General features: G+C 55.6%; 100 protein-coding genes and 1 pseudogene. 45 read left to right on the plus strand and 56 right to left on the minus strand.

Annotated features, from left to right (window positions below; translation table 11 throughout):
• From ACR0NO_RS18940 to ACR0NO_RS18950, 3 genes are all read left to right on the plus strand, one after another.
• On the plus strand, positions 1-630 hold a 630-nt coding region (locus ACR0NO_RS18940), incomplete at its 5' end, for a CpaF/VirB11 family protein (RefSeq protein WP_480725139.1).
• A 12-nt stretch (positions 631-642) separates the two neighbouring features.
• Positions 643-801, plus strand: coding sequence for a DUF4177 domain-containing protein (locus ACR0NO_RS18945; protein WP_152460674.1), 159 nt, complete (start codon positions 643-645; stop codon positions 799-801).
• Positions 794-2,686, plus strand: a complete 1,893-nt coding sequence (locus ACR0NO_RS18950) for a type IV secretory system conjugative DNA transfer family protein (protein WP_170474331.1) — start codon at positions 794-796, stop codon at positions 2,684-2,686. The genes ACR0NO_RS18945 and ACR0NO_RS18950 overlap by 8 nt, the downstream gene beginning before the upstream one ends.
• A 214-nt stretch (positions 2,687-2,900) precedes the next feature.
• Here the strand turns inward: ACR0NO_RS18950 and ACR0NO_RS18955 are convergent, their stop codons facing one another.
• From ACR0NO_RS18955 to ACR0NO_RS18965, 3 genes are all read right to left on the minus strand, one after another.
• Positions 2,901-3,323 carry a c-type cytochrome gene (locus tag ACR0NO_RS18955; protein WP_170474328.1) on the minus strand — a complete coding sequence of 141 codons (423 nt, stop codon included), beginning with the start codon at positions 3,321-3,323 and terminating at the stop codon, positions 2,901-2,903.
• A gap of 161 nt (positions 3,324-3,484) precedes the next feature.
• A complete protein-coding gene (locus ACR0NO_RS18960; protein WP_170417767.1) occupies positions 3,485-3,952 on the minus strand; it encodes a DUF411 domain-containing protein in 468 nt (155 codons plus the stop codon).
• Between the two features lie 74 nt (positions 3,953-4,026).
• Positions 4,027-4,656, minus strand: a complete 630-nt coding sequence (locus ACR0NO_RS18965) for a cation efflux transmembrane domain-containing protein (RefSeq protein WP_170417770.1) — start codon at positions 4,654-4,656, stop codon at positions 4,027-4,029.
• Between the two features lie 74 nt (positions 4,657-4,730).
• Here ACR0NO_RS18965 and ACR0NO_RS18970 point away from each other — a divergent pair, with 74 nt between their 5' ends.
• On the plus strand, positions 4,731-5,147 hold the full coding sequence (locus ACR0NO_RS18970) for a MerR family transcriptional regulator (protein WP_170417773.1): 417 nt from the start codon (positions 4,731-4,733) through the stop codon (positions 5,145-5,147).
• Between the two features lie 209 nt (positions 5,148-5,356).
• Here ACR0NO_RS18970 and ACR0NO_RS18975 read toward each other — a convergent pair whose 3' ends face one another.
• The 10 genes from ACR0NO_RS18975 to ACR0NO_RS19020 all read right to left on the minus strand — a co-directional run bounded on the left by ACR0NO_RS18975 (position 5,357) and on the right by ACR0NO_RS19020 (position 14,663).
• Positions 5,357-6,394 (minus strand): hypothetical protein, encoded by a 1,038-nt coding sequence (locus ACR0NO_RS18975; RefSeq protein WP_170417776.1) that lies wholly within the window; start codon positions 6,392-6,394, stop codon positions 5,357-5,359.
• A gap of 87 nt (positions 6,395-6,481) precedes the next feature.
• Complete coding sequence (locus ACR0NO_RS18980) at positions 6,482-8,317, minus strand: relaxase/mobilization nuclease domain-containing protein (protein WP_170417779.1); 1,836 nt, start codon at positions 8,315-8,317, stop codon at positions 6,482-6,484.
• Complete coding sequence (locus ACR0NO_RS18985; protein ID WP_170417782.1) at positions 8,314-8,733, minus strand: hypothetical protein; 420 nt, start codon at positions 8,731-8,733, stop codon at positions 8,314-8,316. The genes ACR0NO_RS18980 and ACR0NO_RS18985 overlap by 4 nt, the downstream gene beginning before the upstream one ends.
• A gap of 472 nt (positions 8,734-9,205) precedes the next feature.
• Positions 9,206-9,406, minus strand: coding sequence for a hypothetical protein (locus ACR0NO_RS18990; RefSeq protein ID WP_170417785.1), 201 nt, complete (start codon positions 9,404-9,406; stop codon positions 9,206-9,208).
• Between the two features lie 683 nt (positions 9,407-10,089).
• Complete coding sequence (locus tag ACR0NO_RS18995) at positions 10,090-10,632, minus strand: hypothetical protein (RefSeq protein WP_170417788.1); 543 nt, start codon at positions 10,630-10,632, stop codon at positions 10,090-10,092.
• A 22-nt stretch (positions 10,633-10,654) separates the two neighbouring features.
• Positions 10,655-10,945, minus strand: coding sequence for an addiction module antidote protein (locus ACR0NO_RS19000; RefSeq protein WP_152460667.1), 291 nt, complete (start codon positions 10,943-10,945; stop codon positions 10,655-10,657).
• Positions 10,946-10,950: 5 nt separating this feature from the next.
• A complete protein-coding gene (locus ACR0NO_RS19005; protein ID WP_170417791.1) occupies positions 10,951-11,244 on the minus strand; it encodes a type II toxin-antitoxin system RelE/ParE family toxin in 294 nt (97 codons plus the stop codon).
• Between the two features lie 115 nt (positions 11,245-11,359).
• Entirely contained in the window at positions 11,360-13,225 is a 1,866-nt protein-coding gene (locus ACR0NO_RS19010) for a ParB/RepB/Spo0J family partition protein (protein ID WP_170417794.1), read from the minus strand.
• Between the two features lie 218 nt (positions 13,226-13,443).
• Entirely contained in the window at positions 13,444-13,848 is a 405-nt protein-coding gene (locus ACR0NO_RS19015) for a DUF3768 domain-containing protein (protein ID WP_152460664.1), read from the minus strand.
• 527 nt (positions 13,849-14,375) lie between these two features.
• Positions 14,376-14,663, minus strand: coding sequence for a WGR domain-containing protein (locus ACR0NO_RS19020; RefSeq protein ID WP_237215935.1), 288 nt, complete (start codon positions 14,661-14,663; stop codon positions 14,376-14,378).
• A gap of 215 nt (positions 14,664-14,878) precedes the next feature.
• Between ACR0NO_RS19020 and ACR0NO_RS19025 the strand changes: the two genes are divergently transcribed.
• The 4 genes from ACR0NO_RS19025 to ACR0NO_RS19040 all read left to right on the plus strand — a co-directional run bounded on the left by ACR0NO_RS19025 (position 14,879) and on the right by ACR0NO_RS19040 (position 17,494).
• A complete protein-coding gene (locus ACR0NO_RS19025; RefSeq protein ID WP_152460663.1) occupies positions 14,879-15,271 on the plus strand; it encodes a GFA family protein in 393 nt (130 codons plus the stop codon).
• Between the two features lie 129 nt (positions 15,272-15,400).
• Positions 15,401-15,676, plus strand: a complete 276-nt coding sequence (locus ACR0NO_RS19030; protein WP_480595487.1) for an SH3 domain-containing protein — start codon at positions 15,401-15,403, stop codon at positions 15,674-15,676.
• 185 nt (positions 15,677-15,861) lie between these two features.
• Positions 15,862-15,972, plus strand: coding sequence for a DUF6429 family protein (locus ACR0NO_RS19035; RefSeq protein WP_371732129.1), 111 nt, complete (start codon positions 15,862-15,864; stop codon positions 15,970-15,972).
• A 115-nt stretch (positions 15,973-16,087) separates the two neighbouring features.
• Entirely contained in the window at positions 16,088-17,494 is a 1,407-nt protein-coding gene (locus tag ACR0NO_RS19040) for a DUF7986 domain-containing protein (RefSeq protein ID WP_174819503.1), read from the plus strand.
• 482 nt (positions 17,495-17,976) lie between these two features.
• Here ACR0NO_RS19040 and ACR0NO_RS19045 read toward each other — a convergent pair whose 3' ends face one another.
• Positions 17,977-18,276 carry an MBL fold metallo-hydrolase gene (locus tag ACR0NO_RS19045; protein WP_170417797.1) on the minus strand — a complete coding sequence of 100 codons (300 nt, stop codon included), beginning with the start codon at positions 18,274-18,276 and terminating at the stop codon, positions 17,977-17,979.
• 84 nt (positions 18,277-18,360) lie between these two features.
• Between ACR0NO_RS19045 and ACR0NO_RS19050 the strand changes: the two genes are divergently transcribed.
• Positions 18,361-19,272, plus strand: a complete 912-nt coding sequence (locus ACR0NO_RS19050) for a homocysteine S-methyltransferase family protein (RefSeq protein ID WP_170417800.1) — start codon at positions 18,361-18,363, stop codon at positions 19,270-19,272.
• Between the two features lie 464 nt (positions 19,273-19,736).
• Here the strand turns inward: ACR0NO_RS19050 and ACR0NO_RS19055 are convergent, their stop codons facing one another.
• The 8 genes from ACR0NO_RS19055 to ACR0NO_RS19090 are packed head-to-tail and all read right to left on the minus strand — an operon-like array spanning position 19,737 to position 27,210.
• Positions 19,737-20,564 (minus strand): citryl-CoA lyase, encoded by an 828-nt coding sequence (locus ACR0NO_RS19055; RefSeq protein WP_170417803.1) that lies wholly within the window; start codon positions 20,562-20,564, stop codon positions 19,737-19,739.
• Positions 20,561-21,757: a CaiB/BaiF CoA transferase family protein gene (locus ACR0NO_RS19060; RefSeq protein ID WP_170417806.1), complete on the minus strand. Its 1,197-nt coding sequence runs from the start codon at positions 21,755-21,757 to the stop codon at positions 20,561-20,563. Before ACR0NO_RS19060 ends, ACR0NO_RS19055 begins: the two co-directional genes overlap by 4 nt.
• The gene (locus ACR0NO_RS19065; RefSeq protein ID WP_170417809.1) at positions 21,757-23,202 is read right to left on the minus strand and encodes an aldehyde dehydrogenase family protein; all 1,446 of its coding nucleotides are present in this window, start codon (positions 23,200-23,202) and stop codon (positions 21,757-21,759) included. The genes ACR0NO_RS19060 and ACR0NO_RS19065 overlap by 1 nt, the downstream gene beginning before the upstream one ends.
• On the minus strand, positions 23,199-23,894 hold the full coding sequence (locus tag ACR0NO_RS19070; protein ID WP_170417812.1) for a hypothetical protein: 696 nt from the start codon (positions 23,892-23,894) through the stop codon (positions 23,199-23,201). The genes ACR0NO_RS19065 and ACR0NO_RS19070 overlap by 4 nt, the downstream gene beginning before the upstream one ends.
• Entirely contained in the window at positions 23,891-24,901 is a 1,011-nt protein-coding gene (locus ACR0NO_RS19075; RefSeq protein WP_170417815.1) for an agmatinase family protein, read from the minus strand. The genes ACR0NO_RS19070 and ACR0NO_RS19075 overlap by 4 nt, the downstream gene beginning before the upstream one ends.
• Positions 24,898-25,773, minus strand: coding sequence for an arginase family protein (locus tag ACR0NO_RS19080; RefSeq protein WP_170417818.1), 876 nt, complete (start codon positions 25,771-25,773; stop codon positions 24,898-24,900). Before ACR0NO_RS19080 ends, ACR0NO_RS19075 begins: the two co-directional genes overlap by 4 nt.
• Complete coding sequence (locus ACR0NO_RS19085) at positions 25,773-26,447, minus strand: hypothetical protein (protein WP_170417821.1); 675 nt, start codon at positions 26,445-26,447, stop codon at positions 25,773-25,775. Before ACR0NO_RS19085 ends, ACR0NO_RS19080 begins: the two co-directional genes overlap by 1 nt.
• On the minus strand, positions 26,440-27,210 hold the full coding sequence (locus ACR0NO_RS19090) for an arginase family protein (RefSeq protein WP_170608326.1): 771 nt from the start codon (positions 27,208-27,210) through the stop codon (positions 26,440-26,442). The genes ACR0NO_RS19085 and ACR0NO_RS19090 overlap by 8 nt, the downstream gene beginning before the upstream one ends.
• An 85-nt stretch (positions 27,211-27,295) precedes the next feature.
• Here ACR0NO_RS19090 and ACR0NO_RS19095 point away from each other — a divergent pair, with 85 nt between their 5' ends.
• A complete protein-coding gene (locus ACR0NO_RS19095) occupies positions 27,296-28,003 on the plus strand; it encodes an IclR family transcriptional regulator (RefSeq protein WP_170417827.1) in 708 nt (235 codons plus the stop codon).
• Between the two features lie 8 nt (positions 28,004-28,011).
• On the opposite strand, the gene ACR0NO_RS19100 is transcribed toward ACR0NO_RS19095, so the two are convergent.
• Genes ACR0NO_RS19100 through ACR0NO_RS19115 form a run of 4 tightly spaced genes read right to left on the minus strand, consistent with a single transcriptional unit; the run spans position 28,012 to position 31,929 of the window.
• On the minus strand, positions 28,012-28,815 hold the full coding sequence (locus tag ACR0NO_RS19100) for an ABC transporter permease (RefSeq protein ID WP_170417829.1): 804 nt from the start codon (positions 28,813-28,815) through the stop codon (positions 28,012-28,014).
• A gap of 10 nt (positions 28,816-28,825) precedes the next feature.
• Entirely contained in the window at positions 28,826-29,728 is a 903-nt protein-coding gene (locus ACR0NO_RS19105; protein ID WP_170417832.1) for an ABC transporter permease, read from the minus strand.
• Complete coding sequence (locus tag ACR0NO_RS19110) at positions 29,725-30,813, minus strand: ABC transporter ATP-binding protein (RefSeq protein ID WP_170417835.1); 1,089 nt, start codon at positions 30,811-30,813, stop codon at positions 29,725-29,727. The genes ACR0NO_RS19105 and ACR0NO_RS19110 overlap by 4 nt, the downstream gene beginning before the upstream one ends.
• A 60-nt stretch (positions 30,814-30,873) precedes the next feature.
• Positions 30,874-31,929 (minus strand): ABC transporter substrate-binding protein, encoded by a 1,056-nt coding sequence (locus ACR0NO_RS19115; protein WP_170602122.1) that lies wholly within the window; start codon positions 31,927-31,929, stop codon positions 30,874-30,876.
• Between the two features lie 523 nt (positions 31,930-32,452).
• Here ACR0NO_RS19115 and ACR0NO_RS19120 point away from each other — a divergent pair.
• The gene (locus ACR0NO_RS19120) at positions 32,453-33,085 is read left to right on the plus strand and encodes a tyrosine-type recombinase/integrase (protein WP_093037018.1); all 633 of its coding nucleotides are present in this window, start codon (positions 32,453-32,455) and stop codon (positions 33,083-33,085) included.
• Between the two features lie 122 nt (positions 33,086-33,207).
• Here the strand turns inward: ACR0NO_RS19120 and ACR0NO_RS19125 are convergent, their stop codons facing one another.
• The 5 genes from ACR0NO_RS19125 to repA form a co-directional block, all read right to left on the minus strand.
• On the minus strand, positions 33,208-34,869 hold the full coding sequence (locus ACR0NO_RS19125; RefSeq protein ID WP_170417841.1) for a caspase family protein: 1,662 nt from the start codon (positions 34,867-34,869) through the stop codon (positions 33,208-33,210).
• Between the two features lie 329 nt (positions 34,870-35,198).
• Positions 35,199-36,308 carry a Fic family protein gene (locus tag ACR0NO_RS19130; protein WP_170417844.1) on the minus strand — a complete coding sequence of 370 codons (1,110 nt, stop codon included), beginning with the start codon at positions 36,306-36,308 and terminating at the stop codon, positions 35,199-35,201.
• A 154-nt stretch (positions 36,309-36,462) separates the two neighbouring features.
• Positions 36,463-37,518 (minus strand): helix-turn-helix domain-containing protein, encoded by a 1,056-nt coding sequence (locus ACR0NO_RS19135; RefSeq protein ID WP_170417847.1) that lies wholly within the window; start codon positions 37,516-37,518, stop codon positions 36,463-36,465.
• A 177-nt stretch (positions 37,519-37,695) separates the two neighbouring features.
• Positions 37,696-38,664 (minus strand): plasmid partitioning protein RepB, encoded by a 969-nt coding sequence (gene repB, locus ACR0NO_RS19140; RefSeq protein WP_170417850.1) that lies wholly within the window; start codon positions 38,662-38,664, stop codon positions 37,696-37,698.
• Positions 38,664-39,848, minus strand: a complete 1,185-nt coding sequence (gene repA / locus ACR0NO_RS19145; RefSeq protein WP_170417853.1) for a plasmid partitioning protein RepA — start codon at positions 39,846-39,848, stop codon at positions 38,664-38,666. Before repA ends, repB begins: the two co-directional genes overlap by 1 nt.
• An 836-nt stretch (positions 39,849-40,684) precedes the next feature.
• Between repA and ACR0NO_RS19150 the strand changes: the two genes are divergently transcribed.
• Positions 40,685-40,942, plus strand: coding sequence for a type II toxin-antitoxin system ParD family antitoxin (locus ACR0NO_RS19150; RefSeq protein ID WP_170417856.1), 258 nt, complete (start codon positions 40,685-40,687; stop codon positions 40,940-40,942).
• Entirely contained in the window at positions 40,939-41,283 is a 345-nt protein-coding gene (locus ACR0NO_RS19155) for a type II toxin-antitoxin system RelE/ParE family toxin (protein ID WP_170417859.1), read from the plus strand. Before ACR0NO_RS19150 ends, ACR0NO_RS19155 begins: the two co-directional genes overlap by 4 nt.
• Before the next feature lie 54 nt (positions 41,284-41,337).
• Here ACR0NO_RS19155 and ACR0NO_RS19160 read toward each other — a convergent pair whose 3' ends face one another.
• Complete coding sequence (locus ACR0NO_RS19160) at positions 41,338-42,393, minus strand: tyrosine-type recombinase/integrase (RefSeq protein ID WP_170417862.1); 1,056 nt, start codon at positions 42,391-42,393, stop codon at positions 41,338-41,340.
• 573 nt (positions 42,394-42,966) lie between these two features.
• Complete coding sequence (locus tag ACR0NO_RS19165; RefSeq protein ID WP_170641957.1) at positions 42,967-43,614, minus strand: class I SAM-dependent methyltransferase; 648 nt, start codon at positions 43,612-43,614, stop codon at positions 42,967-42,969.
• Positions 43,615-43,711: 97 nt separating this feature from the next.
• Here ACR0NO_RS19165 and ACR0NO_RS19170 point away from each other — a divergent pair, with 97 nt between their 5' ends.
• Both ACR0NO_RS19170 and ACR0NO_RS19175 read left to right on the plus strand, forming a co-directional pair.
• Positions 43,712-44,617: a LysR family transcriptional regulator gene (locus ACR0NO_RS19170; protein ID WP_170641959.1), complete on the plus strand. Its 906-nt coding sequence runs from the start codon at positions 43,712-43,714 to the stop codon at positions 44,615-44,617.
• A gap of 9 nt (positions 44,618-44,626) precedes the next feature.
• A complete protein-coding gene (locus tag ACR0NO_RS19175; protein WP_170641961.1) occupies positions 44,627-45,133 on the plus strand; it encodes an ATP-binding protein in 507 nt (168 codons plus the stop codon).
• Between the two features lie 90 nt (positions 45,134-45,223).
• Here the strand turns inward: ACR0NO_RS19175 and ACR0NO_RS19180 are convergent, their stop codons facing one another.
• Together ACR0NO_RS19180 and ACR0NO_RS19185 are read right to left on the minus strand one after the other, a co-directional pair.
• Positions 45,224-45,646: a DUF4345 domain-containing protein gene (locus ACR0NO_RS19180; RefSeq protein WP_170641963.1), complete on the minus strand. Its 423-nt coding sequence runs from the start codon at positions 45,644-45,646 to the stop codon at positions 45,224-45,226.
• 28 nt (positions 45,647-45,674) lie between these two features.
• Entirely contained in the window at positions 45,675-46,502 is an 828-nt protein-coding gene (locus ACR0NO_RS19185) for an NAD(P)H-binding protein (protein ID WP_170641965.1), read from the minus strand.
• Positions 46,503-46,639: 137 nt separating this feature from the next.
• Between ACR0NO_RS19185 and ACR0NO_RS19190 the strand changes: the two genes are divergently transcribed.
• On the plus strand, positions 46,640-47,635 hold the full coding sequence (locus ACR0NO_RS19190) for an AraC family transcriptional regulator (RefSeq protein WP_170641967.1): 996 nt from the start codon (positions 46,640-46,642) through the stop codon (positions 47,633-47,635).
• 212 nt (positions 47,636-47,847) lie between these two features.
• On the opposite strand, the gene ACR0NO_RS19195 is transcribed toward ACR0NO_RS19190, so the two are convergent.
• The 3 genes from ACR0NO_RS19195 to ACR0NO_RS19205 all read right to left on the minus strand — a co-directional run bounded on the left by ACR0NO_RS19195 (position 47,848) and on the right by ACR0NO_RS19205 (position 49,387).
• Positions 47,848-48,324: a GNAT family N-acetyltransferase gene (locus tag ACR0NO_RS19195; protein ID WP_170641969.1), complete on the minus strand. Its 477-nt coding sequence runs from the start codon at positions 48,322-48,324 to the stop codon at positions 47,848-47,850.
• Between the two features lie 228 nt (positions 48,325-48,552).
• On the minus strand, positions 48,553-48,909 hold the full coding sequence (locus ACR0NO_RS19200) for a VOC family protein (RefSeq protein ID WP_170641971.1): 357 nt from the start codon (positions 48,907-48,909) through the stop codon (positions 48,553-48,555).
• Positions 48,910-48,949: 40 nt separating this feature from the next.
• Entirely contained in the window at positions 48,950-49,387 is a 438-nt protein-coding gene (locus ACR0NO_RS19205; RefSeq protein WP_170641973.1) for a VOC family protein, read from the minus strand.
• Between the two features lie 107 nt (positions 49,388-49,494).
• On the opposite strand from ACR0NO_RS19205, the gene ACR0NO_RS19210 reads away from it, so the two are divergent.
• Positions 49,495-50,199, plus strand: a complete 705-nt coding sequence (locus tag ACR0NO_RS19210; RefSeq protein WP_170641975.1) for a helix-turn-helix transcriptional regulator — start codon at positions 49,495-49,497, stop codon at positions 50,197-50,199.
• Positions 50,200-50,612: 413 nt separating this feature from the next.
• On the opposite strand, the gene ACR0NO_RS19215 is transcribed toward ACR0NO_RS19210, so the two are convergent.
• Genes ACR0NO_RS19215 through ACR0NO_RS19225 form a run of 3 tightly spaced genes read right to left on the minus strand, consistent with a single transcriptional unit; the run spans position 50,613 to position 53,859 of the window.
• Positions 50,613-51,731: a Gfo/Idh/MocA family protein gene (locus ACR0NO_RS19215; RefSeq protein WP_480725143.1), complete on the minus strand. Its 1,119-nt coding sequence runs from the start codon at positions 51,729-51,731 to the stop codon at positions 50,613-50,615.
• Positions 51,728-52,783, minus strand: coding sequence for a sugar phosphate isomerase/epimerase family protein (locus ACR0NO_RS19220; RefSeq protein ID WP_170641977.1), 1,056 nt, complete (start codon positions 52,781-52,783; stop codon positions 51,728-51,730). The genes ACR0NO_RS19215 and ACR0NO_RS19220 overlap by 4 nt, the downstream gene beginning before the upstream one ends.
• A gap of 23 nt (positions 52,784-52,806) precedes the next feature.
• The gene (locus ACR0NO_RS19225) at positions 52,807-53,859 is read right to left on the minus strand and encodes a LacI family transcriptional regulator (protein WP_170641979.1); all 1,053 of its coding nucleotides are present in this window, start codon (positions 53,857-53,859) and stop codon (positions 52,807-52,809) included.
• 162 nt (positions 53,860-54,021) lie between these two features.
• Here ACR0NO_RS19225 and ACR0NO_RS19230 point away from each other — a divergent pair, with 162 nt between their 5' ends.
• From ACR0NO_RS19230 to ACR0NO_RS19260, 7 genes are all read left to right on the plus strand, one after another.
• Positions 54,022-55,248, plus strand: coding sequence for an ABC transporter substrate-binding protein (locus ACR0NO_RS19230; RefSeq protein WP_480725144.1), 1,227 nt, complete (start codon positions 54,022-54,024; stop codon positions 55,246-55,248).
• A 94-nt stretch (positions 55,249-55,342) separates the two neighbouring features.
• Positions 55,343-56,233 carry a carbohydrate ABC transporter permease gene (locus ACR0NO_RS19235; RefSeq protein WP_170641981.1) on the plus strand — a complete coding sequence of 297 codons (891 nt, stop codon included), beginning with the start codon at positions 55,343-55,345 and terminating at the stop codon, positions 56,231-56,233.
• A complete protein-coding gene (locus ACR0NO_RS19240) occupies positions 56,226-57,131 on the plus strand; it encodes a carbohydrate ABC transporter permease (protein ID WP_170641983.1) in 906 nt (301 codons plus the stop codon). The genes ACR0NO_RS19235 and ACR0NO_RS19240 overlap by 8 nt, the downstream gene beginning before the upstream one ends.
• A gap of 5 nt (positions 57,132-57,136) precedes the next feature.
• Positions 57,137-58,216 (plus strand): ABC transporter ATP-binding protein, encoded by a 1,080-nt coding sequence (locus tag ACR0NO_RS19245; RefSeq protein ID WP_170641985.1) that lies wholly within the window; start codon positions 57,137-57,139, stop codon positions 58,214-58,216.
• Between the two features lie 63 nt (positions 58,217-58,279).
• The gene (locus ACR0NO_RS19250; RefSeq protein ID WP_170641987.1) at positions 58,280-59,020 is read left to right on the plus strand and encodes a sugar phosphate isomerase/epimerase family protein; all 741 of its coding nucleotides are present in this window, start codon (positions 58,280-58,282) and stop codon (positions 59,018-59,020) included.
• 12 nt (positions 59,021-59,032) lie between these two features.
• Positions 59,033-60,166, plus strand: coding sequence for a Gfo/Idh/MocA family protein (locus ACR0NO_RS19255; protein WP_170641989.1), 1,134 nt, complete (start codon positions 59,033-59,035; stop codon positions 60,164-60,166).
• An 11-nt stretch (positions 60,167-60,177) separates the two neighbouring features.
• Positions 60,178-60,708 (plus strand): gluconokinase, encoded by a 531-nt coding sequence (locus ACR0NO_RS19260; protein ID WP_170641990.1) that lies wholly within the window; start codon positions 60,178-60,180, stop codon positions 60,706-60,708.
• A 738-nt stretch (positions 60,709-61,446) separates the two neighbouring features.
• On the opposite strand, the gene ACR0NO_RS19265 is transcribed toward ACR0NO_RS19260, so the two are convergent.
• Positions 61,447-62,367 carry a LysR substrate-binding domain-containing protein gene (locus ACR0NO_RS19265; protein ID WP_170641992.1) on the minus strand — a complete coding sequence of 307 codons (921 nt, stop codon included), beginning with the start codon at positions 62,365-62,367 and terminating at the stop codon, positions 61,447-61,449.
• Positions 62,368-62,476: 109 nt separating this feature from the next.
• On the opposite strand from ACR0NO_RS19265, the gene ACR0NO_RS19270 reads away from it, so the two are divergent.
• Genes ACR0NO_RS19270 through ACR0NO_RS19280 form a run of 3 tightly spaced genes read left to right on the plus strand, consistent with a single transcriptional unit; the run spans position 62,477 to position 64,838 of the window.
• Positions 62,477-63,343 carry a pirin-like C-terminal cupin domain-containing protein gene (locus ACR0NO_RS19270; RefSeq protein ID WP_170641994.1) on the plus strand — a complete coding sequence of 289 codons (867 nt, stop codon included), beginning with the start codon at positions 62,477-62,479 and terminating at the stop codon, positions 63,341-63,343.
• A 40-nt stretch (positions 63,344-63,383) separates the two neighbouring features.
• On the plus strand, positions 63,384-64,001 hold the full coding sequence (locus ACR0NO_RS19275) for an isochorismatase family protein (RefSeq protein ID WP_170641996.1): 618 nt from the start codon (positions 63,384-63,386) through the stop codon (positions 63,999-64,001).
• Positions 64,002-64,019: 18 nt separating this feature from the next.
• Positions 64,020-64,838 (plus strand): NmrA family NAD(P)-binding protein, encoded by an 819-nt coding sequence (locus tag ACR0NO_RS19280; RefSeq protein ID WP_170641998.1) that lies wholly within the window; start codon positions 64,020-64,022, stop codon positions 64,836-64,838.
• Between the two features lie 314 nt (positions 64,839-65,152).
• Here the strand turns inward: ACR0NO_RS19280 and ACR0NO_RS19285 are convergent, their stop codons facing one another.
• From ACR0NO_RS19285 to gstA, 3 genes are read right to left on the minus strand one after another with little or no spacing between them, the layout of a single operon-like run.
• Positions 65,153-65,374: a tautomerase family protein gene (locus ACR0NO_RS19285; protein ID WP_170642000.1), complete on the minus strand. Its 222-nt coding sequence runs from the start codon at positions 65,372-65,374 to the stop codon at positions 65,153-65,155.
• A gap of 4 nt (positions 65,375-65,378) precedes the next feature.
• Entirely contained in the window at positions 65,379-65,762 is a 384-nt protein-coding gene (locus ACR0NO_RS19290; RefSeq protein ID WP_480725147.1) for a nuclear transport factor 2 family protein, read from the minus strand.
• Positions 65,759-66,367, minus strand: coding sequence for a glutathione transferase GstA (gstA, locus tag ACR0NO_RS19295; protein WP_170642001.1), 609 nt, complete (start codon positions 66,365-66,367; stop codon positions 65,759-65,761). The genes ACR0NO_RS19290 and gstA overlap by 4 nt, the downstream gene beginning before the upstream one ends.
• 108 nt (positions 66,368-66,475) lie before the next feature.
• Between gstA and ACR0NO_RS19300 the strand changes: the two genes are divergently transcribed.
• A complete protein-coding gene (locus ACR0NO_RS19300; RefSeq protein WP_170642003.1) occupies positions 66,476-67,369 on the plus strand; it encodes a LysR family transcriptional regulator in 894 nt (297 codons plus the stop codon).
• Between the two features lie 290 nt (positions 67,370-67,659).
• Here the strand turns inward: ACR0NO_RS19300 and ACR0NO_RS19305 are convergent, their stop codons facing one another.
• From ACR0NO_RS19305 to ACR0NO_RS19315, 3 genes are read right to left on the minus strand one after another with little or no spacing between them, the layout of a single operon-like run.
• Positions 67,660-68,571, minus strand: a complete 912-nt coding sequence (locus ACR0NO_RS19305) for a PhzF family phenazine biosynthesis protein (RefSeq protein ID WP_170642004.1) — start codon at positions 68,569-68,571, stop codon at positions 67,660-67,662.
• A 55-nt stretch (positions 68,572-68,626) separates the two neighbouring features.
• Positions 68,627-69,607, minus strand: a complete 981-nt coding sequence (locus tag ACR0NO_RS19310; protein ID WP_170642006.1) for an alpha/beta hydrolase — start codon at positions 69,605-69,607, stop codon at positions 68,627-68,629.
• A 60-nt stretch (positions 69,608-69,667) separates the two neighbouring features.
• Complete coding sequence (locus tag ACR0NO_RS19315) at positions 69,668-70,294, minus strand: pyridoxamine 5'-phosphate oxidase family protein (RefSeq protein WP_170642008.1); 627 nt, start codon at positions 70,292-70,294, stop codon at positions 69,668-69,670.
• 118 nt (positions 70,295-70,412) lie between these two features.
• Between ACR0NO_RS19315 and ACR0NO_RS19320 the strand changes: the two genes are divergently transcribed.
• Positions 70,413-71,330 (plus strand): LysR family transcriptional regulator, encoded by a 918-nt coding sequence (locus ACR0NO_RS19320; RefSeq protein ID WP_170642010.1) that lies wholly within the window; start codon positions 70,413-70,415, stop codon positions 71,328-71,330.
• Positions 71,331-71,360: 30 nt separating this feature from the next.
• Here the strand turns inward: ACR0NO_RS19320 and ACR0NO_RS19325 are convergent, their stop codons facing one another.
• The 5 genes from ACR0NO_RS19325 to ACR0NO_RS19345 all read right to left on the minus strand — a co-directional run bounded on the left by ACR0NO_RS19325 (position 71,361) and on the right by ACR0NO_RS19345 (position 74,852).
• Positions 71,361-71,930: a carboxymuconolactone decarboxylase family protein gene (locus tag ACR0NO_RS19325; RefSeq protein ID WP_170642012.1), complete on the minus strand. Its 570-nt coding sequence runs from the start codon at positions 71,928-71,930 to the stop codon at positions 71,361-71,363.
• Between the two features lie 137 nt (positions 71,931-72,067).
• Positions 72,068-72,553: a YHS domain-containing (seleno)protein gene (locus ACR0NO_RS19330; RefSeq protein ID WP_170642014.1), complete on the minus strand. Its 486-nt coding sequence runs from the start codon at positions 72,551-72,553 to the stop codon at positions 72,068-72,070.
• 48 nt (positions 72,554-72,601) lie between these two features.
• Positions 72,602-73,468, minus strand: coding sequence for a cysteine hydrolase family protein (locus ACR0NO_RS19335; protein WP_170642016.1), 867 nt, complete (start codon positions 73,466-73,468; stop codon positions 72,602-72,604).
• Positions 73,469-73,629: 161 nt separating this feature from the next.
• Positions 73,630-74,607 carry a helix-turn-helix domain-containing protein gene (locus ACR0NO_RS19340; RefSeq protein ID WP_480725148.1) on the minus strand — a complete coding sequence of 326 codons (978 nt, stop codon included), beginning with the start codon at positions 74,605-74,607 and terminating at the stop codon, positions 73,630-73,632.
• Positions 74,608-74,627: 20 nt separating this feature from the next.
• Entirely contained in the window at positions 74,628-74,852 is a 225-nt protein-coding gene (locus tag ACR0NO_RS19345; RefSeq protein ID WP_480725150.1) for a hypothetical protein, read from the minus strand.
• On the opposite strand from ACR0NO_RS19345, the gene ACR0NO_RS19350 reads away from it, so the two are divergent.
• Positions 74,836-75,708, plus strand: a complete 873-nt coding sequence (locus ACR0NO_RS19350; RefSeq protein WP_170642022.1) for a bile acid:sodium symporter family protein — start codon at positions 74,836-74,838, stop codon at positions 75,706-75,708. The genes ACR0NO_RS19345 and ACR0NO_RS19350 overlap by 17 nt on opposite strands.
• Before the next feature lie 463 nt (positions 75,709-76,171).
• Here the strand turns inward: ACR0NO_RS19350 and ACR0NO_RS19355 are convergent, their stop codons facing one another.
• The 3 genes from ACR0NO_RS19355 to ACR0NO_RS19365 all read right to left on the minus strand — a co-directional run bounded on the left by ACR0NO_RS19355 (position 76,172) and on the right by ACR0NO_RS19365 (position 79,690).
• The gene (locus ACR0NO_RS19355) at positions 76,172-77,125 is read right to left on the minus strand and encodes a LuxR family transcriptional regulator (protein WP_170642024.1); all 954 of its coding nucleotides are present in this window, start codon (positions 77,123-77,125) and stop codon (positions 76,172-76,174) included.
• 207 nt (positions 77,126-77,332) lie between these two features.
• Complete coding sequence (locus ACR0NO_RS19360) at positions 77,333-78,601, minus strand: helix-turn-helix domain-containing protein (RefSeq protein ID WP_170642026.1); 1,269 nt, start codon at positions 78,599-78,601, stop codon at positions 77,333-77,335.
• Positions 78,602-78,967: 366 nt separating this feature from the next.
• A complete protein-coding gene (locus tag ACR0NO_RS19365) occupies positions 78,968-79,690 on the minus strand; it encodes a hypothetical protein (protein ID WP_170642028.1) in 723 nt (240 codons plus the stop codon).
• A gap of 155 nt (positions 79,691-79,845) precedes the next feature.
• On the opposite strand from ACR0NO_RS19365, the gene ACR0NO_RS19370 reads away from it, so the two are divergent.
• From ACR0NO_RS19370 to ACR0NO_RS19440, 15 genes and pseudogenes are all read left to right on the plus strand, one after another.
• On the plus strand, positions 79,846-80,202 hold the full coding sequence (locus tag ACR0NO_RS19370) for a hypothetical protein (protein WP_170642030.1): 357 nt from the start codon (positions 79,846-79,848) through the stop codon (positions 80,200-80,202).
• Positions 80,203-80,250: 48 nt separating this feature from the next.
• Positions 80,251-80,664 (plus strand): thermonuclease family protein, encoded by a 414-nt coding sequence (locus ACR0NO_RS19375; RefSeq protein ID WP_170642032.1) that lies wholly within the window; start codon positions 80,251-80,253, stop codon positions 80,662-80,664.
• A gap of 1,015 nt (positions 80,665-81,679) precedes the next feature.
• Positions 81,680-82,027 (plus strand): annotated as a pseudogene (locus ACR0NO_RS19380) (lytic transglycosylase domain-containing protein); the annotation flags it as partial.
• Positions 82,024-82,305, plus strand: coding sequence for an HAD family hydrolase (locus ACR0NO_RS19385; protein ID WP_170574749.1), 282 nt, complete (start codon positions 82,024-82,026; stop codon positions 82,303-82,305). The pseudogene ACR0NO_RS19380 and the gene ACR0NO_RS19385, both read left to right, overlap by 4 nt.
• A 3-nt stretch (positions 82,306-82,308) precedes the next feature.
• The gene (locus ACR0NO_RS19390) at positions 82,309-82,587 is read left to right on the plus strand and encodes a VirB3 family type IV secretion system protein (protein WP_152460684.1); all 279 of its coding nucleotides are present in this window, start codon (positions 82,309-82,311) and stop codon (positions 82,585-82,587) included.
• Positions 82,562-84,946 carry a VirB4 family type IV secretion/conjugal transfer ATPase gene (locus tag ACR0NO_RS19395; protein WP_480725152.1) on the plus strand — a complete coding sequence of 795 codons (2,385 nt, stop codon included), beginning with the start codon at positions 82,562-82,564 and terminating at the stop codon, positions 84,944-84,946. The genes ACR0NO_RS19390 and ACR0NO_RS19395 overlap by 26 nt, the downstream gene beginning before the upstream one ends.
• On the plus strand, positions 84,943-85,080 hold the full coding sequence (locus ACR0NO_RS19400; RefSeq protein ID WP_170425207.1) for a hypothetical protein: 138 nt from the start codon (positions 84,943-84,945) through the stop codon (positions 85,078-85,080). The genes ACR0NO_RS19395 and ACR0NO_RS19400 overlap by 4 nt, the downstream gene beginning before the upstream one ends.
• On the plus strand, positions 85,080-85,826 hold the full coding sequence (locus ACR0NO_RS19405) for a type IV secretion system protein (protein ID WP_152460682.1): 747 nt from the start codon (positions 85,080-85,082) through the stop codon (positions 85,824-85,826). Before ACR0NO_RS19400 ends, ACR0NO_RS19405 begins: the two co-directional genes overlap by 1 nt.
• Positions 85,823-86,323, plus strand: a complete 501-nt coding sequence (locus ACR0NO_RS19410; protein ID WP_152460681.1) for a hypothetical protein — start codon at positions 85,823-85,825, stop codon at positions 86,321-86,323. The genes ACR0NO_RS19405 and ACR0NO_RS19410 overlap by 4 nt, the downstream gene beginning before the upstream one ends.
• Complete coding sequence (locus tag ACR0NO_RS19415) at positions 86,320-87,375, plus strand: TrbL/VirB6 family protein (protein WP_152460680.1); 1,056 nt, start codon at positions 86,320-86,322, stop codon at positions 87,373-87,375. Before ACR0NO_RS19410 ends, ACR0NO_RS19415 begins: the two co-directional genes overlap by 4 nt.
• A 17-nt stretch (positions 87,376-87,392) precedes the next feature.
• Positions 87,393-88,037 (plus strand): VirB8 family type IV secretion system protein, encoded by a 645-nt coding sequence (locus tag ACR0NO_RS19420; RefSeq protein WP_152460679.1) that lies wholly within the window; start codon positions 87,393-87,395, stop codon positions 88,035-88,037.
• Entirely contained in the window at positions 88,037-88,852 is an 816-nt protein-coding gene (locus tag ACR0NO_RS19425; protein ID WP_152460678.1) for a TrbG/VirB9 family P-type conjugative transfer protein, read from the plus strand. Before ACR0NO_RS19420 ends, ACR0NO_RS19425 begins: the two co-directional genes overlap by 1 nt.
• On the plus strand, positions 88,852-89,532 hold the full coding sequence (locus ACR0NO_RS19430) for a hypothetical protein (RefSeq protein ID WP_480725154.1): 681 nt from the start codon (positions 88,852-88,854) through the stop codon (positions 89,530-89,532). Before ACR0NO_RS19425 ends, ACR0NO_RS19430 begins: the two co-directional genes overlap by 1 nt.
• 11 nt (positions 89,533-89,543) lie before the next feature.
• A complete protein-coding gene (locus ACR0NO_RS19435) occupies positions 89,544-90,377 on the plus strand; it encodes a TraB/TrbI/VirB10 family type IV secretion system protein (protein ID WP_170575215.1) in 834 nt (277 codons plus the stop codon).
• A 205-nt stretch (positions 90,378-90,582) separates the two neighbouring features.
• Positions 90,583-91,077 (plus strand): P-loop NTPase family protein (locus ACR0NO_RS19440; RefSeq protein ID WP_480725155.1); only part of this gene is annotated, 495 nt, incomplete at its 3' end.

Consider the following 91,077-nt stretch of genomic DNA (forward strand, 5'->3'; position numbering starts at 1 on the left):
GAGGCGGCGTTGGCAGAAAACAATGATCACAGCGCGCTTGAAAAGGCTCGGGCTGCTCTCGCTGCCGGAACAATGAACTTTGACGAGCTGGCCGACCTTGCGATGCTAAGCAAATGGAACGTGATCATTGCCGGGGGCACCTCGTCTGGCAAAACCACTGTTCTCAATGCAATGCTGAAGCGCGTCGATCCTGGCGAACGGATCGTGACGATTGAAGAAGTGGCCGAGCTGGACATCGAGCAACCCAATTCTGTCGATCTACTTGCTGACCGTTCCGAAGAAGATGGCCCTCGATCACCAACAAAGCTGCTGGAATCGGCGCTGAGGTTACGGCCTGACCGCCTCGTCTGCGGTGAAATTCGGGGCGACGACGCAAATATGTTCCTGGAACTGGTGAACACCGGCCACGATGGTTCTGTTTGTACCATGCACGCCAACTCACCAGTAGATGCCATTGGACGTATGAGCAAGATGGTGCGTCGCGGATCTCCGACCGTTCAAAAGTCAGAAGTGGTCGATGACATCCGGGCCACCATTCACATGATCGTTCACATGAAGAAAATCGGTGACGAACGGAAGGTCAACGGAGTGATCTTCCCACCCCTGATGACCGCTGATCAACTTATCTGAAGGAGAAATAGAATGAAAAAATTTGAGTATCGTAATGTCTTGATGCGGGTAGAGGAAAATGCAGGCGAGAAGTTTGCGAAGCTCGGGCAAGACGGTTGGGAAATGGTCGGCGTCGTACCTGCCGAGTTTGGCATCGTGTGCTTCTTCAAACGCGAGCTGACCGATGGCTGAGTTTCAGGATCTACCCAAAGGCAAGAAGGTCGCGATAGCCGGTACTATGGGCTTTATCGCTACCTCGGCTTGCGCGGTGTTGGTGGTCGGGCTGGCTCTCGAATACATCAACACCAGAGGCTTTCGCGGGCTGGACATCTGGGCGATCCCAGAGAAGTTCATGGCACAGCCTGCAGAGACGCAGCAGATCATGGGTCTGGTGGCGGTGGTCGCAGTGGGTGTTTTGACCTTTGCATTTGTGGCGGCTGCGCTGCGTGGTCCCTCAACGAAATACGGTGATGCGACCTTTGCAAAGGCCCCTCAGCTCGTCCAGGAAGGCTATGCGTCGGTTCTGAAGCTCAAAGACAAATTGGATAGTGAAATCGTGTTTGCCAAATTTGGTGAGCCAAAGGACAAAAACGCGATCTACTATAAGCCCGGCCCCGGTGTCCAAAAGCCGCACGCGATGTTCATTGCCCCGTCTGGTTCGGGCAAAACCAGCGGCTTTGTGATCCCGAATGTCCTGCGTTTCAATGGGTCTTGCGTCGTCCTGGACATCAAGGGCGAGATTTTCCAGACAACCGGCGCGCGTCGGGCAGCAATGGGCGATGAGGTTTTTATGTTCGACCCCGAGAACCCCGACAAAAGCCACAGCTACAACCCTCTGCGCCGCGCAGCACGTGCCGACAATCTGGACCGGCGATGGGAAGAAGTGATTCAGGTTGCAACTCAGATGTTCGACACGCCCAGCTCGTCCGCGCAGGGCTTTATGGGTGGTGTTGAAGGCATGTTCTGCGCAATGGCGATGCTGGCGATCAAAAGAAAGCGGCCATACATTTCCGAAGTCCTGCGCCTGGTCAAAACGACCAAGCAAAAGGACTATGAGAAAATGGCTGAAGAAGTTGGATATGCGCGAGCTGCAGATGAGTTTCTGAATCTTGCAGCCGAAGAATCCAAAATCCTGCGGTCAACGATTTCGGTTATGTTGAACTCCGGCCTGCAGCTCTGGCGCAACCCGTCGGTAGCAAGAGCCACGCAGGGCAATGACATCAACTTTGAAGATCTGCGTCGGCGCCCCAGCTCGATCTACTTTTCCGTGCCAGGGAAAAAGGTCAAAGAGTTCCGGACGCTCATTCGCCTGTTCTTCCTCGATCTGGTGAACACCATCGAAACTGTTGAGCCGGGCGAAGATGAGCCGTTCAAGGTTTTGATGCTGCTCGATGAGTTCCAACGCCTCGGCCATCTTGAGCGCGTTGTTGAAGCCTATGACACCATGCGATCGTTCGGGGGCAGGCTCGTGGTGATTTCGCAAACACTGTCGCGCCTACAGGACATTTATGGGCACGAGGGTGTGCGGGCGATGCTGGCAAACGCTGGAACCCAGATGTTTGCCGCCTCAGAGGATTCCGAAGTACGCGAACATGTGTCCAGGTCCATCGGGGACAAAACGGTCATAAGCAAGTCGAAGTCTCGAGCACTCGGCAAGATGGAAATGGGCAGCATATCAGAGCGTGAAGAAGGCATTCGGCTGCTCCGGCCAGAGCACGTTGGTCGTCTGCCGGAAAACGAGGTTGTGCTGATCCGCGAAGGCAAGATGCCGGTGATTGCAAACAAGATCCGATACTTCGAAGATCCGTATTTCATGCAGTTCTTGGGTGGCGAAAGTCCGAAGATCAAAGGCACACACCTCGATCTGGCTGTAGAGCAAGCCAGGGACACGGCAAAGGCAGTGGCTGATGCGAAACCGGCCCCTGCCCCGGACAGAGAGGTTTCTGAAAAAGACCAGGAACTTCAGGCGGCATTTGATGCGCAGCGCACGGTCGCAAAGCGGAAAAGTCGGTCAGCGAAAGATATGGCGATGGAGAAAATGAAAGCCAAACGGGCTGAAAGTAGCGCCTTCACTTGACGGGGGTAACAGGACGCGGCCGAACCGGACCTTACTTCAATATGCAGAGAACGGCAGGAGAGAGCCCTAACCTGCTCGTGCTGCGACTTACATATATGTCCGCTTCCGTGAAGCTTACTAGAATGGCGCATTGTCAGCTTTATGCCTGCTGAGAATTGTCGTCATAGTATCGACAGCAAAAACACTCATCAAAAACCAACAGATTGACGACAGATCAAGGGAACCCCGCACGCATATAAACGATGATCTTCCAAAGGTCTTCTTCGCTCAGCGCTTCCTTGAAGGCTGGCATGTCTGTTCCGAAGCGTTCGCCGCCCTCGGAAATTGCCCAAAGAAGGTACTCGTCCCCCGACATCGGCATCTGAACGAACCATCGTAGGAGAGCGGGAGAGGGCGCGAGCGAACGTCCGGCTTCACCATCGCCCAAACCCTCAGCTCCATGACAGCTTGCGCAGTTTTCCGTATATAGCGTCTTGCCCTCCGAAACATTCTCGGGCGTTGCACGAATGGTGCTCCGAGCCCCGCGGTAGGCTGCGGGCACGTCCTCGTTCATATACGTCCAATGTCGTTGCATGCGCTGCTGCTGGCCAGGCCCCATATTGCCGTGCCCCCAACCACGCATGTGCTCAGACCTCATGTGGTTAGATCCCATTGGCCCGTGACCCCACCAATCTCCTCGTTGTTGTTGTGCGCAACCCACTGTAGCAATGGTGATAGACAGAACGCTTAAGGTAAGAGTGCGTAATCCAAGCTTCGTCATCTTCTCCTCCTTACTGTTTCCGCTCGATGAACGTCGCCTCAGGCCGCTTCGTAACTCTTGAACACCTCGGTGCTACCGTCCTTGAGGATCAAAAACACGTCGTAGGCCTCACGACGATCTTCCGGCCCCATCCCAGGGGAACCGTAGGGCATGCCAGGAACAGCAAGTCCAACAGCACTGGGTTGCTCCTCCAGCAGACGACGAATGTCTGCAACCGGCACATGCCCCTCGATCATATAGCCATCGATCTCGCCTGTGTGGCAGGACATCATTTCTTCGGGAATGCCGTTGTCCAATTTGTGGCGGACAAGCTGTGTTCCAAAGCTGCGCTCCTCGGTAATGCGAAAGCCTTCCTGCCGCAGGATGTCGATCCAAACCTGGCAACAGCCGCAGTTCGGATCCTTGAGAACACGGACGGAAGGCGTGTCTTGCGCAAACGCGGCAAATGGTACTGTGCTGGCAAAGCCAGCGGCGTAAGTCAGTACTTGGCGGCGTTTCAGGTTCATGGCGAGAGTCCTTGGTATTTCCAACTAAATTGAGCCGATTTCGTATCATTCGAGATCAAAGGTCATAATCCACGTCAAACATGCTCATGTTCGCCAACTTCCCGACGCTCGGCGAGCGCTTGGCGCACGATCTGGAAAGCAGAGGAAAGAAACAACGTTGCCATGACCGCCGCAACAATCAGGTCAGGCCAACCGCTAGCTGTGCCCCAGACGCCTAAAGCTGCAAACATAACGGCCACATTGCCAATGGCGTCATTACGCGAACATAGCCAGACAGAGCGCACATTTGCATCGCCGTCCTTGTAACGGACGAGCAAGAGAACACTTGCGAGATTGGTCATAAGAGCGAAAAAGCCAACGATGCCCATGATCTCGGCCTCCGGCACTCCGACATAGAACACCCGGTACACGGTCGATCCAAACACCCAAAGACCCATCAGCAGCAAGCTCACCCCTTTCGCCAGAGCGGCATTGGTGCGTGCACGGATTGAAGCCCCGATCACTGCCAGCGAGATACCGTAGGTCAAAGCATCCCCAAGGAAGTCTAGAGCGTCGGCCTGAAGTGCCTGAGACTTTGCATAGTGACCGGCAGTCATCTCGACGACGAACATCACCGCGTTCAGAGCAATGACAATCCACAGCCTCCTTTTGTAGTCGTCTGATACGCCGTCGAATTTGGCGTTGTGTCCGCAACATGCTGACATTGGGAAGCCCTTTTTGTATCTGTCGTGACCATAGTGTAGTGTCTCTAGTTACTAGAGGTTCAAGAGGTATTTTCATGTTTTCTATCGGGGAGCTTTCCAAGCGCACGAAGGTCAAAGTTCCGACTATCCGCTACTATGAGGAAATGGGCCTGCTTGCCGCACCAGAACGCACCGAAGGCAACCAACGGCGCTACGATGTGGCAGGGCTAGAGCGTCTCAGTTTCATCAAGCATGCACGCGATCTTGGTTTCTCAATTGAAGCGATCTCCGAATTGATTGTGCTTCAAGGCCACCCGGATCGTTCATGCCAAGCCGCAACGGACATCGCCGTCTCACAACTTTCCGAAGTAAGAGCAAAGATCAAACGACTACGGGCTCTTGAAAAAGAGCTGGTTCGGATTTCGAAGGGCTGTGATGACGAAGGAGTGTCAGAGAACTGCTATGTGCTCGCGTCTCTTGCCGATCATAAACTCTGTCACCACGATCACTAAACTATGAGCGGACATTGCTTTAGTCCCAGCGAAAGACTGTTTTGTCCGCTTCTTGCCTATTCAAACGTGGTGCAGCGAATGCCCGGAATGTCCAAGGACAAGAGTCCGTCCCAATCGGAACAGACCCCACATTACTCCAACCCGGTGGTCTCGCTGTTCCCGGCAACACATTCACCGGCGCGAACAATCATCTATCATGTCCTCCGTGGTTAAAGACTGTGTCCATCATACTCATGGACGTGGGTAGCCTGTTCGCGGGTATGGGCAATCTCTTGCACCACGGCGGCAATCTTGCTGGATGAAACTTGGTGCAGCTCACCAACAACGGCCTCCGCGCGCTCGTAGCTGTCCGGAACGCCTTGGCTGTTGAAATGGGCGGCAGCGGTGGAAATGTCCGCGTCTTTCCAAGTCGCCGTTGTGCCGATTGAAACGCTGTCATGATCGTTGTAGCGGGCCAGGAACTTGCTTCCGTCGAGACCGAAGCTGTGCGCGGTCGCCACAATGTCATCACGCACAGCCAGCCATTTTTCGGCTTCCGTGGGGTCCAGGTTGTCCAACTCGGCCGCATTCATGGATGTGGTGTAGCTGTCATCAGCCAAAGTGTATGCCTGCAGGTCGGTGTCATATGGGCGCAGTTCGGCAACATCGCCTTTCAACTCCCCGATCTGAACGTCCATTGCGGCACGCAAGTGTGGATCTTCGACCTCTCGTGCAAGAGCCTCCATGTTCTCGATGGAGTTCACGATGTCCTTGGTCTGCTGCTCGTAGTTCTCAAAGATGGCCTCCCCCAAAGCGGATTGCATATACTGAACATAGCGATCACCGGGCGACTGGTAGTCGTCGGACTCCTGAAAATCCTTGTCACCACTCAGATCCGCAAGGGACGAATAGTAAGGGTGATACAGATCGTATTCCTGAGCATCACTCATGTGCTGAGAAACCAAAGCCTGCATATCGTTCAGATCAACCGGCTCCCCTGACCGCTCCGCAGCTTCAAATTCGATTTTGAATTCTTCGACCAGATCTTGTTGCGCAGTATGTTCGTCAACACGGCGGTTGGCCTGGTCCTCGATGTCGAAGCTGTTTGAGGCGATGGCTGCACGATCAAAGCCCATCGCCTGCTGTTCTTTCCTGATGATGTCGATCTGCTCTGAAACGCGATCTTCACGCGGGGCGGATTGATCAAATCTGGAATAGGGTGCGAAGTGTTCGACTTCGTTCAAAAGATAGTCTGTACGCGAAACCATAGTTTTTCCTTTGCGAGTTGATGGAAAACTCTGTGATGGGTCTGCCTGGGGCGTTGGCGCGCGCATCAGGCAGACCGGTTAAAGTCCTTACAAGCTGTGCCCGTCATCGTCACCGCGCCCCTGCAAGAGCGGGTGCGTTGCGTGGGCGTGAACGTCTGAAAGTTCTTCTGAGATTGCGATGATCCTGGAAGACGCAAGCTGGTGCAGCTCGTCAACAACGGCCTCAGCGCGGTCGTGGCTGTCGGGTAATCCTTGCGCCTGGAAGTGGGCCGCGGCGGTCGAAATGTCGTCGCTGCGCCATCCCATTGTTGTACCCAGGGTGACGTTCTGATGATCGCCAAAGCGGGCAACGAACGCCTCGCCATCGAGGCCGTAGCTGCTGGCCGTGTCGGTGACTTCTTTGCGGATCGCTGCCCACTTGCCGGCCTCTGAATAATCCAAGACATCCATTTCGGCAGTGCCCATTCCCATCATCGTTGAATAGCGGCGGTCCTCGATGATGAAGGCTTGAAGGTCCGGATCGTTGGTGCGCAGGTCCGCAACGTCGCCCTTCAACTCGCCAATTTGAATATCCATAGCGACACGCAGATGAGGGTCGTCAACCTCACGGGCCAGCCCTTCCATCTTGTCGATGGATTGCAGCAATTCTTTGGTCTGAGTCTGGAAGTCCTCATAGGCCCCCTTGCCCAAGGTGTCCTGTATATAGACCTCGTACCGGCGTGCTGCCGGGGCATAATCAGCGGACGACTGGAACGCCTTGTCATCGACAATATCAGCAAGGGCAGACAGATACGGATGGCTCTGTTCGTTGTCCCGAACGTCGCTGATATGGGCAACAACCTGAGCCTTCAGCTCGGGTGCGATTGTTTCCTCAGAACCGCCTAATTCGATGTGTCGCCGCAAGTTGCTCATGACTTCGGGCGACACATAAGACGGGTCTCCTGGCTCGCCGTAATCATCAAAATGATGGGCTTGATCCAGCAGATGTTCCATTCTCGATACCATAGGTTCCTCACTTTCAACGAGTTGGATGGCAAACTCTTCGATCCGGTCTTTGACAGCGTTGGCGCGCTCATCAAACAGATCCGACATTCTTGCGATGGAGAGTGTCATCACATCACCGGCCATGTCGCGGGCCGTAACTTCAACCTCCGGAGTGCTTTCAACAACAGACAGTCCGGCCTGAACCTTCCACGTGTCGGTCTCAACTTCCTGCCGCAAACCGCGCTCAAGGCGGGTCGTTGCGGTCAGCTCAATTCCGTATCCTTCGGCAACCTCAACCTGGATAGAGCGCTGAACGTCGATGTTCATGTCGCTGCTCATACCCATAGCCAACCACTGCCCATGTTCCACGCCTCGGTTATTCACAACGATGTGGACATGGGGGTTGTCAGTGTCGTTGTGGAACACGGTCAGATAGTCCCAGGTATCGCCAAAATCACCGCTCCCAAACAGGCGATCCGCGAAGTCCAAACCGGCCTCATGCGCGGCATCCGGATAGGTGCCTTCGGGAAAAGAAACGATCATGTGACGGGTATAACCATAGTTGGTTTTCCCGTTGAAATCCTCGGCCCAGGTCTCGATCAGATCACTCACCTGATCGGCATCGAGCGGGGTCACACCATTGTCGCGGATGTCCAACACGCCCTCTGCCCTGACGGTCAGGTAATTGATCTGGCGGCGCAGCTCATGCGCTTTTTTCACCCCACCTTTGCGGACGTGTTTCACAACCGCCTCGGGCTTTCCAACCACAGCACCAAGCCGCGCCTTGATGGATGAGGCCCGCGAGATCATGAACTTCATGCGCTTGGCGGTTTGCAGCTGCTGGCTGATCTGCTTGGACCGATCGATACCCTTCTGCGCTTCCCGGAAGGCTAGCTCCAGAAAGTCCCCTGCCGTCAAATTGTGAGCCGCGACGTTCATGCTTCAGATGTCCTCTCATCGTCGCGCAAGATTCGGCGAATGGCGGAGTCTGGCTCTCGGTTTCGGCGGGCCGCGGTGATCAGCGCCTTCAGGTCTTGCCGGTGCTGGATGATCGCACGATGGAGGTTTTCGACATCGCGCCGGTCGTCATCGGTCCAGATCACCGAACCGCGTTTGGCCGATTTTGCGAGCTGATTGAGGTTGGTGTATCCACCCTGAACCTGCCGCAAGTGCGTCTGCCAGAGATCGACAACGGCCGGGTCAGGATCGAGATACCCGATCAGACGATAGATCAGTCGTTGGATGATCTGGTTGCGGCTCTTGGCCCCAAGCGACTGCACGGCCTCCTCCAAACGCACCAACGCATCTGACGGCAATCGAACGGAAAAGACAGTGGTGTCGCCGGGCTTGCTCAATGTATACCTCTGGTTGTTTTTATGACTTGTAACACAACTACCTTATCCTGTCATACTCTCCAAGAGGAAACCGGGGGTGATTTTAGAAATCCGTATTTTCTCAAATTGCCCCCGGAACAGTTTTGCTCTTGGAGGCAATCTCCACGCCGGGAAAAGGGTCCTGCCCCTTTTCCAGCCAGCAGGCGTGGGTGCCGGTGGACCGGCGCAGGGCAATCACGCAAAGCGGGAGCTGCCCGAACAGCGCCCGTCACATACCGGCACGTTCAAGGTCAGTATGGCATTTTCCGCGCGCCTCAGCGCGCTCAATGTCCCGCCGCTTTCGCGGCGGGTGTGGCAGGGTTGTCTGCTGCCGCATTGGGGCAGGTCGGCACCCCTGCCCGGTCTTAGGACCGCGCGCCACCTGTGGCGCATATGTGGTCCGGCCTGCGGCCGGAGCAGAAGAAAGGGCGGCTTGCGCCGCCCTGCCCTCCCGTCATTCGGTGACGGGATCGTCATCGGTGCGCTTCGGGAAGGCCACCATCTCAACGCCAGGGAACATGCTGTGCTTGACCTGGATCGAGGTGATGGTGCCGGTCTCATCGGTATTGACGAAGAGCACCCCGCATCGATCCCAGAATGTCTTGCCTTCTTTTTCACCGGTCTTGACGCTCAGTTTCAGAGTTTGAGTTGCCATTGTTTGATCCTCGCTATGGCGTGTTTCGATGAACAAGGGAAAAGCGGGCATCAAGGGGATGTCAGCAGGGAATTTGATCCGCGCGGAATGCGCCGCAGGCGCAGGGGACATTCCTTGTTGAAGCGCGGCGCCCGGCCCGGGCGCCGCGCGTCTTCCCCGACTGCCCGCTTATGTTCATCCCTTCAGAAACACCGCAGCCGAGGATCTTCTCCGGCAACGTACTTGAAACTGTCAGACCTGGTGAAAGGCAAGGCTTTCTGGGATCGCTGCGCGCGGAACATCTGAACAAAACGATGTCTTTGATGGCGGCAACATCACCTCGATCCGACACAGGCGCGGCGCTCAGTTCTAAGTTGGGGGTTGCCCTTCTGGGTCGGTATGACCGTCGTCGCAAAGGATGAAGAATGACGGACGGTGCAAACCGCCCTATCCAACTGGCGGAGGCCAAAGACCGGACGGTCCGGCCCTGGTCCGTGCTTGTGCGGATCAGGTAAACAGCCGGACTCAATTTGGATTGGCGGGTTCGGTAGGACGCCCCGGTAATCCGCAAGAACTCTCTCAAGCGCTGTCGCGGGGCGAGACCGGCGCACGGGCAGATACAGTGATGAGTACGCCAAGAAAAAGGCCCACCGAAGCGGGCCACGAGTTTAACCAAAGGAAAATCTGGAGGTATTCTTTACAGGCTAACGCTTGCGCGCGCGATCGACAACACCGTCAGCTGTGATCGTGGCAATGCGATCCTCTGTGCGGCGGGTCATTTCCACCCCGTCACCCGTCATATGCGCCTCGGCAAATTCCGTGAACTTGAAGATGCTGCCATCTGCTTCAACATGGGTTTCGTCCTCTGCCGAGCGCCGCTTCACCGATCCGTCATGGCGGATTTCGATGATCGTGTTGTCGGCCATTCGGACCGTCACGGTATGCTCATCTACAGCGACACCCTGCCACCAGGCATCTGCATCGCGGCGCACAACAATGCGGTTTGGGTGCAGCTTGATCTGCACGTCCTGTACCTCGTCCGGATCAGCGGCTTTGACGACCACGATGGCCTCCTGCGCGCTGGGATCACCATGGATCGACGCGCTCCCGTTTTTTGGCGGCCAGAGCTTCGGCTGTGTGCGCGGCTTGCCCTTCTGGTCTGTATGAAACCCGACGAACATCTGCGCGGATTTCCAGACGCGGCGGGCGGCTTTTTCAACCGTAGACGGAGCTGCATCGGTGGACATGGTGGATAGCCTTTAAAGTGGGTTAATTCACGTGCATTTTCGGGGTGAGCGTCACACCCACAGCGCTCAGCACTTTCAGCACCGTGCCAAACTCGGGATTGCCATTTTCGCTAAGTGCGCGGTAGAGGCTTTCCCGAGACAGACCAGATTTGTCGGCCACACTCGACATACCTTTGGCCTTGGCAACATCGCCAAGTGCCGACGCGATCAGCGCCGTGTCGCTGGTTTCAAAAGCCGCTTCAAGATAGGCTTGAATGGCTTCCGGGCTGTCCAGATAGTCAGCCGCTTCAAACTTCGTTGTTTTGACACCCATGTTTTTCACTCCAACTCTCTTGCCATCGCCTTGGCGGTTTTGATGTCGGCTTGCTGGGATGACTTGTCTCCCCCGCACAGCAAAACGATCAAAACGTCACCGCGCGACACATAGTAAACGCGATACCCCTTCCCTTCGGAGATACGCAGTTCACTCACACCTTCACCAACCGGTTTCACATCACCGGGATTGCCCAGGCTCAACCGCGTGATGCGAACCAAGATCCTGGCTCTCGCCCTTTGGTCCTTCAGGCCCTTGAGCCACTTGTCGAACAGGTCCGTCTTACGAATTTCTATCATACCTATATGTAGCCTACAGGCTACAACCTTTCAAGTCAAAACAACCTATACCATTGAACTAAAATCAAAAATCATTGCTGAAAAGCAGGGCGCGTTGCGCCCTGCCCTGCCAGTTTCAGAAGCAATCCGGCACCCATGCATCGATCCGGGCTTTCTGTGCCTCGGTCACGCCCAGTGCCTTTTGATGCTCTGGATCATTGAAGAGCTTGTGCAGCGCCTCGTTCTTGGCACCCTTTTTGGATTTCGCGAAGGCTTTGAACATGTCGGCGTCGATGTGCAGGTCCAGCAGGTCTTTGTAGAGATCATCCAGCTGCCAGCCTTTCAGACGCTTGAAGCAGTTTTCAGCCGAAGGGGTCCAGATCGCGCGCATGTCAGCCTCGATCTCAGCCTCGATCTCCGCCATGAACTCCGGGCGTTGGGTCAGAAACCGCCGGGCCAGAAAACCCGTGATCTCACCATTGCGGGTCTTCTTGCCCAGATCGCGAAACGCTTTGAACGCTTCCACGCTGCCTTGTGCGGCAATCTCGTGGAACTGGTCATAGGCTGCCTGTGCCGCTTCATCCCGTTCTCCGCCAAGACGCGGGTCGAGGATGAACTGGTCATCGATCTCGGGTGTGTTCCGCTCGGCACCACCATAGCCAAACCCAAACAGATTGCTGCTCAGACCGGAGGCCGGGGTGGCAAAGAAAGCAAACAGGCTCAACACATAATCAGGCTTGTCCAGCAGGGCCGTTTGAACCGCTGCCAGCCGGATCGCCACCATGTCGTCGATGAACTTCTGCGAATAAACTGGTTTTGGTTCTTCCTTGATCTCCGGTTCTTTGACCGGGGCCAGAACACCAGCCTCAATGGCAGCCTGAACATGTTCCGCCGCGACATAGGCCGGGGATGTTTTGATCTCGCCATTGTTGGTGACATAGACAAACACGCCGGACAGCTTGCGCTGCGCGTCAGAATAGAACGGCGCCGTATAGTCCTCAAGCGCGGCCAGCTCCTTTTCACCATCCGCGTCCAGAGCCTCACCCTCATAGAGTTCGGCAAGTTCGTCATACCGTTCGGCCTGTCCTTCGGTGAAGTCCCGGCTCACCATGTCCAAACGGTGCATGTCTTTCGTACCCGAGAACCCATAGGGAATGTAGCTTTCCTCATGGGTGTCCACCCAGTCCCAGCCTTCCGCGTCGCGCAGTTTTTCCGCTTCTACCGCCAGTTTCTCGGCAAACAGACGATCCAGTAACGCGCCTTCATTGAATAGGGTTTCATCGGCAAACAGATCAGCGGTGACGGTGCCGCCCGCCTCAACATAAGCCTTCTGCCCGACAAATACGGCCTTGCGGCTAGTGCTGCTAACAGCCTCCGACGTCAGTGCCTGTTTGACATCATGCTCACTGAACCACCGACATTCTTTGGCCCGTTCCAGAACCTCCAGAATTTTCTCTTCTTCGGTGCTGACGGTCATGGCCTTGGCCAGCCCCATGCTGATCTCACCGGCTTTGAGCGCATCCAGAACGGCGGCGGGCAGACTGGCAAGCGCGAGGCGGCGGCGCACATGGGATTCGGTCACGCCAAACGCATTGCTGATCTTGGCAATAGACAGAGATTTCTCGGCCATTTTGCCATAAGCACGGACCTCGTCCACAGGGTCCAGTTCTTCACGGGCGGTGTTCTCCGCATTGGCCCATTGCTCAGCCACGAAGGGATTGTCCGTGACCTTAACGGGAACCTGTGCCAGATCAGCGCGCTCAGTCACGGCGATGTTCAGAGCCCGTAGGCGGCGACCACCGGCAACGATTGCGACTTTGCCATCGGTATCGCGCAACCCGCTGAGGTTCTGGATCAAGCCACACATAACCAAACTGTCGGCCAGAAGTGCAATACCTTCCTCACCAACCTCCTGTCGTGGGTTGATGTCAGACAGGTAGAGATCGGACAGGGATACGGTTTCGATGGTTTCCGGTGCGGTGAATGTTTCGACTTTGCTCATGGGGCAAATCCTTGTTTGAGTGTTTGAGATCGTGTTAAGGGTGCCCTACCCCTTCCGGGGTAGAGCGGAGCCGTTTAGATGGCTGCGTGTTGGATCAGGAAGCGGCGCGCGATGTGGAAATTGTCGCCCTTCCTGATTAGCGCCCACGCTTCTGCGATACGTTGCTGCAAGATTTCATTGCTCATGGTGTTCACCTCCTTTCCGGTTTGGGATTGAGATCAGTATTCGCTGGGGCACATGATGGTCAGAACGCGGCGCGTCACTGACGTGTCAAACGGCCGGTCGGACCCATACGTGTAGTCCGTGTCGTAAAGATCGATCTTCCAGAACAGCTTCTGGTCACGGACTGTCACCGCCCCAAAGGTGTGATCGCCATAGGGGTCATTGCCCTCGTCAAACTGGTCATCCGACGCCACCGCTGCCAAAGCTGCAGTCTGGAACTCCATCCCTTCACCTGACACGCCGGGCGTGACAAATACCTGACCCTGAATTCCCTTAGAATGCATCTCGATTGCCGCAGTCGGATCGATCAGCGCTTTCCGAAATAGGTCATTCTGGGTCGCAATCTCTGCCGCCTGCAGGCTGGTGTCAGTGTCGATGTCTTTTGTCTTTTCAATGTCCAAAACCGTCTCTCCTTTTGTGGTGCGACCTCTGGGGTTGATCCCCTTTGGTGCTGGTTTTGAGCCGAGCCCTGAAAGGGCGTCGTCTCTAAAACCTGCCCCGTGGCGAACGCGGAGAGGGGCGAGACAGGACCAATCGACAAGAGTGGTGCGGCCCGCAGCGCAGGCGCGCGAGGACACGGTATTGTCTATTTGTCTTGTCCGAGGGGGGAGGCCGCGCCTTCCCCCTTACGGAAGGTAGCGTTTGGCTTGTCCAAATCCCGCCTGACCCACAAGGAAAGGACAAAGGATCTCTGATCCTGCGTGAGCGCAAAAGGGACCGTCACCCGAATGGGCAGATCACCACGGCATGGACCGACCATGACCCAAAGCCCCTGCCCCGGCTCGCAAGAGACGGGTCAGGGGCTACTGGGACAGGGAGATCATTCTGGGGTGTTCTGGGTGGAAGCCGATACGTCGGCTGAAACCTAGAGCCTGCTCACGAGCCGAAAGGCTCGGGATTTGCCACAGAAACAGACTGCAGCCCGAAGTCACTCACCGACCGGAACATACCCTCGACGGAGCTTTTGCTTTTCGAGATTGTGGAGCGCTTCACTAGCCAGGGCTTCGTCATCATACGTCACCATCATGGCTTGCCCGTTCGTGCCAATACGCCCCCAGGTACGAAGCACTGAAACCTCCCCAAACAACGTCGGCTGCAACTCGATGCCATAGAACCGCGCCATGTTGATCTCAGGGTCCACATGGATCAGGTGCACAGGTGTGGTGTCTGTCAGCTCCATGACGCGATTGTCGATCAATAAAGCTCGTCTGTCCAATGACTTTGCTGGAACAGTCAATTGGCAAGGATTCAGAACCGTGATGAAAACATTCGACAACTCAATCTGTCTGATGCTTGCCTCGTACCCATCCAGGTACAGGAGCTCATATTGGCACCATTCCACATTCCGCTGCTGGAACCGTTGTGACCACTGGCCAGAGTAGGTACGGTTTTCTCATATCTTGCAAAACGAAATAGAAGGATGAAGGCAACGTGGCTGAAATCTTGGAAGGCGGATGTTTTTGCGGTGAGGTTCGATACCAGGTCACTGGCAGCGCAGTAATGCAACTCATGTGTTTTTGCAGTGATTGCCTATCGATGACCGGAACGGACGGTTATGCCGGGTACATGATAAAGTCGGAAGACCTGCAGCTGCTGAAAGGCAAACCACGGACCTTTGAGAAGACCTCAAAGGAAGGTCGACCTGTCATCAAGCATTTTTGTGGCACCTGCGGATCAGGCCTGTGGGGCGTGACAGCCTTCGGATTGACGAGCATTGCGGCTGGGACATTGGATGAGCCAAACAACTTCAAGCCAACGAGCAAGGTTTTTGTGAAAGATGCCCCCAACTGGGCCAGGGTTCCCCACCATTTGGAAGAAATGTAGCGTTTGAAGCTTTGGTATCACCTACATTTCTGTCTTGGAGTTGTTCCTCTTGGTGACCCGAGTTGCTACGATTGTCGTTGAGGCAATAAGCAGGACATCGCGATGCGCAATGCAATCTTTTTACCCCTAATGGCTTTGTTCCTGGGGGTCGTCATGGACGTTAAACCGGCGGCGGCCGCGTCACTCGGAACATATGAGGTTTTTGGCGTCGAAGACGGTGACATGCTAAAAATGCGCAGTGGGCCTGGAACAGGGTTCAATGTGATCGTTGGTCTTCCAAATGGAACCGCACTACGAGTTCACGGCTGTGAGCAGACCGGTGGCACCCGTTGGTGCCGCGTCTCTTTGGAGCGCGCGCGCAAGCTTAAGGGATACGTCTCTTGGGCATATTTGCGGAAAATCTAATACGACAGCGATCAGCACCACCATCTTTTAGCAATCATAGAATACCGGCGGAAACGCCCTGACGAATCCACTAGTTGGGCTCACACCCGTCGTCGAAGCGGCTCGCAACATCCCCGAATTCGCTGGGTTCAGGACGGCCCTAAGGCTTTGACTGGGGAGCGCTTGATCGCCTGCACCGTAACGGATTGATCCTGGACCCGGTTGGAAAGGCAAAATCGGTGGTACTGACCGATGAAGGCCTGCGCCGCTCCGAAAAGCTTTTCACAGAGCTTTTTGGGCGGGAGCCAAAGACATAGCATTCGCCATGACAAGTCCCTCCATGTAACGCAGGTCTGCATACGCGTGTGGGCTGGCTGGCGGTTGCAATCTGCGCTAAATCGCCCCTGTCCGGCAAACAGGGAGAAGCTGAAGATGACAACGGGGAACGATCTTGGTGGGCTCATCGGGTTTATCACCCGTGACGAGATTTGGCATGAGCGGCTCGCTGATGTGTTGGACGAGCATTTTCTGCCAGCGCTCGAGGCCTTCGATCTTGAGTTCGAGGATCTGGGCGACTTGCTGGGCGAGGATTGGCCGATGGTCCTGTGGGGTGGTGGCCTGGAAGATTTGCTGGGCAGGACATTCGGAGCGGACGCCGAAAACGCTGCGGATGCTTATCTGAAAGGGAGCGGTTCCAAGGAGAGTGCGCAGACCCGCGCCTATATCAAAGGATTGCGGGACGCGTCGGTCAGCCTTTATGAGGTGAGCGAGGTAGACCCCGGCAGATCCATGGTCTTGCGCAACATGCTTTCGGACGCAGAGCCGGTTACCGTCCGGGAACACAGCGCGACGCAGATGCTGCAGCGATGGGATCGCATCGCAGCTCGGGTTGTCGCACAGGGGGATTATAACGTGATCTCGGGGGCGCTGCTCCCATTCGACCCCGACACCGTCGCGTTTTTTGAAGACGGGCTCCGCTCCGTGTTGAAATTGAACCCCGACGTTGAACTGAGGCTGACACAGGATCAGCTACACCGTTCCGCACCCCTCTTCACCAATGCCTGGCTCTTCGCACATCTGCCGAACCTACTGGATCCGGAACCACCACAAATCAGCAACAGCGATGGCGACAACCTGCTCTTTCACGACATGCGCTTCCCCCTCGCCAGCAAAGTGACGCAAAGCCAGGTATCTGAAAAGCTAACACAGTCCGCAGAACTCGTGATCTCAGGCCAGAAGGATTGGACCTGGCTTGACCTCGACACCCCGTCCGGCACCAAGCACGGCACCGGCCTCGTGTTGGACAAATCAATGTCAGGGGCCTCCGTGCTTGGGTCCCTAGATCTGAAAGGTCGGACACTCACACTTTCTGTGAGCTCTACAGCGCGCGCTGAACGCGGCGAAGCCCTGGTCCGGGACCTCCTGGGCGACCTGGTGAAATCTCCGCTGACATCAATCCAGACCGCCGAACAGATGATGGCGGATGACAGCACGAGTAACGGAGTGGCAGAAGAAGAGGACATCCCCCGTGCCCTTGCCCGTCAGATGGCCCACGAATATCTCGAACAGCATTACCGCGATACGCTTGACCAGCCGATTCCTGCCCTGGATGGCAAGACCCCGCGCCAGGCCGTTCGCAGCACGGCGGGCAGGAAGAAAGTCATAGACTGGCTGAAGACAATCGAAAACCGCAGCGCGCGCCAGACCGGCTCTCCGGTGGCTGAGTATGATTTCGGCTGGATGTGGGACGAGCTTGGTCTGTCAGACTACCGAAATTGGACCAGCGATGGTTCTTGCAAAAACCGTTCCAAAGCTTCGCCTCCTGAACCCATCGACTAACCCATGTTTTCCCGGCTGCGTCTTGCAGAGATGTGGCAAGGGTTATGCTGTCGCTGCGCGTCCAGATGGTTTGCCTCGTGACAGCTGGGGCACAACAAAATTTCAGTCTCCGTGGACACACCGGTTTCATAATCGAAACAGTACTCTTGTCCACATATTTCCAGCACCTCTCCACTCTTGGCCAGTTCCGAACTTGTCACCTCGCAGTGATCACAAATTCCGTCCAAGAGAGCTGATTGGAGTTCAGAAAGAACCACTGTTTTCTGAAAATTGCACACTCTGTCACTCATAACTGCTTCAGGCTTTCACAAAATGGTGAAGAGAGAAAGCTTGTGAAACAAGAATTCAAGGGAATGTGACATAGCCCAATGGGTTCGAGATTTAGTTTCGCCGATCATTGCCTGTAAGCTGCGCGGCGCGTCGAACTTTCACGTCAGCCGCCATCCCACAACAGACCCGCGCACATCAAAATACAACCTGGGCTAGTCCTCCCAGCGAAACGCGTCGTTGTCCGCCTTCACCCGACCAATAGACGGCAAAGCGAAGTGGTTTCCCAGCACAATACATCCCGTTTCCGAGGCGCTTTCCAACAGTTTCCGACGGGATGTCACGGCCATCTCAGCATCGGAATCAAACATAAAATGCCACTCGGGATGCCAGCACTGGGCGGTTGTATGGATTGCATCACCTGTAATCAGAGCGCGCCGGTCGCCACTGGTGATTTCGACCGAGACATGACCTGGTGTTTGGCCTGGCGTGGGGATCAGAGTGACGGAATACACCCTGTCGCAGTCCTAAGGTTCACAGGAGGCCCGAGACAAAGTAGGTTTCTTGTGCAGAGGTAACGGCAATAGGCGTGGATCAGAATGGCGCGACAGCTCCCACTCGAAGGTAACAAGCCCTTTCTGGTTTACGCCGGCACTGGCACCGACCTGATTTTCAATCATGGAATTGAGCTTCCCGGTTTCGCGTCGTTTCCATTGCTGGAAGAACCTGGCACCAGGGTGATACTGGCCGGTCAAATGCAGGCTCTTGTCGATCTGGCCCGTGAAATGAATGTCGGATGCATCCTTGATGCGCCCACATGGATGGCGAACGCCGACCGGGCAGCGCCCTTGGGGTACGATGCAGAGCGGCTCGCCGAAGTAAACAAAGATGCGGTCAGTCTAATGGAAGACGTGCGCCAAGCTGCCGCTCGCGATGATGTACTGGTGTCGGCCTGCATCGGCCCGCGCCATGATCCTTACGCCGACATCCCGCCGGTACCCGTCGAAGATGCACGTCAATACCACGCCGCTCAAATGCACAGCCTGAAAGACACAAGCCTCGATCTGGTCACCGCTTATACATTCAACCGCCCAAGCGAGGCAGCGGGATGCATCCTCGCCGCCCGGGACGCTGAACTGCCGATCATCATGTCTCTGGTTGTTGAGACAGACGGGTGCCTGGCAGACGGGACCAAACTTGTGGACGGAATTGACCAGATCGACGCAGCAACCGACTCGGCGGCGCTGTTTTTTATGGTCAACTGCGCTCACCCTACCCATTTCGCCGGAGCGCTTGGCAACCACCCCCGGCTGAGAGGCCTTGTGGCGAACGCTTCGAGTTGCTCGCATGCGGAACTTGACGAAGCAGATGAGCTGGACGAAGGCGATCCAGCTGAACTTGGTAAACAGATTGCCGCGATTGCGAGGCAGAATCCGTCGATCCAAGTATTTGGAGGATGCTGCGGTACCGACATGCGCCATCTGAAATCGATGATCAGCGAACTAGCATAGCCAACTTGGTTCAATCTGAGCGATAACGCTGAGATCTAAGGTGATCCCGTAATTTCTTTCCACAACTTGTTAGGAGATCGGCCCATTCCTGCCGTTGACCGAGGGCGCGCATCGCTGCGGTGCGGCCCACCAGACCGGACTTTAGCTGCGACTGCGAAATCCAGCGATCGACAAACTCACGCATCGCGGACCAAGTGTGAATTCGCCGCGCTTGTCGCGATGGCAGCTCGGTGCGCTTCGCTGACGTCAGAACAAGCGTGAAAATGTATCGATTCTCGCCTGGATTGAAATACCTTCAAAGACAACACCAAAGAAGTGAATCTTTGTTCAGACTAACATGTTGGGTCTGCTTCTAGGGGGGGATGCCCAATGACCGAGACCGGCAAAACAGTCCACACGCCAGTGGCGCTTCAATGCCAAGTTCGGTGTGAATTTAGGCGTTCGCACCATCAATGGTCATCGGGTTAGCGCTCCGATTTGACACCAATATATTCCGGCAGATAACGCGGCGGCATTGGCCCCTTGTTCCGCCCGCCCTGTTGAATCTGTTCCCAGCCATGAGACAAGACGCCAACCGAGCGGGAAAGACAGAACAATCCCCGGGAAAGCGGTGCCGGGAACCCCAATTCGCAAAAGATAACAGCCGTGGCCCCATCGATATTCATCGCGATATCGGCACCGCGCTTACGTCCGATTTCCGTCTGTATAGCTTCACCGATATCGGCAAATCGCCCTTCTACAGTGCCTGACATCGCGGCCTCGCGTACCAACGCCATCAATCGCGGTGCGCGGGGATCGACGGGCTTGTGGAAACGGTGGCCAAAACCCGAGACGATCTTGCCATTTTCCTCACACCAGGCGGCGATACCGTCGCGGACGGCAACTTCCTGTTCAGCGCCGTCATCCATCCGTTTGGCGACGTCGAAATAAAGCTCGGCGCATTGTTCACCGGCGCCGCCATGCACGTCACCCAACATGTTGACCCCGGTGGCCATGACGTTGTTGAGCCCCAGCCCACAGGTCGCGGCCATACGCGCTGCGGCTATCGATGGCGCCTGCGGACCATGATCCACGCCCGCCACCAGCGCGCATTCAAAAAGCGCCGCCTGTTCTGGCGTGGGCAAATTGCCGCGCACCATGAGCCAGATCATCTGAGCAAAGCTGACGTTTCCGATCAGGTCCTGGATCGGGTGGCCGCGAAAGGCGATCCGCCCCGGAGCCATGTCGATAATTTCGGTGCGCCACCAGTGGCAAATGGCATCGGCGTCATTGCGTCCTGCGGGGTCCGTCATATCGCGCCATCCTTTGCCAGTTTTTCAATGTCTTCCGGTGAAAGACCTAACTCGCTCCAGATTTGAGAGTTGTGCTGCCCCAATGTGGGCGGTGGTGCATCGACGGTGGGCGCGCTGCCGTCCAATTTGATCCCGGTCGTGGCAACCTGAATGTCGCGTCCGACGCCGGGGACGTTTTCAAACTGGTCGAGGAAACCGCGGTCTGCAACCTGCGGCATTTCCAATACTTCCGGCACTGTCAAAACCGCTCCTGATGGCACACCAATGCTATTGAGTTCCTTGGCCCAGTCGCGCGGTGACCGGGTCTTCAACACGGTCTCCAGCTCAGTTTTCAGAGCCAGCCTATTGCGTTTGCGATCCTCGCGCGTGGCATATTCAGGCCGCTCGCGCAGCGCGGCCAATCCCAGGTGGTCCGTCAGTAGCTCCCATTGCTGGTCTTTGTTTGCGGCAATGTTGATCAACCCGCCCTTCGCTTCAAACGCACCGGAAGGCGCCGAAGTGGGGTTTTCATTGCCATTGGCAGTCGGATTGACGCCGGCGATCAGATAGTTCGACACCACCCAGCCCATTGTCGCCAGCACCGATTCCAGCATCGACACATCAATAAAGGTGCCGCGCGGATTGGCGTTCAGAGCAGATGAAATCGCAAAGGCTGCGGTGATGCCCCCCACAGTGTCTGCCACCGGATATCCAACGCGCAGCGGCGCGCTGTCGCTATCCCCGGTGATCGACATCACACCCGAGGTTCCCTGTATGATCTGGTCATAAGCCGGGCGGCGTATCCACGGGCCCTCTTGGCCAAAGCCGGAGATAGCACAATAGATGAGGGTCGGATTGGCCTCTTTCAGGGTCTGGTAGCCCACGCCGAGGCGCGTCATGACGCCGGGCCGGAAGTTTTCAACCACGACATCTGCAGTTTCGACCAGTTTCAGAAAAATCTCTCGACCCCGTGGGTTCTTGAGGTTGACCGTGACCGATTTCTTGCCCGCGTTCTGGGCGAGAAAGGACACGCCCATGTTGACTTTGTTCAGCTCTGGGTCGGCCCCCAGTTGGCGGGCGAGATCGCCCCGACCGACGGCTTCGACCTTGATAACCTCGCCGCCCAGATGCGCCAGATGATGACAACAGAACGGACCGGCAAGGACATTGGTCAGATCAAGAACACGAATGCCCTTCAAAGGTGTCTGCGACATTATCCGCGCCCCGCGTGTACAACCTTGGCCGCCGTGAAAAACTCGCGGCAATAGCTGCCTTTTTCCGGTGCACCATAAGAGGATCCCTTTCGGCCCGTAAAGGGTGCGTGGAAATCCATGCCGGCGGTGGGCAGATTGACTTGTATCATGCCTGCTTCGGCGTTCTGCGAGAAGTGATCGATTTTGGCGGGATCCCGCGTGACAATTCCTGCGGACAATCCAAATTCGCAGTCGTTGGACGTGGCCAGGGCGGCGTCGTAATCCGGCACGCGTAACACGGCGGCGATGGGCCCAAAGATTTCGTCTCGTGCCACGGCTGCGTCGGGTGACACATCCGTAAACAACGCAGGCGCAAAGTAATGGCCGGTTGTTTTGGATTTGACCTCGCCACCACCTGCGGCAAGCGTTGCACCGTCATCCACAGCCTGAGACACGTATCGTTTGTCGATGGCGAGCTGCGCTTCACTGGCGACCGGACCAATCTGGGTTTCCGGAGCGCGCGCATCACCGATCCGAAGGTCTTTCATTGCCGCGCAAAGACGGTCAACAAATGCGTCGTGAATGCCCTCGGTCACAATCAGGCGGGAAGACGCTGTGCAGCGTTGTCCGGTTGAGAAAAAGCTGCCCTGAACGGCGCAGTGCACCGCCAGATCCAGATCGGCGTCATCCAGCACGATCAAGGGGTTCTTCCCCCCCATCTCCAGCTGCATTTTCGCTCCTCGCGCAAACAGCGCCGCCCCCATATGGCGACCGACGGGTGTGGAACCGGTGAATGTGACCCCGGACACCTTGGGGTGCGTAACGATTGCCTCCCCAACCTCACGGCCTTTTCCCATCACAAGGTTGAACACCCCCTCAGGCACGCCCGCACGGGCAATAATATCGGACAACATCCATGCCGATCCGGGCACCAGTTCGGCAGGTTTGAACACAACCGTATTGCCATAGGCCAGAGCGGGTGCGATTTTCCATGCGGGGATCGCCAGTGGGAAATTCCAGGGCGTGATTACGCCCACAACGCCGATTGGCTCGCGTACAACATTTAGCGACACACCTTCGCGCAGAGATTGGTAGGTGTCGCCGGTCGCACGATACGCCTCAGCCGCGAAATATTTGAACAAATGCCCGGCGCGATGCGCTTCGGCCTTGGCTTCGGGCAAGGTTTTGCCCTCTTCGCGGGCCAGCATATCGCCCAGCTCGTCTACACGGGCGAGGATTTCCGACCCGATCCGGTCGAGCGCTTCGAACCGGACCAGAGGCGATGTCTTGCGCCAATTCGGCAGGGCCGCGGCCGCGGCCTCGATTGCGTCAACCGTTTGATCGGCGCTTGCCCGGGCATACTCGCCGATCGTGTCGTTCAGGTCGGACGGGTTGACATTGGGGGCCGCGTCGCTGCTAGCAACCCATGATCCGGCGATAAAGTTGGCAAAGGGGTTTGCAGTCATAGCGCTTCCTCAAGAACTGGTCGCCACCCGATATCTTCATGCCGGTGGTCCACAGTATTCACGTAAAAATAGGTCGGGCCATGATAGCCCCTGCACACCCGCCCATCGGCCCGTCTGGCAACCGGTTCGGCGGTCCAGCTGACCGCGCCGAACCAGTTCCACAAACGGTTATGAGGCGAGGTCAGATGATCCGGGCAAAGCGGTGCTGTACTATTGGCCGGGTCCGGTTGCGGAGCGTTCAACGCCCCGCTGCCCCCCACCAGCGCATCCCATTCATTGGGGCGCGTCGCCCCCTGAAAAGGGTCACTACAGGGCGTATCCCCCCCCGTAAGCAACCGGCAGCGAAACAGGCGTCCATCAATCGACAGCTCTGTGCCATGGACATACCCCGCATCATCCAGATCCTGCCAGCTGACGCGGCTCATAAGCATCCGGTCGGCGACCATCAATCTTCTTCCACCGTCCTCAAATAGATGCCAGTTCAGGCGCAGGTTCGGGTCTTTGGGACTGTCGGTGAGCGCCCAGTTGTCCCAATTCGGGTCGCGTTCAAATTCCGGTAGGTTCCCGGGTTGCAGGCCCTCGTAAGGGCAAAGCGCTGACAGGTCTGTGATCCAGGGCCGTGTCGCGGGCGCAAGTGTTTTTCCTGCATGGGAAAACCCACCCAGCTGCTCTGTTCCTTTGTAGTCCATCATTGCTCTGTCACCGCCCCGGTCACAGGTTGTGTGCGGAAGCGACGCAGGATCCGGAACAACATTTCTGCAGCCAGAAATTCGGTACGCTCCGACGGATCAAGAGGAGGGGACACCTCAACAATATCCAGTCCACCCAACGGGGCCTCGGCCAGCCCATCCAGCAGATCGTAATACTGACGCGGTGTAATACCGCTATGAACGATTGAGCCGGTGCCGGGGAGGTAGCCAGCGTCCATCGCATCGATGTCGATTGACAGATACAGTTCGTCACATCCCTTCATGGCATGCTCCAACGCCTGACGAATTGCCTCTGCCGTCCCCAATTTATGTACGTCGCCAGCCGAAAACACCCGACCGCCCTGCTCTTCGATCAAGGCGAGTTCACCGCTGTCGACCCAACCGGTGATCCCGACCCAAACCATATTGGACACGTCGACATTGGGCAGTTCGGAAATCCGACGGGCATTGGTTGCGTGGTTATGGCTGCCCCACGCGCCAAGCCGGTCAGAGAAATCCAGATGACCGTCGATCTGGATATACCCAAAACGTGCATTTGGTGCGCGTTTGGCCAACCCACGGGAATAGCCAAGGCAGGCCGGGAAGCTATTATAGTGATCACCGCCCAGTGCCAGAGGGATCGCCCCTCCAACGCTCAGCGCCTCGGTCATTGCGGCAATGGCCTCGGTGGTTGCGTCTACATCCTCAGGGGTGATCACTGCATCCCCGCAATCCACGAGCCAGTCGCTGGCCGTTGCGCTTCTTTGGCCCGTATCTGGATCAAAACTGACCCCCTGCGGTCGCATGGATTGCAATACCGTCGTTGCCTTACGCAGCGCCTCGGGACCAAACCTGGTTCCGAGCCGGCTTGAATGTGTCCAATCGCTGGGCATACCCACCACACCGATTTGGCCCGGACGGACGTCGGCGGCATCGAGCAGAGGCCCATCAAACAGCCGATACCCCGGTTGTGCCAGAGGCGGGAGAAATGTCGTTATCGCTGCAGTCATGTCAGTACTTTTTCCTTGGAAGTTTGGCGGCGCGGAAAATCAATCCCAAAGCCGAGGCGCGCATAGATAAACGCCAGAAGAGCCGTGACCATCAGGCGTTGGCCAACCTTCACGACACCCATTCCGGGACGGTTCGGATTCAGACCGGTCAACATAATGGCGCTGACCTCGTGCCGTCCCAAAAGCTCAAGCCATTGCACCACCGTCGCAAGATCGCAGCCCCCCAAACGGGGCCGATCACAAAGCGCACTGAGCGATGTTTCAAACACCGAGAGATCAAACCGAACAAACAACGGCTTTGATGGATCCCGCCACTCTGAAAACGCGGCACGCTGCGCGGCAGTATCTCTATTTACCGGCGTGGTCGTTCCGTTCGGCAAGGGCGCAATATGAAAATCGCGCGCATCGGCTGGTGTACCGCCAAGCTGCACTGTCTGACAATGAGGGAGCGCGCTCCGCGCCGTCTCGGACATGCGATCTGATCCGCCCAAAAAGATTGCACAGGCGCCATTGTCGCTGATCTGACGCATGGCCGCCTTCAAGGCCGCGTGGATCGCATCTTCGGACCCCGGTGCAATATCTCCGAGATCACAAAGCCGCTCGTGCAGGCCATCGGTACTGATATCCTGACGCGCATCGATATCTACGGGGTGACTGAATTGTGGATTTGCGTGCCAACCGAAATAGACCGAGGTTTCGCGTAATGCACGCGGCGCCAGAGATTGCCCTGCATGAGGTGCGTTTGTATCTTCAAACGGGATGCCCAGTACGGCCAGATCTCCAGACCGGACGTCGCCGATTGCTTTGGTCTGAGAGCGCATGAACGACAGATGCCCTGCCATGCGCGGCAACGGGGCCGAACGTAGAGGCATCAGCCTGCTCCTTTCTCAAGACGAGCTGTGACCGCTTGCAGGATCGCCAGTGCAGCGCGGGTTTCAGCCTTGCCACGGTTGTCCAGTTCCGGGGCAAGCCCAAAAACCGCAGCCGCGATGGTATCGCCCGGGGTGGCGTCAATTTGCGCGATCATTTGTGCTGGTGACATTCCCGTCAGGCGATGCGGGTGCGATACCCATTTGCCCGCAAGCTCTTGTAAATCCACAGACAGGATGACCGGTTGGGTGCGGGGCAAATGGCTCACTGCGCCGCCATTGACCCCAATGATGGGAACATCCGCACCTGTGACCTGTCTTGCGGCGACGTCAAGCGCTTCCAAACCGCTGGAATCGCCGCCTACCAACACCATGCGGGCACCGGTTTCAAGAACCGATTCACATTGCGAGGCAACTGCGAGAAAATGCTTGTCAGGTTCTAGCGGAAAGACGTTCACGTCCCCAAGGTCAATTGCATTCGCGGGTGTTACTGTGGGGCAGGACGCATACCGAAGCTGGCGCGCGAGATAGCGTTGCCCTGCCGATGGCCGGGCGAGATTGTCACAAAAATAGCCTGCAATCGCGACCTGACCGGGCACGAGATCTTCCAGATCGCCAATGGATGCGCCCAGAAAACTGGGGATCGCGTCAAACTGTATTTGCGCCGCTTCACTCATTGTGCAACGCCGCGTTCAGGGTTTCGATCGCCGCCAGTTCCGACATTCCCCTGGTGTCGCGCGCAGGCGCAAGGCCGGTGATCACAATCGCCTGCCATTTACAGGACATGGCACCAATGACGGAAACCAGCGTTTCAGGTTTCATCCCGCCGGGATTTAGGCCGACGCTGCCAGCTGCATGCCCCAGATCAATGACCGATATGTCGATCCACAAGACAGCGCGCTCGGGCGTGTCAGAATAGTCGCCGTGCCCTTCATCCAACTGCCGCGCGGTGCGCCAATCCATCTTGCGCTGGCTGATCAGATCCCAGACACCAGCAGGTTGATCGCCGTTCAATCCCACCCAGATCGTGTTGGCTGTTCGCGTCGCGATATCACGCCGGGCCAACGGCATGGCCGCGACAACTGGCAGATCAGGCAAGGCCCCCAGCACACCCGAGGCGACATCAGACGCGCCACCCAAGACAACGGGTACAACACCGTGATCCACCATTTGCGTCACAAGTTGTTCCAACGCGGCAGGCCAATCCCCTGACAGGTCCAGATTGCCAAGATCCCGACCATCTACAGGCAGTCCGATCCCAAGTTGGGCAGTCATTTTGCGCAGCGCATCGGGTGCCAGAGAGGTGCCGGATCGGGGCCCGGTGTTAACTTCGCTCGGAACGCCCATAACCCCAACACAATCAGCCTTACATTGCGAATGAATGCCAAAAGGAAGGTCCGCATAACCAGCTGTTATCATTTGTTTCCGCGCGCTATTCATTGCCAGACGCCTTCGTTATTTGCGATTTCCAATTGCGCTCAAACCGGCTATAAAAAGCGACGGATTTGCGTCGAAAGGTCTGCCTATGCCCGACAAGCCCCGATCCCCTGACGCCAATGGTGGTGTCGAAGCGGTAGAGCGCGCATTGCGTGTGCTGGACATCTTTGAGCCGGGCGATGCAGGCCTCTCTTTGAAGGAGGTTGCGGACCGCAGCGGGGTCAACAAGGCGACAATTCTGCGTCTGAGCGTGTCGCTTGAAAAGTTTGGTCATATTACGCGAGACGCCGAGGGTCTGTTTCACCTCGGGCCGTCTTTGTGGCGTCTTGGATCCGTGTTTCGCCAAAACCTGCGGATGGGGCCAATTGTGCGACCGGTGCTTGCGAATTTGGTGAATGCGACCGGCGAAAGTGCGTCGTTTTATGTGCAACGCGGCAACTCTGGCGTGTGCCTCTACCGGGTCAATTCGCCAAGGCTTGCGCGGGATCACGTTCAGGAGGGCGAGATCATTCCGCTGAGCATGGGCTCTTCGGGTCAGGTGCTGGATGCTTATTCCATCCGGCAGGGAAAACAGGCGGCCAGCATCCGAAAGGCCGGGTATTATCTCAGCCTTGGTGAACGCGATCCTGACGTCGCCGGACTGTCGGTTCCTGTTCTTGGGTTCGAAGATGAATTGCTGGGCGCGATCAGCTTGTCCGGCCTGCGCGTCCGCTTCAATGACACAGCCGTCGAAAAGTATCGCGCGGCGGTCCTTGATGCCGCCCGCCAGATTCGGGTGGAGTTTGGCGAAAAATAAGACCCGCATCATTGTGCCTTGTCTTTCCGACGCCCGATCATCTGCACACCGATAAGCGCCGTGATGGACACGACAATCAGACAGGTCGAGATCGCCGCGATTGTCGGATCAAGCTGATCACGCAGTGAATTGAACATGCGCCGGGTGATTGTGGCGTTTTCCCCGCCCGAGACCAGCATCGAGATCACAACCTCGTCCAGCGACGTGATAAATGCCAGAAAAGCCCCTGTCTGGATCGAGAATTTCACCTGCGGTACGGTGATTGTCCACAATGCGTATGCACGGGACGCCCCTAAGCTGCGCGCTGCAAGCTCCTGATCGAAATCATAATTCTGCAATCCCGACATCACCGTCACGATCACGAATGGCAGCGCCAGCGCAGTATGGGCGATCACGATCCCGGTCAGTGTGTAATTGAGCCCCAGCTTGGCATAGAGGCTGAACACTCCAACAGCGATCAGGATCACTGGCACGACAATCGGCATGATCACAAGGATTTGAGCCGCGCTCCTGATACGAGGCGCAGAGCAATGCAGACCATAGGCACAAAGTGAGCCCAGGGGCGTCGCGATTGCCGTGGTCAGCGCCGCCGCGATCAGCGAGGTCTTTGTTGCGCTCATCCATTCCGGCGACGTGACATAGGCCACGTACCAGCGAAACGAGAGCGATGTCGGCGGGAATTCCAGATAGGATGCCCCCGAAAACGACATCGGGATAACGATCAGCGTGGGCAGGATGAGAAAGAACAGCACAGCAATGCCGACCACTGTCAGCCACAGGCCGTCGATTTTACGTTGTCCGACTTGTTCCATTTTCAGATCCTCAGCGCATAAACAGTTTGTCGAGCCCGAAGACACGGTTCATCAGCCAGATCATCGCCAGCGCCAGCAACAGCAGGACCACGCCCAGGGCTGATGCGGCCCCCCAGTTCGAATAGACTGTGATGGTGCTTTCGATACGCTGCGCCAGCATCTGAACCCGGCCACCGCCCAGCAAAGCCGGTGTGACAAAGAACCCAAGCGACAGGATGAAAACCAGCACGATGCCGGCAAAAAGGCCCGGCAGGGACATTGGGAAAAATACCCGCCAAAAGGCCCCGCGCGGGCTGGAACCAAGGCCCACGGCGGCTCGGACCAGGTCGCCGTCAATATTGCGCATAGTGGCGTAGAGCGGCAGAACCAAAAAAGGCAGCATGATATGCACCATGCCAATGATGGAGCCGGTCAGATTGTGCGCCAGTTGCAGCGGTTCTTCGATAATGCCAAGTGACATCAGCGACGAATTGATGATCCCATTGCGCTGCAAAAGCACCAGCCACGCATAGGTCCGCACCAGAACCGAGGTCCAGAAGGGGACCAGCACAAACACCATCAGAATGGCCGCTGTTTTGTTCGGCATCTTTGTCAGCCAGTAGCACAGCGGGTAGCCGAGAAGGACGCAAATCACCGTCACGGCAATGCTGATCTGAAACGTGACGACAAAGGTTCGCCGATAGAGAGCACTACTAAAGATGCGCGTGTAATTTTCCGTGCTCAGTTCGCCTGCCGCATTGAAAAACGACAGCGAAGACAGCCAGAAAATCGGCAGGAAGACGACGATCAAGATCGTCAAAACCGCAGGCATCGAAAGCCCAAGAAACGTCAGTTTTTCGCGGCGTTCTTCGGATTTGAGCGTGCTGGCATTCTGAAGAGTCCCAGCACCTTCATACGTCTCGGCGATACTCATGCCACATGTTCCGGTACGATGATCGTATCTTCGGGATGCAGGGCAAGGCCGATTTGCTCTCCCTTCGACGGCAACCCGGTTTGGCCCGCGCGATTGGCAGGCACACGCACATTGATCTGACCAGCGCTGTCGTGCTGAACGATCACTAGAACGCTGTCGCCCTGATAAATGATGTCATGCACTTGGCCGGACAGGTCATTGGCGGCGTCTGGCACCGCGCCTGCTGTGACTTCCAGCAACTCGGGCCGGATGATCAGACGATGGCCTCCGCTGCCCAGCGCAATAGGCGTATTGGATTTCAGAACGCGCTCGCCAAGCTGCGCCGTGTCATTCGCTACACTAACCGGCAGGGAAATGGATTCCCCGATAAAATCCGCCACAAAGAAACTATGCGGCTGGCGATAGAGCCGCTCAGGCGTCGCGATCTGTTCGATCCGCCCATGATTGACCACTGCAATCCGGTCCGACATCGTCAGGGCTTCGCGCTGGTCATGGGTCACGTAAACGACAGTTGCATCCAGCTTTTCATGCAGCGCCTTCAATTCGATTTGCATATGTTCGCGCAACTTCTTGTCGAGCGCTGACAACGGCTCATCCATCAGAATGATCTGCGGCTCAAAAACCATGGCGCGGGCAAGGGCCACGCGCTGTCTTTGTCCCCCGGATAATTGCGTGATGCGCCGGTCGCCATAACCGCCCAGCTGCACGGTCTCCAGCGCGCGCTCGGCGCGGGCCTTCTGATCGCTTTTGGACACCCCGCGAATTTTCAACGGATAAGCCACGTTTTCTGCGACCGTCATGAACGGAAACAACGCATAGCTTTGGAACACCATGCCAAGGCCGCGCTTGTGGGGCGGCGTTGCAATCATTTCCTGTTCGCCAAACCGGATCGACCCGCCATCAGGACGCACAAATCCGGCCAGCGCCATCAAAAGCGTCGTCTTGCCGGAGCCTGATGGCCCCAGCAATGTCAGGAACTCGCCCGCGGCGATGTTCAAAGACACGTCATTCAGCGCTTTGACCGATCCGTAGGCCTTGCACAGGTTGGATATATCGATGGGAAGGGAGTGGGCTGCAGGTGACATGGGGGCTCCTAACCTGACAAAAATGGGCGCAGCACAAGATGTGCCGCGCCCAGATATTTTTTACTGTTGGATCAGCGTGTCAAACTCTTCGGTCAACTCGCCCAGCTGGCCGATGTAAAAGTTCGGATCGACCAGAAGCTGCTTGCCATAGTTGTCGGGATGTGTGTTGACCTTCACTGCCATCTCATCCGAGATTATCCCGGTGCCGAAGGCACCCGAATTCACCGGACCCAACGGCATGGTCACCGCCAGCCTCGCCTGTGCTTCGGCGCTCAGCAATTCGTTGATAAGGCGCATCGCGTTGTCTTTATTCGGAGCCCCCTTGGGAACCAACAAGCAGTCCACGTCCATCGTGCCGCCATCAAAGGCATAGGCCACATCAATGCCCGACGCGATCACGCTTTCTACGCGGTTATGGCCCATATGGATCACGTCCACTTCGCCGTCACGCAGCAACTGCGCCGATTGCGACCCGCCGCGATACCAAACGGTAACTTCGGGGGCAATCTCACCCAGCTTGTCCCATGCGCGCGCCTTGCCCTCATTCGTGGCCAACGTGTCATAGATCTCGGCCATCGGCACACCATCCGCCATGAGCGCGGCTTCGAGGTTATAGTTCACCTTGCCGTGCATACCGCGCTTGCCGGGGAAGTTTTCCAGATCCCAGAACTCTGCCCAATTGGACGGGCCATTGTCGCCAAATGCATCCTTGCGATAGGCAATCACCTTGGTGAAGTTGATGAAGCCGATGTAATTGTCATGGATCAGCTCTTTCGGAATGCCTGTGGTGTCAACAATCGAATAGTCGATCGGCTCAAGGCTGCCTTCCCGGCTCAGGGTTTCACACGAAGGCAAATCCTGTTCTGTAACGTCCCATGCAACGGCACCCGCCGTGATCTGCGCGCGCACGTCCTGAATGCCGTTTGTCGTATCTTCCTTGACAGTGATATTCAGCGCACCAGCGGCAGGTTCCAGCATGGCTGAGCGCAAGGCATCCTGAAACGAGCCTCCCCAGGACGCAAACACGACCTCTCCCTCGGCAAAGGCAGGCGAAGCAATGGCCAGGCCACCTGCCACTAGCGCCGTGGTGAGCTTCAGTTTTTGGTTATCTTTCATCATGTCAGGCTCCTCCCGAACTGTTGGTTGGTTTGTGGCTTCGCGACATGCGCGGCTCCACATAATCATTCGCAATCGTTTCATCTAGCAAAACGTCATTTCAGTTTTACTAGAGCTGATGTTGGAATTGGTCAAGGATTCTTTTGCCCCGTAGGATTCACACTCCCGTTTCCTGAGCATCAGAGCCTGGAAAATCTCGCAATTCGCGCATTGGTGCAGCATTCATCTGGGTTCGATCTTGCACATATGGCGTCTGAAGCGATCTTCGTCTGACCCGAAGTTAACTGCCACCGATTGAAGCATTTGGTGGAACGTGCGGACCGCAAACTCTCACTCGCTTTGCGTTGATCCGCGAATTTGAGTGGCAGCTTCTTGACAGTATGCGCCAATTGATCCTGACGACAGAATTGGTCAATTTGGGCTCAGCCCCGACCTCGGATGCGACGCAGCATCCCGTGATATGGAGGCATCGTCAACGTCAGGTTGTCGTTGTGGGAGGGCATGGCGGATCGGAGGATCAGTCATGGAAACACCAAACTTACCGGCCATTCGTGCGCTTCGCCCGGCTTGGAACAAAGGGCGCATCGTTGGGCAAAAACGGCCACTGAAACCAAAACACGTCTGGGCAATCCGTGTTCGACTTGAACTCGCCGAGAACCATCGGGACCTGGCGCTGTTCAATATGGCAATCGACAGCAAACTGCGTGGCTGCGATCTCGTGAAGATGAAAGTCGTCGACGTGATGGCGTCCGGCCAGATCAAGGAACGAGCTTCGGTGTTGCAAAGCAAAACGCAGAAGCCGGTTCGTTTTGAAATCTCCGAAGGCACACGCGCCTCGGTTGAAAAGTGGATGGAAGATGAGCTCATGGTCGGCTCGGAGTACCTATGGCCGGGTCGTTTCCATGAACGCTTGCACATCTCGACACGCCAGTACGCCCGGATCGTCCGGGATTGGGTCACGTCGATCGGTCTGGAGGCCAGTGCATACGGAACGCATTCGATGCGGAGGACAAAAGTCACACAGATCTACAAGAAGACCGGCAACCTGCGGGCGGTCCAGCTGCTACTTGGGCACACCAAGATGGACAGCACCGTCCGGTATCTCGGTGTTGAGCTGGAAGATGCGCTTGCGATCGCAGAGGCCATTGAAATCTAACAACTTGGGCCGTCTTCGCGGACGGCCCAAACAAGACCTTGGCGAAATCTGCGGCGAACAGCGACGAGGAGCCCAGAGCGACGGTCTTCTTGCGGAGCAGGCAAGGACATCGCTTTAAAGTTTCAACTGACACGGCGTATTAGAAAATTCAGAAAAAACTGCCCGTCAATCCTGCGCGGCTCGTAGACAAGCCTTCTTCCTGGCGAAAGTCCTTCGGGCAGTTTGACGCTTATATTGACCTTATAGGGTGTCGCCTGCCCGAAATGCGAACTCAATGTGAAGCGCAATTTCAACTGACCGGAGTCATCGAATTTGCCAGTGAAGTCCCTAAACCAAGGCCCTTCGGCCGCAAAGCCTTGGGCAGATAGCAAGGTCAGCTTGTCTCCATTGCGATTGATGCGCAAGGCTGCAAGTGGCTCGATTTTTCCGGGGAAATAGGCCTTGTCGGGCCGACTGGTTGTTTGCCAATAATCATCGTCCCATCTGCGTCTGATTAAGACAATGTAGTCACCATCAAAAGTCGCGAAAGACGGCGCGACCAACTGATTACAGACTCTTCCTTGCTCTCCTCGAAGTGCGGCAAGAGTTTCACTGGTCTCGAGGCTCTCAGGCGTCAGTCCAAGATTCTCTCTAGCGCTGATATACCGAGAGAAAGCAGATCTCGTGCGTGGGCCCGCAACACCGTCCGCTGTGCCAGCGCTGCAGCCAACGCGATTTAGCTCAGTTTGTATATCACGGATCAGGCTGCGCGTCTCTGTATCATCCTTCGCGCTTTGAGGCGATGTCGGCACAAGAGCTGCTACTTTGTCTCGCGCAGTACTACTGTTGCCCGGCACTTCGTCCTTCTGGTGCTCAGCAAGCAAGTCGTCCCGCAACGAAAGGGCGAGCGCGACTGCAAAATGATCCCTTTCGCCTTCGTATCGCTCCAGAAACATCTCGATCGCATCAAGCCTTCCGAGCGAACGCGCAAGTTCAAAGTCCGCATAAATCTGGTCTTCGACACGCTCAATTTCTTCCTCTGGCGTCGAGCCTGCAGCCGCATCTGGAACAAGAAAAATGTCTCTGGCGGGAAGCGAGCCATAAGTAAATGGCTCCTGATAGCCTTCTGTCAGAGTGTAAACCCTGTCGCGGACTCGCCGAAACAACTTGCCAATCTCAAGTCCGGGTTCCTCGATGTGGTTGAGCAGAGCCTGAGCATAGGGGCTGTTGCGGCCATCGCCGTCAAGCGCCAGCGTTCCGCTCCTTGCAGCATATCCAACCAACACACCTCCCGGATCGATACGTGCAAGTCCGCGTCCAATTGAGCGGGTGCTGTTTGTGCGCTCCATAGTCGCGAGGAATGGATTGTTGCGGCAGGCGTCAACCAACACGATCTTCAAGCCGGGTGCGCCCGCGATGGAGCTAATCAATGTGTTGAGGCGGATTGCCTCGAGTTCGATGTCACGGTCGCTCCGCAGTTCCGCACTGACAGGGATCAGGAAGTTCGTGTTGTCCAACTCGATGCCGTGGCCGGCGAAGTATACGATGACCGACTCGGCGTTTTTTGCCTTTTCTCCAAAGTCACGTATGGCAAGGCGCATGTCGCGGTAATCCAGATCAAGACCTGTTGTGACCTCAAACCCGATCCTGCGCAATGCCTCTGCAATGTCGATCGCATCATTCGACGGGTTTTTGAGATTGCTGACATGTTGGTAGTTCGCATTGCCAATTACCAAGGCAACTTTGTCCGCCAGCACCATCGCAGGCAGAAAACAAAACACAACTGAGAACAGGATACGCTTCATGTGAAATATCGCCGTTAACGCGTCTACCATATGAACGTTTCCACACTTTCGGAATTCAATCAATATGACCGGCGTGGACAAGCTCTAGCTCGGCTTAGGCCGCATAGCGGAGTTCGGGATTGACACGACGAAGGTTCGTTTCCCGCCCATTGCGCCAGTTTCGGCATGGACCATTCATATGAAGTACGAACTCGGAGCCGCCTTGCGGCGGGACAGAAAGATGCTCGCTTGGGAAGCTATCTAAACGTCAGCTTCCGCATTTCCTGCGAGCATGCGTAGCGACTGCAGCGAACTTCCACTTCCCGCGCTTCGTGCCGTACTTCAGCCCCCTACCCGTCCCGATCTAGCTTTAACCAATATCGCGTGTACCGGAGTTCACCCGTTCGGATCAAAGCGCCCTTCTCTACCAGGTTCTGGAGATCCCGCGTTGCTGTGGCGCGCGATGTTCCCGTGATCGAGATATAGTTCTCAGCGCTCAATCCCCCTGTGAACCCATCCGGCCCAGCCTTGAACAAACGGGCGATTACCTTGCTTTGGCGAGTGTTGAACTGATCACGGTACCGATCATAGAAGTGCGTCTTGGAAATAAAGAAACCAACCCGCTCAAGCGTCACCTGCTGTGCTGTAAGGACAGTTTCGGCAAACCAGACGAGCCACGGTGTGACTTCCAGCGTCTTTTGATGGCGTTCGAGTTGGTCGTAGTAAGCCTTCCGCTCTCGCTCGATCGTGAAAGCAAGGGCAATCAGACTTGGCTGACCGATATTCTGGGCCAAGGACTTTTCAGCCAGCGCCCTACCCAACCGGCCATTGCCGTCCTCAAAGGGATGAATGCTCTCGAAATACAGATGGCTCAAACCGGCCCGGATCAGTGCGCGCAATGGTTCGGGACCATCCGGTGCGGTCCGGTTGAACCAGGCTACGAACTGGTCCATTTCAGCCGGAACCTGATGTGAAGGTGGAGCTTCGAAATGCACCGTTGGGCGGTCGAGCCTGCCTGAGACGATTTGCATCGCATCCTCATGGCTCCGGTATGATCCAATCGTTTCCAGATGCCTGTCATGGGACAGAAGCATGTCATGCCACCGAAACAGGGTGTCGTGTGACAGTGGTTCCGAATAGTTGGAATAAACATCCACCATCATTTCAGAAACGCCCTGCTCGCGCGGTTTGGATGGATAGCTGTCGGGAGCCAGTCCAAGATGTCGGCGCAAGGAAGATTGCACGCTGAGACGATCCAGCATCTCACCTTCGATCGCGCTGGTCTTCATTGCTTCTTCGCTTAGCAGGTCGATACGCAATTGATCTCGATCCGATGTGTTCACATGATGAACCGCTCCAAGAACTTCCCCTGAGGACAACAGGAACTGTTGCTCGTATGGTTCGAGTCTTGCGGCGTCGTAACGAAAGGTAGGCCAGTCAGGGTTCTGCCAGTTCCACATCGTGAGGTATAAGCTTCCTTTCTATAACTCACTATTTATGGTTGCGTGATTTATAGAGGTCAATCCTATAGCTCACCTTTTTCAGACCCTTCGATCCAGTCATCACTTGGAGGTGTAATCTGAAAACGGTAAATTTCATCCTGTTTCCCCAAATTTACGTAGCATTGGATGTCCGCGAGAGCATTGCCTTTGGAGACAATTCGCCCTTTTCGATCTTGGCCAGCAACGAAATCAGGTAAGCCCCTGGAGATTGTATGTTCTCAGCACGTTGAAAGATGTATCCGAGAACAATGAAGCGAATAGCTGGGCCAAAAGTTGATTTCATTGCATACCAGGTTTGGCCAAGCCGTAGATACTCGGCGATATCATCCATAAGCCGATCACAGTGGTGCTGATCTTTTGCAAAGCGTAGTTCTGAGCATAGCCGTGGAAAACTGCGCTCCATTTGGTCTGGAGAAACCTGAATCTGAGAAAGCTTTTCTTTCTTAACTTCCGGATTCAAAGAGTCCTCTTTGTGCCCCTCAATTTCACTGTCACTGGCCCTCAAATTTTCTGTATCAGTCTGTGTTATCTCGGAGATTTCCACAGAGATTTCTGCCAACAGCTCGCTGAGTACATTCGCATCTGGTTTGCGACGCAGAGCATTGCGTACGGTGGTCACCAAATCAGAGATCGCGGTGTCATTTGCTACGAGTTCCTTAAGGCGCGCCAGAGCGGCGGAAACTTTGTCACGGAGTACAGTGAACTCGAGAACGCGATCAGCATGCCTCTGGGCTTCCTGAATGAACTCAGCGTGCCGTTCAGACAAAGGCATCAAGGAGAGCCCAGTTGCGGTGACCACCCTGCCCTGGCGATCCCGGCGCGCCCATCGCTTACCGTTTGCGCTCATGACGCGGCGGATAAGTCCAAGGTCCACCAGCGTCGAGATATGACGCTCAACTGTCTGCACGCTGACATGAGTTCGTTTGGCTATCGCCGCGTTGGACGCGAAACAGATGTGATGATCATCCTGGTCCGCAGCAATCTGATCACCGCCCATAAAGGAAACCATCGCTCTCAGGACATTGAGAGTTGTGGATTTTAACCCAAGAGGTTCTCTGGCCTCTTCAACGGCGCGAAGAAGTATCCATTTTTTGGGCGTACTGTTCCCCTGCCCTGCCGTTCCCGACAAGGTCGCTCCAATTGGAGCCAATGCTGTTAGTGTTTTCATGATTATCTATCGGCAGACAAAAATTACCCGTTCGCTCAAGAGCGTTTTTTCTTGTGTGGCGATTCGGGTGCTGCTAGATTCTAGGTGTCTAATCTAAGAATTGCGCTTTGCGCAGCAGCCCTCGAAGCTCCGGTTTCGGGGGTTTTGTTTGTTTGCCTTCCTCCTTTCTGCTCGTCCTCAGTTCTTTTTCTTGGCGTTTACAGCTGTAAACTCAGCGTGTGAGCGCTTAATGATTTCAGCCATGTTTTCGTCCAACCAGCTAGCGAAGCCAGCGTTAGCTCCGGTCCTTTTGACCGAAACAGTTAGTGATCCGTTGGTAGATTTGATTGTAACGCCTTCGATTGGGTTGAGTTCGGCTGCACCTTCTCTTTGTCTTGCACCGCGTTTGGCAGCTGCTTTTAGGAGCATTTCCAGCCGATCATCTGACGACATCGATGGCTCAATGGTTGCAAGAAGATTTGCAGCTTCATCTTCCGCTAGCTTGCCTGCAACGAAGTGCTCTGCAAGCACGGTCCATTTTGGGCGGCCTGATTTTGGGGCTGCGCCGATCATGTCACCAATCTTTGCAGGAACATGTTGCGTAATTTTTGTCAGGTGAGACAGCCCTGATTTCGAAACGTTCAATACTTGCCGCACCGTTGCCGTGTCATGCCCGGAAGTCAGGATCGCCTCGGCGAAACGTGCTTTCTCGTAGAAGGAAAGATTGCGCCTCGCAGCATTCTCAAGCCCTTTGGCGAGAAGCGCTGAAGCATCGTCGATATCCTGAACATTGGCGCGGACTTTAATACCAAGTTCACGACAGGCTTTGAGCCTCCTCCGTCCATAAATTGCCTCGTATCGACCGTCGGATTTCGATCTTCTGACAAGAATGGGAACTTGTTGGCCACCGTCTTGTATACTCGACATCAAGCTTTCAAAACTATCGTCTTCTTCGTCAATGTTTACAGCTGTAAACTCACCGAGCCTATCGGCAGGCCCCCAGTCGTCGATCAGAGCAGGGTCAATTTCCCTGATTGCGGCAAGAGAGCCCTGAAGCGCACCAAGAGCAGGGGCATTGGGTTTTGGAGTTTTATCGATGGCCTTGGGGCCAGAGCGCGCGATGGTGTTTGCGATCCCCGACATCTCCTGAAGCGACTTTCTAGCCATTAGCTGCGTCCCCATGCTTGATGGATCATTTGCTCTACCTCAGAGCCGATCGCATCCATTGAGTTCTTTGCCCGATCATAAGTTGCGCGTGTCATTTCTGACCGCACGACTTCGTAAATTGATTGTTTGAGCATTGTGGCGTCACTGACCGCGGTGCTTTTGAGGGCTGTGGCTGACATAACGCGATCCTGAAACAGTGCCCGCATGAACGAAGCCAGTTGTTGAGACGGTACGTCTGTTGGCTCGTCACGCGTTATCAGGAATTTGAAGTTGTCGTATTCGAGCGTAGCGCCGGCATCTTCAATGACTGCCATGTAAGCACCAGCGAGTTCGAGAAATTGAGCCGTCGAAGACACGTCCAGCATCGAAGGTGTAAGTGGCACAAGCAATGAACTGGCGGCCGCCATCCCAGCAATTGTCAAGAATCCTAGCTGAGGTGGGCTATCAATCAGAACAAGGTCAAAATCTCCTTCCACCTGGGCCAGGGCATTCCGTATTCTTGTAAAGAACGGATGGTCTGGGTTGGAGTGAACGGCAGATTCTGTCTCAAATTCGGAAAGAACAAGCCGTGACGGAGCCACAGAGAGACCGGGGAAGTACGTCGGAAGCACGACGTCCGCCATATCTACCGGATCTTCATATCGAATAGCATCGTAAATCGTCAGCCCGTCAAACTCTATTTCGGGGCTTATGCCGCACATGGATGTAAGAGAGCCTTGAGGATCCAGATCAACAGCCAGCACACGGTAACCGCGAAGCGCAAAATAGTGAGCCAAGTGAATTGTTGTGGTGCTCTTACTGCTGCCGCCTTTGAAGTTCATCAACTGCCAGACTTGGAGCTTTTCTCCTTCAGTCCGGCGAGGGACATAGCGCCCTTTTTTGCGTGAGGTTTTCTCAAGCGTTTCGCGAGCCTCCCAAAGTTCTTGGGCAGTATAGTAACGCCTACCGCTGCGTACGTCATTCGGTTCAGGAATCGTTCCCTCTGCGTGGACTTTGCGCATGAATTGACCTGAGACTCCTAAGAGTTCAGCAGCTTCTGGCGCTGCAAAATTTCGCAGTGATTTGGTGTTGTCGGGGGCAAATGCAGCAAGTAGATGTTCCCGGATAGCCGAGTTTAATCTCTCAGATATTTCCGTGGCGAGTGCCGATGGTCTTTCTGCCGCAAGTGGTGTCACGGGAATCATGTAGTTGCCTCAAATTAAAGAATGTGGTCATTTTTGCGCCACTTGAGATAAACAGCCGTGATTCATAGCACTAAGTCAAGGATTTTCGCCTATATTGTAGGTTTTCCAACGCGGAGGACTACATACGCTTTGCATCAGAGCAGGGTGGTTTACAGTTGTAAACTCGGTTGAGCGGGATCATGGGTTCTTTCAGTCGATGAAGTTCTAACGTAGGCATGCGAAGGCATTCCTGTAAAACTCCTCCCTATGCTCCGCTTTGAGTAGAACGCCTCTAGCATGGAGTTGGAGTGAAGGCCGAACGGCTTTTGGCGCAAATTGCGCAATTGGGAAGGGCAGGGAGCTAGTTGAGCTGATTGGTCAAATTCTCTCACCAACAATTTCGTTATCGAGTTTTCTGCGATACCAACTTCGTAACAATACTTCTGCGCCAGTACGGGAGTACGATGCGGTGAGAATGGCATGGCGATCTGGGTCAGATACACCGAGCTCAGCCCGTGCGCAGAGGAAAACACGCGAACATTCCGGCTAGAGTCAGCCGCTCGCCAATTGCCCAAGAAATGGCATACCGTGAGGGCGGGGTTTCGGGAATTGTGCGCCTGTAAGTTGCGACGGAACACGGAACTGTCCTCGATCCAGTGCAGCTGTGCTTGCGCGGCGCGGCTTTTGACGCAAGTCTCTACCGTCATTGGATTCATATGGGATCACAGACATGATCCGTGTGTTCACGTCCCATTAGCGTCCATAAAACCAGCTTGCTCGAATTAGTGATTTTGGGCTCCTCAATCGTTGAACAGACGGTCTCGTTGGCATATATTGCCAAAAAGGAGGCTTACGCCATGGTAACCCGCAATGTTGTACTTACAGAATCGCAGGATCAACTGGTGCAGAATCTGGTTGCGTCCGGTCGATATCAGAACGCCAGTGAAGCGTTGCGCGCCGGCCTTCGGCTTTTGGAGCGGGAAGAAGCGGGGCTGGAGTCTCTCAAACAAGGCTTGCAGGAGGGTGTAGCGCAGGCTCAGGCCGGAGATTTGGCAGAAGGCAGGGGTTCGGATGCGATCCGTCGTGCCTTTGCAAGGGCACGAGCCAAGGCGTGACCAGACCCTTTCGACTGACACGCCGCGCTGAATCCAGCCTGGTGGAAATTGCCCGATGGACCATCGACAAGTTTGGATCGCATCAAGCCGATCTTTATGAACAAGAACTAATAGCGCGCTGTCAGGCCATCACAGAGGGCAGGGTGGCCAGCCGAAGTTGTTCTATATTGGTCGAAGAGGCGGCGGATCTCAGATATGTGCGCGCAGGAGAGCATTTCCTGGTTTATCTGGATCAGCCGGACGCGGTGATCATTGTTGATATCCTGCATTCCCGTTGCGATCTGCCGCGACATGTTTCCGCGCTGGCCACGTTAACAGATGCGACAGGAAACAAGACATAGGCACAGCAGCCGGAGTTTCCCTCAAGCGGGGATTATTAAATAGTCAGTAACTACTCACCCCAGTAGATCAGTCGCCGGGTTATCCGCGATGTCCACATCGTCGTAGTATTTCTGCGCCTGGGCCATGGAGCGATGCAGGGAGAGGCGCATCGCGGCCTGGATCGGGGCGCCGTCCAGCGCGGCCTGGGTCAGGAAGCCCGAGCGCAGCCCATGGGGGGAAGCGAACCCGTCCGGCAGGCCCGCCAGTTTCGCCCGACGCTTGACGATCTGCGCGATGGCATCCGGGCTGAGGCGGCGGGTTAACACCCGATCGGCTTTTGAAACAGGCCGGAACAAGGGGCCGTCCTGAATCTCACCCACCTCGATCCAATGGGCCAGCGCTTGGGCTGCGCGGCCTTTCAACACCAGCCGCGGCGTTTCACCTTTGGTTGTCGTCTTGGTCTCCAGCAGTGAAATCCAAACCAGGCTTTTCTCGTCGAACTCCTTCAGCGAGACGTCTTCAAACATCAACCCGGTGATCTCCGAGCGCCGTCTACCACCCGAAGCCCAACCCAGCATCAAGATGGCGCGGTCGCGGCAATCCCGCCGGGACCCCCGACAAGTGGACAGCAACTGCTCGAGCACATCGCGGGTAATCGGTTGCTGCGATTTTGGGGCAGGGGGCCGGGCGGCGGCGCGGCGCGCCTTGGCACGGGCCTGCTTCACCTGCGGCGCATCAAAAGGGCTGGTCAGGTTCTTCATTCGATGAAAGGCCAGCCAGGAGGCGATGCGCCGGTCCAGCGTAGAAGGGGCCGGGCAGGCGAGGGACTTGCGTAGCCCTTGCGCGATCAACATCTCGGCACTCTGACGCGCGACATCCTCGGGCGCGGCATCTCCCAGATCGCGGGCGTGATCGAGAATGAAGGCCAGCGCTGTGGCCTCGCTCTCGGGCCAGTCCAACGGCACTCCGAACCGTGCTGCCTTCCAGGCCGTTACATAGAGCAAATCGCGCTCATAGGCCCTGAGCGTGTTGGCGGGTGTGCCGCGGACATAGAGATCGGTCAGGGCGTCCTGGTCAGACTGCGACAGGGCAGGGGAGGGGGCGGGGAGATAGGGCTCAGGGGTGCTCATACGGCCCACTCTGCGCCCATTTTCCCGCAAAATCAATTATACTTGATAAGGGATACTTATCGGTTATAATAGAGATTTTGAGTTGGGGCGAATGTAAAAAGCAAAATGAGTTACTTTTGCGCGTTAAATGTGCAAGGGGACTGACAAACTGATAGAGTTTTTGGCATAGACTAACATTCGGATCTCACTGCAACCTTTTGACGTCAGCAACTGACATCACGATTGTTTTGTGGTTGGCTGTGCGTTGGACCGATCCTTTTGAGTGGTGTGCCCGAGGCATCCCAGAACATATGATGAGTGAGGACCTTGCGTCCGGTGCACTCGTCCTATTAAACGTTGAATGCTTCCCGTCCAGGCATACCGAGATTATTACAATTCGAAGAAGTGACCGACCCATGGGCAAAGTTATGACCGCGATTTGTACCCCACTGGAAGCCCGTGGAGGCCTCATGCAATCTGGTTCACTCAGCGAGACAACAGGTAATTACAGATATTTACAAAGCGATTGAAATCCCTATCTGTTTTCCATTTGGGCGTTTGTATTTAGCGTCTCGAAACTTGGTTGCAACGTACTCAGTGCTTTTTCGCAACGACATATCGACTAGGCAGCATTCCGGCCTGATCCGAGGTCTCTATTACCTCAAAGCCGGCGGTGACAAATTTCTGCTCGAGTACTTGCGCTGAGATGAAGTTGACAAAAGGCGCTTTCCCAAGAGCCTGCATGATCGGGATCGCGATCCGACGGATCATCGCATATTTGACGCCCCAATTCTCTGGAGCACAAACGGTTTTCGAAATGAAAACCCCGCCGGGTTTCGTCAATGAAAATATATGCACGAGCGTATCGTCGAGGTCAGGCACGAGGTGAAGCAGGTTGTGTGCCAGAATTGCATCGTACAATCCCTCATCAAGTCTATGCTCAAGAATTTCGGCCACTTTGAAGGTGACGTTTTCCAATCCTTCTTCCGCGCGCTTTTCATTGGCAATCTCGATCATACCTGACGCAAGATCCGTCGCGGTAACATGGGCAACGTGCGGCGCAAGTAGAAGCGCCGTTGAACCCGTCCCACAGCCAATTTCCAACACGTTGTCTTCCGCTTTAAGATAAGACTTCGTGCGCTCGAGCGTGTTCAGGTATCCTTCCATGTTCCGGATAGGATCAGCAGCGTACTTGCGCGATATCTTGCTCCAGAATGCGGCGTCCTTGGACAAAGTAGCCATTGTATTTCTCGCTTTAATAGGTGGTTGATGCACCCGATACTTTCAAACGCGGCCTTATGGAATTGCCAAAGTTCGCAGAATTGTTATGCATAAATGCATGAATTGGAAGGCCATCAACTTCGACTGGAACCAGGTGCGGTCTTTTCTCGCGACCTCGGAAGAAGGCTCGTTTTCCGCGGCGGCACGTGTGCTTGAGCAAACTCAGCCTACAGTAGGTCGCCAGGTTGCCAACCTGGAGCAGTCACTCGGCATCACCTTGTTTGAACGGGTTGGTAAATCGCTGAAACTGACAGCTGCCGGCACCGAGCTTTTGTTGCACGTCCGGGAAATGGCAGATGTTGCGAGCAGGATCTCACTGACCGCGACAAGCCAGTCACAAGCTATCGAAGGGCAAGTCAGGATAACCGCGTCCGACGTGATGTCAGCGTTTCAGTTACCGCCGATCCTGAAGCAGATCAGGCTTGCGGCGCCACGTCTTGAGATCGATGTTGTCGCTGCAAATGATATACGTGATATTCAGCGGCGCGAAGCCGATATTGCCATCAGACATGTACGCCCGACGCAACCCGATCTGATCGCAAAGCTAGTGGCGGAGGCAACAGCAAACTTCTATGCGGCACCTTCGTATCTTGACCATGTTGGGCGCCCCAGAAACGCAGACGACCTCGCCAAGCTGGACTTCGTTGGGTTTGGAGATGTGGACACAATGATCGGCTTTCTAAACCCGGCCGGCATCGACGTCACAAGGCAGAACTTCCGGATCGGTTCGCAAAGCGGGATCGTTTCGTGGGAGATGGTGCGTCACGGATTTGGTGTCAGTGTGATGTCGGATGATATAGCCGCATTAACACCCGGTATTGAGAGAGTCTTGCCAGACCGCGAGCCCTTCAGGTTTCCGATTTGGCTAGCGACGCACTCGGAATTGCACACCGCAAAGCGGATCCGACTGGTATTCGACCAGCTTGCGGCGCGGTTAGGCGATCAGACAAGTAGAAACACATAGGAAACCTCAATGTCACACGCGGTCCCAACACTCCACTTGCTGTGCGGCAAAGTCGCTTCCGGAAAATCCACTCTGGCGGCGGAGCTGTCGCGCCAAAATTCAGCAGTTCTCATATCCGAAGATCAATGGCTGAGCGCCCTGTTTGGTGACGAGATGTCTTCACTACAGGACTATGTGAGATGCGCATCGAAACTTGGTCAGATCATGGGCCCACATGTAACATCAATGCTGGTCGCCGGGGTTTCGGTCGTCCTCGATTTCCCGGCAAATACCCTCGAAAACCGAAGGTGGGCGCGTGGGCTGATCAAAGGTACAGGGGCGGCGCAGATACTCCATTTTCTGGATGTACCGGATGAGGTCTGTCTGGACAGGCTGCACGGGCGCAACAAAGAAGGCGCCCATGCCTTTGCCGCAACCGATGAACAGTTTCGACGTATCGCGCGGCGTTTTGTACCGCCATCACCTGACGAGGGTTTTCAAATCTTAACTCACCCCCCGAAGTCCAGGCTAAAGTAAATTCACCCTGCGGCACAGAGAATGATGCGGCCACCCGATCGCCAGTAGCGGATGGCCGTATACCCAAGATCAGTGGTGTAGTTCGTCAGGCTATGCCGTAACTTGAGGTATGTTCCCTGCTTTCTTTCGCCTCTCTTGGACCACAACCCACGCACACAACAGCGTAAGAACAACCTCTAGTCCGAGCGCAGCCAGAACGCCGGCAGATGGCCGACCATCGAGGACCAGACTGATTATGCGCCCCACGGCAAAAGCCGAGAAAACGGTTGTTCCAAGCAAAGCAGCTGAGCGCGCCAAATTCTTGTAAAGAGCACCCGCCAGTATGATCAGGCCAAGTGCTGCGAGATTGGCTGCAGGTGCGCGCAATTCGCTCATGAGGTTTGGCTGCGGCGTCAATGCTATGCCGTAGCCGGTGTAGAAGGCCTGCGGATCAAGTGTGATCGCCAGACCAATGCTGGCTGCCACTAAACCGGAAAAGCCAAGGACAAGTCTGTGTTTGAAGTCAATTGTCACGGTCGTCTCCATCATTTGCTGGCTTGCCTCAAGCGGCTTTGGTCCATGCCCCTGACATCGCGGCTTTTTCTGCAAATTCAGCAAAGTCGCGAGGCGTGCGGCCGAGCGCGCGCTGGACACCGTCTGCGAGGTTCGCATTGCGTCCATCAAGCGTCTCCCGTGCAATGTCCGTGATGACATCCGCGATCATCTCACCATTCGCGGTTTTGACTTCCGCATGGAAGGCTTCAAAGGAAATCGGCACGTACTGCACCGTCCTGCTCATGGCGCGCGAAAGTTCCACCGCCATTTCGGCAAATGTCATGAGAAGCGGTCCTGTAACTTCGTAAAGCTCGCCGTCGTGTCCCTCTTCTGTCAGCGCCGCGACTGCAACGTCAGCAATGTCGTCGACGTCGACAATGGGTTCGCGTACATCGCCCGCGGGCATGGGCAAGGTGCCCGCCATCACCGGATCAAGCAGGGCACCCTCCGAGAAGTTCTGGGCAAACCATGCAGCACGTACGATCGTGAACGGTACGCCGGAGTTTCGAACTACTTCTTCTGCTCGCTGGGCGTGAAACTCTCCGCGCCCCGTCAGCAGGACAACACGCTGCAGTCCTTTTTTTCGCGCCAGAGACGTGAAAGCTTCAACTTGCTCGACCGCGCCTGGGAAGGCGATGTCCGGAAAGTACGAAATGTAGGCGGCCGAAACGCCGTCTAAGTTGGCGTCCCAAGTGTCCGGTTTTTCCCAGTCAAAGGGGGTCTCGCTACGGCGCGACCCGCGCCGAACCGTGTGACCTTTTTCTTCCAGACGCTTTGCAATGCGAGATCCGGTTTTGCCTGTAGCGCCAAGTACGAGAATGGATTGGGTTGTCATTGATCATCTCCATGAATTCAGTTGATGACCCGAACATAAGGAACAAAATGAGACGAACTATTCTTGAAAATCCTCAATAATTGTCCAATCGTCCAGAAGCTATAGACGAACACCCTAATTCCCATCAAGATTGGGACATGAACCAGATTGATCATCACGTCCCCGACCCTGATGCGCTCGCGCAGCCGATTGGCGATCCGCTCGGGGAGATCCTCCATCTTTTGAAACTAACCGGCACCTTCTACTGCCAGTCTCGCATGTCCGCGCCTTGGGGTGTTTCCATACCGGGCTTTCCCGACATATTGAGCTTTGCGGTCATCACGCATGGGCGTTGCTTCATGCAGGTTGGTGACGGTGATCCGTTTGAACTTGAGAAGGGCGATTTGGTACTGATGACCGATGGCGCACCGATCGGTTTCTTCAGCTCGGAAGACACGCCTCTTTTGACACTGGAAGAGCTGCCCATACAAAAAGTAACCGAGCTTTATGAAACGCTGGAGTACGGTGGCGGTGGCGCCGAGACTGGCATCATGTACGGCTTGGTCAGAATAGATCACGCGGCAAGTGGGATGTTGATGAGTTTGCTTCCCGATGTTTTCAAGATCGATCCTTGGGAACAGGACGCAGGAAGCTGGTTGCAGGCGACACTGCAGTTCATCGCGAAAGAGGCACGTGAACTTCGGCCGGGTGGCGAGACGGTTATCACCCGTCTGGCCGACGTGGTCGTCATTGAGGCCATTCGTCGGTGGCTCAACAATGCACCTGATGCGAACCGCGGGTGGCTGAAGGCAGCCAGAGACGCCCAAATTGGTCGCACGATTGTCGCTATCCATCGCGCTCCTGCTGCAGACTGGACGGTCGAGTCGCTTGCCAAGATCGCAGGAATGTCGCGATCCGCTTTCTCAGCACGGTTTACTGAACTGGTCGGCGTTCCGGCAATCCAGTATTTGGCGACCTGGCGCATGTATCTGGCGCGAGAACGGTTAACTGAAACAGATCGGCCTATCTCGCAAATCGCTGCTGACATAGGATATCTTTCCGAACCTGCATTCAACAAAGCGTTCAAACGCGTGTTCCAGATGCCACCGGGTCAGATGCGAAAGATAGGTGTCGAAAGAAGGCAGGTTGCTTGAAGCGACCGCGAAGTCCGAGAACTCAGTTGAATTCTACAAAGCTTCCATAAGTAGTACTTGCATCGCGCGCAGAGTTCGTTCCATTTTTTTGCGAGCTCTACATCGGGATTGGTCTTTCAGCTGAGTTTGAACCAAGCTCCATTTGCGCTTTTTTGTTTGAGTAGGCCGCGCACCTGCGCGACCTGTGATGTCTCACCACCTTCGGACCGGTCTCAAGCCGCACTTGTTGCAAGGCGGTATTTTCGGAATTGTGCTCCATCGTATGTCATCTCGCCCTCAAACTCTGCGCCCATGCGCTTTAGAGCTCCTAGTTTTGTGCGGGTGGGCGGAAGCAGGAGTGTGACGGATGGGATTCTCGGGTCGCCGTGCGCGAATTCTAGTGCCTGCGCGGTGATCCTCATCCCCAAACCGAAGGCCGAGGTTTTCAGCACGAGGCCGTAGTCCCAGTCAGGACCCTCGCGCTGAAAGCCGCCCCATCCCACATAGGCGCCGTCCGCCAGAATTGCCCAATGGCCCAACCCGTCTTGCGCCCACTTATCTTCCTTAATTGCCACGAAGTCAGCTGAGCGCCGCTCATCCCAATTGCCTTGGAGCAAAGGCATGTGCAGAGTCAGAACTGGATCGGACATATGTTCCGCAATATTCTCGACCGCAATCTCGGATAGGCGCGTGAAGGTGATTTTTGTCATGTGCTCGTTTGCGCCATGCTGTTTGCCACACCTTTGGTTTCGGGGCCTTCAATGGCATCAACCAGAAATTATTGCTAGGCCTATCCTAGAAATCGCTTTTGCGTGTTCAGGTGGCGCATCATTTTGAGCACGATCCAGAGCCACGCGAACTTCATTGAGATACCCAACGCAGGTCAAGATCCAATCGAGGTAGGTCCTATTAAGGCAAGAGGGCTGCTCCGACCTGCCTCAGGCGGAGAAGCAAATCTTGTTGCTGTCCAGGTCCCGAACATAGGCCGAGAAGCGTGGACCACGTTGGCTCGGTGCGCCTTCGCTCCTGCCACCGAGCTCGATGGCCAGAGCGTGCAGCCTCTGGACCTCTTCAGAAGATCCAACGCTAAACCCAACCATGATTCCGTTGCCATTTGTGGCCGGTTTTTCGTCGAACGGGATGGCCGCTGCGAATGCAAAACCAGGCCCAAGCCAGTATGTCATTCTGTCACTGGGCGAGACGCGCTCGACGCCCGATTGCTCAAAAAGTTGGTCATAGAAGCGCGTTGCGGCGCCCATGTCGTTGGTCCCAACGACGAAGTAGTTCATCTGCATGATGCAATGTCCTGTGAGATTGCGTTGAGTACTGTGAGGGTCACTGACCGGTCAGTCTGAAAAACTCGATCAACTGACCGTTGGGATCGGTGATCTTGAGCAGCTGGATACCCGGTTCTTTGATGATCTTGGGCGTAGCTACACCGGCGACCGTGGCGCGGGCTTGCATGGCTTCCAGATCGGCCGATTGCAGGTAAGGGACTGCGCCCGATCCCGCTTCAGACCCAGGTGCGTATTTGTCCCGGGACACGATTGCGAACCATCCGCCCGCCACCTCAAAGGCCACAAAATCCGGTAGCCCGATTGCAGGTTCGCTGTCGAATAGGGCGCGATAGAAAGCTTCCGAGCGCTCCATGTCGTCGGTCGGCACATAGGCGCCCATGGCCATGATCGGCGCAGTCCCCCGCTGCTCCGCCGACTCCGCAAAAAGTGCTGTGGGCAGGGCTGCGGCGAGGGCGATGGCAATGAAACGTCTCATGTTCTGATCTCCTTTTTTTGATGTCTTTCCTGCTTCTACCGCGCCTATGCTGACAGCGTGTTGTCAGCATAGTGTCAGTATGGTCTGTTCGATCGAAAGGAGATCACATGCGGCGTGGAGACAGGCTTTTTGAAGTCATCGAGATTCTGAGACGTACCAAAGGCCCGATCTCGGCCCAGTCCATTGGAGAAGAGTTGGGCGTGACCAAGCGCACAGTGTATCGCGACGTCGCTGCGCTGATCGGTCAAGGCGTGCCTATCAATGGCGAGGCCGGGGTGGGCTATGTGTTGGAGCCCGGCTTTCACATGCCGCCGCTGATGCTGACCCCGGACGAGATCGAGGCGGTGACACTCGGAGTTCTTTGGGTTCAAACCCGAGGCGAGCCCGAGCTAGCGCTGGCGGCTGAAAAACTGATCACAAAGCTGGAAGCTGTTGCACCAGACAAGTACCGGACATCGTTTCTTCAGCCGGCCGTCAGCGTAGCGCCCGTCGCTCAGCCGGACGAGGTTCTTGGCGCCGCCGCCGTTCGTCTGGCCATTCGGCGTCGCAAAAAGATAGACCTGAAGTACTCAGACAACTCAGGCAAAAAGACCCACCGTGTGATCTGGCCGATACTTCTGGGTTATCGGGACACCAGCCGCATCATTGCCGCATGGTGTGAGATGCGAGAAGGCTTTCGTTACTTTCGGACAGAACGAATTGTTGAGGCAGAGGTCCTTGAAGACAGTATTCCTCGGCGAATGGACCTCCTTCGCGCGGAGTGGCGCGATGCGACCGATGCGGAACGGAAGCGCTATGAAGAGGGGGCTTAAAACGGGGCTTGCGGAAGGATTGTTTTGGGGAAGCTGCAGAGCAGCGATAGAAGGATGGCCAATGCCGGAATGGGCCGGTTGTCATGCAGGCGAACGCAGCGACTTAGGGTGAGGAGTCTGTTCCGGGAGGGGGCAGGATAGTACGTTAGCGAGAACCGCTATTCATGCAAAACGAGGCGAAGGTGTCGAAAGAGCCCCATGCCTGTCATTTTAATTTCATGCAGCGAGTGCGCGCAGTGGCAAATATTCTGCACAAGCACGAAATTCCATGACGCGGTGCAGCAGCGATTTCGACCCTTCGTGAGCGACGCAGCATTTTTTAAGGCGGTAATTTACAGAACGCGAGACGAAGCGGGCTTTCGCTATATATATTCTAACGGCTGCAATTTAGCTTACCCCAAGCACTTAAAGCCTTAGTTTGATTTATTGTGCACCCAAGACGCGTCATTTTTGGAGCTTGCCTGACACGCTGCGATAAACCACATCCCGTTCATAGCAGCGTCAATCCCTGGGAGGAGAAGCCCATCGCTAGATTCGCTGATAAGATCGGCTGCGTCACTGTAGAGATTGGCGAACCCCTCTAGATACCCCTCGGGATGCCCAGGAGGGATGCGCGTCCAACGGTCATTTTCATCGCCTAAATGAGAGCCGCCCCGTGTGAGGATTTGTGTGGCCGCCCCAAATCTGGTGAAACTCATCTGATTTGGGTTCTCTTGGTTCCACTCAATGCTGCCTTTATCGCCATAGATGCGCAATGTCAGGCTATTTTCGCAACCAACGGCAACTTGACTGGCCCAAATCATACCCTTGGCACCACCATCCAAACGTAGAAGGATGTGGGCATTGTCATCGACCTTACGCCCATCTACGAAACTATGCAGGTCTGCGCACAGCGCTTCCGTACCAAGCCCCGATACGAAAGAGAGCAGATTGAAGGCGTGCGTGCCGATATCACCGATTGCGCCGGCCCCAGAGCGATATGGATCAGTGCGCCAGTCGGCTTGTTTGTTCTGGGCGTCCTCAGTAAGCCAATCCTGGGCATATTCAGCCTGAACCACACGTATTTTCCCCAGATCTCCACGTACAATCATCTCTCGGGCTTGCCGCATGAGAGGGTAACCTGTGTAATTATGAGTGAGGATGAATTTTGCATTTGAAGTGTCCACGGCAGCTTTGATTGCCTCAGCATCTTCCTGTGTCGCGGCAAGGGGTTTGTCACAGATCACGTTAATCCCAGCATTCAAAAACGCGATCGTCGGGCTTGCATGCATATGGTTTGGCGTCACAATCGCAACTGCATCAATCCCGTCTTCACGTGCAGCTTCCTGCTCGGCCATGACTTCGAAACTGTCGTAAGACCGCTCCGGCGCGATGCCCAGCTCCACAGCCGAGGTCGCCGCGCGTTCGGGGTTGGATGACAACGCGCCCGCGACCAGATCCCACTTGCCATCGATACGCGCGGCGATGCGGTGGACACCGCCAATGAACGCGCCTTGGCCGCCGCCGACCATTCCAAGTTTTAGTTTTTTCATAGTCCTAGCATCCGTTTGATTTGCGCATCGTCGCGCTCTGCGCCGGCGAAGTCGTCAAAGGCTTTTCCGGTCACCTCGATCAGGTGTTTCTCGATAAAGGGCGCTCCTTCGGCCGCACCCTGTTCCGGTGATTTGATGCAGCATTCCCATTCAAGAACGGCCCAGCTGTCATAGCCATATTGGGTCAGTTTCGAGAAGATGCCCGCGAAATCGACCTGGCCATCGCCAAGCGACCGGAACCGCCCGGCGCGATCCGTCCACCCCTTATAGCCAGAATAGACGCCCTGACGCCCGGTCGGATTGAACTCGGCATCCTTGACGTGGAACGCGTTGATGCGGTCGTGATAGAGGTCGATGAACTGCAGGTAATCCAGTTGCTGCAGCAGGAAATGCGACGGGTCGTAATTGATCATCGCCGCTTCATGGCCGTCACAGGCATCCACAAACATCTCGAAGGTGGCGCCGTCGAAGACATCTTCGCCGGGGTGGATTTCAAACCCGATATCCTGCCCGTGATCCTTGTAATGGTTCAGGATCGGTATCCAACGGCGACCTAGTTCGGCAAAAGCTTCATCGATTAAGCCTGCAGGGCGTTGCGGCCAGGGATAGAGATAGGGGAATGCCAGCGACCCTGTGAAACTCACCGTGTGCTTGAGGCCAAGCCGCTCTGAGGCGACGGCGGCCTTCAACATCTGATCCACGGCCCATTGCTGCCGTACCTTGGGATTGCCATGCACAGCCGCAGGCGCGAAGGCGTCAAAGGCTTCGTCATAGGCGGGATTCACGGCCACCAATTGACCCTGCAGATGCGTGGACAATTCGGTGATCTCGACACCCGCATCCGCGCATAAACCTCTGACCTCGTCGCAATAAGTCTGGCTCGTCGCGGCCTTTTCAAGGTCGAACAGACGTGCGTCGAAGGTTGGGATCTGCACGCCCTTGTAGCCCAGCCCTGCAGCCCAGCGAGCGATCTCGGCCAGTGAATTGAAGGGCGCGTCATCGCCCGCGAATTGAGCCAGAAAAAGAGCGGGCCCTTTGATTTGAGATGCCATCGGTTTCTCCTTACGATGGGTTGTTAGTGTCCAGATGGAATTTCCAGCCGTTGCATCAACGGCTCATCGGGTTCGATAAGTTGCCTCATGACAGCCTTCGCGAGGAATTGGCCGCTCTTACCTACATCTTCAGTTTCGACGAGGATTTCGTCGCGGAAGGTCTTAAGCAATGGCACGGTTTCTTTCGAATACACATCGATGTCCTTGCCCAGTTCGCGCCCCATGCCTTCGAGAACAACGATGGCCGCAATGGCCACTTTGGGAGAAGCGCAGACTACGGCATCGATATCAGGTGACTTTTCAATCCTGTTCATCAGCCAATGCCGGATGTCATCGGAAGAATCGTCGCTAGATATTTTCTCGGCAATCCGATAGCTCAGATTCAGGCGCGGCGCGGTTTCAACCAGGCCGCGCTTCATGTCCGTGGCATAGGCCTGATGCAGCGGCGGCAGAATTGCGTGGATGTTTCTGCGACCGCGCTCTGCAAGCCGGTTCAGCGCGATGCGCATGAAAGCAGCGTTGTCGTAGTCGGAATAGGCGTGATCGGCACACCATTTCGAGCGCCCGTGGGTGCCAAATGGAAACTTGCGCTCCATCAGATAGGCGACGCGCTGGTCCTCCGGTTCGATCATGTTGAAGATGACCGCATCGGCTGATCTGGTTTCGACTATATACTTGATCGGACGCAAAGAATCTTCGTCCGGAAACCATGGCAAAACGTTAAGGTGAAACTGTGTCCCGCGCAACTCAAGTGCGATCGAACTCGTGAGCCGGGTTGCACTGCTGATGACATCTCCCTCTGCGGGCACGACGAGAGTGATAACATTTGTTCGACCGGTCCGGAGGCGGACGCCGGCACGGTTTGGGACGTAGCCCACCGCATCGGCGATTTTACGGACAAGCTCTTTGGTGTCGCTGCCGATATCCGGAGCATCCCCCAGCGCGCGCGAGACTGTTGCGACGGCCAGACCGCTGATTCGCGAGATGGTCTTCAAGGTCGGTCGCTCTCCTGGGTGAACCAGTGCCGACAGCTCATTCTTGCTCAATCCAGTGATTTCATCTGCACTTCGTTTCATAGTTTTACACCTCAGACAGACCTAAACATATTTGGGAATCCTTGTTTCGCCTTCGTCTACAAATGGCCATACACCAAGTATAGGGGGCGCAAAAAAACACTTGCAAGGACAATCTATAACGTTATAGGAGTTTTTCTATAACGTTTCAGATGGGAGGAAACCATGAACCGGACTAAAATGCTGATGTCAGCAACGGCGATTGTCGCCGCATCCAGCGCTTCTGCCGCTGAGCTTGAAGTTATGCACTGGTGGACGTCGGGCGGTGAGGCCGTAGCGGTCCAGCAGTTCGCCGATGCCTTTAATGCCACGGGCAATACTTGGGTTGATGGCGCGATCGCTGGAGGCGACGCCGCGCGCGCTGTTATGGTGAGCCGCCTGACAGGTGGCGACCCAATGGGCGCGTTCCAGTTCAACCACGGTCGTCAGGCCGAAGAGCTGATCGAGGCCGGACTTCTTCGCGACATTACTGACATTGCCGAAGCAGAGGGTTGGAGAGATGCCATAAACCCATCATCCTTGCTGGACTCTTGCACGGTTGACGGCCGAATCTATTGCGCGCCTGTCAACATCCACTCTTGGCAGTGGCTCTGGTTGTCGCACAAAGCATATGAAGATGCAGGCCTCGACGTGCCGACCAACTGGGATGAATTCGTTGCATCCGCCGGTGCGCTCGAAGCGGCTGGCAAGCTCCCGCTTGCATTGGGTCAGCAAGGCTGGCAGCAGCGCGGACTGTTCAACACATTGTTTGCTGCCTTGGTGCCCAATGACGTGTTCCTTGCTGTTTATGACGACAAGGATGCGGACGTTGCGGCGGGACCCGAAGTTGCACGTGTTTTCGCGGCAGCTGCGGATGCCCGCGATATGGCGGCCAATTCCACAATTCAGAACTGGAACGACGCAACCAACATGGTTATCACCGGCCAGGCTGGCGGCCAAATCATGGGAGACTGGGCTCAGGGTGAATTCGCCGTTGCCGAACAAGTTGCGGGGGTCGACTATACCTGTCTGCCGGGTCTCGGTGTAACCGAGCTGCTTAGCACGGGCGGCGATGCTTTCTACTTCCCAGTCTTGACGGATGAGGCGCAGATCGCAGCACAGTCCGAACTTGCAGCTCTGATGCTCCGTCCGGACACGCAGGTTGCGTTCAACCTCGCTAAAGGTTCCCTACCGGTGCGTGGTGACATCGATTTGTCGTCAGCCAATGACTGCATGCAAAAGGGCCTGGCCCTTCTGGCTGATGGTGCAATTCTGCCAGACACAGCTCAACTGGTCACTCCTGACACAGCGGACCAGATCAGCACGTTGTTCATTGAGTTCTTCGCTGACTCATCTATCACAGTCGAGGATGCGCAGGCTCAATTCGCGAGCATCATCGCGACAGCGCAGTAATCTGCAACTTAGGCCGGTCCGCGAATACGCGGGCCGGCGTTATTCAGGTGTTTGGCGCGGCATTTCGGATGCAGGTCAGCGCGGGGGAAAGATCATGTCATCAACACGCCCGAACCAGTTGTTCCGCAACAAATCGGCAAAAATTGCAGCAATCCCGATGATCGGGACCGCACTCTTTGTTTTTGTTGGCGGCACGATCTGGACTGTCGTTTACAGTTTTACCAATTCCGGTCTTCTGCCGCGTTTGCAGTGGGTTGGCCTAGATCAGTACGAACGCTTGTGGGCCACGCGTAAATGGCTCGTTTCAATCGAGAACCTTGCCATCTATGGCTTCTGTATGCTGGTTTTGATGTTTGTGATCGGCTTCATTTTGGCTGCGCTGATTGACCAAAAGATCCGATTTGAGAATACAATTCGCACCGTCATCCTTTACCCCTACGCGCTCAGCTTCGTTGTCACCGGTCTGGTCTGGCAATGGATTCTGAACCCGGAATTTGGCGTGCAAAATATCGTGCGTGGTCTGGGTTGGGAAAGCTTCACCTTCGACCCGCTCTATACGCCCGATATCGCGATTTACGGCGTGCTCATTGCCGGCCTCTGGCAGGGTAGCGGGCTCGTTATGGTGCTGATGCTCGCCGGTCTTCGCGGTATCGATCAAGAGGTCTGGAAGGCGGCCCGTGTCGACGGTATCCCCGCCTGGAAAACTTATATCTTCATTGTCATCCCGATGATGCGCCCGGTCTTTATCACGACCCTTGTACTGGTGGTGACGGGCATTGTGAAACTCTATGACCTGATCGTGGCGCAAACGGGCGGGGGTCCGGGCATCGCCACCGAAGTTCCCGCCAAATACGTCTATGACATGATGTTCCAGGCCAACAATTTGGGTCAGGGCTTTGCTGCCTCGACCATGATGTTGGTGACGGTCGCAATCATCGTGATCCCCTGGGCTATCCTCGAGTTTGGAGGCAAGAACCGTGGCTGATACTTCCGCTTCCGCTTTCACCGGCCCACATGGGCCAAAACCGCAAAAGGCCTTCTCGCGACGCAATATCTTTCTCTACGGCACGCTCTTTGTAGTGGCTGCCTACTACGCTCTGCCGCTCTACATCATGATCGTGACGTCGCTGAAAGGCATGCCGGAAATCCGGATGGGCAATATCTTTGCCCCGCCGATGGAGGTGACTTTTCAGCCCTGGGTCAAAGCGTGGTCCGAGGCTTGTACCGGTCTGACCTGTAACGGTCTCAGTACTGGGTTCTGGAATTCGGTCCAGATCACGATCCCCTCGGTGATCCTGTCGATTATCATCGCATCGGTGAACGGCTACGCTTTGGCCAACTGGAAGTTCAAAGGCGCGGATTTGTTCTTCACCATCCTGATCTTTGGCGCCTTCATCCCCTATCAGGTGATGCTCTATCCGATTGTGATCATGCTGCGCGAGATTGGCCTATACGGATCGTTATCGGGGTTGGTCGTTGTTCACACGATCTTCGGGATGCCGATCCTGACGCTGCTGTTCCGCAACTATTTCACGTCGCTGCCTGAAGAGCTGTTCAAGGCTGCACGCGTCGACGGGGCGGGCTTCTGGGGCATCTATTTCCGCATCATGGTGCCCATGTCCCTGCCGATCTTCACGGTTGCGATGATCCTGCAAGTGACAGGCATCTGGAACGACTTCCTGTTCGGCGTCGTCTACACCGGCCCGGAAAGCTATCCGATGACTGTGTCGCTGAACAATATCGTCAACACGACCCAAGGCGTGAAGGAATACAACGTCAATATGGCCGCTACGATCCTCACCGGATTGGTGCCACTGACCATATATTTCGTCTCGGGAAGACTCTTTGTGCGCGGCATCGCCGCAGGCGCGGTGAAAGGCTGAACATCATGGAAAACTCAGTAGAAATCAAAAATCTCGACCTGCGGTTTGGATCAGTTGAAGTCCTCAAAGACCTCAATCTCGATATCGGAAAGGGCGAATTCCTGGTGCTCCTAGGCTCGTCCGGTTGCGGCAAGTCCACCCTGTTGAACTGTATTGCAGGCCTGCTGGATATCTCAGCAGGGCAGATCCACATCAACAGTCAGAACGTTACTTGGGCCGAGCCGTCCGAACGTGGCATCGGTATGGTGTTCCAGTCCTATGCGCTCTACCCGCAGATGACGGTCGAGGGGAACCTGTCCTTCGGCCTTAAGAATGCGGGCCTGCCAAAGGCTGAGATCGCCGAGCGGATCAAACGCGCTTCGGAAATCCTGCAAATCGAGCCGCTTTTGAAACGCAAACCTGCCGCCCTGTCCGGTGGTCAGCGTCAGCGTGTGGCCATCGGGCGTGCGTTGGTGCGCGACGTCGATGTATTTCTGTTTGACGAGCCGTTGTCGAACCTCGATGCGAAACTACGCGCGGATCTGAGGGTCGAAATCAAGCGCCTGCACCAGAACCTCGAAAACACCATGATCTACGTCACCCACGACCAGATCGAAGCGATGACGCTGGCCGATCGGATCGCGATCATGCGGGGCGGTCAGATCATGCAGCTGTCGTCCCCTGATGAAATCTACAGCCGCCCGGTCAACAAATATGTGGCGGGCTTCATCGGATCGCCGTCAATGAATTTCATGGATGGCCAGATCAAGGACGGTCACTTCGAAGTGGGCGAGCAGAAGATCCCGCTGTCCGGCTACGAATTCTCTACGGAAGGTTCGGTCGAAGGCCCTGCGACCTTGGGTATCCGCCCCGAACATGTGGTCACCGGAGAGCTTGTGCAGAACGCGCCCTATCAGATCGACGTGGATATCGACCTGATTGAACCAACTGGCTCAGACAAGCTCGTGGATTGTGTTGTTGCGGGCAACCATTTCCGCGTGCGCATGGAGGGGCAGGCCGATGTGAAGGTCGGTGAGAAACTGCGACTTGGTTTCGACCTGTCACAATCCTCGCTCTTCGATATTCAATCGGAATTGCGGCTCTAAGCGCTTTCCAATCCCAAAAAGGGCCGAATGGCCAACCCTTAACCTGATCTAAAAGGACAGATCATGCCTTCTATTTCCTATCAGCTCTATTCGTCGCGCAATTGGGACGTTGGAGAAACCTTCAAGATGCTTGAAGAGCTGGGCGTAAAAGAGGTCGAAGGCGTCGGCCCTTACTATGAAGACCTGGCCAAGACCAAAGCATTGCTCGAGACGCATGGCATGACCATGCCGACGGGCCATTTCGCGCCTGATCTGGTCGAAAACGAGCCCGAAAAGGCGATCGAGATTGCCAAGGCCCTTGGGATCAAATCGGTGATCGTGCCCTTCATCCCGCCTGCCGAGCGCCCGACCACATTGGCCGGTTGGCAGGACTTCGCGACGCGTCTGGCCAAGGCGGGCGAGCCGATCATCGCTGCCGGGCTGGAATACGGCTGGCACAATCACGATTTCGAGCTGGTGCCCGTTGACGGGCAAATGCCGCTCGATATCATCGCGGCAGCCTCTGATGACATCATGCTTGAGCTTGATCTGGCCTGGGTCAAAGTGGCCGGTCACGATCCGGCGGAATGGCTGACGAAATATGCCGACCGCATCACCACCGTGCATGTCAAGGACCGCGCGCCCGAAGGCGAGAATGCCGATGAAAGCGGCTGGGCCGATGTGGGTCACGGCATCATGGACTGGCCCGCGATCAAGCAGGCCATGGATGCCGCCGGGGTCGAGCGTTACGTCATCGAACATGACAACCCCAATGACCATGTCCGCATGGCCACCCGGTCGCTGGCCACCGTTCAGGCATTTTGAGGGATCACAGACATGAAGACTGTTGGTGTCGGCATCATCGGCTGCGGCAATATCTCGACCTCTTACCTCAAGCTCGCGCCGCTCTTTAAGGCGCTTGAGGTGCGGGCGGTTGCCGATCTGAACATGGATGCCGCCAAGTTGCGAGCGGAAGAGTTTTCGGTTCGCGCCGATACGATCGACGATCTGCTGGCTGCCGATGACATAGAGATTATCGTCAACCTGACGATCCCGGCGGCGCATTTCGATGTGACCAAACGGACTCTAGAGGCAGGCAAGCACGCCTATTCCGAAAAGCCCTTTGTGCTGACCCTGGAAGAAGGCGAAGCCCTGCGGAGCCTTGCGGCGGAAAAAGGTCTGCGCGTCGGGTCGGCGCCGGACACCTTCCTAGGCGGTGCCCATCAACTTGCTCGTGCGGCCATTGACGAAAATCTGGTCGGGGACATCATCGGTGGTACCTGTCACGTAATGTCGCGCGGAATGGAGGCTTGGCACCCCAATCCGGACTTCTTTTTCCAGCCCGGTGGCGGGCCCATTCTTGATCTAGGACCCTACTATGTGACCAACCTGGTGCAACTCATTGGGCCGGTGAAAGCGGTGACAGCCATGGCTTCGGCCAGCTTTCCGAGCCGCACCATCGGCAATGGCCCGCGCGAGGGCGAAACCGTGCCTGTGGACACGCCGACCAATATTCACGCCGTACTTGAATTCGAAAACGGCGCGCTGATCACCCTTGGCGCAAGTTGGGATGTTTGCGCCCATCGCCATGAGAATATGGAACTTTATGGAACTGACGGTTCGCTGTACCTTCCTGATCCAAATTTCTTTGGAGGAGAGGTTTATCTAGCCAAGCAGGACGGCGATACTACCGCTATTGCGTCTCGCAATCATGCATTTGAGATCCCCAATGCCAAGGACGGGCAAGGGAATGACCGTGCCAACTACCGCTGTGCAGGACTTGCGGATATGGCCGTGGCCGTCGCCACGGGAAGGCCGCATCGTTGCAGCTTGGAACTAGCGACTCACGTGGTCGAGATAATGACCGCAATCCTTCAGTCCGCTGAAGAACGACGCTGGATCGATATGGTCACTGCTTGCGAACGTCCGGATGCGTTGCTCCCGGATCAAGCCCGCGCTCTACTCATTTGAATTGCACTCTTATGGTTGAACCCCCAAAGGCCACCCGAAATCATGTCTTTATTGTTATGGGCGTGTCCGGTGTTGGCAAAACCACTATCGCACGCAGTCTCGCGGAGCGATTGGACGCTCAATTCATTGAAGCCGACGATTACCATTCGGACGCCAATCGAAGGGCCATGAAACGGGGTATCCCGCTCAATGATGAGATGCGATTGCCGTGGCTTCATGCATTGTGTGAGGCCGCTGAAACCGCCCGACGTCAGGGGCATGTCGTTCTGGCCTGCTCTGCCCTCAAACAGCAGTATCGTGACCTGTTTCGCACCCACGTGGGGCATTTAAAGTTCATATTTCTAGATGCCGGTCGCGATGCCATTGCACAGCGTATGGCGTCGCGCAGGGGCCATTTTATGCCAGCATCTTTGCTGGATGCCCAATTCGCAAATCTGGAGCGGCCGCTCAAAAATGAAGGCGCTATCGTGATAGATGCCGCTGCTCCTATGCCGACGGTCGAGGATGCCGTCGAAGCAGCTGCCAAATCGGTTTGTGGCTAGCAACTGTATCTCTCCAGCGGTTTGCGATGACCGCTCCTGACCTGACTTGACGAGAGCGCTGGCAATGATCACAGGCTTGCGGGCGACGGCCGTGATGGCGACTTTGTGAGGTTTTCCGGCGCCTCAGAGACGGTCAGCGAATGCTCTGAGTACAAGATCGTAATGACTTGTCTCACCGCGAAAGTGTAGTTTCGTTTCCAGCCAAATCTATGCACCTGAATGACCGCTCCGGCGACATCGGCTGCAACGCGGCGAAAAGTGTGCTTCACCTGCCAGCGGATGCTGCGTCAGCAATAGCTGCATGAGCAAATGGCGGCTGTGTCCCGCGTCATTGCCGGTCGAAACTGCACCGGCGAACGGCAGGTGTGCGGATGCGGTGGGCCTTCTGAGATTTTTTCGTACCTGCTAAATGACACATGAAAGTCGCCTATTTTCCTGTGCTTCAATGTGGCGAGCAACAGTAACACAGAACGATCCTCTTTCGGACAGGGCTTTCGGCGTTAACGTACTATCCTGCCCTCTCCCGGAGCAGACCCCAATGCCGGAATGGGCCGGTTGTCATGCAGGCGAACGCAGCGACCTAGGGTGATACAGAAGTCGCAACTATGGAAGGATGTGAGGTGAAATGGAAACAGCCTTGGGAGGAATAACCCATATACTCTGAAAGTCGATGAACTGATTTGCACCGTTTTAGTGCACAGGTGCAATTCGAGTGCACTGCGACCGATTGATAATTTGTTATGCCGCTGCAGGTAGATCGCTAGCCAGAACGGTCGGCAATTCCTGTTTCAAGAAACTTAGGAGCGCTTTAAATGCCGGCAGCATGCCTTTACGTGATGGCATCAAGAGGCTGATCTGCGGGCGGCCCGCTGTCCAACCCGGCAGGACCCGCACAAGCGAACCGGCTTCCACTTCGGATCGGCAAACATAGGCTGGAAGGGCAACAAGCCCCAAGGATGAAGCCGCCGCTTTCTTGAGCGTCGACATGTCATCACTCGCGAACCGCACGCGGCACGGAACCGATGCGGTTTGCCCATCTCCGTCCGTTAGTACCCATTGGTGTGTTTTTCCAGGCCGACCAAGGACCAAGGCCGGGTGATCCGCCAGCGCAGTAGGATCGCCACATTGATCCAAAGTGTCATTGAACTCACGCGAACAGAACAGGTGCCATTCCACCCGCGCCAACCGCATCTGGATCAGGCTTGAGTCCGGCAGAGTGTCCAAATGGCCGCGAATGGCCACGTCGATGCCGCCCTTGATCAAATCCTCCATCTGATTTGACGCCCGCTGAACCACCGTCACGCCGGGATTGTCCTGCAAGAAGCGAGGCAGGATCTGAGCCAGACCGAATTGCGCCATGCCCACAGAACAAGACACTGTGACGGTGCCTTCAATGATGTTGGTTTTGCGTCGGACGGCGGTCTCGGCGATCTCGAACCGTGCTAACGCGTCTCTGGCATGGCGATAGTATTCTTTGCCAACCTCTGTCGTTGTTACGATGCGCGATGTTCGCTGCAAAAGGCGGACATTGAGGTCATCCTCGAGCTGTCTCACACGGCGGCTGAGGCGAGATTTCGGGACGTTCAGCGATCGCGCCGCGGCGGAGAAGCCGCCCTTTTCAACAACCTGAACAAAGTAGAATGCGTCGTTGAGATCCATCCTGATCTTCCTCGTTGTTCCATTGATAGAACGATAGGTTCTGATTTTGGCTGATTTTCGTTCAATTGTCTCGCTCATATTATCAATCCAACAAAAGCGAGAAACTGACATGAACACGCAACCCATCGACAAGCTCGCAGGCGTCCCTTGCGAAACCCATGCCCAAAGCGGCGGTCGTCCGCTGACGATTGGCGACGGCTTTCAGGCCCAAAGCTATCAGTACTCAGACTTCCGGGGGCTGATGGACCCGCTGATCATGGTGGATCATTTCATCATGACGCAGCCCACCTTCGGGACACATGCCCATGCCGGGCTGTCTGCCTTGACGGTTATGTTCCAGGACAGCGAAGGCACGTTTCACAATCGCGACTCCCTTGGCAATGACCTCGATCTGGCACCCGGTGATCTTTTTTGGTTTAAGGCAGCGAGCGGGGCAATGCACAACGAAGCCGTCCGCCCCGGGGCCAGGACCCATGCGCTGCAGGTCTTCGTCAACCTTTCCGCAGAGCACCGGCATGACGCGCCTGCCGCATTTCACGTGAAAGCCAAGGACATTCCACGGATTGCTGGCGACAGGGCCACCGCGCGGCTTGTTCTTGGTGAATGCGACGGATTTCAAAGGGCTGTTGCGCCGGACAATCCGCTGACGCTACTTGATGTCGACATAAAACCGGGTGGCCAGTTTACTCATACGGGCATCAATGACCACAACGCCTGGATCCTCGCCATCAAGGGCACCACCCGCGTGACGTGGAATACAGGATCTACCGATCTGCAGCCCGGGATGGCTATCGCATTCGCCGAGGCCACGGACATCTCATTGTCCTCGGAGGAGGGCGCCCACGTCGTTTTGTTCCGGGGCCAACCTCTTCGCGAGGCCTTTGTCCAACGAGGTCCATTCGCCATGGGCAGCACGGAAGAGCTTGATGCAGTCGAGGCGGCCTATCGGTCCGGTCGCCTCGGATCAATCGACTGAAATCATCATCACCATAGACCCATCCAGAAAGGAGAAGAACATGACCCCTTTGCACAACCCCGAACCGTTGACCCGTGACAATGCCGCCGTCGTCTTTGTCGACAATCAGGTCGGGCTGATGACAGGCATCCGCGACTATTCGATTGCCGATCTGAAACACAATATCGTCGGTCTGGTAAAAGCTGCAAAGACGCTTGGCCTGCCGATTGTCACAACCACCACCTCGTCAGAGACGTTATGGGGGCCTGCCATTCCTGAACTGCAGGATGCTCTGCCTGACCAGACTTTTATCGACCGCACAACGGTCAATGCCTGGGACGATCCAAGGGTTGAAGAGGCCATTCGCGCAACCGGGCGGAGCAAGCTGATTTTCGCGGGTCTTTCCCTCGAAGTTTGCGCGGCATTTCCTGCAATGAGGGCGGTGCGCGAGGGGTTTGAGGCTTATGTCGCTGTAGATGCCAGCGGCACCTTCAATATGACAAAGCGCGAGACCGCTTTGGTCCGCCTGACCCAGGCCGGGGTTGTTGTCGCCGATGGTGCCAGCCTGATGATCGAAATCCTCGCCGACAATGCAAGCAACCAGGCCTGGGATGTCTACGGTGCCCTGGGCATGGATTGGTCGATCCTGGTCGGCCAAGTCCGCGCAAGCGCGGCTTAGCTTTCGGAGGATGCAAAAATGACTAACCAGCCAATCCTTGTCATCGGCGCCACCGGAAAAACCGGATCACGCGTCGCCAGGAAACTCGAAGCGAAAGGCCTACCGGTTCGCCGTGGCGCACGCCGCTCGGACACGCCGTTTGACTGGGAGGACCCAACGATCTGGACGCCGGTCCTGACTGGCGTTTCCAAAGCCTATGTGACCTATTTCCCTGACCTGGCCTTCCCTGGTGCCATCGAAAAGTTGGAAGCCTTCGCTAAGGTGGCCTTGGACACCGGGCTGCAGCACATCGTTTTGCTGTCCGGCAGGGGCGAACATTTCGCCACTAAGGGCGAAGAGGTGATCCGCAACTCGGGTGTTGGGTTCACCATCGTGCGGTCTGCCTGGTTCGCGCAGAATTTTTCGGAGGGTTATTTACGTGACCCGATCCTTGGCGGCGTGTTGCCCATGCCCGGCGGTGACATCGCTGAGCCGATCATCGACATTGACGATATCGCTGATGTGGTCGTTGCGGCGTTGACTGAAGACGGGCATATGGGCGAACGCTACGAAGTCACTGGGCCGCGCCTCATGACCTTCGCCGAGATGGCGTCGTCGTTGACCAAAGCTATAGGGCGTCCTGTTCAGTACGTGCCGATCACCTTCGAAGACTTCCACGCTAATGTCGCTCAAGTCGGAGACGATTTTGTCGCCGATGTCTTTACAGCGATCGCCCGCGAAACCCTGGACGGTCATAACGCCTACCTCACCGATGGCGTGCAACGTGCCCTAGGCCGAGCGCCGCGCGATTTTAATGACTATGCGGTAAAGGCTGCCTCTACTGGTGCTTGGTCATGAAGAGTGTGATGTCCAAGGCAATCTACGGGAAGCAATTGGCTTCCCGCCATTCCTCATCCAAAAATAGAGGTCAAGCATGTCCCTGCTCCCAACTTTCACGCAAATTCAAGAGAGAATGCCCTATCTTCTCAAATTAGATCCAATTGAGTGTGAAAGCTGAAAAAACATCGGGTGTCAGCCCCGCGCTAGCCTGTGGTAAGGTCGGGCTGCCCCTGCGCAAGTAATAGTGTTTCGGGTTGTCCCTGAGATATTTCTTCTGAACCGGTGCGCCATCAGGCGCACCGACAGTTTTGGTTTTGGGTATCGAAGAGAGTTCAGGACATCTTGGCGCGGATATGGCGGACTGAACGGCCTGCCATACCCCAGTTTTCAAGCGGGACTTCTTCAATCACCACAAAGGTCGTCGCGGGATTTTTGTTCAAGACCTTCTGAAGCAGTTCAGTGACACCCGAGATAAGCCGTGCCTTTTCTTCTGCAGACGGGCCTTTACCCTCGGGGCCGCCCTCCCGCGTTACTTTGATATTCACATAAGGCATCGGATTATTCCTTTCGCTCGACGAACGAGAAGACCTTGGTCAGAACACGCCAGCCGTCGCCTGTGTTGATCAGTGTCAGAAGATCCTGGTAGTTCCGCCCCATCATGGTCATTCGAGCCTCGACAATACCAATGCGATCACCCTTGAGTGCGACCCGTTCGATCACCTCTTGTCGGGGGTCGCCGCGCGAGGCGGGCGGGGTGCGCCCGTCGATCCTTTGCATATAGGCCTCCAACCCCATGAACTCGTAGGTGCCAGAGGTGCCGTTCACATAAGCAAGGTCTTTGTGGAAAACGGCCCTCAGCACATTGCTGTCAGAGTGATAGAGACCGTCAAAGTAACCTTTCATCAGCTCTTGGATTTCGGGGTGTTCCGATTGTGCCATCATGCCAGCCCTTCCGCGGCAAACGCCGATTTTACAGCCGGACGTTCGGCAATCCGCGCGACATAGGCTGCAAGATGCGGCCAGCCCGACAGGTCAATGGACTTGAAGTTCGCCCAGTTGACCAGAACAAATGTGTAGGCATCCGCGACTGAAAAGGTCTCGTTCACAAAAAACGCCCTGCCATCGGACAAAACGGTTTCAAGATAGTCGAATTTCGACCGAACTTTTGTCTCGGCGGCCTGCTGCTCTGCTGCGGTCGCATTGCTGGCGAAAAGCGGGCCCCATGATTTGTGCAATTCGGCAGCGGCATAGTTGAGGTGCTGTTGCACCCTTGCGCGCGCAATACTGCCAGGTTCGGGGGCAAAGGCGCGCTCTGCGTTGTTGTCTGCGATGTACTGAAGAATGGCGACGCCTTCACTCAGGGTTTCGTCGCCAGTGATCGTCAGCGAAGGCACATAGCCGTTGGGGTTGATGTCGCGGTAGTCGCTTCCGCTGGCGGTCAATCCGGCATTGGTGTCAACAGCTTCGATCTCGAATTCGGCTCCGACCTCGTACAGCATGATGTGGCTGGCCAGTGAGCAGGCGCCGGGTTTGTAATAGAGTTTCATTTCAGGCTCCTTTCTTGGGTGTGAACCTGAAGTAGCTGCCATGAGGGACAATTGATAATATCGATTTCTCAGTATAATGATCTAAAAAACAGATCATATGAGATCGACATGACCTTAGATCAACTCGTCGCCCTGGATGCGATTGTCGCCACCGGAACCTTTCGTGCTGCAGCAGAGCGCCTAAATAAGGCCCAGTCAGCCGTCAGCCATCAAATCAGGAAACTGGAGGCGGAACTGGAGTTCGACCTGTTCTCTCGGGACAGTTACAGACCGGAATTGACACCCGAAGGTGAGATATTTTTCAGGGAAACAGCGCGGGTGCTGGAGCAAGTGAGCACGTTAAAATCTGTTGTCGCTGGACTGCGAAGTGCTCAAGAGCCAGTGGTTTCCATCGCAATTACTGCAACTATGTCGCTGGAACCTGTCCTCGATCTCTTGGCCAGAGTCAGGCAGGTCTATCCCGGAACAAACATCAACGTTGCCTCCGAGATGATGGGTGGGCCCCTCGCAAGGCTGATGGATGGTGGTGCTGATATGATCATAGCGGGGCTTCAAGACGTTCCGATCGACGAGGTCGAAACACTCCCGTTTGGCTCGATCACGATCCGACCTGTTGCAAGCCCCGAATTTACCGCCGCCAAGAGACGGGGCGTGCGTTCCAAACGAGAAATGCAGGGCTATACTCAGGTTATTGTGGCCGGAAGCGGTAGCAAGGATTTCGATCAAAGCAGAGATGTTCTATCTGGCGGCCAACACTGGATCGTGTCGGACTTTGAGGCGAAGAAGTCGATTATCAAGGCTGGCCTGGGTTGGGGCGGTGTCCCAGAACACTTGATGCAAGCGGAACTGGACGCGGGCGAATTGATTCCCTTGAACGTCGATGGTTTCCCGCCTCGGCACACTGAGATATTCGCTGTACGTCGGCGTGACAAAGCGATGGGCAAGGTTATGTCGGAGATCTGGGAGCTTTTGGCCGCCCGCCAATCAAACCTTGTTGGGTAGTCCGATCTTATCCACCAAGAACCGACAAAGAAGGAATCCATTGGCAGATTGGGACCTACGTGAGCGGCTTCTAAATTGGCACAAGGTCACCGTCGTTAGGCTAGGCTTGTCGAAAGCCTCATTCATTGGATCACCTAGGTGCGCGTCTCAGCATTCTTTAGGCACGCAAGTATTCGTTTCACATTGCTATGGAAAACCAGACGTTCCGCCAACGGATGAATTCAGTGCCTAATTAGACCGTACGCGAAATTGGCAGCAAGCAAACATCACATTTGACTAGCTGTCTAACGCTAGAAAGCAATTCGAAGGGAGCGCTTAACCATGCCGTAGCCACCCGCCATCAGGCCGGAAATTGTGCCATTATCGATTTCCAGATCGACTTTTATCAAGCTCGGACTTGCCGGGTTCATAAACACCCCTTGTTCGATTTGAAATGATCGTTGAGATGATCCGCCAAAGTCGTGCAATACACATGCTAAAGGCCCCGCAGCCATCCCCGTCGCGGCTTCTTCTTCAATCGCGTATCGGGGCGCAAACATGCGGGTTGTCGCGTCTCGGTTGGTCGCCGATGGGTCTCTTGTAAAGACGTAATAGCCGATCAAATCCAGTCGTTCGCTGAATTGCGTGATTTTGGCAAAATCTGGTTTCACATTGGCAAGACTTTCGGCATAAGCGAGGCCGATAACAATGAAACTGTTGCCGGTATTGACCAAAACCGGTGGGATCTGTCGATCAAGTTGATGTCTGCTGATCCCAAGGGAGTTCAGTACATCGTCGATGCTAACACCCTTTTCCGACCATTCCTCTGGTATCGCGTATTTTGGGGCCAGTTGTTCCATATAAGCGGCACCCTCTTTCATGAGTATGCGCCTTGGCCCATCAACCGTCTCTTTCGAGGTGTTGGGATTGGGAATCCGGCCTAGCGCATCAAGGTGCGAGAAGGCGGCAATTGTCGCATGACCGCAATGAGCGATGCGCCGGTTTGGTGTGAAGAAATCAAGTTTGAAGCCTTCGGTCTCAGACCGAGAGACAAAGGCCGTTTCGGACAATCCAACCCTTGCCGCAACGGCTTGCATATCTTGCTCGCTCAATTCATCGGCGTCCAGAACGACGCCTGCGGGATTTCCTCCGGCGCCACCGTCGACAAAGCCGTGTACGATTTCAACCGTTACCTTTACGGCAGTATTTGCTTGCGTATTCATTGACTTACTCCATGCATGAGGTCGCACCTTTAAACGTGGTGCGGCCAGTTCCACGTCAGTTGCTAGCGGTGGTGATGCGGTTCAGAAAGGCGGTCATCTGCGCCGAAATCTCAGACCCATATTCTTCCAGCGCGAAGTGTCCTGTATCGAGCAGATGAAACTCGAGATCATTCAGATCGCGTTTATAGGGATAGGCACCTTCGGCCGGAAAGATGTGATCATTTTTCCCCCACATCAGCAGTGCCGGGGGTCGATGCTCGCGAAACAGCGCTTGCCATTTTGGGTACTCTGCAACGTTGGTGCCGTAATCCAGGAAGAGTTCGAGTTGCACCTCTTGATTGCCTTCGCGGTCGAGCAGGTATTGGACGTGCCAATAGTTATCCGGACTGATCAATTCGGGTTTTTGAACTCCGTGGGTGAACTGCCATTTGGTAGCATCCAGAGTGAGGAATCCCCGAAGCTGGTCACCGTTCTCTTGCGATGGCTCGGCCCAATAGGTTTTGATTGGATCCCAGAACTCGCGCAGCCCTTCCTCATAGGCATTCCCGTTTTGAATGATGAAGCCAGTGACCCGTTCGGGTTGTTCCGCAAACATACGGAAACCAACCGGGGCACCGTAATCCATCAGATAGACCGCGTATTGATCGATACCCTTACGGTCGAGCAGCGATGTCATCATTCCAGAGATATTTGCGAAGGAATACTCGAAGTTTTCGGCCATCGGCATGTCCGACGCGCCAAATCCGGGGAAATCGGGCGCGATCACGTGGTAGCTCTTCGCCAGTTCCGGGATAAGGTTACGGAACATATGCGAGGAAGTCGGAAAGCCATGAAGCAGCAGGACGGTGGGCCTGCTTGGATCTCCGGCCTCACGATAGGCGATACTGACTTCGTCGATTTGTTCGGTGCGGAAATAGACGGCCTGCGTGGCCTCAATTTCGGTCCCTGCTGCGATTGCCGGAACTGGTGCAATAGGCGCAGCGATTGAAAGCGCGAGAATGCTGGCGCTCAGGATGGATTTCAGATTATGTGACATCGGTATATCCTTTCATTGGGTTTTGGAAAGCGCGTCAGAACGCGCGGTGTTTAGCGCTGCTCAGCGTTGCTGTTCGAGCGCTTCTACGAGTCCTGCGTTTTGAGCCTTCAGCGCGGCCAGCTCGTTTCGAATTGGGGCCAGATGCTCTTCAAACTCTTCAAACGTCAGGCGTTGGGGGATGTGCTGCGGGCAGTTCCAGTCCATCGCTTCAAGCTTGATCACAACCGCCCGCTCCGGGTGAGCGCGATAGTCCCGCGCTCTCAGGCGCTGCATCAGGGCCGGATCGTCCTCGGCATCAATGATCATCACCCGACCCCAGATTTTAAGGCGTCTCTGATTAGGATAGTCCATCAGGATCAGCGAGATGCGGTCATTGCGCAGCAGGTTACCGGTGCTGAGATACTGCCGGTTGCCACGAAAATCGGCATAGGCAAGCGTCCGTTCGTCCAGCACTTTCAGAAAACCCACGGGTCCACCGCGGAATTGCACATAAGGCCAGCCGGTTTCCGAGACTGTGGCCTGATAGAAGCCGTCCCTTTGCGCGATGAAGCTGGCCTCAACCGGGCTGATCAGATCCTCGTGACGGGTGCCTTCCAGAAACTTCGCATAACCGTTCGCTGAACCATTTTTGGCCTGCGTTTCGCGCACGGAAGGCGTGAAGCTGATCTCTGCAAAGGGTCGTGCCATCGAATTCTCCATCTCGGTTTGGGCGATGCCCTGGGACTGAGGTGAAGTTAATCAGAGCTTCAATGTTGCGGAATTCAGATACTTGGCAATATATTATTCCAAAAAGCGGAATAATGCTGTGGACAGATTTCACGCACTCAACGTCTTTGTGAAAGTAGCAGAGCTGAATGGCTTCGCTGCGGCAGCGCGCCACCTCAACATGTCTCCGCCAACAGTAACCCGTGTGGTGTCCATGCTTGAGGACAGCCTTGGGCTGCGTCTCTTAGTGCGAACCACGCGCTCGGTGAAGCTAACGGATAGCGGACAGAGGTTCTTTGCAGATGCCAGGCGCATTCTGGCTGATCTTGAAGAGGCGGAACGTGCCGCCATTGGGTCCTACGGTGAACCAACCGGGGAACTCAGTATAACTGCATCGGTCTTGTTTGGCCGTATGTTTGTCACTCCGATCCTGGGCGAATTTCTGGATCTTTATCCGAAGCTATCGGCACGCACGCTTTATGTGGACCGCGTAGTCAATCTGATTGATGAGGGTCTCGACGTTGGTATCAGAATTGGCAACCTCGCTGATTCCAGTTTGATGGCCGTCAGATGCGGATCTGTGAAGCAAATGCTATTTGCGTCGCCAGCTTACCTTGAATCGCATGGCAAACCTGAAACTCCGGATGATTTGTCCCGCCACGCGATCATCAATTCTACTGCCCTGAATGCATCCGCCCAATGGCATTTTCAAAGCGGTAGAAAGAGCATAGTCAAACGAGTGAACCCACGCATCAGCATGAATACTAATGACGCCGTGATTGAGTTGGCGTTGCAAGGTCATGGGATTGGACGGCTTTTGTCGTATCAGGTGGCGCCCTACATTGCAGATGGGCGGCTCAAGACTGTCATGAAGTCGTATGAGCCACCCGAGGTTCCCATCCACCTTGTGCATCAAGAGGGTCGAACCGTGTCTGCGAAGGTACGCGCCTTTGTTGATTTTGCGGTCGATCGTCTCAAATCGGATCGCCTTCTTAGCCAGAACCAAACTCAGGCCTAAGCGCAAGACCAACAACTAGGCAAAATTGCGCTATTCAGCCGCCGCCGCGGATGAGGCGGTCCATGCATTTGGGACAAATGCATCATCCAAAGCCGTTTCCGCCACATGGTTCGTATAGTTCGACAGGATTTTCAACGCTGTGCCAAGGATGACTTCCAACATGGTCTGGCGGGTATAGCCAGCCGTCAGAAACGCCTCGACCTGTGCGTCGCTGGGCCAGCCTCGGCTTTCGTTGATCACGATGGCGAATTTGCGTAGTGCTTCCAATTTTGGGTCGGCGATAGGGCTGCCATCGCGCAATGCTGCGATGACGTCCTCGGGGACACCTGCCATCTGCGAAAGCGTGGTATGGGCGGCCATGCAGTATTTACACCCATTGAGCCGGTTGTTGGTCATCAGGATGATCTGACGCTCAGTCTCTGACAGGCCGGTCTTTCCAAAGATGTTGGAAAGTGTCGTATAGCCTTCCAGAATTGCGGGCGCTTCGGCCATGGCCGCATAAAGATTGGGTACAAAACCATACCCTTTCAGCGATGCTTCCAAAATTGGTTTCGCGGCATCAGGGGCTGAGGCGATTGTATATGTCTCAAAATCAGTCATGTCTGGTTTCCTTTGGGAAGAGCTTTCGACGCACGCGAATTGTCATTGCGGACAGGGCGTCTTGGAGAAATGCCGGTCTTTTGGGGAGGGGAGAGGCAGCGGTGGCTCCGACCGGCAAAAGCCACCAAATTCCTCGATCAAAGGGTGCCGACAGGCGTGTGGTGGATGTCTGCCCACTTCGCATGGGCGCCTTGGATCACTGTCTCTTTGTCCTCAAGGTACTTCTTGAAGATGTCTTCATTCACAAAGAGATAGAGCTTGCCGTCCGCGATATCGGCATACCGAACATCTCCATCAAGCTTCTTGCCTACATAGACGCCAAAAGCGCAGAACCCGCCGAATTGGGGCAAATTGGCCATCGGATCTGCTTCGAATGTTGCTTGCGCTGCCTGTGACGCAAAGTAGTAGTCCACACCATCATGGGTCGACGTGTAGGTGGCGTTGCCCATCTCGGGTTTCTCGGCATCAAACATCGACACAGGATCGACACCGTGCATGCCAAGCGGATGCCCGTTCAGGGTAAAACTGTTTGAGACGTTGTATTCATCTTCAGCCAGTGCGGCCGCCGCCAGGGCAAGAGTCAGCGCTGCTGTAAGTGCGGGAAGTGTAAAGATACGTGTCATGATATTTCCTTTCAGGATGTCAGGATCAAACTGGAAAGTTGGTTCGGGTCAGGCAGATTGGCCGATGCGCTTCACCGCGTCATCGGTCCACCAGACGCCATTGGCGACCATGCGGAAATTGATGATGGCTGCGAGATACCCGTCACCTTCAGGCACTTTGGCCCCGGCCGTCGCGTCGCGAACGACAGCAACCTCGTAGCCCAGTTCCAGCAACTCGTAGAGATGCGCTTGCGTGCACAGGTTCGCGGACATCCCCGCAAGAATCACCTTGTCGATCTTGCGCTTGCGCAACTGCAGGTTCAGGTCGTTCTGAGCGGGGCTGTAAACCTTGTGGGGCGAGCAGACGACGGTTTCGCCATCCTCGATGTACTTTTTGTATTGCGGCATCCAGTCGGCACCAGAGCCTTCGAAGTTGTCCAGGTTGAGTGGCCCGAGACGGTCAAACATGCCGATGCTGTGCATCGTGGCTTCAAGCGTGCCTTCGAACTCCCACTTATGGTCATGCGGGTAGTAATAGTGCGGCGAGATGAAGACCGGCATCCCGGCTGCTTTGGCGGCGATGAAAAGCCGTTCGATATTGTCGACGGTGCCCTGTTCGGTCACGCTTTCACCAACGACGCCCCACGTCACACCGTCCTCGGACAGAAAATCGATCTGGGGGTCGGTCACCACAAGCGCGGTGCGCCCCGGTTCGATAGTCATGTCGATTTGGGGAAGGCCTGGGTTCTCCGGGTCAGCGTAAGTGGCACGAGCCTCTTCGGTTGCTGAAAGGGCCTGCCCACCGGCAACGATTGTTGTACCCGCTGCAGCAGCCCCAGCGGCTTGCGTCAGAAGACGGCGGCGCGCCATGTCAACGCGTTCGGGCGTGACGTCACAGCCGCAGCCGGCTTCATGTTTGTGGTCGTGATTGCTCATTGCAAATTTCCTTTGTCTGAGAGGGGCAAAGCGGTCTGCCTTACTCGGCAGCGCCCCAAGTGGATCTGACAAAGAGGAAATTAGGCGCCACATTGGCCGAGGTATTGGCAGGCCCTGCCAAGGTTTTGACCGAACCTGCCATGTGGTCTTGAGGTGTGCGCCTAGTCGGAGGTCGCTTGCTGCCGGAAACGAGCGGGTGCTTGGCCGACCCAACGCTTGAAGGCACGACTGAACGTGCTCTGTTCCGAAAACCCGGTCATAAAGGCGATCTCGGCGATGGAAGCCTTACCGTCACGGAGCAAGTCACGAGCAAGTGCAACTTGCGCCTGACCGAGAACGTCGCGATAGGTCATCCCTTCTTCGGCCAACCTGCGGTAAAGTGTGCGCTCGCTCATTCCCATCTCTTGGGCGACATGCGCCGCCTGCGGTGCGCCGTTACTTAGGGCTGGTGTAAGTCGATGAACAAGTGCGTTGCTCAGTGAAGTGTCATCATCCAGGGAATTGAATTCCTCATCCAGATGTTTCGTCATGAAATCCGACAAGCCCGGATCGCCAAGACGATTTTCGCATTCGAGCATAGCAGGGCGCATCGCGATGGCGTTATGGTCAGTACCAAATTGCACCGGACAACCAAAATGCTCGGCGTAACGTTCAGGCTCTTGTCGGCACACATGTTTGAACGCGACATATTCGAGCGACAATCCAGTACCCACAAACCGATGCATATTCCGTGCAAAGGCGGCAAGCGCGCATTCGTTGCGCAATTCCAAGGCGGCGCGATGCGGTGTTTGCCCTTCAAATATCCAAAGGACAGGATCGCCGGTTTCATCAAGTCTGTAAACTGCGGTGTCCGTGACGAGACGAAAATAACGCTCGATCCGTTGCAAAGATTGCCGCAAGGTCGGAGCTGTCTTTACGGCCAGGCCAAGGACGCCGAGATCATCGGTCGCAATCGCGTTCGCATAGGCCTCAACCAAAGCAACCTCATCCGCTTGTTGCGCACGAATCCAATCGATCAGATCGAAATAGGCATCATCCGCCAATTGGCCGTCTTGAGCCTCTGGCAAACGCAGCAGGACAGCGCCATTCGAAATCAGAGCGCCATCGTCGTTTAGCGTCATCCCGGCGGCATTGGCCATCGCGCGCGCGAATACATAGGTCACACTTGCCATTCACCACAAATAGCATTGGAAAGCTCTTCTGCGCCAGATCGCCCATGCCCGCGATCTGCATCGCACATTAATACTGTCTCGATCAGCAGGCGTATGAGGAAAAAGGCGCCAGACTGATAAACCTCGTCATCGGATTTGCGAAACGGTATCTTTGGATAGCGCGTGAGAAGCATGCAGACACCGAGGTCAAAGCAAATGGGCGAAGTTTTCATATCTGTGCTGCTGCCGCTCGCAGTTGTTGCAATCATGTTCTGCCTTGGCCTCGGACTCACAGCGGCTGACTTTCAACGCATCGGACGACGTCCACGTGCCTTTTGTGTCGGCGCTCTCAACCAGATCATTTTGCTGCCTTGCATCGCTTTGATGGTGATCTTTGTTTTTGGAATTTCTGCCGAGACAGCCGTTGGTATCATGATTTTGGCAGCCTGTCCGGGCGGGGCGATCAGTAACATCGTGACCAAGCTTTCGAATTGGGATGTCGCTTTATCCGTTACTCTCACAGCAGTCTTCAGTCTGACTTGTGTCGTTACCGTACCGCTTATCCTGGGGTTTTCGATGCAGATGTTCATGGGGGCAACTGCGCCCGCTATCGACATCTCTTCGACGGCTTTAGCAATGTTTTTTTTAACAGCTTCACCGATCCTAGTCGGTGTGATGGCGCGGTCATTGGCGCCGCGAATTGCAGCCGCTGTCGAACCAGTCTTTAGCAAGGTCTCTTTGCTACTTTTTGCGATGGTCATCGGAGGCGCGATCATTTCAAACTGGGTGGTGGTCGCGGATAACTACCTTAGGCTTGGACCCGCACTTTTTGTTGTAGGTGCGTCACTCACGTTTATTGGCATCATGAGTTCAGGGATGCTCGGATGCACAGACATCGAGGCGAAGACGATTTCAATTGAGACCGGCGTTCAAAACGGAGCTTTGGGGATCGCAATTGCCACCTTGCTATTGCCTAACACCAATGGGTTAAGCGAATATGCCATCCCATCCGCAATTTATAGCGTGGTCTGGATCGTAACAATGTTGCCTGTCTTCGCTTTCCTTGCGCGAAGAAGCCCAATTTCATGATCCTGCCGCCTATTTGCTAGCTCTGGTTATGGGCTGGGCCAAGTCCCGTAGTTTCCATGCCAGAGCGCCATCTGGCCAAAGAGCGGTTGTGGAACATCCAATCCCTCTCTGGAATGGCCGCCTTGGCGAATTTCGCTATCAAGAAAAAACTGTTGCCGCGAGTGTAGAAGGATGCTGCATCAACGAGAGTTTAAAATCCAAGATCAGTTCGTCCGCGTCTCGATTGTTGAAGACGGGTGCAGCGAAAGACCGCTCCCGTCAAAATGATGCAAAAGGGCCCTTCTTTTTTGCGGCGCCGACGGCCGTCTGTGCATCACACCAATTTTCTTTGTGCATGACAGACGCAAAAAACCGTAGGCAAAACACTCTTACAAACGCTGGTTAGAGCGGCGTAATTGCAATTATGTGAAGTCTGCAAATCCGCAGTTTCTAATAGAGCGAAGAGGGGCTCGGCCGACCTGGTTCACAGATATCTGATCCATAGGGCCCGATCGTCTGAATCTCCGACCACTTCGGTGATTTCAGCTGGGTTGAGGCCAAATTCCACCACCAGATCTTCGACCTGAACTGAGTGGAAGCTATCGAGACTTCGCGCCAGTCGGCCTTGTTCGAAGGCGATTAGCTCGTGAGATTTGCCAGACCAACGGACGATCCCGCCGCAGAGCGTCCGATGTTCCATATCGACCAATTCTGCCACGGGATCGGCAAAGAAATCGCTCCATTTGAGAAACCCTGTACTGACAGCCCGCGCAACCGCTTGTTCGATCGTCCGGCTTTTGAGCTTGGTGGTGATCGAAGATATCAGCGCATCCACCGTTCGAGAGCAGTTTCCCGTCTGTTTGGCAATGACAGACGGTATCAAACCCGACGCAAGCATCTTCAGGACATCCAATTCGTCACCAGACAGGGAGTCCGATGGAAAGTTGAAGACGGTTTCGATGACGTCCAGCGCAAGCAAGTGCAATATCTGGGCTTCGTGGCGCAGGGCAGGGAGCATTGTCGCGATCAATGCCTCCCATTCGGCACGAGGCGCATTGGATGTGACGGTAAACACGCCACGCTCACCAAAAGGATTAATGACCGGAATAGTCAGGCCATTGCGACCAACGCCAAACCGTCTGGCAGCTTCAAAAAGCGCTGCATAGTCAGTCTGGTTGTCGAATGCTGTCCAATCAATCGGGGCGATCATAGTGGCACCGAACCGAATGAGGGGATCGGCCAGGATCAGGTCGTTTTCGATGTAATGCCTGGTCCATTCAGCCGGAAACGTGGTGCAGCCGTGAACGATGTTCTGCGACTTGTCGATATGGGCATAAGAGGCGTTCTCAAATCCAAACCTGTGGCAAATCTCCTGAAGACGTGCCTCCCCGGTTTGCCGGAAATCCAACTCAGAGCTGCCAATATCTGCGATTTTCATAGACCGTCTTTCTGTTCCGCGCTGCCGATGAGGCCGCATAGCAACCTAAAGCTGAACAAACTACTCGGGATTTCCCGTAGCCAATCACAGATGCGAATACCGTTCTGTTCAGAAGACGGAAACAGAGCGGAAACCTGCCGACAAGGCACGTGATTTTGAAAAGCTGGCGACGCAACCCTCATAGGGTTGTGAAACATCCTTTCCGCCCTAACGAAGCCCATGGTCTTCCTCCCGCGCTCTTCGCGCCAGCAGCCCCATGAAGCTGGAAATCAGGTTCAATTCTCCGCGTTCATCTGCCTGAACCATGCCCCGAAGATATCCTCCTGGATTGACGATCTGCGGCAGTTTCGGATCACTCAGCCTTGCGTCTGTGATCAATCCAGCCAGGATCGCACCCATGAGCGTCAGTCGATTGATCGCCTCATGCCAGGCGGAGATATTGGTGCCGATCTCAGACAGCCGGGACCAAACACCGGCCTCGATCGCGTAGAGTGTCGGGATGGGGCTCCGATCGCCGCCACCCGCGATATCGATATGCATGCGCAGCTCGGGTGAAGCCAAGTCATAGAGAATACGATTGTTCATCCGAGGCAGCTTTTGGGCCTTGTGCGCCGCCGCATCCGTCGGATGATTGCTTTCTAAGCAATGCGCAGGGCCGTCAGGCCCGGAGCCAGAACAATCTGGTTCCGAGGCTTCAGCCGAGGGCATTGAATCCTCGCCATCGGCGTTACAGGACAGGATTTTTTCTTCAATTTGGTCTTGTATATGGGACCCGAAATAAGCTTCGGGCGCACCCGAAATTTCACCGGGTTTTGCGACATGCCCATCGATGCGTTTCCAAAGGTCATGAGCGGCCTGAACATGGCATTTGAGCTGTTCCAAGGACATGTATTTCAGTTTGTCGGAACGCGGCCAGGACCGAAATGCCTCCATCATATCCTCACAGCCTTTAGGAGGGCAGGGGAGTGAAACGAGCACCGCCAATCCGTGTTTCACATATCGGTAAAGCCGTGACCGATCCCCGCGCAGCGCGTCATGTTCTTTCTTGTCTGCCTTGTTTTGTGCTTCTGCGTCGTGCATCTCGGGAATGAGGTTCAGGGCGGGCGTCAGGAAGAGGCCAAGCCCCTTACGCTTGCATCGCGCCCCATTTTCACCAAGCCTGCGTTCAATGAGACCAATGGCTTCCAGGTTGCGCTCGTGATTGTGGATCGTCCGATCTGTCAATCTACGCCCGGCAATGAGAGTTTCCTGACGGGCATAGCAAAAAGGTTCCTGAGACGGGTCGCGAAACGCGTTTGGAGAGATCATGTCGATGATGATTTCAAAGGTGCGAATACACTGCGCCGATGCGCCTCTGATCTGGGCATAACTCACGCAGAGCTGCCGAAACCGGTCCCGATTCCAGCCGTCTGGCAAGCCGTTGTGGAAGCGCTTCGGGTTTTGAAACCGGGTCGTTGAGATCTGTCGGAAACTCATGGCTCCATCCTCGCTTGGCGAGAGTCCGGTAGACACGCACAGTGTCGCACGGTGGTAACTTGAGTTTGGTGGATTTGCTTCATGTTTTGTTTCTCGTTTGGGAAGCAAAGCGGGTCGAACCTCGGCACTGAGACAAAGAAAATCCATTCGCACAGATGCGTTTATCCTTGTCAGATATTTGGGAACTTCCTATAAATCAGGTGATCAAACTTGACTTAAGAAGATCCCCGCTGAGGCCCCGCCTTGCGGGGTTTTTTTGTTTCTGGGGGCTAAGTTGTCCTCTAGGCCAAACGGGCTGGTTGCCTATACCGCTGGCAAGTCCACTAGCCTTTGCAGGAGCAAAGTGTTCACCCGCGAGCCGGCACGTCAGTATCGAATGAGTTCGTAATCGCTGAACCCTAATGTGTCTGTCCACTCGACACCAACGCCGCGGAAGTAGCTGGGAGGCTCACAGCGATTGCCAAGGGGCAGCCATGCTGGGATTGGCGCAGGAGCGTGATCTGACCAGTGAAAGCTCGCGTTGTCGTCATATGTGCCAACCACAAGATCAAGTGAGCGCTCACAATCGCCCTCCCGTGAACGACGGCGATAGCTGTAGTGGCGCACATCCCAAACTCTGACGGATCTGACAACGTCGAAATCGGGTGAGGAAAGATCGACGCTAATCGGTGTGGCTTGAAAGCTATCGCCAGACTGGCCATGAAATGCCTGAATCTCTTCTGTTGAGATCGCAGCATCTACCAGCAATGGCTCTGTCGTATCGTCAGATGGAAGCTCTGGAATAGGGCTGGCACTGTTGCCTTTGATTGCGCCCAGCCTTTCCATGGGGCTCAAGCCTGAGAAGCTCTCTGAAGCGTTCATTGGACAGCGCCACAGTTGCAGCGGCGGTTCGACCGGGTAGGGTGTGATGCGCCGAATGAACTCCGCCTTGGCTGCGACGCAATCAGTCGAACTTGGCCAACCTCCGGCGAGGCAAAGGAATATGGCACAGTCAATTGGATAGGCACTGGCCTGCGTGGCCGGCAGTGCAGCGAGTGCAACTGCAAGGGCCTTTGCGCGAGTTCTATTTCCGGATTTTGAGTGTTTCAAGATGGTCTCTCCTGCTTGCGAATCGCCTAAGCAATATTCGGCCAATATATTTCTGACAATCCAATATCGTATATTGGCGTACTTTCTTATATTGACGTAGATTGTGTTTTAGTCCACAACTTTTGGATGTAGAAGACGGCCCATAGGGGGTCGTCATGGCGGACAACAAGAGACAATACACTGTGGTAACCATCGAGATGGTCCGGGGCCTGAAAGAAGATCAGGTTCCCTTTACATGCCGCTACGAATTTATCGGACTCGCTTCCCTTGGACGACCTAAGTACCACTGCATTTACAGCTCGCCGAACTATGTCGGAGCCTTGTGCAAGTCGAAGATCTCTCGAGCGGGCGCTGAGCCCAGAGAGTTCGATCTTTGGCCGGGTCTCTTCAAACATCATCAGGAATTTGGTGATGGGCGCATTCTCTGCGTCAAATCAGACTATACGATCGAGTCGATTACCCCAGAGGGTCTCGAAGCAGCTCAGGCCCTGGACGCGCAATCCAAAACCTGATCGTTCACGTTCGAGAACCTGGCTCATCAAAATACTGGGGCAGGGCACATGAAACGGCTCTTGCTTCTCAGCGCTGTGCTCGCGTCTTTGTTCTTTGCTGCGGTTTGGATTGAACCATCAAAACAAACAAAGGTCCTGAGTGCATCCGAGGTGATTGCCGTTGATGGTGACACCATCGACCACGGCGACGACCGCTACCGCCTCATCGGTTTCGACACACCTGAGACTTACCGGCCGCAATGCGCAGCTGAAAAGGCTCTGGGACTGCAAGCGAAAGCAAGGCTGAAAGAGCTCATCCAGACGGCGGGCCAGATAGAGTTGATCATCCACCCGGAGCTAGACGTGCATGACCGCTTCCTGGCGGTTGGGCGTGTGGCTGGGCAGGACGTCGGGACCATCCTGATTTCAGAAGGTCTTGCGCGCCCGTATTCGGGCGGCAAACGCCGGTCCTGGTGCGGTTGAAGGAAAGGACTGAACAACAAATTACAGAAAACGGAACAAAATGACTGAGCAATGAGCGGTCCTGTCGATTGCGCCAACAATCGACAGGACAAGAAACGCCCCAAATCCATCCGGGCATTCCTCCAACATCAAGAGAGAACTGTACTATGGTAAAAACAGCAGTCCTAGATGCCAGACCTAAATTGGGCAGCACCGCGCCAGAGTCAATGGGCGCAACCCTGGACAACCTGTCTGCACCGCCGACCGCTTAGCGCTGTCTGACGATTGAGGCGCGCAGGGCATCCCGACAATTCAACCAAACTTTCGGGCTGAGAGGCCCAAGCTGCACAACAGCTTGGTGCGGAGCTTGTGAAGGGTGTTGCGCTGTGTTGGAGCCCTGAAATCCTCCGTCTCCGCAGCGTCCGGCCTTATGCCTCGTAATGACTATTATGTAAACTTTGCTGACCTAATTATGGGAGCCGGAATGGTGCCCTCAATGGCCTTCGACACTCCAAGAACTCCTGGAATCAAGCCCGGAAAACTTCGCGACAAACTCTCTTCGATGCATGTGGTGCTACACCGAAGAGAGAGCGTGGTGAAACCCGCATTGGGGTGTACTCACCACATTGCCGCTACCCACAACGCAGTCGGAGCGGCACCTTTAAGGCTACGCAGGTCAAACCCTTTCAAACAATGTGAAATCACATCCGATAACGTTAATGTTAGCCAGCCATTTCGAGCGTTTTGCCGTCGCTCCGGGACGTTCATCGTGCTGTGGTTCGCCGCGTGCAACTCGGCCTTTTCCCAAGTCATCGAATACGAGTCCGATGGCAGCGTGTTTCTCAACGGTGCGCGGGCGGAAATCATTGGTGGCATCGTTCGTCCGATCCGGATGCGGGAATACACGCTTGAAGAACAACCGGAAGAAACAAAATCCAAACCACAGGAAAAGATCGAGATAGCGGGTAAAGCACCGCGGCCTCGCAAAGCCTCGGGTGGCTGGTCGCAGGATCGGATTGTCAAGGAAATCTATGCAGCGGCGGAACGGCATGACGTTCCGGCCGAGCTGTTCATGGCACTGGTCTGGCAAGAAAGCCGATATCGGGCTGATGCGCTGTCGCCCAAGGGTGCGATAGGTTTTGCGCAACTCATGCCGGGAACGGCAAAAGACCTGGGCGTGAACCCAAGAAACCCTGCGGAAAATCTCGACGGTGGTGCCCGCTATTTGGCAACGCAGTACCGCGCGTTCGGAACCTGGAAGCTGGCGCTTGCCGCCTACAACGCCGGGCCTCACCGCGTCGTCGAATACGGCGGCGTCCCCCCCTTCACCGAAACCCGTAACTACGTGCGGATCATCCTAAGCAAAGTGAGTAAAGACCTATGAAAAGAACCCACTTCTACCAGCAGATGGCGTTTTTCGCGATCACTGCGTTCATCATCACAGCAGCGCCCGCCTCCGCTGGCTGGCTGCAAGATGCCATTGGCGATTTCATCAACGAAACGCTGGCCGACTCGAAGGTCGTTGGCGTCAGCCTTGCCGCAGTCGGCTTCATCTGGGGCTGTCTCGCCTATGTGTTCGGCTGGGGTTCGCTGAAAGGCCCGGTAATCGCTATCGTCGTCGGCGCTGTTATCGGCCTCGCTGATACATTCATCGGAGCCTGATTGATGCCGCGCCGCAATACGGTCTTTCGCGGCCTGAGCCGCCCCGCAGAATGGGGCGGCCTACCCGTGATCTATCTGCTGGTGATCCTCGGGATGACAATGCTGTCGTTCTTCATGTTCGGGATAGCGCCAGCAATCATTGCGGGTTTTGTTTTCTACACCGGGCTTCGCCTTTTTTACGAATGGGAACCGGCTTTCTTCCGCGTCCTGTCCGTAACCCTTTCCAAAACTCCGCGCACCAAAAACCGCCAGCATCATGGGGGAGATTACTATAGTGCCTAAGCCTGCTGCACAGGATTTGTGGACCCTTGCCCGCTCGTTGATCGAGCCGAGCTGGCGCAAGGATGAAATGAGCCTCTTTCAGATGTTGCCGTATGGCTATGTCGTGGACGATGAGGTCATTTCCACACGCAACGGTGGCCTTATCGCCGCTGCGGAAATCACCGGAATCAACGCAAACACGCTGGACGAAAACGAGTTCGAGTTCCTGGCCGAACGGTTTGAGCGTGTGTTGCGCACAACACCCAACGAGGTGGCGTTTTATGTTCATCGACTGACCGTCCCGGCTGAAACTGGTCATGTCATCACAGATCCAACCGGCTTTGCCGGTGCAGTAGCGCAGGCCATGCGCTCAGCGTCCGTCGATGCAGAGCTGAAAGAACGCAAGATCATTATCAGCGCCATTCTGCAGAAGCGCCAGGATGAACGCGCCAAGCAAATTTTCGGCATGTCGTCTGGAACGATAGACGAGGAACGCCGCGAAATGATCGAGCAGCTCGATGGTGTGTTCACAACACTGGCGGGCACGCTGGGCGAGGCCCGTGTTAGCCGGCTGAAGCTCAGCGAGGGTCGTTGGCTGGGTTACTATGGAATGCTGTTGAATGGTCGGTATCAGCCGATCATTCATACGAACATTGCAGAACCCATTGCCTTTAACATGCCGCAAGAGGACGTGCTGTTTCAGGGCAAGACGGGCAAACTTATGTCTGGCGATGACCAGGAGCGGTCAATTCGCGTCTATTCCCTGAAGAATTATCCGATGGCGTCGTTCCCCGGAATATTCGATGGGCTGGACCTGCCGGTTGATGTCGTGATTTCGCAATCGTTCCTGCCGATCAGCCGTGCGCAGGCGCAAGAAATGGAACGCCGCAAATCGGGCCAGATGCGCTCGGCTGGCGACAAAGCGACATCGCTGCAAGACGACTTGTCCATCCTGGCAGATGGGATTGCGTCAGGCACGATGTCTCTGGGCAAGCACCACCTGTCGATCTGCGTGTTCGGGACAGAGGAAGATCTGAAAACCGCCGAAAAACACATCATCGGTGAAATCCAGATTTCGGGTGGCACGGTGAAGCGCGAAGCGATGTCGGCCCGTGCCGTGTACTTCGCACAGCACCCCGGCAATTTCGCGTTCCGCGCCCGTGAAGAACTGATCACGGACCAGAACTTTGCGGATATGGTTGCGTTCCACATGCGCCCCAAAGGGTTGGATGCGGAAAAGCTACCTTGGCCGGGGCCATTGGCGACTTTCCCGACGACACACGGGGACAGCTACGATGTTTCGCTGCACCTTCCCAAGACCAGCAAAGACGCTGAAAACCTGCCCTCCGGCCACACAATCATTCTGGGGCCGAACGGATCGGGTAAAACTGTGATCGCGATGCTGCTGGCGACAATGGCGGTGGCACAGGGCGCGCGGATCATCGCTTTTGACAAAGACCGGGCAATGGAGGCTCCAATGCGGGCGCTCGGCGCACAGTACACCCGCGTCCGAGTTGGTGAACCAACAGGCATGAACCCATTTCAAACCGAGACGGATGAGGCTGGGCAAAGCTGGCTCGCCAATTGGGTCATTGCCCTATTGAGCTATGACGAACCACTGACCACCGATCAGAAGGATGAAATCACAAGGGCTTGCCAAGCCAATGCCACTTTGCCGCCTGCGCTTCAGAACTTCGATTCACTGGTGGAACGGTTCAGAGCCTTTGACGATGACAAGAACCTGTACAAGCGTGCAAGTGAATGGGCGGGCGAAGGCCGCTTGTCCTGGATGTTTGGCGAGGGTGGCTCAGATCCGTTTGCTGCTGGCGACCGTCATCTTGTGTTCGATATTTCTGAGGTTCTGGATGACGAATTGGTGCGGCTGGCATGGATCAGCTACGTCATGCGCCAGATTGAACGCCGCTGCGCCACCAAGATACCCACTGTCTTTGTGATTGATGAAGCATGGGTAATTGCTGGCAACCCTTATGGCGCTGGCATCCTCATAAATGCCTACACCACGTATCGGAAGCTGAACGTCATGATGATGATGATGACGCAGATCCCCGATCACCTCCTGTCGTCAGCGGCAAGTAAGTCGATCCTGGAAAACACCAGCACGCAACTCTTGTTCCCCTCTCGATCCGGCAATGAAGCAGACTACCGGGCAATCGGCTTGAACGATTCAGAGCTGGGCGCGCTGAGGGCGCATTTTGGCGACCGCGTAATGCTCATGAAGAAAGGTGATGAGAGTGTTTGGCTCGATGTCGATGTCGGCGCGCTCGGCCCGCTTCTTCGTGTTCTGAGCGGATCAGACGGAAAATCGTTCCCTGATCCTGACTGGCGAAAAAACCCCAACTTCTGGAAGGAAATCACATGAAAGCCCGCCTTGTCATCACCCTTGTAGTTCTGGCCGCTGTCTCGGCCTGCACCAGCACCTATTCGGGCTATCGCAGCAAATGCGCCTGTGACTTTGAGCGCATGACCTCCCCTGAAAACTTGGAGTTTGTCTGATGGATATTTCAAAGAAATTCCGCACAACCATTGCTGTTTCGGTTCTGGCCGCCCTGCCAGTTATGACGGCAGCCCAAGGTGTTCCGACCATCGACGCCACGGCCATTGCACAGGACGCAGCCAATTCGGCCCGCGAAGTCGCGGAAATGGTCCGCCAATACGAACAGCTGATGCAACAATATGAGAAGCTCGAGCAGCAGAGGGCACTGCTCGAAAACTCCCTCAAAACCATCAGTGGTCTGACGGATCTGGACCAGTTCAACAGCCGCAGCTTTCTGAAACTGGCAACGGCAGCTGACACGCTTGGATACGCCTTGAACGCGACCGAAGATACGATTGGCGATCTTCCAGGCGTCGCCGGACTCGCGATGGAACGCCGATCAATCAGCCTGGGGCTGAACAATGGAATCCTTAAAGAATTCAGTACGTCAGACGTGCCAGCCCGGCGCATTCTCTCGGAGCGAGGTGGCGCTGGCTTGATGGCATCGGCCTTGGGTGAGAATGGCTATGACATGGCCGGTCAGCTCTCCGAAGATGCAGAAAAGCTGCGCGGTGAAATCGGTCAGCAAGAAGATCTGAAGGATGCAATCGACTACAACACGGCGGTTCTCCTTAAACTCCTTCAGGTTGAAATTGAAATCTTACGCGCAACCTCGGCTAATGCTCTGGCGTCGGGCACGGATCTGGCTGCAACCGCTGCCGATCTTTCGACACTCAGCAACTATGTACGAGGAACCTCACAATGAAACTCCGCTCAACTCTCATCCTGACCATTGCAGCCGCCGCCGTTATGTCGGGGGCTGCATCGGCACAGGTGAAGCTGCGCCCATCACCCAAGGTCGATATGCCGTTCGGTGAATATCGTAAGTGCCTTGGGTACTCGGGTGCGCGTGAGTACGGTCGTCAATTCGTCAAAAACGATCAAGCGCGCATGGCCGAAGCGGGCCAATCCGCAGACAAGCAGCCTCTTGTGACCAACTGGTCGGTGGTGATCCTGAATGAACAGGTCATCGCTGCGCACGAGGCCACCATCGAGCAATGCATTCTGCGCAAATCTGGCGAGACCTTCAGCACCGAATGTCCGCTGGGCGGTTTAAGCCGTGAGGACGCCGCCCAAAAGGTCGGAGCTGACCAAGACGAGTTTTGGACCCAACCGTCCGACAATCTTGCCGCGCTGAAAAAAGAGCAACGGACCCGTCTGGAAGCTCTGCGCCCTGCAATTGAGGAGGCTTGTGGGCCGTGATCCAAGATTTCGTCAGCTCGATTGAGGCTGCGCTAAATAACTTCTCGCAGCAAGCATACAACAGCCTGGCGGCGGATCTAGCATCCGCCCTCTGGGCAATAGCCGCGCTGATCTTCGTGGCAATGCTGATCAACGGTGTGCTTCAAATCCGAGAAATCGGGTTTGGTGGCTATGTCGGCTGGATCATTCGGGCGACGATCATCATTGGTATGGCTTCTAGCTGGAGCTTCTTTCAACCCATTTATCAGGGCATTTCGAGCCTCCCAGACACGATTGCCGGAGAACTGACCGGCACAACAAATGTCTGGGAAGCACTCGATGACATTGCGCTTCAGTGTTTCTTGATGGGCCAGCAGGCTATTGAAAACGCAACCTGGGGTCTGAGCATCACCGGGGCTATTCTCTGGGTTGTTGGGGCTGTCATCGTTGCTTTTGGCACCGGCATGGCGCTGATCGCAAAAGGCGGTCTAGCGGTCCTGCTGGGTCTAGCGCCTGTTTTCATCGCAACGCTGCTCAGCTCGGCAACAGCCAATATCTTCGCAGCCTGGGCGAAAACGACTGTTGGCCTGATCATGGTCATCGTCGTTCTGACAGGCATCGTTTCTCTTATTCAGGCCCTTTTCAGCTCCGAACTGACCGCTGTTGAGGATGTGAACAATATGGAGGCCAGTGGCCGGTTTTTGGCGATCTGCATTGTTTCAATCGTGATGCTCACGCAGATCCCGTCGCTCGCGGGCGGGATGTCGGGTGCAATCGTTTCGGCATCCTCGGGTCTTGCCGTGGCAACTGGTGCTGCAGCAGCCGCAAGAAGTGCATTGGGCACTGCAAGCGACGGCGCAAGGGGTGCAGTAGCCGGTGGGAAAACTGCCGCTGCTATGGCTTCCGCAGCACGTGACGGGACTGGCGTTCGTGACAGCGCGTCTCGCGCAATGCAAGCGCGTCGGGACATAGCGCACAGAGCCCGAAATCAGGATGGGGCAGCTCGTCAGAGCTACGCCGCTGACCGTTACCGGCAGAGCATTCGACAAGCTCGCGCCAATAAATCTTCATAAATCGAGGTACAGAGCAAATGTCACACGTGACAGATCACGAAAAAGAACTCTTTCTGGGCGCACGCCGCGATGCCTTCAAATGGCAGGTATTCGGCATGGTCGGCATGGCAATGGGCGTGGCCTCTATGATTGGCTGGGCGATGCTCCTTCCCCTGAAGGAAATCCGCGCGGTGCCATTCTCCATTGATCCGGACACGAAACTGCCGGTCCTGCTGACTGAAAAAGTCGAAGAACTGGAACCTTCTGAGGCGATGGCCTTCCGTGAAGTCGCAAATTATGTGCGCGACCGGGAAACCTATGATGTCCAGGACAACAACGAGCGCCTGAAATCGGTGCTGCGTCGTTCTGATGAGCTGGCCGAAACGTCCTACCGCGAACTGTGGGACGGTTCGAACGACAACCATCCTGACGAAATCTATACGCCCAAGACAAAGGTGCAGACCGAAATTCTGGGCGTCTCGCCGGTCAACGATGAGACGGTGCAGGTCGAGATCCGCAAGTCCCTGATCGTGCCAAACCAAGCAACGGCCTCAGCCCGCTACGTGGTCACTGTGACCTACGGGTTTGAGGAAAAAATCGTGACGTCGATGGATGAGCTTCTGGAAAATCCGTTCGGCTTCGTCGTCACCAACTACCGCGTAGACGCCATAGGGAAGGTCTGATGCAGCGTTCTTTCAAAACACTCACCGCCACCGCCGCAGCAGTTTTGGCATTCTCTACGCCTCTGCTCGCTGAAATCACACCGACGCCAGACGGAAAGAATGCGGATCATCGCATCACGCATTTCCATTACGTCGAGAACCAGGTGTACCGCATCACTGTAGGTGAACGCCTGATTACCTATGTTCACTTTCCGCAGGGCGAGACCGTCCGCAGCATTGGCGCGGGCGACACTGAGAGTTTTCAGATCACCCGCCTGCAGGAAGGTCGCGTTATTGCGTTCAAGCCAGAAATCCTGAACTCGGATTCAAACCTGACCGTCCTGACCAATCGCGGGACATACAACTTCTATCTGGTTCCGGCCGAGAGCGCCGCCGAACGCAAACGTGTTCCATTCCGGGTCACGTTCTACAACAAAAACAACAGCGGCGGGACCACAACGCGTCGCGGCACAGTCGCTCGGAGCGAGCCGAAGCCAACTGGCCGGTTTGTGAACCAGAACTATTCGCGCTCGGGCAAAGCGGACTTTGCGCCCACCGCCGTGTGGGATGATGGCGTTCACACCTATATGCAGATCCCGCAGGATGCGGAGTTGCCGGGGATTTTCCGTGTCCTGCCTGATGGCCGCGAGCTGATGGTGAACACCACAGTCAAAGAGCGCGGCATTATCCAGGTGCAGGGCCTTTCCGACCTTTGGACACTGCGCATCGAAGACACTTCGATCTGTGTACGAAACGATGGCGACGCGTTTCAGCAGGCGAGTGCAACGGGCAGGCCCGTTACTTCACAGACAGTTAAACCGGGGGGCAGCAAGTAATGGATCGCAATCAGACAATTGCGGCACGGGCGGCGGCTGAACAGCCGTCGCAACGTGTCCGGAAGAAGTTCGACCCAAAGAAGCTGATAACCGTTGCGATCGCAGGCGCGGTGTTCCTGGGCTTTGTATGGTTTGTCATGGGCCATGAAAACAAAAGCACGAACACGGGTGTCCGCGTTGACGCTTTGCAACAAGGTGGTGGCGAGCGATACGGGCTTTTGACCGCACGGGGACCAGAGGCCGATGAGCCGGAACCAGAGGCTTTGCCCGAGGAAATTGAGGTGGCAACACCGGCAACAGTGCCGCAGGTCGATTCCGAAGGGCTGAAACAAGCCTTGAAAACTATCGAGCAACAGAACGGTCGGATTTCCGATCTGCAAGACGAGCTGACGGACGCCAAAGTTTCGCTGTCCGAAAAAGACGGTGAAATCGCAACGCTGACCCTGACCAATGAACGCCTTCAGGTCAGATATGATGAGCGAGAGAAGAAGTTCCAGACGGAACTTGCCCAGGCCATCGCAGATGCGGAGGCCCGGGCACTTGCCAGCGTAAGCCACCTTCAGGCGCAAGGTCTGACCGATGACGAGCGGCGCAGACTCGAAGAACTGAAGAAGATGCGCCAGCGGCAGAACCAGTCGGACGGCATTGTGTTCGATGAAAACCCATACGGCAGAAACTGATGGAGCTGACGATGAACAGAACAGCACTCACCCTCGCCCTGGTCACGTTGGCCTCAAGCGCGATGGCACAGGACGCACCCGGTCAAAACTACCAGCCGATCAATGGTGGATCGCAGCCGGTCATTTTCCAACCCTTCCCTGCAGCGCCGCAGCCGGTTCAAGTCCAGCCAGACGACACCCGCCTGCCTGAAGATCAACGCGGCTATCAGGAAAACCAAAACACGACATGGCAAAACAATCTGGTCGAAGAATATCCCCCCATCGTCGGGGCCTCGATCATTGACGATCCGTCGCGCACCCTGACGCAAGGCACGGTTTTGTCGGCTGTGTTCGGTGGCGCGGTCAGCTCGGAGTTGCCCGGCAGTGTCGTGGCGACGATTACACGTGGCGTCTACTCGATGGACGGCACGCGTTTGCTTCTGCCGCGCGGATCGAAGCTCTTTGGCGAGTATCGAGCGGACACGACATTGGCGCAAACGCGCATCATGATCGTTTGGAGCCGTGTCATCACGCCTGACGGCCTGTCAACTCAGGTCGGATCGGCTGGTACGGACGGTCAAGGCCGGACTGGTGCGACCGGCAGGGTGAACACACACTTTGGGAAACGGTTCGGAACTGCAGCGCTGTTGTCCATCATCGGCATTGCGCCGGTGGCACTGGTCTCTGACAACGATAGCAACAACTCGGTTCGCACTGATCTGGCAACGCAAGTGGGGTCTAACCTGCAGAACGCTACGGCAGCGGCGCTTGATGAATACCTGCGCATTACTCCGACAGTCTTTGTCGATCAGGGCAGTCGCATCAACGCCATCCTGCAGCGCGACGTTGTGTTCGATAGCTTCTGAGCGCGAGCCAATGAGCCGACCGCCTCAGCAGTCTTTCCGGCCGCTGCCAGCATGATCGAGTGCGGTAGCGGCCTTTTTTGAAGCAAATTCAGCACTTTTTGGAAGCAATGAATCTTATGTGGATGCCTTCGTGTTCGAGGCAAAGCCGAGATGCAGCGAAGGCAACCTCCAGTGTTCAAAAAAGTGCTCTACCAAGGACAAGAACATGAGCGGGCGGAACGGCAATAGCCTTCTGGAATACTATACAGGCAAGATCGAGCATCTGTTGCACGATGAAAGCCTGAGCGAAATTTCTGTGAATCCTGACGGATCGGTCTGGGTCGAAGAAATGGGCACAACACACATGACCAGGACAGACATTACTCTGAACAGAGATGATGTGGAAAACATCGGGCGCTGCGTGGCCGGATTCAGCGATGTGACATTCGGAGAAAAGAAGCCGATTGCGACGGCCAACGTGCCGACACAGCAGGGTAAAGCGCGGGTGCAGGTTGTGATTCCGCCAGCAACAACCGGCGTGGGGTCCGTGGCGATCCGCCTGCTCCGCGTGAAAACCGTCGATCTGGGCGCGTTCAGCTTCGCCAGCAAAGAGGCGGCGTTGGCAGAAAACAATGATCACAGCGCGCTTGAAAAGGCTCGGGCTGCTCTCGCTGCCGGAACAATGAACTTTGACGAGCTGGCCGACCTTGCGATGCTAAGC

The organism is Ruegeria sp. CL3, from assembly GCF_056536505.1.

Excerpts from the sequence above, each read along its gene's own strand:
- ACR0NO_RS18945 (WP_152460674.1), top strand. The coding sequence starts at position 643 with ATGAAAAAATTTGAGTATCGTAATGTCTTGATGCGGGTAGAGGAAAAT.
- ACR0NO_RS18950 (WP_170474331.1), top strand. The coding sequence starts at position 794 with ATGGCTGAGTTTCAGGATCTACCCAAAGGCAAGAAGGTCGCGATAGCC.
- ACR0NO_RS18955 (WP_170474328.1), bottom strand. The coding sequence starts at position 3,323 with ATGAGGTCTGAGCACATGCGTGGTTGGGGGCACGGCAATATGGGGCCT.
- ACR0NO_RS18960 (WP_170417767.1), bottom strand. The coding sequence starts at position 3,952 with ATGAACCTGAAACGCCGCCAAGTACTGACTTACGCCGCTGGCTTTGCC.
- ACR0NO_RS18965 (WP_170417770.1), bottom strand. The coding sequence starts at position 4,656 with ATGTCAGCATGTTGCGGACACAACGCCAAATTCGACGGCGTATCAGAC.
- ACR0NO_RS18970 (WP_170417773.1), top strand. The coding sequence starts at position 4,731 with ATGTTTTCTATCGGGGAGCTTTCCAAGCGCACGAAGGTCAAAGTTCCG.
- ACR0NO_RS18975 (WP_170417776.1), bottom strand. The coding sequence starts at position 6,394 with ATGGTTTCGCGTACAGACTATCTTTTGAACGAAGTCGAACACTTCGCA.
- ACR0NO_RS18980 (WP_170417779.1), bottom strand. The coding sequence starts at position 8,317 with ATGAACGTCGCGGCTCACAATTTGACGGCAGGGGACTTTCTGGAGCTA.
- ACR0NO_RS18990 (WP_170417785.1), bottom strand. The coding sequence starts at position 9,406 with ATGGCAACTCAAACTCTGAAACTGAGCGTCAAGACCGGTGAAAAAGAA.
- ACR0NO_RS18995 (WP_170417788.1), bottom strand. The coding sequence starts at position 10,632 with ATGTCCACCGATGCAGCTCCGTCTACGGTTGAAAAAGCCGCCCGCCGC.
- ACR0NO_RS19000 (WP_152460667.1), bottom strand. The coding sequence starts at position 10,945 with ATGGGTGTCAAAACAACGAAGTTTGAAGCGGCTGACTATCTGGACAGC.
- ACR0NO_RS19005 (WP_170417791.1), bottom strand. The coding sequence starts at position 11,244 with ATGATAGAAATTCGTAAGACGGACCTGTTCGACAAGTGGCTCAAGGGC.
- ACR0NO_RS19010 (WP_170417794.1), bottom strand. The coding sequence starts at position 13,225 with ATGAGCAAAGTCGAAACATTCACCGCACCGGAAACCATCGAAACCGTA.
- ACR0NO_RS19030 (WP_480595487.1), top strand. The coding sequence starts at position 15,401 with ATGGCTTTGTTCCTGGGGGTCGTCATGGACGTTAAACCGGCGGCGGCC.
- ACR0NO_RS19040 (WP_174819503.1), top strand. The coding sequence starts at position 16,088 with ATGACAACGGGGAACGATCTTGGTGGGCTCATCGGGTTTATCACCCGT.
- ACR0NO_RS19050 (WP_170417800.1), top strand. The coding sequence starts at position 18,361 with ATGGCGCGACAGCTCCCACTCGAAGGTAACAAGCCCTTTCTGGTTTAC.
- ACR0NO_RS19055 (WP_170417803.1), bottom strand. The coding sequence starts at position 20,564 with ATGACGGACCCCGCAGGACGCAATGACGCCGATGCCATTTGCCACTGG.
- ACR0NO_RS19060 (WP_170417806.1), bottom strand. The coding sequence starts at position 21,757 with ATGTCGCAGACACCTTTGAAGGGCATTCGTGTTCTTGATCTGACCAAT.
- ACR0NO_RS19065 (WP_170417809.1), bottom strand. The coding sequence starts at position 23,202 with ATGACTGCAAACCCCTTTGCCAACTTTATCGCCGGATCATGGGTTGCT.
- ACR0NO_RS19070 (WP_170417812.1), bottom strand. The coding sequence starts at position 23,894 with ATGATGGACTACAAAGGAACAGAGCAGCTGGGTGGGTTTTCCCATGCA.
- ACR0NO_RS19075 (WP_170417815.1), bottom strand. The coding sequence starts at position 24,901 with ATGACTGCAGCGATAACGACATTTCTCCCGCCTCTGGCACAACCGGGG.
- ACR0NO_RS19080 (WP_170417818.1), bottom strand. The coding sequence starts at position 25,773 with ATGCCTCTACGTTCGGCCCCGTTGCCGCGCATGGCAGGGCATCTGTCG.
- ACR0NO_RS19085 (WP_170417821.1), bottom strand. The coding sequence starts at position 26,447 with ATGAGTGAAGCGGCGCAAATACAGTTTGACGCGATCCCCAGTTTTCTG.
- ACR0NO_RS19090 (WP_170608326.1), bottom strand. The coding sequence starts at position 27,210 with ATGAATAGCGCGCGGAAACAAATGATAACAGCTGGTTATGCGGACCTT.
- ACR0NO_RS19095 (WP_170417827.1), top strand. The coding sequence starts at position 27,296 with ATGCCCGACAAGCCCCGATCCCCTGACGCCAATGGTGGTGTCGAAGCG.
- ACR0NO_RS19100 (WP_170417829.1), bottom strand. The coding sequence starts at position 28,815 with ATGGAACAAGTCGGACAACGTAAAATCGACGGCCTGTGGCTGACAGTG.
- ACR0NO_RS19105 (WP_170417832.1), bottom strand. The coding sequence starts at position 29,728 with ATGAGTATCGCCGAGACGTATGAAGGTGCTGGGACTCTTCAGAATGCC.
- ACR0NO_RS19110 (WP_170417835.1), bottom strand. The coding sequence starts at position 30,813 with ATGTCACCTGCAGCCCACTCCCTTCCCATCGATATATCCAACCTGTGC.
- ACR0NO_RS19115 (WP_170602122.1), bottom strand. The coding sequence starts at position 31,929 with ATGAAAGATAACCAAAAACTGAAGCTCACCACGGCGCTAGTGGCAGGT.
- ACR0NO_RS19120 (WP_093037018.1), top strand. The coding sequence starts at position 32,453 with ATGGAAACACCAAACTTACCGGCCATTCGTGCGCTTCGCCCGGCTTGG.
- ACR0NO_RS19125 (WP_170417841.1), bottom strand. The coding sequence starts at position 34,869 with ATGAAGCGTATCCTGTTCTCAGTTGTGTTTTGTTTTCTGCCTGCGATG.
- ACR0NO_RS19130 (WP_170417844.1), bottom strand. The coding sequence starts at position 36,308 with ATGTGGAACTGGCAGAACCCTGACTGGCCTACCTTTCGTTACGACGCC.
- ACR0NO_RS19135 (WP_170417847.1), bottom strand. The coding sequence starts at position 37,518 with ATGAAAACACTAACAGCATTGGCTCCAATTGGAGCGACCTTGTCGGGA.
- repB (WP_170417850.1), bottom strand. The coding sequence starts at position 38,664 with ATGGCTAGAAAGTCGCTTCAGGAGATGTCGGGGATCGCAAACACCATC.
- repA (WP_170417853.1), bottom strand. The coding sequence starts at position 39,848 with ATGATTCCCGTGACACCACTTGCGGCAGAAAGACCATCGGCACTCGCC.
- ACR0NO_RS19150 (WP_170417856.1), top strand. The coding sequence starts at position 40,685 with ATGGTAACCCGCAATGTTGTACTTACAGAATCGCAGGATCAACTGGTG.
- ACR0NO_RS19160 (WP_170417862.1), bottom strand. The coding sequence starts at position 42,393 with ATGAGCACCCCTGAGCCCTATCTCCCCGCCCCCTCCCCTGCCCTGTCG.
- ACR0NO_RS19165 (WP_170641957.1), bottom strand. The coding sequence starts at position 43,614 with ATGGCTACTTTGTCCAAGGACGCCGCATTCTGGAGCAAGATATCGCGC.
- ACR0NO_RS19170 (WP_170641959.1), top strand. The coding sequence starts at position 43,712 with ATGAATTGGAAGGCCATCAACTTCGACTGGAACCAGGTGCGGTCTTTT.
- ACR0NO_RS19175 (WP_170641961.1), top strand. The coding sequence starts at position 44,627 with ATGTCACACGCGGTCCCAACACTCCACTTGCTGTGCGGCAAAGTCGCT.
- ACR0NO_RS19185 (WP_170641965.1), bottom strand. The coding sequence starts at position 46,502 with ATGACAACCCAATCCATTCTCGTACTTGGCGCTACAGGCAAAACCGGA.
- ACR0NO_RS19190 (WP_170641967.1), top strand. The coding sequence starts at position 46,640 with ATGAACCAGATTGATCATCACGTCCCCGACCCTGATGCGCTCGCGCAG.
- ACR0NO_RS19195 (WP_170641969.1), bottom strand. The coding sequence starts at position 48,324 with ATGACAAAAATCACCTTCACGCGCCTATCCGAGATTGCGGTCGAGAAT.
- ACR0NO_RS19200 (WP_170641971.1), bottom strand. The coding sequence starts at position 48,909 with ATGCAGATGAACTACTTCGTCGTTGGGACCAACGACATGGGCGCCGCA.
- ACR0NO_RS19205 (WP_170641973.1), bottom strand. The coding sequence starts at position 49,387 with ATGAGACGTTTCATTGCCATCGCCCTCGCCGCAGCCCTGCCCACAGCA.
- ACR0NO_RS19210 (WP_170641975.1), top strand. The coding sequence starts at position 49,495 with ATGCGGCGTGGAGACAGGCTTTTTGAAGTCATCGAGATTCTGAGACGT.
- ACR0NO_RS19215 (WP_480725143.1), bottom strand. The coding sequence starts at position 51,731 with ATGAAAAAACTAAAACTTGGAATGGTCGGCGGCGGCCAAGGCGCGTTC.
- ACR0NO_RS19220 (WP_170641977.1), bottom strand. The coding sequence starts at position 52,783 with ATGGCATCTCAAATCAAAGGGCCCGCTCTTTTTCTGGCTCAATTCGCG.
- ACR0NO_RS19225 (WP_170641979.1), bottom strand. The coding sequence starts at position 53,859 with ATGAAACGAAGTGCAGATGAAATCACTGGATTGAGCAAGAATGAGCTG.
- ACR0NO_RS19230 (WP_480725144.1), top strand. The coding sequence starts at position 54,022 with ATGAACCGGACTAAAATGCTGATGTCAGCAACGGCGATTGTCGCCGCA.
- ACR0NO_RS19235 (WP_170641981.1), top strand. The coding sequence starts at position 55,343 with ATGTCATCAACACGCCCGAACCAGTTGTTCCGCAACAAATCGGCAAAA.
- ACR0NO_RS19245 (WP_170641985.1), top strand. The coding sequence starts at position 57,137 with ATGGAAAACTCAGTAGAAATCAAAAATCTCGACCTGCGGTTTGGATCA.
- ACR0NO_RS19250 (WP_170641987.1), top strand. The coding sequence starts at position 58,280 with ATGCCTTCTATTTCCTATCAGCTCTATTCGTCGCGCAATTGGGACGTT.
- ACR0NO_RS19255 (WP_170641989.1), top strand. The coding sequence starts at position 59,033 with ATGAAGACTGTTGGTGTCGGCATCATCGGCTGCGGCAATATCTCGACC.
- ACR0NO_RS19260 (WP_170641990.1), top strand. The coding sequence starts at position 60,178 with ATGGTTGAACCCCCAAAGGCCACCCGAAATCATGTCTTTATTGTTATG.
- ACR0NO_RS19265 (WP_170641992.1), bottom strand. The coding sequence starts at position 62,367 with ATGGATCTCAACGACGCATTCTACTTTGTTCAGGTTGTTGAAAAGGGC.
- ACR0NO_RS19270 (WP_170641994.1), top strand. The coding sequence starts at position 62,477 with ATGAACACGCAACCCATCGACAAGCTCGCAGGCGTCCCTTGCGAAACC.
- ACR0NO_RS19275 (WP_170641996.1), top strand. The coding sequence starts at position 63,384 with ATGACCCCTTTGCACAACCCCGAACCGTTGACCCGTGACAATGCCGCC.
- ACR0NO_RS19280 (WP_170641998.1), top strand. The coding sequence starts at position 64,020 with ATGACTAACCAGCCAATCCTTGTCATCGGCGCCACCGGAAAAACCGGA.
- ACR0NO_RS19285 (WP_170642000.1), bottom strand. The coding sequence starts at position 65,374 with ATGCCTTATGTGAATATCAAAGTAACGCGGGAGGGCGGCCCCGAGGGT.
- ACR0NO_RS19290 (WP_480725147.1), bottom strand. The coding sequence starts at position 65,762 with ATGATGGCACAATCGGAACACCCCGAAATCCAAGAGCTGATGAAAGGT.
- gstA (WP_170642001.1), bottom strand. The coding sequence starts at position 66,367 with ATGAAACTCTATTACAAACCCGGCGCCTGCTCACTGGCCAGCCACATC.
- ACR0NO_RS19300 (WP_170642003.1), top strand. The coding sequence starts at position 66,476 with ATGACCTTAGATCAACTCGTCGCCCTGGATGCGATTGTCGCCACCGGA.
- ACR0NO_RS19305 (WP_170642004.1), bottom strand. The coding sequence starts at position 68,571 with ATGAATACGCAAGCAAATACTGCCGTAAAGGTAACGGTTGAAATCGTA.
- ACR0NO_RS19310 (WP_170642006.1), bottom strand. The coding sequence starts at position 69,607 with ATGTCACATAATCTGAAATCCATCCTGAGCGCCAGCATTCTCGCGCTT.
- ACR0NO_RS19315 (WP_170642008.1), bottom strand. The coding sequence starts at position 70,294 with ATGGCACGACCCTTTGCAGAGATCAGCTTCACGCCTTCCGTGCGCGAA.
- ACR0NO_RS19325 (WP_170642012.1), bottom strand. The coding sequence starts at position 71,930 with ATGACTGATTTTGAGACATATACAATCGCCTCAGCCCCTGATGCCGCG.
- ACR0NO_RS19330 (WP_170642014.1), bottom strand. The coding sequence starts at position 72,553 with ATGACACGTATCTTTACACTTCCCGCACTTACAGCAGCGCTGACTCTT.
- ACR0NO_RS19335 (WP_170642016.1), bottom strand. The coding sequence starts at position 73,468 with ATGAGCAATCACGACCACAAACATGAAGCCGGCTGCGGCTGTGACGTC.
- ACR0NO_RS19340 (WP_480725148.1), bottom strand. The coding sequence starts at position 74,607 with ATGGCCAATGCCGCCGGGATGACGCTAAACGACGATGGCGCTCTGATT.
- ACR0NO_RS19350 (WP_170642022.1), top strand. The coding sequence starts at position 74,836 with ATGGGCGAAGTTTTCATATCTGTGCTGCTGCCGCTCGCAGTTGTTGCA.
- ACR0NO_RS19345 (WP_480725150.1), bottom strand. The coding sequence starts at position 74,852 with ATGAAAACTTCGCCCATTTGCTTTGACCTCGGTGTCTGCATGCTTCTC.
- ACR0NO_RS19355 (WP_170642024.1), bottom strand. The coding sequence starts at position 77,125 with ATGAAAATCGCAGATATTGGCAGCTCTGAGTTGGATTTCCGGCAAACC.
- ACR0NO_RS19360 (WP_170642026.1), bottom strand. The coding sequence starts at position 78,601 with ATGAGTTTCCGACAGATCTCAACGACCCGGTTTCAAAACCCGAAGCGC.
- ACR0NO_RS19370 (WP_170642030.1), top strand. The coding sequence starts at position 79,846 with ATGGCGGACAACAAGAGACAATACACTGTGGTAACCATCGAGATGGTC.
- ACR0NO_RS19375 (WP_170642032.1), top strand. The coding sequence starts at position 80,251 with ATGAAACGGCTCTTGCTTCTCAGCGCTGTGCTCGCGTCTTTGTTCTTT.
- ACR0NO_RS19385 (WP_170574749.1), top strand. The coding sequence starts at position 82,024 with ATGAAAAGAACCCACTTCTACCAGCAGATGGCGTTTTTCGCGATCACT.
- ACR0NO_RS19390 (WP_152460684.1), top strand. The coding sequence starts at position 82,309 with ATGCCGCGCCGCAATACGGTCTTTCGCGGCCTGAGCCGCCCCGCAGAA.
- ACR0NO_RS19395 (WP_480725152.1), top strand. The coding sequence starts at position 82,562 with ATGGGGGAGATTACTATAGTGCCTAAGCCTGCTGCACAGGATTTGTGG.
- ACR0NO_RS19400 (WP_170425207.1), top strand. The coding sequence starts at position 84,943 with ATGAAAGCCCGCCTTGTCATCACCCTTGTAGTTCTGGCCGCTGTCTCG.
- ACR0NO_RS19405 (WP_152460682.1), top strand. The coding sequence starts at position 85,080 with ATGGATATTTCAAAGAAATTCCGCACAACCATTGCTGTTTCGGTTCTG.
- ACR0NO_RS19410 (WP_152460681.1), top strand. The coding sequence starts at position 85,823 with ATGAAACTCCGCTCAACTCTCATCCTGACCATTGCAGCCGCCGCCGTT.
- ACR0NO_RS19420 (WP_152460679.1), top strand. The coding sequence starts at position 87,393 with ATGTCACACGTGACAGATCACGAAAAAGAACTCTTTCTGGGCGCACGC.
- ACR0NO_RS19425 (WP_152460678.1), top strand. The coding sequence starts at position 88,037 with ATGCAGCGTTCTTTCAAAACACTCACCGCCACCGCCGCAGCAGTTTTG.
- ACR0NO_RS19430 (WP_480725154.1), top strand. The coding sequence starts at position 88,852 with ATGGATCGCAATCAGACAATTGCGGCACGGGCGGCGGCTGAACAGCCG.
- ACR0NO_RS19435 (WP_170575215.1), top strand. The coding sequence starts at position 89,544 with ATGAACAGAACAGCACTCACCCTCGCCCTGGTCACGTTGGCCTCAAGC.